This is a genomic window from Streptomyces sp. NPDC046349, from assembly GCF_055587885.1.
Genome location: NZ_JBVJFK010000011.1, coordinates 279,005 through 380,393, shown reverse-complemented (window position 1 = coordinate 380,393; position 101,389 = coordinate 279,005). Strand labels below are relative to the sequence as shown.

Here is a 101,389-nt window from a genome sequence, read left to right as displayed (position 1 = left end):
ACCGGGTACAGCCGAGACATACCCGCACGCGCCGAGCCGAGGAGACACCCCGGCGGCGGCCCCCCGCCACCGACCGGCCCCGCCCCACCGCGCCCCCGCGGGGGACACCACCGAGCCGCCCCCGTCCCGCCGCGCCGTGCCGAGGACACTCCCGAGCCGGCCGCAGGACACCCCGCACCGGAGGGCCGTCCACCGCCGAGCCGCCCGCAGGGCCCCGGCCCCGCCGCACCGAGCCGAGGACACTCCCGGGCCGGCCGCAGGACATCCCCCCGCCGGAGCGGGCCCGCACACTGCCGAGCACCCCGCAGGGCCCCGGTCCCGCCGGGCCGGCCGCAGGGCACCCCCGCCGGAGCGAGCCGTACACCGCCGGGCCGTCCGCAGGAGGAGAGCCCGCGGTACGGGACGGCCGAAGCCGGCGCTAGGCGTCCAGGCCGATGGCGAACGCCGCCTCCAGGTCGTGCTGCGAATACGTGCGGAACGCCACGTGCGTGTCCGTCGCCTCGACGCCCGGGATCTTGCTGATGCGGCCGGGGATGATGTCGGCCAGGTTCTCGTGGCGGTTCACACGGACCAGCGCGATCAGGTCGTACGTCCCCGTGACGGAGTAGACCTCGCTGACGTTTTCGAGGGCGGCGATGGACTCGGCGATCTCGGGGATGCGGTCCACGCTGGTCTTGATGAGCACGATCGCGGTGATCACGGCTGGCTGTCTCCCTCGGTGGCCGTCGCTGGTCGACTCACTCTAGTCGTACCCCGATAGCGGGCCCACGCGTAGAGGAAGCCGAGCGAGAACCCCACGAGATGGGCCAGATAGGCGACTCCGGGCCCGCTCTCCGCGCGGTGCGCGGCCACCCACTGGAGGGCGAACCAGAACAGCAGCACCAGCCATGCGGGGAACCGCAGCGGCAGGAAGAACAAGAAGGGGAACAGGCTCGTCACCCGCGCCCGCGGCAGCAGGTACAAGAACGCCCCCAGGACGGCCGAGATCGCTCCCGACGCGCCCACCAGTGTCTGCGCGGACTCCGCGTTGGCCGCCGCGTACGCCGCCAGGGCCAGGTAGCCCGTACAGAGGTAGAAGACGAGGAACGCCGGGCGGCCCATGCGCTCCTCGGCCATCGCGCCGAAGACGAAGAGGAAGAGCATGTTGCCGAGCAGGTGCAGCCAGCTGCCGTGGACGAACAGCGCGGTGAGCGGTGTCAGCCAGGCGCGCGGCGTGTCCGTGAAGAGTTCGTCCGGGACCACGCCCCAGCGCCGGAAGTACGCGGTGCCCGCCGCCAGCAGTTCGTCCCCCGTCCCGTAGCCCGGGTTGAGCCCTGAGGCAGGGCTCAGGACGAACACCACTCCGCAGCCCGCGATCAGCGCGTGGGTGACCACCGGTCCCCGGGCAGCCTCGCGCAGGGCCCGCCACCTTACGATCATGTGACAGAGCATGACGCAACGCGACCCACCTGAAGCGGTGGCAGGCCGTAGGGTTACGAGCTGCGGTGCGCAGGCCGGCGCGGACGGCCGAACGGACCGCTTTAATTGAATCAGCTACGAAGGAGTGAGCAGCCCGATGACGGTTCCCCTGCCGACCGACACCACGCGGTGGCGCTGCACCCTGTGCGGCAACCTCACGCGCTTCGACGTCACCCGTTCGTCGAAGGTCGTCGAGTACGTCCACCTGGACCTCGCCGGGGAGCCCAAGGTCGAGGAGCGCGAGGTGGTCAATGAGACCATCGAGTCGGTCCGCTGCCGCTGGTGCAACGCGGTGGACCAGATCGAACTCGTGGACAGGCCGGGCGCGGACTCCTGACGGAGCCCCGTCCGCAGGTAGACCATCACGGTAGGGGTGACGGATTGTGGAGCCAGCAAGCGGCGCCGGGCCGGCCGAGGCGGCCGGCGACGCCGCGGAGGCGCTCGACCGCCCGCTGCCGGAAGGCGTGCGGCGCCGGGTCGTCGCGCTCGTCTCGGACGCCTTCGGCGCGCTGACGGTCGCGGACCTGCCGGCGCAGCTGCGCCAGTACGCCCGCTTCACCCCGACCCGGCGCGCCAAGTTCGCGGGCAACGCCATGGCCGCGGCGGTCGAGACCGACCCGGTGTTCCGCGGCCGGGTCGCCGAGAAGTTGCGCGAGGCCCAGGCCGACCTGGCCGGCGCGCTGGAGTCCGGCGCGCCGCCGGCCGCCGCGGACCCGCTGGACGTGGCGGCCGCCGCGTTCGTCCTGCGGCCCGCCGGATGGGTCAAGCTCGTGGCCGCCGCGGGCGAGGAGGCGCAGCGCGCCGACGCCGAGCGGGTCGGCGAGGAGACCCGGCGCGAGCTGCAGCGCCTGCGCGAGGAGCTGGAGCACGTACGGGAACTGCAGCGCACGGGCGGTGAGCAGGTACGGGTCGAGCTGGAGGCGGCGCGGAAGGAAGCGGAATCGCTTCAGCGCCGGCTGCGCAGCGCCCTCAGCGACGTCAAGCGCGGCGAGGCGGCCCTGCGGAAGGTGACCGCCGAGATCGACGGGATCCGCAGCGAGGCGGCGACCCGTGTGGCGGCCGCCGAGAGCGAGAGCCGGCGGCTCAAGTCCCGTCTCGCGGAGGTGGAGACGGCGCTGGAGACCTCGCGCCGGGCCACCCGCGAGGGGCGCAGCATCGAGGACATGCGGCTGCGGCTGCTGCTGGACACCGTGCTGGACGCCGCGCAGGGGCTGCGTCGCGAGCTGGCGCTGCCTCCGGTCAACACCCGCCCGGCCGACACGGTGGACGCCGTGGAGCCGGGCCGGATGACGCCGAAGGACATCGCGGCGCGTGCCCTGTCGGAGACCGATCCGGCTCTGCTGGACCAGTTGTTGGCGCTGCCGCAGGCCCATCTGGTCGTCGACGGCTACAACGTGACCAAGACCGGCTATCCGACGATGCCGCTGGAGAAGCAGCGGCTGCGGCTGCTGGGCGGGCTGTCGATGCTGGCCGCCCAGACCGGCGCGGAGATGACCTGTGTCTTCGACGGCGCGGAGCTGGCGGCCCCCGTGCTGCTGGCGCCGCCGCGCGGTGTGCGGGTGCTGTTCTCCAAGGCCGGGGTGACGGCGGACGAACTGATCCGACAGCTGGTGCGGGCGGAGCCGCCCGGGCGGCCGGTGGTCGTGGTGTCCACGGACCGCGAGGTCGCCGACGGAGTGGCCAAGGCCGGGGCGCGGCCCGTAACGTCCGCTTTGTTGCTGAAGCGGCTTTCGCGCGTTTCCTAACTCCCGCCCCGAATGCCGGAATTGGTGGGTCATGTGGAGGACACACCGTCAAGTGCCCGGCACGGAGCGTGCGGTGAAGGTAAAGAACCTGGTCGGGGGCTGAGTTTTTTCCCGACAGGATTTGAACTGATCACAGCTGGGTCACTAGGGTCTGCTCAAACCTTCGTGCGGTAGATCACTCATTCGGGGTGGCAGCGAAGGGTGCTGCCGAGTTGCGTTCTTCGGCGGCTCTAGGAAGAAGGAGCTCGCCTTCGTGGCGTCCCACCGTCGACCCAAGCAGCCGACCCGCGCTCGTGTGACCGTGCTCACCTCGGTCGCGGCCGCGGCCGTCGCCCTCACCGCGCAGAGCGCCTCCGCCGCTCCGGCCAAGCCGAGCAAGGACGAGGTCAAGAGCCAGGTCGACGCCCTCTACGAAGAGGCGGAGCAGGCCACCGAGAAGTTCAACGGGGCCAAGGAGCGCCAGGCGACGCTCGAGAAGGAGATCGGGCAGATCCAGGACCAGGTCGCGCGCGGCCAGAGCGAGCTCAACGACCTGCGCAGCGCGCTCGGTTCGATGGCGAGCGCCCAGTACCGCAGCGGCGGCATCGACCCCTCTCTCGCCCTCCTCCTCTCCGAGGACCCCGACGGCTACCTCGACAAGGCCTCCACCCTGGAGCACCTGAGCGGCAAGCAGGTCGAAGCGGTCCAGAAGATCCAGGCGAAGCAGCGCACCCTCGCGCAGCAGCGCCAGGAGGCTTCCGGCAAGCTCGCCGACCTCGACGCCACCCGCAAGGAACTCGCCGAGAAGAAGAAGGTCTCGTCCGAGAAGCTCGCCGCGGCCCAGGCCATCCTCAACACCCTTACGGCACAGGAGCGCGCCGCCCTCAAGGACGAGGAGACGCGCGCCAGCCGCGCCGACGGCCAGCGCGTCGAACTCGGCGACGTCAAGGCTTCCGGCCGGGCCGGTGCCGCCCTCGCGGCCGCCAAGACCAAGGTGGGCAGCGCGTACATCTCGGGCCACGAGGGACCCAACTCCTTCGACTGCTCCGGGCTGACCCAGTGGGCGTACAAGCAGGCCAACGTCAGCATCAGCCGCGTGACCTACACGCAGGCGAACGACGGCACGCGTATCAGCCGCAGCCAGCTCCAGCCCGGTGACCTGGTCTTCTTCTACGGCGACCTGCACCACGTCGGCCTGTACGCCGGCAACAACATGACGCTGCACGCCTCGAACCCGCGCGGCGGCGTCAAGTACGAGTCGATGGACAACATGCCGTTCCAGTTCGGCGTCCGCATCGGCTGACGCCCCGCGCACCGCCCATCCGGGCGAATTCCACGGCCCCGCTCTGACCACACGCCCCGCCGGTGACCTGCGTCTCCGGCGGGGCGTCGGTGCGTGTGCCCTCCGGCGGTCGTTGGCCGGTGCGTGGCCGCACGGCTACTGTCTGCCAGCGCGGAACCGGGCACACGGCCGTCCACGGGGGCGGACCCGGGCCGCGCTCAGCGGAAGGGAGCGGGTTCACGTGGCGTCCCATCGCCGGCCCGGGCTCGGCGGCCTCGACCGGAACACGAAGGTCACCGTCCTCACCGCCGCCGCGGCCACCGCCGCGGTCGCCATGGCGGGCGCACCCGCGAGCGCGGCCCCCGGCCACCCGCACGAGCCCGGCGGCGGCGCGAGATCCGGTGTCAGCGCCCAGGTCGACCGGCTCTTCGAGGAGGCCGAGCAGGCCACCGAGCACTTCAACGAGGCGGGCGAGAAGGCCGACAGGCTGCGCGTCGAGGTCAACCGGGCCCAGGACGCCGTCGCCCGCGGCCAGGAGCGCATCAACACCATGCGCGGCGTCCTCGGCACCTTCGCCGGGGCCCAGTACCGCAGCGGCGGCATCGACCCCGCCGTCGGGCTGATGCTGGCCGAGGACCCCGACGCCTACCTGGAGCAGGCCGCCGCCCTGGACCGGCTGACCGAGCGCCAGGCCCGGCAGCTCCACGAGCTGCGCCAGGAGCAGCGCCGACTCGGCCAGGTGCGCTCGGAGGCCTCCCGCAAGCTCGCCGAACTCGACGCCCTGCGCTCCGACGTCGCCCGCCACAAGCGCTCCGTCACCGCGAAGCTCGCCGCGGCCCAGCGGCTCCTCAACTCCATGCCGTCCGAGGAGCGGGCCGACTTCGAGCGCTCCTCACGCTCCGGCGGGCGCCACGAGGCACTGCCCGACCTCGGCCCCATGGGCGCCGGAGGCCCCTCCTCCGGCCGCGCCGCGGCCGCCGTGACGGCCGCCCGGGCCGCCGTCGGACGCCCGTACGTGTGGGGCTCCACCGGCCCCTCCGGCTTCGACTGCTCCGGGCTGATGGTCTGGTCCTACCGGCAGGCGGGCGTCTCCCTGCCGCGCACCTCGCAGGCCCAGCGGCACGCCGGGCGGCAGGTGCCGCTGTCGCAGGCCCGCCCGGGCGACCTGGTGACGTACCGCTCCGACGCCAGCCACGTCGGCATGTACGTCGGCAACGGCCAGGTGGTCCACGCTCCCTACCCCGGCGCCCGGGTGCGCTACGACCCGGTCGGGATGATGCCGGTGTCGGCGGTGACCCGCCCCTGACCCCGCAGGCGGCGGACCGCCCCCCGCCGCCCCCGCCGCCTGCGGCGCCCTGCGTACGATCGGCGGATGCTCCCCGTCCGCCGTCCGTCGCGCATCCTGCCGCTCGTGGCGCTCCTCCTGGGCGTGCTGCTCGCCGGCTGCGGCCCGCGGCCGGCCGGTCCCGCCGGCACCGCCGAGCAGGAGGTCCGCCGGGCCGTCGCCGACTGGTCGCGGACCGTGCCCGAGGCGCTCGCGGGGATCCCGCTGACGGACTGGGCCTACGAGGTCTCCTCGGTACGGCGCGACGGCGCGCGGGCCCTCGCGGCCTCCAGGCTGCGCTACCGGCTGGCCGGCTACGACACCGCCCCCGAGGAGGCGGCGCGCGAGGTGGAGCTGGTCCGCGATGGCGGGGCCTGGCGGGTGGGCGCCGACCGGCCCGCGCCGGGCGCCCTGCCGCAGCTGTGGGACCAGGGCCCGGTCTTGGTGGCCGCCGGTGCGCACTCCCTGGTCCTCGGCGGGGCCGGGCAGAGCGCCGACACGCTGCGGGGGATCGCCGCCGAGGCCGACCGCGCCGTGCCCGCCGCGAGCGCGGCCTGGCCCGGGCCCTGGGCGGGCCGGGTGGTCGTACTGGTCCCCGGCTCGCTCGACGCGATGGCCCGGCTGCTGGGCCGCCCCGCCGACACCTACCGGGGGCTCGGCGCCGTCACCGCCGGCCGCGTGGGGGCCGGACCGGCCCCCGCGGACCGGGTCGTGGTCAATCCGGAGGGGTACGCAGGGCTGGGAGCGGAGGGCCGGCGGATCATCCTGACCCACGAGGTCACCCACGTGGCCACCCGCGCGGCGACCTCCGCGGCCACTCCGCTGTGGCTCTCCGAGGGCTTCGCGGACTGGGCCGCGTACCGGGGTGCCGCCACGGCCCCCGCGCAGGCCGCCCCGGCGCTCGCCCGGGCGGTGCGGCGCGGCGAGCTGCCGGGTGAGCTGCCGCGGACGGAGGACTTCGCCTTCGGCGGGGACGCGGACGCCGCGGCACGGGCGTACGAGGGGGCGTGGCTGGCCTGCCGGCTGATCGCGGCGCAGTGGGGCGGGAAGGCCCTGGCGGAGCTGTACGGACGGGCCGGGCGGGAGCCGCTGGAGACCGCCCTGCGGTCGGTCCTCGGGGTGGACCGGGCCGGGCTGACGAAGGCATGGCAGGAGTCCCTTCGCGAGGAACTGCGCTGAACGGGTACTGTCGGCAGGCGATGCACAAGACCCTGATCGTGACCAACGACTTCCCGCCGCGACCGGGCGGCATCCAGGCCTTCCTCCACAACATGGCGCTACGGCTGGATCCCGACCGGGTCGTCGTCTACGCCTCCACCTGGAAGCACAGCGCGGAGGGCCGCGCGGCCACCGCCGCCTTCGACGCGGAGCAGCCGTTCCAGGTGGTGCGCGACCGTACGACGATGCTGCTGCCGACCCCGCACGTGACGCGGCGGGCCGTCGGCCTGCTGCGCGAACACGGCTGCGAGTCGGTGTGGTTCGGGGCCGCCGCCCCGCTCGGCCTGATGGGCCCGGCGCTGCGGCGGGCCGGCGCCCGGCGGATCGTGGCGACCACCCACGGCCACGAGGCGGGCTGGGCCCAGCTGCCGGCCGCGCGTCAGCTGCTGCGCCGGATCGGCGAGGGCACGGACACCCTCACGTACCTGGGGGAGTACACGCGCTCCCGGATCGCTTCGGCCGTCACCGACCGGGCGGCGGCGCGGATGGTCCAACTCCCGCCGGGGGTCGACGAGAAGACCTTCCACCCGGCGTCGGGCGGCGACGAGGTCCGGGCCCGCCTCGGCCTCTCGGACCGGCCCGTGGTGGTGTGCGTGTCCCGGCTGGTCCCGCGCAAGGGCCAGGACACGCTGATCGAGTCCATGCCGCGGATCCTCGCCGCGGTCCCCGACGCGGTGCTGCTGATCGTCGGCGGCGGACCGTACGAGGCGGACCTGCGGGCGCTGGCCGAGGCCACGGGCGTGACCCGCTCGGTGGTCTTCACGGGAGCCGTTCCGTGGTCCGAACTCCCCGCGCACTACGGCGCGGGCGACGTCTTCGCCATGCCCTGCCGGACCCGGCGGGGCGGCCTCGACGTGGAGGGGCTCGGCATCGTCTACCTGGAGGCATCGGCGACGGGCCTGCCGGTGGTCGCGGGCGACTCGGGCGGTGCGCCGGATGCGGTGCTGGAAGGCGAGACGGGCTGGGTCGTGCGCGGCGGTGCCCCCGAGGAGGCCGCGGACCGGATCGTGGCACTGCTCCAGGACCCGGACCTGCGCGCCCGCATGGGCGAACGCGGTCGCGCCTGGGTCGAGGAGAAGTGGCGCTGGGACCTCCTGGCGGAGCGCCTGCGCGAGCTGCTGTAGCGGGCTCCGCCCCGGGTGGGCGGCCGCCCAGCCACGTCTGACTGTTCCTCGGATGTCTGTCAACACCGCGTCTGGGCGGACGGCCGGAATCCGCTCATGATGCGGCCATGACACCCAATCTGACGCGCCGTCAAATGCTGGGACTCGGCGCACTCTCGACCGCCGCCGCACTCGGCTTCACACGGATCGGGGCGGCCTCCGCCGCCGCCGTCGAGCCCGCTGCCGCCCACTACGCCCCGGCCATCGTCGTCGGCTCCGGCTACGGCTCGGCCGTCGCCGCCCTGCGGCTCGGGCAGGCGGGCGTGCGGACCGTCGTCCTGGAGATGGGCCGGCTGTGGGACACCCCCGGGCCCGACGGCAAGGTCTTCCCCTCCACCTCCGCCCCCGACCACCGCTCCATGTGGTACCGCACCCGCACCGAGGCCCCGCTCGCGCAGTTCCTCTGGCTCGACGTGGTCAACCGCGACATCAGCCCGTACCCCGGCGTCCTGGACCGCGTGAACTACGGCGGCATGTCCGTCTACGTGGGGCGCGGCGTCGGCGGCGGGTCCCTCGTCAACGGCGGCATGGCGCCCGCACCGAGGCGCTCGTACTTCACCGAGGTCTTCCCCGGGGTCGACGCCGACGAGATGTACGGCACCTACTACCCGCGCGCCCGCTCCATGCTCGGCGTGAACGACATCGACCCGGCCTGGTTCGAATCCACCGCGTGGTACCGCTTCGCCCGGATCTCCCGCAAGCACGCCCACAACACCGGCCTGAAGACCGTGTTCGTGCCCAACGTCTACGACTTCGACCACATGAAGCGCGAGGCCGCCGGCACCGCACCCCGCTCGGCGCTGGCCGGAGAGGTCATCTACGGCAACAACCACGGGAAGAAGAGCGTCGACAAGACCTACCTCGCCGCCGCCATCGGCACCGGCAACGTCACCATCGAGACCATGCAGCGCGTGGTCGGCGTGCGGCCCGACCCGGCCGGCGGATACGTCCTGACGGTGCGGACCGGCGACCACACCGGGAAGGTCACCCAGGTCCGCGAACTCGGCTGCCGGCAGCTCTTCCTCGGCGCCGGAAGCCTGGGCACCACCGAGATCCTGCTGCGGGCCCGCGAGACCGGCACGCTGCCCGCGCTCAGCGACAGGGTCGGGCTCGGCTGGGGCCCCAACGGCAACGTCATGACCGCGCGCGCCAACCACCTCTGGGACACGGTCGGCGCCGACCAGGCCACCATGCCGGCGCTGGGCATCGACGACTGGGACAACGCCGCGAACCCGGTCTTCGCCGAGATCGCCCCGCTCCCCATGGGCCTCGAACACTGGATCTCGATGTACCTGGCCATCACCAGGAACCCCGAGCGCGGGCACTTCACCTACGACGCGGCCACCGACTCCGCCCGCCTGAACTGGCGGCGCGAGCAGAACACCCCCGCGGTCGGCGCGGCGAAGAACCTCTTCGACCGCATCAACCGGCGCAACTTCACGATCTACCGCTACGACCTCTTCGGGGGGAACCGGGCCTTCGCCGACGACTTCACCTACCACCCGCTCGGCGGCTGCGTCCTCGGGGACGCGACCGACGCCTACGGGCGGGCCAAGGGCCACCAGGGGCTCTACGTCGTGGACGGCTCCCTGGTCCCGGGGTCCTCGGCGTGAACCCGTTCCTCACCATCACCGCCCTCGCCGAGCGGAACATGGCACGGATCCTCGCCGAGGACACCCGCTGACGGCGGCCCGCGGCCACGGGCCCCGCCGACGCGGGATCAGCCGCGGTAGAGCGCCTCGATCTCGTCCGCGTAGTCCTTCGCCACCACGTTGCGCTTGAGCTTCAGCGACGGCGTGATGTGACCCGACTCCTCCGTGAACTGGGAGGGCAGAATGCGGAATTTCCGCACCGATTCCGCCTTGGAAACCGCCGCATTGCCGTCGTCGATCGCCTTCTGGACGGCGGCGATGAGGTCCTCGTCCTCGCGCAGCTCCGCCGCCGTGACACCGGCCGGCTTGCCGTTCTCCGCCGCCCAGCGGCCGAGGAACTCCTCGTCGATCGTGACCAGCGCGGCCACGAACGGCCTCGCGTCGCCGACCACCATGCACTCCGCGACCAGCGCGTGCGCCCGGATCCGGTCCTCGATCACGGCCGGCGCGACGTTCTTGCCGCCCGCCGTGACGATGAGCTCCTTCTTGCGACCGGTGATCGTGAGGTAGCCGTCCTCGTCGAGGGTGCCCACGTCGCCGGTGTGGAACCAGCCGTCGGTCAGCGCCTCGGCGGTCGCCGCCTCGTTGTTCCAGTACCCCGTGAAGATCTGCTCGCCGTGCAGCAGCACCTCGCCGTCGTCCGCGATGCGCACCACCGAGCCCGGCATCGGCTGGCCGACCGTACCGATCTTCTGCTTGTCCCACGGGTTGAAGGTGGTCGCGGCACAGGACTCGGTCAGGCCGTAGCCCTCCAGGACCGTGAAGCCGATGCCGCGGAAGAAGTGGCCGAGCCGCTCGCCCAGCGGCGCGCCGCCGGAGATCGCGTACTCGCCGCGCCCGCCCAGGACCGCGTGCAGCTTGCTGTAGACCAGCTTCGAGAAGATCTTGTGCTTGAGCTTCAGTCCGAACGACGGGCCGCGCGGGGAGTCCAGCGCACGGCTGTAGGCGATGGCCGTGTCGGCCGCCGCGTCGAAGATCTTCCCCTTGCCCTCGGCCTGCGCCTTGGCACGCGCCGAGTTGTAGACCTTCTCGAAGACCCGGGGGACGCCGAGGATCAGCGTGGGGCGGAAGGACTGCAACTCGTCGGTCAGGTTCTTGATGTCCGGTACGCAGCCCAGGCGGATCGGCGCCAGTACGGCCGCCACCTCCACCAGGCGGCCGAAGACGTGCGCGGCCGGCAGGAACAGCAGCACCGAGCACTCGCCGGTCCTGAACAGCGGGCTCAGGCGCTCCACCGCGTTGCCGCACTCCGCGAAGAAGTTGCGGTGGGTCAGCACACAGCCCTTGGGGCGGCCGGTGGTGCCCGAGGTGTAGACGATGGTGGCCGGGTCGTCGGCGTTGGCGAGGCTGCTGCGCTCCTCGACCTCGGCGTCGGTGACGGCCGCGCCCGCCGCCTTCAGCGCCTCCACCGCCCCCTGCTCGATCTCCCAGACCTCGCGCAGCTCCGGCAGCCGGTCGCGCAGCGAGGCCACGGCCTTGCCGTGCCCGGCGCTCTCCACGACGACCGCGACGGCGCCGGAGTCGCCGAGGATCCATTGGATCTGCTCGGGGGAGCTGGTCTCGTACACGGGCACGGTGACGCCGCCCGCGCTCCAGATCGCGAAGTCGATCAGCACCCACTCGTAACGGGTGCGGGAGATCAGGGCGACGCGGTCGCCCGGGCGGACGCCGGCCGCGATCAGGCCCTTGGCCGTGGCACGGACCTCGGCCAGGAACTCGGTCGCCGTCACGTCCTGCCACCGGCCGTCGGCCTTGCGGCTCATCACGGCGGTGTCTGGGTGCTGAGCGGCGTTGCGGCGGATGAGATCCGTCAGGTTCCCGTCCGACGGGACCTCGTACAGGGCCGGAAGGCTGAACTCGCGCAAGACTGCTGCTCCTCTGGGCGCCATCGCCACCATGTGGACCGACCGGACGTTACCCACCGGTAGTGGGTTCCCGATAGAGGGAACCGGCCAGATGTTCCGTGCGTCACATTCTGCACTCACACGGCCGCGCCCCAACGTGCCGACAGTAGTCGACCCCTCTGGCGACTCGGAAGTAACCGCAGGTAGGCCGACCTTTCACAGCGCCACTACCCCGCCCCCACGAGTCCCCCTAGGGTTGTCCGCATGGCTGGCACCAAGCGGGGCGAGAACGGCGGCGGCACGAGCGGATCGAGCCGCACGCGGGTCCACGTCGTGAGCGACGTCCACGGCAACACCGAAGCCCTCGCCCGCGCCGGCGAGGGCGCCGACGCCCTCATCTGCCTCGGCGACCTCGTCCTCTTCCTCGACTACGCCGACCACTCGCGCGGCATCTTCCCCGACCTGTTCGGCGTCGAGAACGCCGACCTCATCGTCGAGCTGCGCACCCAGCGCCGCTTCGACGAGGCCCACGCCCTCGGCCGGCGGCTGTGGGCGGGCCTCGACCGCGAACAGGTGATCGAGGACGCCGTGCGCCGCCAGTACGCCGAGATGTTCGCCGCCTTCCCCCGCCCCACCTACGCCACCTACGGCAACGTCGACATCCCGACCCTGTGGCCCGAGTACGCGGACCGCCACGGCCTCACCGTGCTCGACGGACAGCGCGTCGAGATCGCCGGCCGCGTCTTCGGTTTCGTCGGCGGCGGACTGCCCTCGCCCATGCGCACCCCCTACGAAGTGGACGTGGAGGAGTACGCCGCCAAGGTCGAGGCCCTCGGCGAGGTCGACGTCCTGTGCTCGCACATCCCACCGGAAGTACCCGAGCTCTGCTACGACACCGTCGCACGCCGCTTCGAACGCGGCAGCGAGGCCCTGCTGGCCGCCATCCGCCGCACCCGGCCCCGCTACGCCCTCTTCGGCCACGTCCACCAGCCGCTGGTCCGACGGATGCGGATCGGCGCCACCGAGTGCGTGAACGTCGGACACTTCGCGTCGACCGGCCGCCCATGGGCCATGGAGTGGTGAGAACCGGCCTGTTCCACACCGCCGGCACCGGGCCCGGGGAGCCACTGGAGTGGCGGCGTCCGCACGCGCGGTAGCCTTCACGCGGCGGCCGGAGGCCGTACACATCCTCGAACACACTCCGGAGGAGCGACCGCGATGGCGGAACACACCAGCTCAAGCATCACGATCGACGCCGCGCCCGGCGACGTGATGGCCGTGATCGCCGACTTCGCCCGCTACCCCGAGTGGACCGGCGAGGTGAAGGAGGCCGAAGTCCTCGCCACCGACGCCGCGGGCCGGGCCGAGAAGGTCCGGCTGCTGCTCGACGCGGGCGCGATCAAGGACGACCACACCCTCGCCTACACCTGGAAGGGCACGGACGAGGTCAGCTGGACCCTGGACAAGTCCCAGATGCTGCGCCAGCTCGACGGCTCCTACCGGCTGGCACCGGTGGACGGCGGCAAGCGCACCGAGGTCACCTACCAGCTGACCGTCGACGTCAAGATCCCCATGCTCGGCATGATCAAGCGCAAGGCCGAGAAGGTCATCATCGACCGCGCCCTGGCGGGCCTGAAGAAGCGCGTCGAGTCCGTCTGAGCCCACCCGGCACCCGGGGCGGTGCCGCGCCCACCTCGGCGCGGCACCGCCCCGCGGCGTCCCGCCGCACACCCCGCACGGCGACGCCCCCCACCGATCCGGAGCACCCGCACATGCACACCCTGCTCATCACCGGCCCCGGCGGATCCGGGCGGACCACCGTGGCGGCGGCCACCGCCCTCGCAGCGGCCCGCGGGGGGCGACGGGTGCTGCTGCTCTCCGGCGACCCGGGCGACCCGCTCACCGAACTGCTCGGCGACCCGCTCCCGCCCGGCCTGAGCGTCGCCCAAGTGGACTGCGGCCAGGAGTTCCGCGACGAACTCGTCGCCCTCCAGGAACGCGGATCCGCACTGCTCTCCATGGTCGGCGCCCGGCCCCTGGCCGCCGAGGAACTCACCGAACTGCCCGGCTCCGAACAGTTCGCCCTGCTCCGCGCCCTGCGACGGGCCGCCGCCGCACCCGACACCGACCTCGTCGTCGTCGACCTGCCCCCGCTCCAACAAGCCGTCGCCACCCTCGCCCTCCCCGCCCAGCTGCGCCGCTACCTCGCCCGCCTGCTCCCCACCGAGAAGCAGGCCGCCCGCGCCCTGCGGCCCGTGCTGGCCCAGCTGGCCGGCGTGCCCATGCCCGCCCAGTGGCTCTACGAGGCCGCCGCGCGCTGGGACGAGGAGCTGGCCGCCGTGCAGGCCGTCATCGAGGCCGACACCACCGAGGTACGCCTGGTCGCCGAGCCCGGCCCGGCCGCCGCCGACGCGCTCCGGCTGGGCCGCCTCGGCCTCGCCCTCCAGCAGCTGCCCGTCCGCGCCGTGGTCGCCAACCGGATGGTCCCGCACGCCTCCGCCGGCCCCTGGCTCGCCGGGCTCGCCGCCCAGCAGGAGAAGTACGCCGCCGAGTGGGCCGGCGACGGCCCCGTCGTCGCCGTCGCCCACCTCGGCCCCGACCCCCGGGGACAGGACGACCTCGACCGGCTCGCCGCACCGGGCGGACTCGTCCCGGACGCGCCCGCACCCCGCCGCGCCTGGACCGTCGAGGACCGGCTCGCCGAGGACGGCGTCCTCGTCTGGGTGGTTCCGCTGCCCGGCGCGCGCAAACGCGACCTCGACCTCGTCCGCCGCGGCGACGAGCTGCTGCTGACCGCGGGCCCCCACCGCAGGATCGTTCTCCTCCCCTCGGCGCTGCGCCGGTGCACCGTCTCCGGCGCCGCCCTCACCGAAGGCGAGCTCCGTATCCGCTTCACCCCGGACCCCGGCCTGTGGCCCCGTACGCGCTGAACCGGATACCCCCGTTCGGGTACCGTCGAAGGTAGACAGCACGCACGCCCAGCCGCCGCAGGAGAGTCCGCCATGAGCGAGGCCACCGACCGCCCCACCGACGACGACGCCTGGGCCAAGGCCTGCGCCGAGGACCTCGCCGCCGAGAAGGAGCGCCTGCGCGGGCAGGACCGGTCCGGATCCGGGGCCACCGGCACCGCCGCCGAGGAGCTGTTCAAACTCTTCGAGGCCGTCGCCGACAAGGTCTCCGGCCTGAACAACCCGCTGTTCGGCGCCGCCGCACAGGGCGCGGTCCGCCAGATCGTCGACCAGGCGAAAACCGCCGCGAAGCCCGTCGTCGAACGCAACCCCGAGGTCTTCGACCACCTCGCGGCCGCCGGGTCCGAGCTGCTCGCCGCCTACCGCTCCGCCGTCGAGGGCCACGAGGGCCGCTGGACCCGGGGAGAGACCAGGGCACCCCGAAAGGCCTCCGAAGACCGCGACCCCCGCGGGGACGGCCCCGACGACGGTCCCGCCGAGCGGATCGATCTCGACTGAACCCCCGACGCCCTCGGGTACCGTTGGCCGTGGCGGGGTTTGACCGGAAACCGAGGGACTAATGGGACTCACCATCGGCGTCGACATCGGCGGCACGAAAATCGCGGCCGGCGTGGTCGACGAAGAGGGCACGATCCTTGAGACGTACAAGGTGCCCACCCCGCCGACCGCGGACGGAGTGACGGAGGCCATCTGCGCCGCCGTGTCCGAGGTCAGCAGCAACCACACCATCGAGGCCGTAGGCATCGGCGCCGCCGGATACGTGGACGACAAGCGCGCGACCGTGCTCTTCGCGCCGAACATCAACTGGCGCCACGAGCCGCTCAAGGACAAGGTCGAGCAGCGCATCGGCCTGCCCGTCGTCGTCGAGAACGACGCGAACTGCGCGGCCTGGGGCGAATACCGCTTCGGCGCCGGCCAGGGCCACGACGACGTCATCTGCATCACGCTCGGCACCGGCCTGGGCGGCGGCATCATCATCGGCAACAAGCTGCGGCGCGGACGCTTCGGCGTCGCCGCCGAGTTCGGCCACATCCGGGTCGTCCCGGACGGCCTGCTGTGCGGCTGCGGCAGCCAGGGATGCTGGGAGCAGTACGCCTCCGGGCGCGCCCTCGTCCGCTACGCCAAGCAGCGCGCCAACGCCACCCCCGAGAACGCGACGATCCTGCTCGCGCTCGGCGACGGCACCCCCGACGGCATCGAGGGCAAGCACATCAGCGAGGCCGCCCGGCAGGGCGACCTCGTGGCTGTCGACGCCTTCCGCGAGCTGGCCCGCTGGGCCGGCGCGGGACTGGCCGACCTGGCCTCCCTCTTCGACCCGTCCGCCTTCATCGTCGGCGGCGGCGTCTCCGACGAGGGCGACCTCGTCCTCGACCCGATCCGCAAGTCCTTCAAGCGCTGGCTGGTCGGCGGTGCCTGGCGCCCGCACGCCCAGGTGCTCGCCGCGCAGCTCGGCGGCAAGGCCGGACTCGTCGGCGCGGCCGACCTGGCCCGCCAGGGCTGAGCCCTTCCACCCGGACCGCCCGCCGCGCCCCCTGGGGGAGCGGCGGGCGGCTGCGTATCTTGCGGTACATGGACCAGTTGCCGCCCTCGCTGCCGAAGTCCCGTACGGAGCCCGACGGTTCCGCCGTGATCCGGGTGCTCAGCTACAACATCCGCTCCCTGCGCGACGACGAGGAGGCGCTCGTCCGGGTCATCCGGGCCTGTGAGCCGGACCTGGTCCTCGTGCAGGAGGCGCCGCGGTTCTTCCGATGGCGCAAACACGCGGCACGGCTCGCCGCCAAATGCGACCTGGTGGTACTGGGCGGAGGCGCGACCGCGACCGGCCCGCTGCTGCTGTGCTCGCTGCGGGTCTTCGTGGAGCGGACGCAGGACGTACTGCTGCCGCACACGCCCGGCCTGCACCGCCGGGGCCTGGCCACCGCGGTCGTCCGCATCGGCGGCGTGCGCCTGGGCGTGGTCTCGGCCCACCTTTCCCTGGACCGGGTTCAGCGGCGCGAGCAGGCGGACCTCCTCCTCGACCGGGTCGACGCGCTGGACACCCCGTACGGGATCGCCGCGGGCGACGTCAACGAGGGTCCGGACGGCCCCGCCTTCCGCCGGCTCGCCGGCGCGCTGCAGGACTGCTGGTCGGTGGCGCCCTGGGGCGGGGAGCGGACCTTCCCGGCGGCGGCGCCGGACCAGCGGATCGACGCGGTCTTCGCCACGGCCGGAGTGGAGGTGCTGGCCTGCGGGGTCCCGGCGGGGCTGGCGGGGGTCTCGGCCACGGACCTGCGGTCGGCGACGGACCACCTGCCGGTGCTGGCCGCGCTCCGCCTCCCGGCCGCGCCGTAGCCGGCCGCCCGGTGCCGCGCCGCTGAGCGGGGGGTGCCGCCGAGCCCGGGGCTTCGCCCCGATGCCCCGCGCTCGTGCGCCGGCGGGGCCGGAGCGTGCGGCGATGCCTCCGGCGGGAGCCGGGGCGCGGCGGGGCCTCGGCCCCGCCTGCCCGTCCGGTCAGACGACGGCGCCGCGGCCCGGGTCGTCGTCCTCGTCGTCGCCGTGCTGCATGCGGGCGACCAGCGTCGCGAAGCCTCCCAGGAAGCCCCCGATGCCCAGGGTCGTCAGCCACCAGGTCATGTCCCACTGCAGCAGCACCGCCAACAGCAGGAGCACCGGACCGCCGACCACCGCGAGCCACGCGAACTTCGCCGTCGTGTCCGCGGGCGGGAGCTCCGGCTCCGGCTGGACGAAATGGCCCTCGTCCGCCGGAGTCAGGTCGTCGTCCTCCGGCTCCGCCAGCGAATGGTCACGGGGACCCGTCATGCCCACGCCCGGGGCGAAGACCACCGAGCTGCCCAGCGCGGGTGCCGCCGCCGGCGGCTCGGGCTTCGACTCCGGCTCGGGCTTCGGCTTGCCGTCCGAGCCCGGCTCCGGGGGCAGCGGCTTGACGTCCTCCTCGGGAAGCAGGAGGTTCTCGATCGGCCGGAACGGCCGGGACCCCGGCGGGTCCGGCGGCTCCTGCCCGTACCCGGCCACGATCGCGGCCCACGCCGCTTCCTCGTCCAGCGGCGGGATACCGCCCGACTGCTCCTCGTGCTCAGCCACCGGCCTCCGCCCCCTCCCTCTCCCTGCCCACGCTCTCCGCCAGTCGGCCGACGAACGCAAAACTGTCCGCGAAGATCCGCTCCGCGTCATGGTCCAACGTCGCGACGTGGTAGCTCTGTTCCAGCAGGGTCTCGGTGACGTCCGTCGAGGAGACCCGGGCCAGCACCCGCGCCGAGTCGACGGGCGGCACGACGTGGTCCTGCGGGCTGTGCAGGAGCAGCAGCGGCTGGGTCACCTGCGGCAGCTCGGCGTCCACCAGCTGCAGGAACTTCCGCAGCGAGTGCGCGGCCCGCGTCGGGACCCGGTCGTAGCCGACCTCCACCGAGCCCGGCTTCGCGATGTCACTGGCGATGCCCGGCGTCGACCGGATGAAGTGCCGGGCCACGGGAAGGGCGAAGGCCAGCGGGTCATGCACCTTGTTGGCCGGGTTGACGAGCACGATGCCGCTGATGGCGTCCCCGTGCTTGGCCGCCAGCCGCAGGGTCAGCGCGCCACCCATCGACAGTCCGAAGACGAACACCTGCGTGCACCGCTCCGACAACTCGCGCAGGGCGCGGTCCACCTCGGCGTACCAGTCCTGCCAGCCCGTGAGCTGCATGTCCTGCCAGCGCGTCCCGTGCCCGGGCAGCAGCGGAAGCGACACCGTCAGGCCCCGCCCGGCGAGGTACTCGGCCCAGGGACGGAGGGACTGCGGGGAACCGGTGAAGCCGTGGCAGAGGAGGACGCCGACCTCTCCGCCCTCGTGGCGGAACGGCTCGGCTCCAGGGAGGACGGGCACCAGGGTCTCCTTGATCATGACGTACGTCGGGCGGGTGCGTTGCTCTGTGTGACTTCAAGGTACGCGACCGGGGTGGCACCGGCCAGGGTCGTCGGGCTCCTGCCGGCGGGGGCACGGGATAAGGTCTGTTCGACAGACACAGGAAGGCTTTCGAGTTGATCTACGGCGCAATGAAGTTCTCCATCGGCGGTTCGCTGAAACTCGCGTTCAGGCCGTGGGTGGAGGGCCTCGAGAACATTCCCGCGGAGGGGCCGGCGATCCTCGCGAGCAACCACCTGTCCTTCTCCGACTCCTTCTTCCTGCCGGCCGTGCTGGACCGGAAGGTGACCTTCATCGCGAAGGCGGAGTACTTCACCTCCCCCGGAGTCAAGGGCAGGCTGACCGCCGCGTTCTTCAAGGGCGTCGGCCAGCTCCCGGTGGACCGCTCCGGCGCCCGGGGCGCCGGCGAGGCGGCCATCAAGAGCGGCATCGACGTCATCGAGCGCGGTGAGCTGTTCGGTATCTACCCGGAGGGCACGCGTTCACCCGACGGACGCCTCTACCGCGGCAAGCCCGGCGGCCTGGCCCGCGTGGCACTGGCCACCGGAGCGCCCGTGATCCCCGTCGCGATGATCAACACGGAGAAGATCCAGCCGCCCGGCAAGGTCATCCCCAAGCTCATGCGCCCCGGCATCCGGATCGGCAAGCCCCTGGACTTCAGCCGCTACCACGGCATGGAGGGCGACCGCTTCATCCTGCGCTCGGTGACCGATGAGGTCATGTACGAGATCATGAAGCTCTCCGGCCAGGAATACGTCGACATCTACGCGACGGCGGCCAAACGCCAGATCGCCGACGCCGAGAAAGCGGCCAAGGACGCCGAGAAGGCGGCCAAGGCGGAGAAGGCCGACAAGGGCGAGTAGCGGCGGGCGGTACCGCCCGTCAGGGGGTGGGGGAGATGGCGAAACGCGAACGCGTCGTACGCATGTCGGTCGAGCAGCCGCTCTGGCGTGCCCTGACCGCGTACCGGCTGCTGACCATGGTCTACGCGGTGCTGCTGTTCGCTGCGGCGTACGAGCAGTTCCCGCACCCCTGGCCCGCGGCCGGCTACCTCGCGGTCCTCGCCGGGTGGACGATCGCGACCTTCCGCAAGGTGTCGAACGCCGCGAGCTGCACCAAGGGGTTCCTCGTCGCCGACCTCACCGTCGCGATCGTCGGGATCCTGCTGACGCCGATCGTCGACACCCACGAGCGGATCATCGGCGGCGGCCCCACCCTCCCCACCATCTGGACCGCGGGCGCGGTCCTCGGCTTCGCGATCAAGGGCGGCTGGCGCTGGGCCTGCTTCGCCTCCACCTTCGTGGCCATGGCCAACATCCTCGTCCACAGCGGCCAGCCCACCCGGGACACCCTGCACAACGTCCTGCTGGTCTGGGTCGCCTCCGTGGCCATCGGCTACGTCGTCGAGGTCGCCCGGGCCAGCGAGAACACCCTCGCCCGCGCCCTGGAGATCGAGGCCGCCACCCGCGAGCGCGAGCGCCTCGCCCGCGACATCCACGACGGCGTCCTGCAGGTCCTGGCCATGGTCCAGCGCCGCGGCTCCGAACTGGGCGGCGAGGCCGAGGAACTCGGCAGGATGGCGGGGGAGCAGGAGGTGGCGCTGCGCACGCTCGTCTCCAGCGGCCTGGTGCAGCCCTCCCGGGTCTCCAGCGACGAGTCGCGCGGCGCACTGGTGGACACGTACGACGACGACGAGCCCGGCGCGGACGACGGCGAGCTGGACCTGCGCACGCTCCTCGCCCCGCACGCCGGGTCCCGGGTGAGCTTCGCCGAGCCGGGCACCCCCGTACCGCTGCCCGTGCCCGCCGCGAAGGAGCTGGCGGCAGCCGTCGGCGCGGCCCTCGACAACGTACGCAAGCACGCCGGGGAAGGGGCCAGGGCCTGGATCCTGGTCGAGGACTGGGGCGACGAAGTGATAGTCACCGTCCGCGACGACGGCCCAGGCATCCCGGCGGGCCGCCTCGACCAGGCCGCTGGCGAGGGCCGGATGGGAGTGGCCCTGTCCATCCGCGGCCGGCTGCGCGACCTCGGCGGCAGCGCCGACCTGGTGTCCGTCCCCGGGCAGGGCACCGAAGTGGAACTGAAGGTACCCAGGGGCAGGACGGACAAGAAGTGAGCGAGCGAACCGACGTGAACAACCCGCAGCAGCCGCAGGAGCAGCGCGAGATCCGGGTGATGGTCGTCGACGACCACCCGATGTGGCGCGATGCGGTGGCCCGCGACCTGGCCGCCGCCGGCCTCGACGTGGTGGCCACCGCCGGCGACGGCCCCGAGGCGGTACGCCGGGCCCGCGCGGTCACCCCCGACGTCCTGGTCCTCGACCTCAACCTGCCCGGCATGCCGGGGGTGCAGGTCTGCAAGGAGCTGGTCGGCGCCAACCCGGCGCTGCGGGTCCTGGTCCTGTCGGCCAGCGGCGAGCACGCGGACGTGCTGGAGGCGGTGAAGTCCGGTGCGACCGGCTACCTGTTGAAGTCCGCGGGCGCCCAGGAGCTGATCGACGCCGTCCGCCGCACCGCGGCCGGGGACCCGGTCTTCACGCCGGGCCTGGCCGGCCTGGTGCTCGGCGAGTACCGGCGCCTGGCCACCGACCCCGTGCCGACCGCCTCGGACGAGCCGAAGGCGCCGCAGCTGACCGACCGCGAGACCGAGGTGCTGCGGCTGGTGGCCAAGGGGCTCTCGTACAAGCAGATCGCCGAGCGGCTGGTCATCTCCCACCGCACCGTGCAGAACCACGTCCAGAACACCCTGGGCAAGCTGCAGTTGCACAACCGTGTGGAGCTCGTCCGGTACGCGATAGAGGCCGGTCTCGACGACGCGTAAGCCCCGCTCGCACGGCCGTCGATCGTACTTACGTCCTCGTACGAGTGAACGGGCGTACGCAACGCCCCGCGATTCCACCGGAATTGCCCTTGCAGATCCCAAGTTGTGACCTGCGTCACCACTAGCGTGACCGTCATGGCGAAGGGAGATGCAATGAAGGTCGGAGTGCTGACGGGCGGCGGCGACTGCCCCGGGCTCAACGCGGTGATCAGGGCCGTCGTCCGCAAGGGCGAGCAGGAGTACGGCTGCGGGTTCGTCGGGTTCAAGGACGGCTGGCGGGGCGCGGTCGAGGGGCGGACCGTCCCCCTCGACATCCCCGCCGTCCGCGGCATCCTGCCCCGCGGCGGCACCATCCTCGGCTCCTCGCGCACCAACCCGTTCAAGACGGAGAACGGGGTGCGCGACATCAAGGAGAACCTGGCCAAGTACGAGGTGGATGCGCTCATCGCGATCGGCGGCGAGGACACCCTCGGGGTCGCCGCCCGCCTCCACGACGAGTACGGCATCCCCTGCGTCGGCGTGCCGAAGACCATCGACAACGACCTGTCGGCCACCGACTACACCTTCGGCTTCGACACCGCCGTCGGCATCGCGACCGAGGCCATCGACCGCCTGCACACCACGGCCGAATCGCACATGCGGGTCCTCGTCGTCGAGGTCATGGGCCGACACGCCGGCTGGATCGCCCTGCACTCGGGGCTCGCCGGCGGGGCCAACGTCATCCTCATCCCGGAACAGCGCTTCGACGTCGACCAGGTGTGCGCCTGGGTGACCTCCCGGTTCAAGGCGAGCTACGCGCCGATCGTCGTGGTCGCGGAAGGCGCGATGCCCAAGGACGGCGACATGGTGCTCAAGGACGCCACCAAGGACTCCTTCGGGCACGTCCGGCTGTCGGGCGTGGGCGAGTGGCTGGCCAAGGAGATCGAGGCGCGCACCGGCAAGGAGGCCCGCACGACGGTGCTCGGGCACATCCAGCGCGGCGGCACCCCCAGCGCCTTCGACCGCTGGCTGGCGACCCGGTTCGGGCTGCACGCGATCGACGCCGTGCACGACCGGGACTTCGGGAAGATGGTCGCGCTGAAGGGGACCGACATCGTCCGCGTGCCGATCGCGGACGCGACGGCGAAGCTGAAGACGGTCGACCCCGCCCTCTACGAGGAGGTCGGCGTCTTCTTCGGCTGAGCCGCCGGGCGTCGGCACGCCATGGGCCGTATCGTGACGAACGGCCCATGGTCCTACGTACGGGAGTGAACGTGGAAATCCTGGCGTTCGGCGTGCAGGCGGACGAGAAGCCGATGCTCGAAGCCGCGTTCGCAGGCGTGCACGAGGTGCGCTGCCTGGACGTCTTCCTCACCGAGGACACCGCCCCCATCGCCGCCGGGTACGAGGTCGTCTCCTCCAACGTCAACGCCGACCTGAAGGGGCGTGTGCTGCGGATCCTGGCCGCCGGCGGAACCCGGATGATCGCCCAGCGCTCCACCGGCTTCAACAACATCGACCTGGACGCCGCGCGGCAGCTCGGCCTGACGGTGAGCCGCGTCTCGTACTACTCGCCCTACTCCGTCGCCGAGTTCGCCTGGACCCTCGGGATGGCCGTGAACCGGAGCATCGTCAGGGCCGCGACACGGACCAGGGACTTCGACTTCCGCCTGAACGGGCTGATGGGCCGCGACATGCACGGCCGCACGGTCGGGGTGCTCGGCACCGGCAAGATCGGCGAGGCGTTCACCCGCATCGCACACGGCCACGGGATGCACCTGCTGGGCTGGGACGTGGCGCGCAACCCGGCCTGTGCGGAGCTCGGCATGAAGTACGTGGACAAGGAGGAGCTGTTCGCCTCCGCGGACCTGATCAGCCTGCACGTGCCGCTGCTGGAGTCCACGCGCCACCTCGTCGACGCGGCGGCACTGCGGCTGATGAAGGACGACGCGATCCTGGTGAACTCCAGCCGCGGGGGCCTCGTCGACACCGAAGCCCTGGTCGCGGAGCTCCGCGCCGGACGCTTCAGGGGGGTCGGCCTGGACGTGTACGAGGCGGAGGCCGGGGTCTTCTTCATGGACCGCTCCCTGGAGACCGTCGAGGACGACACCCTGGCCCGGCTGGTCACCTTCCCCCACGTCGTGGTCACCTCCCACCAGGCCTACTACACCACCGACGCGGTGAGCCAGATCGTCGGCACCACAGCCGCCAACGTGGCCGACTACCTCGCGGGCCGCCGCTCCGAGAACACCCTCGTCCCGGACCCGCCGCAGGCCCCCTAGCCCCCGGATTTCGGATCCCGTTCACCTGGCGGACGCCTGGCGCGGACGGGTCGGGCCTACATTCCTCGCGTGGACTTCCCCGAGATCATCCGCTGGATCTTCGCCGGCCTGATTCCGCTGGCCGTGGCCGGCCTGGTACGGGAGTTCCGGCGACTGCGCCGGACGGAGCCCACCGGCCGGCCCGCCCGCCGGTGGGACATCGCGGACCAGTGCGCCGGGCTGGTGACCGTCGTCGGCGGCGCACTCGGCAGCATCCACCTCTTCGAGGCCGGCCTGGCCCTGACCGGCGTGGTGCTCGGCGCCAAGGCCGCCCGCCGGGCCCCGGCCCTTCGCCGCCGCAGTACGGCGGAGCGGGCGGACGCGTGACCGGCGGCCCCGGCCCGCCCGTCCGCTGGGAGCCGGGGCCGGCCGCGACCGGCAGGGCGGGCCGCCGTAGCGCGGCTACACCGCTGCTGCCCGCACCCCCGTCACCAGCCCCCGCAGCAGGTCCGCGCCGCGCAGGGTGAGGACCGACTCCGGATGGAACTGGACCCCCGCGAAACCCCCGGCCGGGGAGCGCAGGGCGTGGACCTCCCCCGTGGACCGGTCCCGGGCCACCTCCACCCCACGGGCGGTCAGCCCGGCGGCCAACGGGTCGTCGCAGTACGCGGTGTACGTGTTGTAGAAGCCGACCACCTCCTCGGCGCCGAACAGCTCGATCCGGGTCTGCGCGCCCTGCGCCGGCTCCGCCTTGCGGACCAGCGGCAGGCCCAGCTCGGCGGCGAGCAGCTCGTGACCGAGGCACACCCCCAGCAGGCCGTGGCGGTGCCCGGCCAACAGCTCGGCGGTCAGCCCGCGCAGCAGCCGCATCTTCGGGTCGGCCGGGTCCGCCGGATCGCCCGGGCCGGGCCCCAGCACGATCGGCCCCTCCCAGCCCAGGGCCGCCTCCCGCAGCCCCGGCTCGTCGAAGCGCCGTACGGTCACCTCCAGTCCGGCCACCCGCAGCACGTGCGCCAGCATCGCCGTGAAGGTGTCCTCACCGTCCACCACCAGCGCGTGGCCCGCCGGAGAGGCCGGCCGCTCCTGCATCCGCAACCAGAAGGGGGCCAGGTCGGCCCGCCGGGCGGCGAGGGCCGCCTGCACCCGCGGGTCGTCCGCCAGCCGCGCCCCGACCGAGGCCGGCGGGGGTGCGGCCGGCCGCACCCCGAGCGCCGCCAGCACACCCGCCGCCTTCGCGTGCGTCTCCGCGACCTCGCCCGCCGGATCGGAGTGCCGGACCAGCGTGGCGCCCACCGGCACCCGCAGCCGCCCGTCCCGGGCGATGTCGGCCGTGCGGATCAGGATGGGCGAGTCGAGCGTCTGCGACCCCGCGGCGTCCAGGCCCAGCAGGGCCAGTGCGCCCGCGTAATAGCCGCGACCACCGCTTTCGTACCGCTCGATCACCCGGCAGGCGTTCTCCACCGGCGAGCCCGTGACCGTCGCCGCGAACATCGTCTCCCGCAGCACTTCCCGCACATCGAGCGAGGAGCGTCCGCGCAGTTCGTACTCGGTGTGCGTGAGGTGGGACATCTCCTTGAGCCGCGGTCCGACGACCACCCCGCCCCGGTCCCCGACCGTGCACATCATCTTCAGTTCCTCGTCGACCACCATCGACAGCTCCTCGGTCTCCTTGCGGTCGCCGAGGAAGGCGAGGAGCGACTCGACGGTCGGTCCCGCGGCAGGGTGGCGGTACGTCCCGCTGATCGGGTTCATCACGACCGTGCCCCCGGCCATCCGGACGTGGACCTCGGGGCTCGCCCCGACCAGCGTGCGCCCGCCCGTGTGGACGACGTACGTCCAGTACGCGCCCCGCTCGCCCTCCAGCAGCCGGCGGAACAGCGCGAGCGCGTCCGCCGGGCCGAAGCCGTCGATCCGGCCCTCGAAGGTGCGCCGGATGACGAAGTTCGCGCCCTCGCCCCGTCCGATCTCGTCCCGGATCACCCGCTCCACCGTGTGCGCGTAAGCCTCGTCGGAGACGTCGAAGCCGCCGCCCTCGACCCGCACCGCGTGCGCCGGCAGCGCGGCCAGCGCCTCGGCGAGCGGGATCTCGTGCACCTCCTCGGCGACCAGCGCACTCAGCGGCGTGCCGTCGTCGCGCACGTCGAAGCCGCGCTCCCGGATCTGCCGGAAGGGCACGAGCGCGAGGGTGGGCAGCGGGCCGACGGGCAGGTCGGCGAGGCGCTCGGCCTCGTGGACCGCGCCGAGGAGGACCTCGACGGTGTCGTGGTCGCGGCCGGGGGTCCGCCGGCGCAGCAGGGCGAACGGCGGGCAGGAGTCGTCGAGCAGCCGGCCCAGCGGGCCGGGTACGTCAGGGCGGTGCGGTCGGCTGGTGTCCATGGGCGGAGCGTCCTTCCGTCGGGGGAGGAGCGGCTCTCGCTGCCGGCGCCGAGGCCGGGTACGGGAGAAGGCCGCCCCTCGGGGCGGCCTTCGCGTCGTGCGTGTCTTCAGGTACGCGCAGGAAGTGGGCCGCCGGGAGCGGGCCACCACCAGTTCTGGTTCGTGTGCGCGTACATGCGGTCCACCATAGCCCAGAGCGCCGCCGCGGCCCCGGATGCGTCCCGACCCCCGTGCTGAACCATGGATTCCGTTCCTCTGGGGGTCCACGGCCTTCGAGAAAACCGTCTCACGTTGTGGGCGCGGGGCCGGATGCCACCCGTAACGCCGTAATGTGTACGAGGTGACCGTGAACGCTGAAAACCAAGCCCCCGCCGCCAAGGCGACCTGGCGAGACCTTCCCGCGGCGCAGCAGCCTTCGTACCCCGATGCCGAGGCTCTGCGCGCTGTCGTCGCGGACCTCGAGTCGTATCCTCCGCTCGTTTTCGCGGGCGAGTGCGACCAGCTGCGTGCCCGTCTGGGAGCCGTCGCCAAGGGCGAGGCGTTCCTGCTCCAGGGTGGCGACTGCGCCGAGGCCTTTGACGGTGTCTCCGCCGACCACATCCGAGCCAAGCTCAAGACCCTGCTCCAGATGAGCGCCGTCCTGACGTACGCGGCCTCCGTGCCGGTCGTCAAGGTCGGCCGCATCGCCGGCCAGTACTCCAAGCCGCGTTCCAAGGACACCGAGACCCGCGACGGCGTCACCCTGCCGACCTACCGCGGCGACTCCGTCAACGGCTTCGCCTTCACCGAAGAGGCCCGCGTCCCGGACCCCGAGCGGCTGAAGCGCATGTACAACGCCTCCGCCTCCACGCTCAACCTGGTGCGCGCCTTCACCACCGGCGGTTACGCCGACCTGCGCCAGGTGCACGCCTGGAACCAGGACTTCGTGAAGTCCTCCCCGTCCGGTCAGCGGTACGAGCAGCTGGCCCGGGAGATCGACAACGCGCTGAACTTCATGAAGGCCTGCGGCACCGACCCGGCCGAATTCAAGGCGGTCGAGTTCTACGCCTCCCACGAGGCGCTGCTGCTCGACTACGAGGGCGCGCTGACCCGCACCGACTCGCGCACCGGCAAGCTGTACGACACCTCCGGCCACATGGTCTGGATCGGTGAGCGCACCCGCCAGCTGGACCACGCGCACATCGAGTTCTGCTCGCAGATCGCCAACCCGATCGGCATCAAGCTCGGCCCCACCACCACGGTGGACGAGGCGCTGACGTACATCGACCGCCTGGACCCCGAGCGCGAGCCGGGCCGACTGACGTTCGTCGTCCGCATGGGCGCCGACAAGGTCCGCGACAAGCTCCCCGAGCTGGTCGAGAAGGTCACCGCCTCCGGCGCGATCGTCGGCTGGGTCACCGACCCGATGCACGGCAACACCTTCGAGGCGGCCTCGGGCCACAAGACGCGCCGCTTCGACGACGTCCTCGACGAGGTCAAGGGCTTCTTCGAGGTCCACAAGGGCCTCGGCACCCACCCGGGTGGCATCCACGTCGAGCTCACCGGTGACGACGTCACCGAGTGCGTGGGCGGCGGCGACGAGATCTTCGTCGACGACCTGCACCAGCGCTACGAGACGGCCTGTGACCCGCGGCTCAACCGCAGCCAGTCGCTGGACCTGGCGTTCCTGGTCGCGGAGCTCTACCGCGACTAGTCGTCGCGATCAGTAGGTGTGTTCCTACGACAGTGGGGCGCGGATCGATGTGATCCGCGCCCCACTGTCGTACCCAGGGCTTTTAGGTCACCCTAACTTTGGGTACGGTTAGGTAAGCCTCACCGAATAGGGGATGGCTCTCCGTACCACTCAGCGCCTGGAGGTGAACCGCGTGTACGTCTGCTCTTGCTTCGGGATCACCGACAAGCAGGTCAAGGAACACGCGGCTGCCGGGGCCTGCACGCCCCGCCAGATCGCCTCGGCCACCAAGGCCGGCACCGACTGCGGCTCCTGCGTCCGCACCATCCAGGGCATCCTCGGCCGCGGGGCGTGCCCGCGCAGGGAGCTGCTGGAGAAGGGCGACGCGGTGTCCGTGCTCGCCGCCGACACGGTTCCGGCGCGCTCGCCCGAGCTGGCGGAAGTGGCCTGAAAAGCGGGGCTGCCGGCCCCGAACCGGCACGGAACCTGCCCGGAGCAGGTCCGCCGCAGGGTCAGCTCGGCTGCTCGATGAGCTGCGCGATGTAGAGCGCCTCGCCCAGGGACTCGATGAGTTCCAGCTGGGTGTCGAGGTAGTCGATGTGGTGCTCCTCGTCCTCCAGGATCTCCTCGAAGAGACGGGCCGACGTGATGTCGCCCTTCCCGCGCATGACCTCGATACCCCGCTTCAGCCGGTCGATGGCCTCGACCTCGACCTGGCGGTCCGCCTGGAACATCTCGGTGATCGTCTGCCCGACGCGCACGTGGAAGAGACGCTGGTAGTTCGGCAGACCGTCGAGCATCAGGATGCGCTCGGTGATCTTGTCCGCGTGCTTCATCTCGTCGATGGACTCTTCACGCGTGTACTTGGCGAGCTTGGTCCAGCCCTTGTTGTCCTGGATGCGGTAGTGCAGCCAGTACTGGTTGATGGCCGTCAGCTCGCCGGTCAGCTGCTCGTTCAGAAACTCAAGGACCTCGGGGTCGCCCTGCATCGCAGAGGCTCCTTCCAGGCAATGTCAGCTATGTGACGGGGCAGTTGCGCGCATCCTTGCACCGCCGCTGAGGGCCGTCCAGTAAGTGCCTCCTTAGTGGGAGTTACCGCGACTTGCCCGAATCGGCCCAGAGCTGGTCATGACCACCCTGCCCAGTCTGTCACCATGGAGTCATGGGTCAGCCGGAAAGCCGGGAATCTCCGGGAGCAGAGCAGCTGGAGCTTCCGCCGGGGCAGCGGCTGCAGAAGGGCTGGCCCGTCACCCACTACGGTCCCGTGCCCAAGTTCAAGCCGGACCGCTGGGAGTTCCGCGTCTTCGGCGCGACCGCCGACGGCGACAAGCACTGCTGGAACCACGAGGAGTTCACGGCCCTGCCGTTCGCCTCCGTCGTGGCCGACCTGCACTGCGTCACGAAGTTCAGCATGCAGGGCGCCGAATGGGGCGGTGTGCTCGCCCGCGACGTGCTTGCCCTGGCGCCGCCCGCACCGCAGGTCACGCACGTGATGGTGTGGGCGGAGTACGGCTTCAGCTCCAACCTGCGGCTGGCCGACTTCGCCTCCGACCGGACCGTCTTCGCCACCCACGAGGGCGGCGAACTGCTCACCGCCGAGCACGGTTTCCCGGTCCGGCTCGTGGTCCCGCACCTGTACGCCTGGAAGGGCCCCAAGTGGGTCCGCGGCATCGAGTACATGACCGCCGACCGCCGCGGCTTCTGGGAGGAGCGCGGCTACCACAACATCGGCGACCCCTGGCGCGAGCAGCGCTACTCGTATCAGGAGGAGCCGGGGGAGGGCCCCGAACTCTAGAGGGCGAGAGTCACCCGGACGGCCGTACGCGGACCGGCCCCCGCGGCGAGGGGCACCCCTCGGGGACAGCCGATCACTGCAAGCCTCGCAGCTCCTTCAGCAGCGCCACGTCCGCGGCATGCCCTTCCTTGCCGCCCGGCGTCTCGATGATCAGCGGTACGCCGTCCATCGCCGGGTGCGTGCACAGCTCGGCGAAGGCGTCCCGGCCGATGTGGCCCTGGCCGATGTTCGCGTGTCGGTCCTTGTGCGCGCCCACACCCTCCTTGGAGTCGTTGGCGTGGACCAGCTTCAGCCGGCCCTCGCCCACGGTGTCCACCAACAGGTCCAGCGTCACCTTCGTCCCGCCCGGCTCCGCCAGATCGTGACCGGCCGCGAAGATGTGGCAGGTGTCCAGGCAGATCCCCAGCTTCGGATGGTGGTCCAGCGCATCGAAGTACGGTCCGAAGTCCTCGGCGAGCGAGCACAGCGAGGAACCCTGCCCCGCAGTCGACTCCAGCAGCAGGAACGGATCGTCGTCGTGCGCCAGCTCGTCCAGCAGCGGCAGCATGTGCTCCCTGACCTGCGCGTACGCCACCTCCCGCGGGCGGCCGCCGGTCGCCGAGCCGGTATGGACGACCACCCCGAGCGCCCCGATCCGCCGGGCTCGGCGCAGCGAGTGGCGCAGTGACTCCACCGACCTCTCCACGGTGGCCGCGGTGTGCGAGCCGAAGTTGATCAGATACGGCGCGTGCACGTATGCCGGGATGCCCTCCCGCGCACACTCCTCGCGGAACCGCTCGTCCTGCGCCGGATTGCCGACCGGCGTGGCCCAGCCGCGCGGGTTGGCGACGAAGACCTGGACGGCCTCGGCGCCGATCTCCCGGGCGTACGTCAGCCCGACGGAGGCGAGACCGCCCGCGACGGGGACGTGCCCGCCCACTGGATTGCGTACCACGTGCGCTTACAGTCCCTTGGTCCGGATGGTGATCGTGAGGCCCTCGGCGGCGGTCTGCCCCGGCAGCACCGACTGCGCGTCCACGGTCCTGCTGAAGGAGATCAACGGTCGGTCCACCTTCACCTTGAAGCCGGCGGCCTCCAGGGTCCGGCGGGCCGAGTCCACGTCCTGGCCGATCACGTTCGGGACCGGCAGTTGGCGCGGGCCCTTGGACACCGTCAGCGTGACCGTGTCCCCGGCCGCCGCCTGGGTGCCGGCACCGATCGACTGGTTGGCGACCGTACCCGGATCCGACGGCGCGTTGACCTGCTCGGGAGCCGTCGCGACCTTGAGCCCCAGACCCTCCAGGGTGGCCTTCGCCTGCTCGAAGGGCAGACCCGTCACACCCGGTACCGGCACCGGCCGGCCCTTGCTGACGACGAACGAGACCGCCGTGTCGGGCGCCCGCTTCTCGCCGCCCGCCGGGTTGGTGCTGATCACCGAGCCCTGGGCGACGTCCTGGCTGAAGGCCTGCGTGACGACGCCGGGGGCCAGCCCGGTCCTGGCCAGCTCCTCCTTGGCCTCCTCCAGGGGCCTGCCCTTCAGGTTGGGCACGGACACGACCTCGGGGCCGCGGGAGATCGTGATGGTCACCGCGCCGTTGCCGCGGATCCGCCGGCCGCCGGCAGGGTCGGTGTCCATCACCGTCCCGCGCTCGAAGGCGTCGCTGAACTTCCGCTCGACCCCCTTCACGCCGAGACCGGCTTCGGACAGCTGGGAACGGGCCTGCGCCTCGGTCTTGCCGAGCAGGTTGGGGACCTTGGTGAACTGGCCGGAATTGATGTACCAGACGCCCGTACCGATGCCCAGCGCCAACAGGACGCCGACGACCACCAGCAGCACGCCGCGGCGCGGCCGCGCGGCGGGCGCCGACCGCCGCCCGGGCGGAGCCGGCTCGTCCAACGGGGGCGTCTCGAACCGGGAGGTGAGGTTCACGGGCTGCGCGGCCACCGGGCGCGGGATCACGCCGGTGCGGTCCTCGGCGGACGACCGCTCGACGGCATGCGCCTGCGGCGGTACGGCGTCCAGCTCGGCGTCGGTGAGCTCGGCGCGGGCCTCGCGGGTGAGGCCGAACAGGGCGGCGGCGTCGTAGGGGCGCAGGTCCGGGTTGCGGGCGGTGGCGGACGCCACGAGCCCGTCGAGACCGACGGACAGCCCGGGTACCACGGCCGACGGCGGCGGGACGTCCTCGTGCAGGTGCTGGTAGAGCACCTGGGCGGGGGAGTCGCCGAGGTGGGGCTTGGAACCGGTGAGCATTTCGTAGAGGACGACACCGCAGGCGTAGACGTCCGCGCGGGTGTCGGCGATGCCGTTCTCGATCTGCTCGGGAGCCAGGTAGGAGACGGTGCCGAGGACCGAGCCGGTGGTGTTGGTCACGGAGTCCACGGACCGCACCAGCCCGAAGTCGGCCACCTTGACCCTGCCGTCGTCACCGATCAGGACGTTCTCGGGCTTCATGTCACGGTGCACGAAGCCGGCCCGGTGGGCGGCGCCGAGGGCGGCGAGGACCGGTTCGAGGATGTCGAGGGCCGCCCGCGGCTGGAGCGCGCCGCGCTCGCGCAGCACGTCGCGCAGGGTGCAGCCGGAGACGTACTCCATCGCCAGGTACACGTACGGCCCGTCCGTGCCCTGGTCGAACACGGCGACCACGTTGGGGTGCGCGAGCCGCGCCACGGACTTCGCCTCGCGGATGAACCGGTCGACGAATGCGGCGTCGGAGGCGAGCGCCGGATGCATGACCTTCAGGGCGAGGATCCGGTCCAGGCGGGTGTCGACGGCCCGGTAGACCGTGGCCATGCCGCCGGCCGCGATGCGGGCATCGATGCGGTAGCGGCCGTCGAGCACGCGCCCGACGAGGGGGTCTTCCAGGGTCGTATCCACCCGCCGATTCTACGAGCCGACGCCGGTACCCCGGCGGGGGCGGGTCTCCTTGCAGCGCAGCTGTGACGTGGAGAGGGGGCGGGGCGGGGCCTCCAACCCCTCGGCACCCCCGCACCGACCCGGTGGCTGCCCACCCGCCCGAACCGCCAGTGACCAGCGCGTTCGGGCCACAAGATGCTGTGGTGGGGTGGGTTGAGCCCCCGGCCCGCGCCCGTCAGAAGGCCGGGCGCTCCGGGTCGAGGGTCGCGCGGCCTTCCGTGGGGGAGGAGGCCTCGGCGAAGCGGCGCTGGGGGATGCGGCCCGCCCGGAAGGCGAGGCGGCCCGCCGAGACGGCGTCCCGCATGGCGGACGCCATCAGGACCGGCTCCTGGGCCCGGGTCACGGCCGAGGCCAACATCACCGCGGCGCAGCCCAGTTCCATCGCCAGGGCGGCGTCGGAGGCGGTGCCCGCGCCCGCGTCGAGGATGACCGGGACCGAGGCCCGTTCCGTGATGAGCTCGAAGTTGTGCGGGTTGCGGATGCCCATGCCGGATCCGATGGGGGAGCCGAGCGGCATGATCGCCGCGCAGCCCACGTCCTCCAGCTTGCGGGCGAGCACCGGGTCGTCGTTGGTGTACGGGAGGACGGTGAAGCCCTCGTCCACCAGGACCTCGGCGGCGTCCAGCAGCTCGATGCCGTCGGGCAGGAGCGTCCGCTCGTCCGCGACCACCTCCAGCTTGATCCAGTCGGTGCCGAGGGCCTCCCGCGCGAGCCGGGCCGTGAGCACGGCCTCGCCGGCGGTGAAGCAGCCGGCCGTGTTCGGCAGGACCGAGATGCCGAGCTTGGTGAGGACGGAGAGGACCGAGCCCTGCACCGTCGGGTCGAGGCGGCGCATGGCCACGGTGGTCAGTTCGGTGCCGGACGCGACCAGGGCGCGTTCGAGCACGTCCAGGCTCGGGGCGCCACCCGTGCCCATGATCAGGCGGGAGGAGAAGGTCCGGTCGCCCAGTGTGAAGAGGTCGTCGGCCATGCCGGTCAGCCTCCCTGGACCGCGGTGAGGATCTCCACGCGGTCGCCGTCGCCCACGCGGGTGTCCGGCCACTGCCCGCGGGGGACGACGGTCTCGTTGAGTGCGGCGGCAACACCGGAGGGGGCCGCGGTCAGGGTGGCGACGACGGCGTCGAGCGTGGTGCCGGCCGCGACCTCGCGCGGCTCGCCGTTGACGGAGATGGTCATGCGTACGACTCCTGACGTGCGGCGGAGAAGCGGCGGGGGGTGAAGGGCCGCGCGATCTCGGGCAGTTCGCCGGTGACCAGCAGCTCGGCCAGCACCTCGCCGGTGAGCGGGGTCAGCAGCACCCCGTTGCGGTAGTGCCCGGTGGCCAGGTGCAGGCTGGGCAGGTCGGTGGGGCCCAGCAGCGGGGCGTTGTCGGGCGAACCGGGGCGCAGTCCCGCCCGGGTCTCGGTCAGCGGGAGCTCGGTGATGCCGGGGACCAGTTCGTGGGCGTCGCGCAGGAGTTCGTAGACCCCGCCCGCGGTGACGGTGGTGTCCCAGCCGAGTTCCTCGCTGGTGGCGCCGATGACGAGCTCGCCGTTCTCGCGGGGCACGAGGTAGACGTGGCTGCCGCGCACGACCGCCCGTACGGTGCGGGAGAGGAACGGCGCGTACGCGGGGGGTACGGCGAGGCGCAGCACCTGCCCCTTGACGGGCCGTACAGGGGGCAGTACCTCGGCGGGTACGCCCGACAGCCTGCCGCTGAGCGAGCCCGCGGCCAGGACCACCTGGTCGGCGTGCAGCTCCGTGCCGTCGTCGAGGGCGGCGCCGGTCGCCCGGTCCGCGGTGGTGAGGAGCCGCTCTGCGGCAGCCCGGCGGATCGTCACTCCGGCGCCTTCGCAGGCGGCCAGCAGGGCGGCGGCGAGCCGGCGCGGGTCGACCTGGTGGTCGCCGTCGACACGCAGGCCGCCGCGTACGCCGGGGGCGAGCATGGGCTCCAGGCGGCGGCACTCGCGGCCGGTGAGCCATTCGGACTTCAGGCCGCAGCGGCGTTGGAGGGCGTGGAGTTCGCGCAGGTGGAGGCGGTCGTCGGCGTCGAGGGCGACGGCGAGGGTGCCGCAGGCGCGGTAGCCGATGTCCATGCCGCCGCTGGCGGCGGCGAGCTCGGCGGCGAACCGCGGATAGCGTTCGGAGGAGGCGAGGCCGAGGCCGAGGAGGGCTTCCTCGCCGTAGTGGAGTTCGGTGACGGGGGCGAGCATGCCGGCCGCGACCTGGGCGGCGCCGCCGCCGGGTGCCGGGTCGGCGAGTACGGTGACCAGTCCGCGCTCCGCGGCCCGCCAGGCGGTGACGAGGCCGATGATCCCGCCTCCGATGACGAGGACGTCGGATCCCCGGCCGGTTCCCTTTCGAGATGAGTGCATGGGCGTCCAGCCCCTCCCTTCGCCGGCATGACCCGGATCAGGTTCGTACGGTCGGAGGCCGGCCAGCCTCCCTCTCAGCCCGGTGCGCCGGACTCCCGCGATAGGTACGGTGGCCAGACTATCCCGGCGGTGGACGGCGGGTAAGGCGGCACCTATTCCTGACGGGACGTCAGGTGATTAGGGTGGCCGCGTGAGCGAGCAGACGGAACAGAATCAGCGCGGCGTCGTGATCGCCGGCGCCGGAATGGCCGGGGTGCAGACCGCGGTCGCCCTGCGCGAACAGGGCTTCACGGGCCCCGTGACCCTGCTGGGAGCCGAACCCCACCAGCCCTACGACCGGCCCCCGCTGTCCAAGGCGGTGCTGCTCGGCAAGGCCGAGGACTCCGCCTTCGACGTGGACTTCGAAGGCCTGGGCATCAAGCTCCGCCTCGGGACGGAGGTCACCGGGCTGCGGGCCGCCGACCGCGAACTGGACACCGAGGCGGGGCCGGTCCCGTACGAGGTCCTCGTCCTGGCGACCGGCGCGCAGCCGCTGACCCTGCCCGGCGCCGAGGGCGTCCCGGGCGTCCACCTGCTGCGCACGCTGGACGACGCGGCGCGGCTGCGCCCGGTCCTGGCGGCCGCGTCCCGCGTCGTGGTCGTCGGCGCGGGCTGGATCGGCGCCGAGTTCGCCACCGCCGCCCGGGAGGCCGGCTGCGCGGTGACCGTCGTCGAGGCCGCGGACCGGGTCCTGGCGGGCGCCCTGCCCGCCGAGGTCGCCGAGCCGATGGCGCGCTGGTACGGGCAGGCCGGCGCCGAGCTGATCACCGGCGCGAAGGTGGCCGGGGTCGCGGAGGGGCGGGTCCTCCTGGCGGACGGGCGCGCCCTGCCCGCCGACGCGGTGGTCGTGGGGATCGGTGCCCGGCCCGCCACCGGGTGGCTGGCCGGGTCCGGCGTGGAACGCGGCGCCGACGGCTCGGTCACCGCCGATGCGCACCTGCTGACCTCCCTGCCTGGGGTGTACGCCGTCGGCGACTGCGCCTCCTTCCCGTCCGGGCGGTTCGGGGCGCGGCTGCTCGTGCACCACTGGGACAACGCGCTCCAGGGGCCGAGGACGGTCGCGGCGAACATCCTGGCCGGGGAGCCCACAGCGGTCTACGACCCGGTGCCGTACTTCTGGTCCGAGCAGTTCGGGCGCTTCGTGCAGTACGCCGGCCACCACGGCGGGGCCGGCACCCCGGTGTGGCGCGGCGACCCGGCCGAGGAGACCTGGTCGGTGTGCTGGCTGCGCGACGGCGCCCTGGCCGCGGTCCTCGCGGTCGGCCGCCCCCGCGACCTGGCGCAGGGCCGCAAGCTGATCGAGACGGGCGCCCCGATGGACCCGGCCAAGGTCGCCGACCCGGGCACGCCGCTGAAATCGGCCACCGCGTAGTCGGCGGAGCGGGAGGTCACGGCGGGGGCGCGCCACGGACGGGCCGCCCGGGTACCGGCTGTCGGTGGGAGGTGGCAGGCTTGGCCTGTGACCGAGATTGACGCAAAGATCGATTCCCTCGTCCCCGACTGGCTGTACCTCCCCGACATCGCGGAGATGCTCGACGTCGAGGTGACGCGGGTCCGCCAGATGGTCAAGGAAGGGCAGCTCATCGCCGTGCGCCGGGGCGAGAACCGGGCCCTGCAGGTTCCGGCCCCCTTCATCGACGGCGACAAGGTGGTCAAGGGCCTCGTCGGCCTGCTGACCGTCCTGCGCGACGACGGCTTCTCCGACGAGGAGATCCTGGAGTGGCTCTTCACCGCAGACCCGACCCTGCCCGGCACCCCCGCCCAGGCGCTGAGCGAGAATCGCGGCACGGAGGTGAAGCGCCGCGCTCAGGCGCTCGCCCTCTGACCTGATCCGCAGTAGCTCCACCGCGGTGTACGGGCCCGCGCCCGTACACCGCCTCCATCACGGGGGGTACACCCATGCAGCTGTCCGATGCCCGGCTCTACCTGTGCACGGACGCCCGCAAGCGCCAGGGTGACCTTCCCGAGTTCCTCGAGGCGGTCCTGGCCGGGGGTGTGGACATCGTCCAGCTCCGCGACAAGGGCATGGAGGCGGGCGAGGAGCTCGAACACCTCCAGGTGTTCGCCGAGGCCGCGCGCCGCCACGGCAAGCTCCTCGCCGTGAACGACCGCGCCGACGTCGCCCACGCCATCGGCTCCGACGTCCTGCACCTGGGGCAGGGCGACATCCCGGTGCCCGCGGCCCGCGCCATCCTCGGCGGGCAGGTGCTGATCGGCCGCTCCTGCCACGCGGAGGACGAGGTCGCCGCGGCCGCCGCCGAACCTGGCGTGGACTACTTCTGCACCGGGCCCTGCTGGCCCACACCCACCAAGCCGGGCCGCCACGCCCCCGGCCTGGACCTGGTCCGCTACGCGGCCTCCCTGCGGCAGGACCGGCCCTGGTTCGCCATCGGCGGCATCGACGCCGCGAACCTGGACGAGGTGCTGGACGCCGGCGCCACCCGCGTCGTGGTCGTCCGCGCGCTCACCGAGGCCTCCGACCCCGGGGCCGCCGCCGCGGACCTCGCCAAGCGGGTCCGGGCCCGCCAAGGCTGAGCCCCGGCCCACGGCCGGGCCGCTCGACCGGCGCTCCTGTCCCGCCCGGGTCCCGTCCGCCCGGACAGCCGGTGGCATTCCGCGCCGCCATAGCCCGTATGAGCCCCTTCCGGCCAGAGGCGCGGCCGCAGGTGTCCAAAAACGTGTCCAAAAGGCGGACGCCGCTTCGGGGAGCGCCGGGGCGCGTCTAACCTGCCCACATGGCCTCTGGTACCGCTTCCACCTGGTCGGACCGCGCACACACGGTCCGCGACCTCCTCGCGTCCGGGCGCTCGTACTCCTTCGAGTTCTGGGCCCCGAAGACCGAGAAGGGCGAACGCAACCTCTGGAACGCCCTGCGCAGGGTCGAGGCGGTATCCCCGAGCTTCGTCTCCGTGACCTACGGAGCCGGCGGCTCCACCCGCGGCGGTACCGTCAAGGCCACCCAGGAGATCGCGGCGGACACCACGCTGACCCCGGTCGCGCACCTGACCGCCGTGGACCACTCCATCGCCGAGCTGCGCCACGTCATCGGCCAGTTCGCCGACGCCGGGATCCGCAACATGCTGGCCCTGCGCGGCGACCCGCCGGGCGACCCGATGGCCGAGTGGGTGGCCCACCCCGACGGCGTGCACTATGCGGCCGACCTGGTGCGGCTGCTCAAGGAGTCGGGGGACTTCTGCGTCGGTGTCGCGGCCTTCCCCGAGATGCACCCCCGCTCGACGGACTGGGATACGGACATCCGGCACTTCGTGGACAAGTGCCGCGCCGGAGCCGACTATGCGATCACCCAGATGTTCTTCGATCCGGAGAATTATCTGCGGCTCCGCGACAGCGTCGAAAAAGCCGACTGTGACACCCCGATCATCCCAGAGGTCATGCCTGTTGTGGGTATCAAGCAGCTCGACCGACTGCCCCAGCTGAGCACCGCGGTCTTCCCCGCGGACGTGAAAGAGCGCATGCTCGCCGTCAAGGACGACCCGGCCGCTGTACGCTCCATTGGCATCGAGTTCGCCACGGAGTTCTGCGCGCGGCTGCTGTCCGAGGGTGTACCGGGACTGCACTTCATCACGCTGAACAACTCCACGGCGACTCTCGAGATCTACGAGAACCTGGGCCTGCATCAGCGGGCTTGACCGGCCGCACCCGTGTGGCGGCCGTACCGAGAGGGGCCTTGCATGGGTATGACGGTCCTCTACATCGCGTTCGGAATCGTCGCGTTGTGGCTGCTTGCCGAGGTACTGATGCAGTACAAGGCCCGGCTCCGCTGGCGCCTGCTCGCCTTCGCCGGCTTCCTCGGCGTGGTCGCCGGCGTGATACTGCCCTCGGTGCCGGTCATCGGCGCCGGCGCGGCCGCGTTCGCCGTGGGCCAGACCCTGGTGACGCTCTCCTTCCGCAAGGGCTTCGTCGCCGGCTGGGCGCTGCGCCGCGGCGGGGAGCCCGTACGGCAGGCCAGACGCCGCAAGACAGGGACCGCCACGCCGGAACCGGCGCTCCAGGTCACCGCCCTCGAGTACGGCGACGCGGACGGGGCCCCGGCCGAGCGGCAGTTCCAGGCCGCGGCCGAAGAGGTCTACAGCCCGCAGCCGGTGCCCGAGGACACCGGGTCCTACGGCATACAGAGTTTCGCGACGCCGGCCCCCGAGGTCGACCAGACGGCGGCCTTCGCCTCGCCGTTCACCACCGCCGAGCAGGACGCCCACCAGTACGCGGCGTACTACGACCAGCACAACCAGGGCGGTTACGACTACTCCGGCGGCTACCCGGCGGGCGACCAGCAGCAGGTCTACGCCGCCTACTCGGACCCCTACATCGGCACCGGCGGCGCCGTCGTCCCGCCCCAGCCGTACGACTACACGCCGTACGCCGACTACGGCCAGCAGCAGTACTCCACGGACACCCCGCCCGGCGGCGTCTGGGTCCCGCAGCAGCGGTCCACCGACGGAGCCGGCCAGCCCTACCCCGCGGACGGGCAGGGCGAGCCGCCGCAGCAGTACCCGTACCCGCAGCAGGGCGAGTACGAGCAGTACCGCTACTGAGCCGGCCGGGGCCGCGGACGGTTCACCGGGAGCCGCGGAAGCCCGCGCCCTCCACGATGAGCCCGGCCACGAGGGCCCCGGTCATCCCGGCGTGCGCCAGCCCGCCGCCGGGATGCGCCCAGCCGCCCGCCAGGTACAAGCCGGGCACGGCCGTCGTGTTGGCCGGATACAGCAGCCCGCCCCCCGCACCCGCGAGAGCGGGCGGGGGCACCGCGCCGCCCAGCGCGCCGGTCGCCGCCTCGACGTCGGCCGGGGTGCGCACCTCCTGCCACAACAGCCTCTCCCGCAGGCCCTGTACGGCCTCCTCCGCGAGGTTCAGCAGTTCCCCGGGCTCCGAGGTCCCCGGGCCGTGCACGGCGCTCACGGTGACCGCCTCGTGCTCCGCGTCGGGCCGTGTGGCGGGATCGTCCGGCCGCATGACGGTGACCTGAGCGCCGGCGGCGTGCACGAGCGTGCGGTGGACGGTTCCCGCGGGGCGGGCGCCGCGCAGCGCGAGCAGCAGTGTGATCCGGCCGGGCACGTCGTCGCCACGGGCGGGCACGGCCCCCGCGGGCCACGGCAGCGAGCCGGCCGGCAGCCTCCGCGGGTCGATCCCGCAGACGACGGAGTCGGCCTCCACCTCGGTGCCGTCGGCCAGCAGCAGGCCCGCCGCCCGGCCGCCCCGGACCAGCACCTCCCGCACGTCCGCCCCGAACACGAACGAGACCTTCCGCTCCAGGCAGCGCTCGTACACGGCGGTGGCCAGCGCCCGCATTCCGCCGCGCACGTACCAACTGCCGAAGGTCTGCTCCATGTACGCCAGCACGGCCGCCGAGCCGGGAGCGGTGGCCGGGTCGAGGCCGTATCCGCGGACCACGCCGGTCAGGACCTCCGCGAGCGGACCGCCCAGCTCCCGGCCGGCCACCTCGGCGAGGGTCGGGCTGCGGCGGCGCAACAGGCCGCTGCGCCGCAGCGCCGGGTAGGGGTCGCCGCCCAGCGTCTGCCGGGCGTCGCCGCGCAGTGGTTCCTCCAGCAGCGGGCGGCGGGTGGCGTCCCAGGCGTCCCGGGCCCGGCCCAGCACCGCGTTCCAGCGCTCGCCGGCGCCCTGGCCGAAGGCGCCCTCGAGGGCCGCGGCGACACCGCCGTGCGAGGCGCCGGGGAGGGTGACGTCGATGCCGTGGCCGGGCAGGACATGCCGGACGGCCGGGTCCACCTGCGCCATGTCGACGCAGTCCTCCAGCGACCGCTTGCCGGTCTTGACGAAGAGGTCGCGGTACACGGCGGGCAGGTGCAGCAGCCCGGGACCGGTGTCGAAGGCGAAGCCCTCCCGCTCGTACCGGCCCACGGCCCCGCCGTAGGTCCCGCCACGCTCGTACACCGTCACCCGGTGCCCCGCCACGGCCAGCCGGGCCGCCGTCGCCATCGCGCCCATCCCGGCGCCGATCACCGCAATTCGTGCCATGCGGCCGAGCCTATGACCCCGTACGGGCGCTCGCGCTCAGCGGGGTGGCGCCCCGGTGGCCTCGCGCGCCTCGGCGGCCAGCCGCTTCTCCTCGCGGCGCTGGGCGCGACGGCGCAGAAAGCGGCGGATCCTGCTCCAGAGGAACACCACGATGGCCAGTCCGACGACCAGCAGGGAGCCGGCGATGATCGCGGCGGGCACGGGGTAGAAGATCGCGAGCGTGACGAGGCCCGCCACGCCGAGGTCCTCGGCGATGCTCATCGCCACGTTGGTGAACGGCTCGGGCGAGGTGTTGATCGCCATCCGGGTGCCGGCCTTCACGAAGTGGCTGGCCAGCGCCGTGGTGCCGCCGACCGCCCCGGCGGTGAGGTCGGAGAGCGAGCCGCTCTGCCCGGCCAGCAGGGCGCCGATCACCGCCCCCGCCACCGGGCGGACGACGGTGTGGACGCCGTCCCATATCGAGTCGACGTACGGGATCTTGTCGGCGACGGCCTCGCAGAGGAAGAGCACGGCGGCGGCGATCAGCACGTCCGTGCGCTGAAGCGCCGCGGGGACCTCGTCGGACAGGCCGGTACGGCCGAAGACGCCGAGCAGGAGGACCACGGCGTAGGCGTTGATCCCGCTGGCCCAGCCGCTGGTGAAGACCAGGGGGAGCACACTCATCGGATCATCATGCCGTACGGCGGCATCCGCGGGCCGGAGGTCCGCACAGAACAGTGAGGGGACGGTCGCACGGCGGCGGCCATCCCCTCACTCACGTGTTCCGCGGGCTACTGCCCCTGCTCGTCACGGCGGCGCTGCCACCGGTCCTCGATGCGGTTCATCATCGACCGACGCTGCCGGTTGTGGCCGCGGGCCGAACCACCGGTATTTCCGGAGACGGGCTGCTCGCCGGGCTTGGGTGCCTTGCGCCAACCGGTGACCACGAGGACCGTACATCCCAGCATGACGAGGAAGCCCACCACGCTGATCCACAGCACGTTCGGAATGATCACACCGGTCATGAGGAGCGCGATACCCACCACAATGCCTGCGACTGCCTGGTAGACCCGTCGCCGGGTGTACGTACGCAGACCGCTTCCCTCAAGCGCTGTCGCGAACTTGGGGTCTTCGGCGTACAGCGCTCGCTCCATCTGCTCGAGCATTCGCTGCTCGTGCTCCGAGAGCGGCACGGGAGTCCTCCTCATCCGTCGGTCGCGGGGGTAGCGACCAGGGGTCCCCTTCAGGATAGGCGGGGAATCGCCCCCGTGACACCCGCCCTCAACGCACGTTCCAAAATGACAAAGCACACAAAGACAGAGCCGGTAAAGCCACTGCGTGAAAACCGTACCGCCGCGGGAGCGGTCACTGAGGCCGTTATTCCCCAATGGCCCGTTCGCCATGCCGGTCACTGCTCCCGATCATACGGGGCCGACCGGCCGAACGGAGGGTGGGCAGCAGACTCGGTGCGGGCCGGAGCAGCAGTTCAGGCCTGCTTCTCGCCCAGGACGTGCAGCTGCGTGGCCACCGCGTGGAAGGCGGGCAGCTCCGCCGCGGCCTCCTCCAGACGCAGCAGCGCCTCCACCGCGCCCGGCTCGGTGTCCACCAGGACGCCCGGAACGAGGTCGGCGAAGATCCGCACGCCGTGCACCGCGCCGACCGCCAGGCCGGCGTCGCCGACCAGCCCGGAGAGCTGTTCGCCGGTGAAGCGGCGCGGTACCGGGTCGCCGGAGCCCCACCGGCCGGCGGGGTCGGTGAGCGCGGTACGGGCCTCCGTGAAGTGCCCGGCCAGCGCACGGGCGAGCACGGCCCCGCCGAGGCCGGCGGCCAGCAGGCTGAGCGTGCCGCCGGGACGCAGGGCCGCCGCCACGTTGGCCACGCCCTCGGCCGGGTCGTCCACGTACTCCAGCACGCCGTGGCAGAGCACGACGTCGTACGCGCCCTGCTCGACCACGTCCAACAGGCCCTGGGCGTCGCCCTGGACGCCGCGGACGAGGTCGGCGACGCCGGCCTCCGACACCCGGCGCTCCAGCCCGAACAGTGCGTTCGGGCTGGGGTCGACCACGGTGACCCGGTGGCCCAGGTGAGCCACCGGCACGGCGAACTTGCCGGTGCCGCCGCCGGTGTCGAGCACGTCCAGCACATCCCGTCCGGTCGCCTTCACCCGGCGGTCGAGCGCCTCCTTGAGGACCTCCCACACCACAGCGGTGCGGAGGGAGGCACGGGGGCGGGAAGTGTCCGACACGGCTGATGTCTCCTCGGCGAGGGAAGGGTGAGCGGTCCGTGCCCCACCCTATTGCCTTCGGCAGCCGGGCAGGTCATCCCGCGTCCGGACGCTCCGGCCGCGGCTGCGGCGAGGTCTGCGCCGGGCTCTGGGGCAGGGTTTGGGCGGGCACCCGGAGGGCGAGCATCCGCTCCACCAGGCGCAGGAACATCGAAGCGGCGCGCAGCAGGTCGTCCGCGTCCCGGGCGCTGGCGGCGTCCGGTATCCCCGCCTCGGCCCGGGCCCGGCGGGCGGCGCCGGAGGCGAAGAGCGCGCTCCACTCGGCCAGCTCCGGCGCCAGCTCCGGCAGCACCTCCCACGCGCTGCGGATCCGGGGCCGCCGCCGCGGGTTCGCCGGCTCGGGGCGTGCACGCGCCGCGAGCACGGCCGCGGCGGTGCGCAGCGCGGAGAGGTGGGCCGTGGCGTAGCGCTCGTTGGGCCGGGTCAGCCGGGCGGCTTCGACGAGGCCGCTGCGGGCCTTGGCGAGGAGCTCGAGGGCGGCTGGAGGAGCCGCCGACTTGCGCAGGACGGGGTGGACAGGGGACGGGGACGGTGTGGCCATGACGAACCTCCTGTCGATGCGTTGACCCCATCGTGACGGGCTCCACTGACAATCGCCCTGACCTGCATGTTTTCCGTCATATGCACTGCAACTGCCCCCTCCTGCGCACCTGGTGCGGAATGAGGTGGTAGTTTTTGAACTGACCGGTCAGTTCAAAAAGAAGGGGGATGGCGTGGACAGCCCGCACGGCGCGGCCGTCAAGGCCGAGGACTTCGGACTCAGGGGACCGCGCGGCTGGGCCTTCCGGGGGATCGGCCTCGACGCGGCGCCCGGCTCGCTCATCGCGCTCGAAGGCCCCTCCGGCACCGGCCGGACCTGCCTGCTCCTGGCCCTCACCGGGCGGATGAAGCCCACCGAGGGCCACGCCGAGATCGGACGCCACCGGCTGCCGAAGAAGATGGCCGCGGTCCGCCGGATCGCCGCCCTCGGCCCGGTCCCCGGGGTCAACGACCTCGACCAGTCCCTCACCGTCGCCGAACAGCTGCGCGAGGGCGCCCTGCTCCAGCGCCACTACGGCGCCCCGATCCGCTCCCTGCTGCGGCCCCGGGCCGAGCGCCGCGCCACCGCCGCCGCCCGGATCGAGGCCGCCCTGGACGCCGCCGGGCTGGACCTCGCCACGCTGCCCAAGGGCGAGCGCACCACCGTCCGGGACCTGGAACGCCTGGAGTCCGTACGGCTGTCCGTCGCGATCGCCCTGCTCGGCTCCCCGAGGCTGCTGGCCCTCGACGACCTCGACATCAAGCTCGCGGACACCGAACGCACCGAGGTCTGGGCCCTGCTCCGCTCGATCGCCGCCCGGGGGATCACCGTCCTCGCGGTGTGCAGCGAAGCCCCCGCCGACGCCGTGGTCCTGCGGACCGTCCCGAAGGAGGAGGGCGGCGCTCCCGGAGCGGCGCAGTCGAACGGTGCCACCGGCACTCCGACGGTCACGTGGGGGACCCGGGCGAAGGGCGGCGCCGAGGCCGGCCGGGACGCGGACGCGGACCCGGACACCGACACGGCCGTCAAGGCGGAACCGGCGGTGAAGGCGGAAGCGGAACCGGCCGTGGAGAAGGACTCCGGCGGGCGCGGGGACGCCGCGTCCGACGTCGAGAGGGCGTCGAAGGCCGAGAAGGCCGAGAAGGCCGCGAAGGAAGAGAAGGCCGAAAAGGCCGAAAAGGCCGAGAAGGCCGAGAAGGCCGACGGCGACACCGGCGACAACGACGACGACAACGACGACACGAAGGGGGCGGACGATGCGCTCGCCGAAGCTGGCCGCGCTTGAGCTGAAGCGGTTCGGGCGGGGGAAGCTGCCCCGGGCCGCGCTCGTCGCGCTGCTCCTGCTGCCGCTGCTCTACGGAGCCCTGTACCTCTGGTCCTTCTGGGACCCGTACAGCCGCCTCGACAGGGTGCCCGTGGCACTCGTCAACTCCGACCGGGGCGCCACCGTCGACGGCAAGCACCTGGACGCGGGCGGTGAGATCACCAAGAAGCTCCGCGACAGCAAGACCTTCGACTGGCGGGAGGTGAGCGCCGAGAAGGCGGCCAAGGGCCTGGAGGACGGTACGTACTACCTGACCCTGACCATGCCGGCCGACTTCAGCGAGAAGATCGCCTCCAGCTCGGGCGACGACCCCGCCACGGGAGCCCTCCAGGTCCGCACCAACGACGCCAACAACTACGTCGTCGGCTCGATCTCCCGCTCCGTCTTCTCCGAGGTCCGCTCGGCGGCGTCCGCCAACGCCTCCCGCGGTTTCCTCGACAAGATCTTCGTCAGCTTCTCCGACCTGCACGACAAGACCGCCGAGGCCGCCGACGGTGCCGACAAGCTCAAGGACGGGGCGGGCAAGGCCCAGGAGGGCGCCAAGGAGCTCGCCGACGGCCTCGACACCGCCGGGGAGAAGAGCGGCGAGCTCAACAGCGGCCTGAAGAAGCTCAACGCGGCCGCCGCCAAGCTGGAGACCGGCACGCGGGACGTCGCGAACGGCACCCAGGCCGTCGCCGACAAGGTCAACGGCGCCGCCGACAAGGCCCGCCCGTTCGTCAAGGACCCCAAGAGCCTCGCGGCCACCGCCGAGCTGGTCGCCGACAGCGCGAAGGTGGTCAACAACCACCTCGACAAGTTCGTGGAGAAGGCCCCGGCCGCCGCGGCCGCCGCCAAGCGGGCCTCGACCGGCGCCGACGCCTACTACACCAAGCACTGCGTCACCCCCGGCGCCGAACCGCACCTCGCCTCCTGCCCCGACCTGAAGAAGGTCCGGGACGACACGGCCGAGGCCGCCGAACTCAGCGGCGACGTCAGCACCCTGGCCAAGAACGCGGGCGGGGACGTGGCCAGGCTCCGCACCCAGCTGACCGACCTGGAGAACAAGGCCCGCGAGCTCGCCGACAAGGCCCCCCACCTCGCGAGCGACCTCGACGCGGCCGTCGCCAAGATCAACGCCCTCAACACCGGCGCCCACAAGGTCGCCACCGGCATGTCCCAGCTGCACACCGGCCTCGGCACCGCCACCACCGGCTCCGGCGCCCTCACCGACGGCGTCGGCAAGCTCGGCGACGGCGCCCACCGCCTCGACGGCGGCATGTACAAGCTCGTCGACGGCACCGGCGAGCTCGCCGGCGGCCTGCACGAGGGCGTGGGCAAGATCCCCGACTACGACCAGCAGCAGCGGGACGCCCGCACCGAGGTCATGGCCGACCCGATCAAGCTCGCCAACCAGTCCCTGCACAAGGCGCCCAACTACGGCACCGGCTTCGCGCCCTACTTCATCCCGCTGTCCCTCTGGGTCGGTGCGATGGTCGCGTACATGCTGATCGCCCCGATGAACAAGCGGGCCCTGTCCGCGGGCGCCTCGCCCTGGCGGATCGCCCTCGCCGGCTGGCTGCCCGTCATGGGTATCGGCGCCGCCCAGGTCACCCTGCTGATGTCCGTGCTCCACTGGGCCCCGGACCTCGGCCTCAAGATGGCCAACCCGGTCCTCACCATCGCCTTCCTGCTGCTGGTCACCGGCTGCTTCGCGGCTATCATCCAGTGGCTCAACGCCAAGTTCGGCGCGGCCGGGCGGATCCTCGTCCTCGCCGTCCTCATGCTCCAGCTGACCTCGGCCGGCGGCACCTACCCCGTCCAGACCAGCCCGGACTTCTTCAACGCCGTCCACCCGTACCTGCCGATGTCGTACGTGGTGGAGAGCCTGCGCCGCCTCATCACCGGCGGCGACCTCACCCCGGTCTGGCAGGGCAGCCTGGTCCTGGTGGCCTTCACGGTCGGAGCCCTCGCCCTGACCGCGCTCGCCGCCCGGGGCAAGCAGGTGTGGACCATGGACCGGCTGCACCCCGAACTGAGCCTGTAGGGATGTTTTGACCTGTGACAATCAGCGCCATGGACAGCAGCAGCACCGGTACGGGTACCGGCGGGGGCCGTCGTGCGGCCACCCGGCAGAAGCTCTACGAAGCGGCCGTCACGCTGATCGCCGAGAAGGGCTTCTCCGCGACCACGGTCGATGAGATCGCCGAGCGGGCGGGCGTGGCGAAAGGCACGGTCTACTACAACTTCGCGAGCAAGAACGAGCTGTTCGAAGAGCTGCTGCGGCACGGCGTCGGCCTGCTGACGGCGTCGCTGCGGACGGCCGCGGAGGAGACCGAGGCGCGCGGCGGCAGCCGGGTCGAGGCGCTCGACGCGATGATCCGGGCGGGCCTGGTCTTCATCGACCGCTACCCGGCCTTCACCCAGCTGTACGTCGCCGAGCTGTGGCGGACCAACCGCACCTGGCAGTCCACCCTGATGGTGGTCCGCCAGGAGGCGGTGGCCGTCGTGGAGAAGGTGCTGCGCGAGGGCGTGGAACGCGGGGAGCTCAGCTCCGAGATCGACGTCCAGCTCACCGCGGCCGCGCTGGTGGGCATGGTGCTCGTGGCCGCCCTGGACTGGCAGTCCTTCCAGCGGGAGCGTTCCCTCGACGACGTGCACTCGGCGCTGTCGCTGCTGCTGCGCGGCCGGGTCAGCGGAAACCGCTGACCCGCGCGGTGCCCCCCGGTCGGCGGTGCCGCGCGGGCGCGGCAGCCCGTACAACTGGTGGGGCCCGCCGCGGCCCCTGAGTATCCGTACCTAGGCGCGGAAATGAGTAGGCACGCGGATGGGCTCCCACCTGCGCGGACGCCAGACTGGGAGCCACGGACAGGAGACCCGGTCCGCACCGCCGACACGGGGCTGCGGAGCGGACCGGTCACCTCCGCCGGAACCGGGAGGAGCTACGGGGGACCCGGTGGGTGAAGCGCGGACGCGGCGGGGCCCGGGGGGATCGGGCCTCGCCGCGTTCTCGCGTCCGCGGGTTCGGCGGTTGTCACGGCGGCGCGCCGCCACAGCCTGTACTCCGCCCCGGTTCCGCGCCTCGAACGCCGGCCTGGCCGGATGAGCCCCTCGGCCGGGGCCCGGTGCCTGCTGTCAGCCGCGGCCCCGGAGCGGGAGGCGGAGGCGGAGGGCCGTCAGGCGGGCCGAGGCCGCCGACGCCAGGACCGACCAGCGGGCCGAGACCGCCCAGGAGAGCCGGGCCGCCGAGCGCGGCAGCAGCAGAGCGCGCAGCCGGGCCGGGCGGCCCGCCGCGGCCAGCAGGCCCGCCCGGGCCGCCAACACGTCGTCCGTCAGGCCCGCGTACGGGACCTCCGCGCCCGGCGGCGCGTACAGGGCCCGCTCCACCGCACCCGCCACCCGGTGCACCGCCGCGGCGGCGTCCGGCTCCAGGCCGCCCGCGTCCACGACCCGGCTCGCCGCCCGGCGCGGCGACAGCGCCTCGTCCGGGGCCACGCCCACATCCCATGCGGCGTCGCCCAGTTCACGCCACGCTGCCAGGACCTCCCCGGTCCCCAGACGGCGCGCCCGCAGCCGGCTGCGCCACAGCAGCGGGAGCAGGGGCAGGCCCAGCACCGCGACCACGACCGCCGCCCAGCCGAGGACGGCCGCCGGCGACGGCCCCTCGTCGTGGGCCGCGCTCTGCTGCGGGGCGGTCGGCCCGCACTCGCCGAGCTTCTTCATCTCCGGCGGGCACTCGGCTGACGCCGAGGGCGCCGGCGCCGGCTGCACCGCGCCCTGCGAGGGCAGCGGCGCGGGCGCGGACGGCTGGGCCGCCGGGGCCTGCGGCCGGGAGTAGTCCGGCACGTTGAGGCCCGACCGGGGCGTCGGCTCGAAGCGGGTCCAGCCCACGCCCTGGAAGTACAGCTCGGGCCAGGCGTGCGCGTCCCGCATCGACACGTTCACGATCCCGTCCGACTGCTTCTCCCCGGGGGTGAAACCGACCGCGACCCGGGCCGGGATACCCAGCGTGCGGGACATCGCCGCCATCGAGAACGCAAAGTGTATGCAGAAGCCCTCCTTGTCGGCGAGGAACCGGGCCACGGCCTGCGGCCCCGTGCCCGAGGCGGTCTGCGTGTCGTAGCGGAACCCACCGCTCACGGCGAAGAAGTCCTGGAGCTTCACCGCGCGCGAGTAGTCGTCCTTCGCCCCCTGCGTCACCTGGCGGGCCGTGTCGGCGACCACCGGCGGCAGGTTGTCCGGGACCTTCGTGTACTCCTCCCGGATCGCAGGGTCCGGCGCCGAGGCCTTCTGGAGCTGCTGCGCGGTCGGTTTCAGCAGCAGGCTGCGCACCTTGTAGTCGGCGCCCTGGACGGTCTGGTATTTGTCCCGGGCCAACTGGTCGCCGACCAGGGTCCGGCCGACCGGCTCGAACCGCCACTTCCCTCCGATCTCCACCGCGGTGGCCGGGTAGGGCATGGGGAGGTAGCGCTGGGTGTAGCCGTCCGACGCCGTGATGTTCGTGGTCACCTCGGTCGAGCCCTGGCGTACCTGGTCACCGAGACCGGGCGGGACCGGCATCTGCTGGGGCACGTCGGTCAGGGCCCGGCCGGACGCCTCCCACCTGACGCCGTTGAACTCGTCGAGGGCCAGGATGCGCAGGTACTGCTCGCTCTGCTCAGGGCTGTCCGTCCGGTACCGCAGGACCACACGGTTGTCCTGCGCGTTCAGATTGCTCTGCAGGGAGACCAGCGGGTTGACCGCCGAGATCGTACCGCCGGAGCCGCCGGCACCCTCGCCGTCCTTCGGAGTGCCCAGCAGGCCGTCGTCGAGGGCGGGCAGCGCCGTCGGCACCACCAGCGCAAGGCCCAGGGCCATGGCGCCGATCCGCCGGCCGAACCGCACCGGGGCCGTCGCCTGGACGCTGCCGCTGATGCCGGAGTCGGCCGCTCCGCGCCCGCGCGGCGCCGAGCCGAAGACCCGCCCCCACTGGGCGAGCCGGTCGCGGCCCTCGGAGAGCAGCAGCATCAGGTATCCGCAGCCCGCCAGCAGGAAGGAGAACCAGGAGGCCTCCCCGCCGCCCGACAGGCCCGCGGCGACCGAGTACAGCGCGAGCAGCGGCAGTCCGGCCGCGGCCGCCGTGCGCGCGGTCACCGCCAGCAGGTCCACCAGCAGGCCGATCAGGAGGACCCCGGACACCAGCAGCAGCTGGATGCCGTCCGTCAGCGGGGCCGGTATCGCGTACTCGCCGACGTCGTGGACGCCCTGTGCGAACAGCGAGCCGAAGTCCGTCACGAAGTAGGCCAGCGGGCCGCTGCCGGTGGACTCGACCTTGCCTGCGAAGAGCAGCGCGAGCAGCAGCAACGACACCAGCAGCTGCGCGGCCACGGTCAGCGACCGCGCCAGCGGCACCCGCCGGGCCCCCGCCCCCACCGCGCTCTGCACGGTGAGCAGCAGCGCGGCCTGGAGCAGCCAGGCCTGCGATTCCACCAGCGGGCTCAGCGACCACGAGGTGAGCAGCGTCGCGAGTGCCGCGAACACCGTCAGTTTCGCCCGTCCGCTCATTCCCGGCCTCCGCTCGTTCCCGTACCGACGCGCGCGGTTCCGGCCTGCCGCCACAGCTCGCCGAAGGCGACCCCCGGGGTGGCGGCCAGCGCCGTCCAGCCCGCGTCACGCAGCCGGCGCAGCCGCTCCTGGAGGGGGACCACGTCGTGTCCGGGCTCGGGCCGTCCGCCCCAGGCCCCGGTGTCCAGTACGAAGGCCACCGCGCCCGAGGTGCGCTGGCGCATCCTGGCCGCCAGTTCGGTCTGTACGTCGTCCAGGTCGCCGAAGAAGGCGATGAGGAGCCCGTCGCCGCCGCCTTCGCCGTAGCCGCCGCCGCGCACCGCGTCGTAGGCCCGGGAGAGCCCGGCGCCGTCGGAGTGCCCGACCACGGCGAGGGTGTCCATCATCAGGCCGGCGGCCTCCGCGGAGTCCTGCCCGCCGGCGGCGAACCCGCCGCCGCCCTCGCCGGGCACCGCGTTTCCGGTGTCGGTGAGCAGCCGTGCGGAGAAGCCCTGCTCCAGGACGTGCACGAGGCTGGAGGCGGCCGCGGAGACGGCCCATTCGAACGCGGAGTCGGGGCCCGCGCCGTCGAAGGCGAGGCGGCGGGTGTCGAGCAGGACGGTGGCCCGGCTGCGCTGGGGCTGTTCCTCACGGCGGACCATCAGCTCGCCGTAGCGGGCGGTGGAGCGCCAGTGCACGCGGCGCAGGTCGTCGCCGCGCCGGTAGCTGCGGGGGATCACGTCGTCGTCGCCGGCCAGTGCCAGGGAGCGGCGGCTGCCGTCGCCGTAGCCGTTGGACTCGCCGGTCAGCCGGACCGGGGGCAGCGGTTCGGTGCGCGGTATGACGGTGAGGGTGTCGTAGGCGCTGAAGGAGCGGGTCAGCTCGACCAGCCCGAAGGGGTCGGTCAGCCGCATCTGCAGCGGGCCCAGCGGGTAGCGGCCGCGCAGGTCGGAGCGGACCCGGTAGGACACCTCGCGGCGGCCGCCGGGCTCGACCCGGTCCAGGACGAACCGCGGTCGCGGGCCCAGGACGTAGGGCACCCGGTCCTGGAGCATCAGCAGGCCGGTGGGCAGCCGGGAGACGTTGTCCATGCGCAGCTGTACCCGGGCCTCGGCTCCCGCGGGCACCCGCCCGGGGGTCAGCCGGCGGCTGCCGGAGACCCGGTAGCGGGTGCGGTGCAGGGCGTAGACGCAGATCAGCGGCAGGAGGGCGAGGAGCAGGCCGACGCGCAGCAGCGCGCCCTGGCCGAGGACGTAGGCGCAGGCGGACGCGGCGATCCCGGCGGCGACGAACGAGCGGCCGCGGGTGGTAAGCCCGGACAGCGAGGCGCGCAGTCCGCCGCCGTCTCCCGGGCCGCCGGCGCCGCGTGGGGCACCGGCGCCCATCAGAAGCTCCGGGCGCCGGCGCCGGGCGGCATCTCGCCGCGGGCGTGCGCGGCCGGGACGGGGGTGCGCTGGAGGATCTCGCCGACGACCTGCTCGGAGGTGCGCCGGTTCAGCTGGGCCTGTGCGGTGGGCAGCAGACGGTGCGCGAGGACCGGTGCGGCCAGCGACTGGACGTCGTCGGGCAGGACGTAGTCCCGGCCGGCGAGCGCGGCGGAGGCCTTCACGGCGCGCAGGAGGTGCAGGGTGGCCCGGGGTGAGGCGCCGAGCCGCAGGTCGGGGTGGCTGCGGGTGGCGGAGACCAGGTCGACGACGTAGCGCCGGACGGGCTCGGCGACGTAGACCTCGCGCACGGCCTCTATCAGCTTGACGATGTCGTGGGCGTGCGCGACGGACTGGAGGTCGTCGAGCGGGTTGATCGCGCCGTGCACGTCGAGCATCTGGAGCTCGGCCTCGGGGCTGGGGTAGCCGACGGAGACGCGGGCCATGAACCGGTCGCGCTGGGCTTCGGGCAGCGGGTAGGTGCCCTCCATCTCCACCGGGTTCTGGGTGGCGACGACCATGAAGGGGCTCGGCAGCGTGTAGGTGGTGCCGTCGATGGTGACCTGGCGCTCCTCCATCGACTCCAGCAGCGCCGACTGGGTCTTCGGCGAGGCGCGGTTGATCTCGTCGCCGATGACGATCTGCGCGAAGATCGCGCCCGGCTTGAACTCGAACTCGCGGCGCTGCTGGTCGTAGATGCTGACGCCCGTGATGTCGGAGGGCAGCAGGTCCGGCGTGAACTGGATGCGCTGCACCGAGCAGTCGATGGACTTGGCCAGCGTCTTCGCGAGCATCGTCTTGCCCACGCCGGGAACGTCCTCGATCAACAGGTGTCCCTCGGCGAGGAGCACGGTCAGCGCGAGGCGGACGACCTCGGGCTTGCCCTCGATCACGCTCTCGACCGACAGGCGGACCCGCTCCGCCGTGCTGGTCAGATCCGCGAGGCTCGCTCTGTCGTCATACGTCGTCACCTGGTTCTCCTCGGCCCATTTCTCAGGGCCGACGCCCTTGGCGCATGACCGGCCCACCCCGAAACACGGACACCGGACCCGGGGTTTCCCGGGGGGTGTCTTCCCGCATTCTTGACGGCGGCACGGCCTTGTGTCACTCAGGAGCTGGGATCGATCTCCCGGAGGAGCCCGGTGTGCACGTCGAAGACGAAGCCTCGCACATCGTCCTTGTGGGGCAGGAACGGGTTGGTGCGCACGCGCTGCATGGACTGTCGGACGTCCTGGTCGACGTCGCGGAAGGCCTCGACGGCCCAGGCGGGGCGCTGGCCGACCTCGTCCTCCAGCTCGTGGCGGAAGTCCTCGGTCAGACGTTCCAGACCGCAGCCGGTGTGGTGGATGAGTATCACCGTGCGGGTGCCGAGGGCCCGCTGGCTGATGGTGAGGGAGCGGATGGTGTCGTCGGTGACCACGCCGCCCGCGTTGCGGATGGTGTGGCAGTCGCCGAGCTCCAGGCCGAGTGCGGCGTGCAGGTCGAGGCGGGCGTCCATGCAGGCCACGATGGCCACGTGGAGGACCGGGCGGGCGTCCATGCCGGGGTCGGTGAACTTGGCGGCGTAGCGCTGGTTCGCCTCGACCAGCCGGTCGGTGACTGATCCGCCGACGGATGCCTCGGGTGCGGAGTCTGCAGGCAGGGATGCGGAAGTCGTCATGGGTACGACGTTAGTGGTCACGGGCGGCGCCGTCCGGGCGTGAGGTTGGACAAAGAACGTCAACGGGGCTTGTTGTGAGCTAACCCACAGGGGTGGGCGGGGGGCGGCCGTCCGGGTGGTTCCGCAGCATTCGCGGCTTCGGTCCGAGAGCCGCGTACGGCGCGCGGGCCGGTTCGTTGACCGCGGCGACCGTTGCACTAAAGTGACGCGAACCGGCCGGAGCCCGGCCCTGACCGGCCGCCCGGCCACCAGTGAAGACTCCGCGTGCGCGGCGCGTACGTACGGCCCGGCCCTCTTCCGCTCACCGGCCGGGGGAGCGGGCGGTGCGTACGCCTGCCGCGCCGTTATCTGAGAGGGCGCTTTGACTAGCGAGTCCCGACATGTCCCGGTGATGCTCCAGCGGTGCCTGGACCTGTTGGCCCCGGCGCTGGAGAGGCCCGGGGCCGTCGTCGTCGACTGCACCCTCGGCCTCGGCGGCCACAGCGAGGCCCTGCTGACCCGTTTCCCCGAGGCGCGCCTGATCGGCCTCGACCGCGACAAGGAGGCCCTGCGGCTCTCCGGCGAACGGCTCGCCCCCTTCGGCGACCGGGCCACCCTCGTCCACGCGATCTACGCGGACCTCGCCGAGGTGCTCGACGGGCTGGGCCTTGCGACGGTCCAGGGCATCCTCTTCGACCTGGGCGTCTCCTCCATGCAGCTGGACGAGGCCGACCGCGGGTTCGCGTACGCGCAGGACGCGCCGCTGGACATGCGCATGGACCAGACGACGGGCATCAGCGCCGCCGAGGTCCTCAACACCTACGCCCCGGGCGAGCTCGTGCGGATCCTGCGCCAGTACGGCGAGGAGAAGCAGGCCAAGCGGATCGTGTCCGCGATCGTCCGCGAGCGCGAGAAGGCCCCCTTCAGCAACAGCGCCCGACTGGTGGAGCTCATCCGCGACGCCCTGCCCCAGGCCGCCAAGCGCACCGGCGGCAACCCGGCGAAGCGCACCTTCCAGGCGCTGCGGATCGAGGTCAACGGCGAGCTCTCCGGCCTGGAACGGGCCATCCCGGCGGCGGTGGACCGCATCGCGGTCGGCGGCCGGATCGCGGTGCTCTCGTACCACTCGCTGGAGGACCGCCTGGTCAAGCAGGTCTTCTCGGCCGGAGCGGCCTCCACCGCCCCGCCCGGGCTGCCGGTGGTGCCCGAGAAGTACCAGCCGAAGCTCAAACTGCTCACGCGCGGCGCGGAGCTGCCGACCGAGGAGGAGATCGCCGAGAACCGGCGGGCCGCCCCGGCGAGGTTGCGGGGGGTCGAACGCATCCGGGAGGCGCAACTGTGACCAAGGCCGGGAAGGTCGCCACGCTGACCCGCGGGCAGGCGGCCCGCATCGGGCGGGCCCTCGGGTCCGGCCCGGCCCGGCCGCGGCCCGGCGGGCAGGCGGCGCGGATGCCGTTCGTCCTGCTGGTCGTGGCCCTGCTCGCAGGCGGCCTGATCAGCCTGCTGCTGCTGAACTCGGCCCTCAACGAGGGCTCCTTCCAGCTGACCCGGCTGAAGAAGGAGACCACCGCCCTCACCGACGAGGAGCAGGCCCTCCAGCGCGACGTGGACGCCTATTCGGCCCCCGACGCCCTCCAGCGCCGCGCTCGGGAACTGGGCCTGGTCCCGGGCGGCAGCCCCGTCTTCATCGGCCCGGACGGCAAGGTCTCCGGCAGCGTCTCGGTGGCCGAGGCACCGCCGTCGCCGACCCCGACCGTCCCGGCCCCGCCGCCGGCCGGACCGGGACAGTCCCCGGCCCCTGCCGCGCCGAACCAGTCCGTCCCCCCGGGTGCCCCGGTGGCGCCCGGCCCGACACCGCAGCCCAACCAGCCTGCTGGAAGGTGACGTCGTGACGCGGATTCCCGCGGGGGGCCACCCCACCCCGCCCCTGCCCCGGCCACCGCTGGGAGGTGCCCCCGCCGCCCGGGGCCCTGCCCGGGCCCGCGCCACCCGCGCGTGCCCCGTGTCCGGCACCCCGGGCCCGTACGCCGGGCTCCACCAAGCACCGGCCCGCCCAGCGCCGCGGCCCGGCCGGGCCGCGGCCCCGGCCGGCGGCCACCGCGCCGACGGGGGAACCCGTCCCGCCGCGCCGCGGACGGTGGCCGCGTGAGCCCGCCGGAGCCGCCGCGGCGGCGGGTGCCCGGGCCGGCCAGGTCGTCCCGGCCCGGCGACCGGGCCCGGGCCACCGCCCGCCCGGCCTCCCGCCCGGCGACCCGCCGCCCCGCCGGCCCCCGCAAGCCGCACACCATCCGGCTCGGCAGCCCCCGGCCCCGCCTGCGCCTGGTCGGCGTCGGCCTCACCCTGGTCATGCTCGCCTTCGTCGTCCGGCTGCTCCAGGTGCAGGCCGTCGACGCCTCGTCCTTCTCCGCCGCGGCGTCCAAGAACCGCTACACCAACGTCAAACTGGCCGCCGAACGGGGCGAGATCACCGACCGCAAGGGCGTGGCCCTCGCGACCAGCGTCGACGCGTACGACATCACCGCAGACCCGAAGATGTTCACCCCGCAGGACAGCAAGGCCCCGGACGCCCCCGAGCAGGCCGCGGCTCTCCTCGCACCCATCCTCGGCAAGGACGCCAAGGAGCTCACGGAGAAGCTCAAGACGAGGAACAGCCGGTACGTGGTCCTCGCCCAGCGCCAGACCCCGCAGGTCTGGAACCAGATCAAGGACCTCAAGCGGGTCTTCTCCGAGAAGGCGAGCGCCGACAAGAAGAACAACGCTCCCGGCGCCAACGTCCTGGCCGGCGTGTTCAAGGAGGACAGCAGCAAGCGCGTGTATCCCGGCGGGGACCTCGCCGCCGGGATACTGGGCTACGTCAACGCCGAGGGCAAGGGCGCCGGCGGGCTGGAGTCCGCCCTCGACAAGAAGCTGGCCGGCAAGGACGGCGAGATCACCTACGCCCAGTCCGGCGGCCGCAAGGTCCCCACCGCCGGCTCCAGCGAGAAGCCCGCCGTCCCCGGTGACGACATCGAGCTGACCATCGACCGGGACATCCAGTGGGCGGCGGAGAGCGCCATCGCCGAGCAGGTGCAGAAGTCCGAGGCCGACCGCGGCTACGTCATCGTCCAGGACACCCGCACCGGCGAGGTGCTGGCCATGGCCAACGCACCCGGCTTCGACCCCAACGACCTGACCCGGGCCAGCTCCGCCGCCATGGGCAACGCCGCCCTCCAGGACGTGTACGAGCCCGGCTCCACCGCCAAGGTGATGTCGATGGCGGCCGTCCTGGAGGAGAAGAAGGCGACCCCGGACACCCGCGTCGAGGTGCCCAACCGCCTCCACCGCGGCGACCGGCTGTTCAAGGACGACATCGACCACCCGACCTGGTACCTGACCCTCAACGGCGTCCTCGCCAAGTCCTCCAACATCGGCACCATCCTGGCCACCGGCCAGCTCGGTCCGACCCAGCCCGAGGCCAACAGGGTCCTGCACTCCTACCTGACCAAGTTCGGCATCGGCCGGCCCACCGGCCTGAACTACCCGGGCGAGTCCCGCGGCATCCTCGCCGAGCCGCAGGCCTGGTCCACCTCCCAGCAGTACACGATCCCTTTCGGCCAGGGACTCTCCGTCAACGCCATGCAGGCGGCGTCCGTGTACTCGACGATCGCCAACGGCGGGGTCCGTATCGAGCCGACGCTGGTCCGCGGCACCAAGGGCCCCGACGGCCGTTTCACCCCGGCCCCGGCGCCCGCGCAGAACCGCGTGATCAGCCAGGAGACCGCCAAGACCCTCGCCGAGATGCTCGAATCCGTCGTCGACGACCAGGAGGGCACCGGAACCAAGGCGAAGATCCCCGGTTACCGGGTCGGCGGCAAGACCGGTACCTCCAACCGGGTGGATCCGGCCACCGGCCGCTACAAGGGCTACACCGCCTCCTTCGCCGGTTTCGCCCCGGCGGACAACCCGCGCATCACCGTCTACTGCGCCATCCAGAACCCCACGAAGGGCAGTTACTTCGGCGGACAGATCTGCGGCCCCATCTACAAGAAGGTGATGGAGTTCGCCCTCAAGACCCTCCAGGTCGCCCCCACCGGCACCGCCCCCGCCGGGCTCCCGGTCACCTACGAGCCCGGCCCGCAGCCCGCCCAGCAGCCCGCCCCGCAGCCCACTCCGCAGCCCGGCCAGTGACCCACGGCCGCGGCCTGCCCGCCAGAAAAGCGTGAGGCACCACCAGTGACAACGATCACCCCGAAATCCGGGAACCGACCGGCCGCCGGAGCCGAGCCCGGCCCCTCACTTAGCGGCCCGGCCGCCGCGCCCGGTACGCTCACCGCCGTGCCCCACGCTGATCAGCCCAGAACCACCCAGCAAGACGCCCCGGCAGCGCCGCCGGGACCGCCCAGGCCCGCGTCCGCCGCTCCGAGCCCGCTGGGCGAGCTGGCCGCGCTGCTGGGCGTCCCGTCGCCAGGCGCTGCGCAGATCACCGGGATCACGCACGACTCCCGTGCGGTCCGCCCCGGCGACCTGTACGCGGCCCTGCAGGGAGCCAGGACCCACGGCGCCGACTTCGCCGCCCAGGCCGCCGGCCTCGGTGCCGCCGCCGTGCTGACCGACCCCGCCGGCGCCGAGCGCGCCGCGGCGACCGGCCTGCCGGTCCTGGTCGTCGGCGACCCGCGCGGCCGGATGGGCGAGCTCGCCGCCGCGATCTACGGCCACCCCGGCGAGGACCTGCTCCAGATCGGCATCACCGGAACCTCCGGCAAGACCACCACGGCGTACCTCGTCGAAGGCGGCCTGCGCGCGGCGGACCGCAGCACCGGACTGGTCGGCACCGTCGAGATGCGGATCGGCGACGAGCGCATCAAGTCCGAGCGCACCACCCCCGAGGCAACCGACCTCCAGGCACTCTTCGCCGTCATGCGCGAACGCGGCGTCGAGGCGGTGGCCATGGAGGTCTCCAGCCACGCCCTGGTGCTCGGCCGCGTCGACGGCTGCGTCTTCGACGTCGCCGTCTTCAACAACCTGAGCCCCGAGCACATGGAGTTCCACACCGACATGGAGGACTACTTCCAGGCGAAGGCGGGGCTCTTCACCCCCCGCCGCTCCCGCCTGGGCGTGGTCAACCTCGACGACGAGTACGGCCGCCGCCTGGCCAAGGAGGCGACCGTCCCGGTCGTCACCTTCTCGGTCGCGGGCGATCCGTCCGCCGACTGGCGCGCCGAGGACGTCGTCACCGGCCACATGGACTCCACGCTCACGCTGGTCGGCCCCGAGGGACAGCGCGTGCGCGCCAAGGCCCCGCTGCCCGGCCCGTTCAACGTCGCCAACACCGTCGCCGCGATCGTCACGCTCGCCGCGGCCGGCCTCGACCCGCAGACCGCCGCCGACGGCGTCGCCGCGGTCCCCGGAGTCCCCGGCCGGCTGGAGCGGGTGGACGCGGGCCAGCCTTACCTCGCCGTCGTCGACTACGCGCACAAGACGGACGCCGTGGAGTCGGTGCTGCGCGCCCTGCGCGAAGTCACCGCCGGCAAGCTGCACATCGTCCTCGGCTGCGGCGGCGACCGGGACACCACCAAGCGCGCCCCGATGGGCGCCGCGGCCGCCCGGTTCGCCGACGTGGCCGTCCTGACCTCCGACAACCCGCGCTCCGAGGACCCGCTCGCGATCCTCGCCGCGATGTTCGGGGGCGCCGTGTCCGTACCGCCCGCCGAGCGCGGCGCCGTCCTCGTCGACGCCGACCGGGCGGCGGCCATCGCCGCCGCCGTCGCACGCGCCGAGCCCGGCGACACCGTGCTCGTGGCCGGCAAGGGCCACGAACAGGGCCAGGACACCGCAGGGGTCGTCCGGCCCTTCGACGACCGCACGGTGCTCCGCGCCGCGATCGAACGCCAACTCGTGCTCGATCGAACGACCCAGGTCCGACAGGCCGAGGTGAACCAGTGATCGCCCTTTCCCTCGCCGAGATCGCCGACATCACCGGCGGGCGGCCCCACGACATACCGGATCCGTCCGTACAGGTCACCGGCCCCGTGGTCTACGACTCCCGCGAGGTCCGGCCGGGCAGCCTGTTCGCCGCCTTCGTCGGCGAGCGGGTCGACGGCCACGACTACGCCGAACGCGCACTCGACTCCGGCGCCGTGGCCGTCCTCGCCACCCGGCCCGTCGGCGTCCCGGCGATCGTCGTCCCCGACGTCGTGGCCGCCCTCGGGGCGCTGGCCCGAGCCGTCGTCGCCCGCCTCGGCACCGACGTCGTGGCCCTCACCGGGTCCGCCGGCAAGACCTCCACCAAGGACCTCATCGCGCAGGTGCTCCAGCACCACGCGCCCACGGTGTGGACCCCCGGGAACCTCAACAACGAGATCGGCCTGCCGATCACGACGCTGCGCGTCACGGAGGACACCCAGCACCTCGTCCTGGAGATGGGCGCCCGCGGCATCGGCCACATCCGCTATCTCACCGGACTGACGCCCCCTCGGATCGGTCTGGTGCTCAACGTCGGCACCGCCCACATCGGCGAGTTCGGCGGCCGCGAGCAGATCGCACAGGCCAAGGGCGAGCTCGTCGAGGCGCTGCCGGCCGAGGCGGAGGGCGGCGTCGCCGTCCTCAACGCCGATGACCTGCTCGTTCGTGCCATGGCCGCGCGCACGAAGGCGCGTACGGTGCTGTTCGGTGAGGCCGACGACGCCGAAATCCGGGCCACGGAAGTCCGCATGACGGACAAGGGACAGCCTTCCTTCACACTGCACACACCGACCGGGTGCAGCGACGTGACCTTGCGGCTGTACGGTGAGCACCACGTGTCGAACGCGCTCGCCGCGGCCGCCGTCGCCCACGTCCTGGGCATGTCCGCCCCGGAGATCGCCACCGCGCTCTCCGGAGCGGGCACGCTGTCGCGGTGGCGGATGGAGGTCACCGAGCGGGCGGACGGTGTGACGATCGTCAACGACGCCTACAACGCGAACCCGGAGTCCATGCGGGCCGCACTGCGCGCGCTCGCCGCGATGGGCGGTGGCGGCAGGGCGAACGGGGGGCGCACGTGGGCGGTGCTCGGCCCGATGGCCGAGCTCGGAGACGACGCTCTCGCCGAGCACGACGCGGTCGGACGACTTGTCGTCCGGCTCAACGTGAGCAAGCTCGTCGCGGTCGGGGGCAGGGAAGCCTCCTGGCTGCAACTGGGCGCATATAACGAGGGTTCGTGGGGTGAGGAGTCGGTGCTCGTGTCCGACGCGCAGGCGGCGGTCGACCTGTTGCGCAGTGAACTGCGCCCGGGTGACGTCGTGCTGGTGAAGGCTTCCAGGTCGGCCGGTCTGGAGCGGGTGGCGCAGGCCCTGCTCGAGGGCACTGTCGAGGGCGAGGTCGCCGGCCGATGAGGCAGATCCTGTTCGCCGGTGTCATCGGCATGTTCCTGACCGTCGTCGGCACGCCGCTGCTGATCAAGCTGCTGGCCCGCAAGGGCTACGGCCAGTTCATCCGCGACGACGGTCCGCGCGGCCACGCCGGGAAGAAGGGCACGCCCACCATGGGCGGCATCTCCTTCATCCTGGCCACGCTCGTCGCGTACGCGCTGACGAAGGTCATCACGGGTGAGGAGCCGAGCTTCTCCGGTCTGCTCGTGCTCTTCCTGATGGCCGGCATGGGCCTGGTCGGGTACCTCGACGACTACATCAAGATCGTCAAGCGGCGTTCGCTGGGCCTGCGGGCCAAGGCCAAGATGGCCGGCCAGCTGATCGTCGGCATCGCCTTCGCGGTGCTCGCACTCCAGTTCAAGGACTCGCGCGACCTCACCCCGGCCTCCACCAAGCTGTCGTTCGTCACGGACTTCGGCTGGTCGATCGGCCCGGTGCTGTTCGTGGTCTGGGCACTGTTCATGATCCTGGCCCTGTCCAACGGCGTGAACCTCACCGACGGTCTGGACGGTCTGGCCACCGGCGCCGCCGTGATGGTCTTCGGCGCCTACACCTTCATCGGCGTCTGGCAGTTCCAGGAGTCGTGCGCGATGGCGGCCGACCTCACGAACCCGAACGCCTGTTTCGAGGTGCGAGACCCCCTCGACCTCGCGGTCGTCGCCTCCGCCCTCATGGGTGCCTGCTTCGGCTTCCTGTGGTGGAACACCTCGCCCGCCAAGATCTTCATGGGCGACACCGGCTCGCTGGCCCTCGGCGGCGCCCTCGCCGGCCTCGCCATCTGCTCCCGCACGGAGCTCCTGGTGGCGCTCCTCGGCGGCCTCTTCGTGCTCATCACGATGTCGGTCGTCATCCAGGTCGGCTCCTTCAAGCTGACCGGCAAGCGCGTCTTCCGGATGGCGCCGCTCCAGCACCACTTCGAACTCAAGGGCTGGTCCGAGGTCCTCGTCGTGGTCCGCTTCTGGATCATCCAGGGCATGTGCGTGATCGTGGGTCTCGGTCTCTTCTACGCGGGATGGGCAGCCGACAAGTGAGCGCCTCCGACCTGGCCGGCCTGCTCGGCCCCGACGCCCTGGGCCGGTTCGGCCTGCCGGGCCGGATCACCGTGGCCGGCCTCGGCGTCAGCGGCATCAGCGCCGCCCGTGCCCTGGCCGGGCTGGGAGCCCGCGTGACCGTCGTCGACAACGGCGACGGGGACGCCCACCGGGCCAGGGCGGCCGAGCTCGCGGAACTCGGCATCGAGGTGCGCCTCGGCCACCTCCCCGACGGCACCCGGGCGGGCGAGACCCTGCCCGAGGGCACCGAACTGGTCGTCACCTCGCCCGGCTGGCAGCCGCAGAGCCCGCTCTTCCTGGCCGCCGCCGAGGCGGGCGTCGACGTCGTCGGCGACGTCGAGGTCGCCTGGCGGCTGCGCGGGGCCGGCGCGGAACTCCGCGCCGCTCGCAGGGCCGCGGCCGAGGGCAGCGGCGAAGGGGCCGACGCGGCCCCGGCCGGGCCCGCCGAATGGCTGGCGATCACCGGGACCAACGGCAAGACCACCACCACGCAGATGCTCGCGTCGATCCTTAAGGCCGCCGGGCTGCGCACCGCCGCCGTCGGCAACATCGGGACCCCGATCATCGACGTGGTCCTCGGCGAGCAGCAGTACGACGTCCTCGCCGTCGAACTGTCCAGCTACCAGCTGCACTGGGCGCCCTCGCTGCGCGTCCACTCGGGAGCCGTCCTCAACCTGGCCCCCGACCACCTCGACTGGCACGGCTCGATGCAGGCGTACGCCGCCGACAAGGGCCGGATCTACGAGGGCAACAGGGTGGCCTGCGTCTACAACGTGGCCGACAAGGCCACCGAGGACCTGGTCGTCGAGGCCGACGTCGAAGAGGGCTGCCGCGCGATCGGCTTCACCCTCGGAGCCCCCGGCCCCTCCATGCTCGGTGTCGTCGACGGCATCCTCGTCGACCGGGCCTTCGTGGAGAACCGTCAGAAGAACGCCCAGGAGCTCGCCGAGGTCAAGGACGTCAACCCGCCGGCCCCGCACAACATCGCCAACGCGCTCGCCGCCGCGGCCCTGGCCCGCGCCTTCGGCGTGGAGCCCCGCGCGGTCCGCGACGGGCTCCGCGACTTCCGGCCCGACGCCCACCGGGTCGCCCGGGTGGACGAGGTCGCCTCGGTCGTCTACGTCGACGACTCCAAGGCCACGAACACCCACGCGGCGGAGGCCTCCCTCGCCTCCTTCGACAAGGTCGTCTGGATCGCCGGAGGTCTCGCCAAGGGAGCGACCTTCGACGAGCTCGTGCAGAAGTCGGCCGAGCGGATGCGCGGCGTCGTCCTGATCGGCGCCGACCGGGCGTTGATCGCCGAGGCGCTGGCGCGACACGCCCCCGAGGTCCCGGTCGTCGACCTCGACCGGACCGACACTGGGGCGATGCTCGCAGCGGTCCGGGAGGCGGCCGCGCTCGCCGAGCCCGGCGACACGGTCCTGCTGGCACCGGCCTGTGCCTCGATGGACATGTTCGCGAACTACAACAAGCGCGGGGACGCGTTCGCCGACGCGGTGCGCGAACTGGCCGCCGAGAACGCCGCGGACACGGCCTAGGCCGGGGGCGCCGGGACTGGTTCCCTCCGGCCGGATGCTCGCCTCGCACGAGTGGAGGGGAAGATCACAGATGCCGGCCAAGCAGATGCTGCCGGGGCGGCGGCCGTCCGCCGTGAAGGCGCAGGGCCGCAAGCGCCCCGGGGTGAGTGTGAAGCGCCCGGGGCGGCCCCCCGGGCGCGGGCTGCTGGCCGGTCTCCGGCGTACGCAGCAGCAGTTGCGCAGGGCATGGGACCGCCCCCTCACGGCCTATTACCTGATTTTCGGCAGTTCCCTGCTCATCACCGTGCTCGGTCTGGTGATGGTGTACTCCGCTTCCATGATCAAGGCGCTCCAGCTGGGCCTGGGCGACGCGTACTTCTTCAAGAAGCAGTTCCTGGCCGCCCTCATCGGCGCGGTGCTGCTGCTGGTGGCCTCCCGGATGCCGGTGAAGCTGCACCGGGCGCTGTCCTATCCGGTGCTCGCCGGAACGCTCTTCCTGATGGTCCTGGTCCAGGTCCCCGGGATAGGGGTCTCGATCAACGGCAACCAGAACTGGATCTCCCTCGGCGGCCCGTTCATGCTGCAGCCCAGTGAGTTCGGCAAGCTCGCGCTGATCCTGTGGGGTGCCGACCTGCTGGCCCGCAAGGGCGACAAGGGGCTGCTGAGCCAGTGGAAGCACCTGCTCGTGCCGCTGGTCCCCGTGGCCTTCCTGCTGCTCGGGCTCATCATGCTGGGCGGGGACATGGGCACCGCGATGATCCTCGGCGCCATCCTGTTCGGCCTGCTCTGGCTCGCGGGCGCCCCGACGCGGATGTTCGTCGGAGTACTCGCCTTCGCGGGTGCGATCGTCGCCCTGCTCATCAAGACCAGCCCGCACAGGATGGACCGGCTGGAGTGCATCGGCGCGACAGAACCGGGCAAGAACGACCTTTGCTGGCAGGCCGTACACGGGATCTACGCCCTCGCATCAGGCGGCTGGTTCGGTTCCGGACTGGGCGCAAGTGTGGAAAAATGGGGTCAACTACCCGAAGCCCACACCGACTTCATCTTCGCCATCACGGGGGAGGAACTGGGTCTGGCGGGGACGCTGTCGGTGCTCGCCCTGTTCGCGGCTCTAGGCTATGCGGGTATCCGCGTGGCCGGACGCACGGAGGACTCCTTCGTACGGTTTGCCGCGGGAGGCGTGACCACCTGGATCACGGCCCAGGCCGTGATCAACATCGGTGCGGTGCTCGGCCTGCTGCCGATCGCCGGTGTTCCGCTCCCGCTGTTCTCCTACGGAGGGTCCGCCCTGCTGCCGACCATGTTCGCGGTCGGACTGCTCATCGCCTTCGCGCGTGAGGAGCCCGCCGCGCGCGCGGCCCTCGCGATGCGGCAGCCGAAGACCGGCTGGAGGCGGACCGGGGAGAGATGGAAGTCGATGAGACGGCGCGTCAAGAAGCGTCCGTCCGGAGAGCGGTGAATTTCGGTGCATGTCGTACTCGCCGGTGGGGGGACCGCCGGCCACATCGAGCCGGCGCTCGCCCTCGCGGACGCCCTGCGCAGGCAGGACCCTTCAGTGGGCATCACCGCCCTGGGCACCGAGCGCGGGCTCGAAACCCGCCTGGTGCCGGAGCGCGGCTACGAACTGGGGCTGATCCCCGCAGTACCGCTGCCCCGCAAGCCCACGCCGGAGCTGATCACCGTCCCCGGGCGGCTGCGCGGCACCATCAAGGCCGCGGAGGAGATCCTCCTGCGCACCAAGGCCGACTGCGTCGTCGGGTTCGGCGGCTACGTGGCCCTGCCCGGCTACCTCGCGGCCAAGCGGCTCGGGGTGCCGATCATCGTCCACGAGGCCAACGCCCGGCCCGGACTGGCCAACAAGATCGGCTCCCGGTACGCGCACGCCGTCGCGGTCTCCACCCCCGACAGCAAGCTGCGGGGCGCCCGCTACGTGGGCATCCCGCTGCGCCGCTCCATCTCCACCCTCGACCGGGCCGCCGTACGCCCCGAGGCACGCGCCGCCTTCGGCCTGGACCCCAACCTGCCCACGCTGCTGGTCTCCGGCGGCTCGCAGGGTGCCCGACGCCTCAACGAGACGATCCAGCAGGTCGCTCCGACCCTCCAGCGTTCCGGCGTTCAGATCCTGCACGCCGTCGGGCCGAAGAACGAACTGCCGCGTGTCGACAACATGCCCGGGATGCCGCCCTATGTGCCGGTACCGTACGTGGACCGGATGGATCTCGCGTACGCCGCCGCCGACATGATGCTGTGCCGCGCGGGAGCGATGACCGTCGCCGAACTGTCCGCCGTCGGGCTGCCCGCCGCCTACGTCCCGCTGCCGATCGGCAACGGCGAACAGCGGCTCAACGCCCAGCCGGTGGTCAAGGCCGGCGGCGGCCTGCTCGTGGACGACGCGGAACTGACGCCCGAGTGGGTGCTCGGACAGGTCCTCCCGGTGCTGTCCGACCCGCACCGCCTGTACGAGATGTCCCGCGCCGCCGGTGAGTTCGGCCGCCGGGACGCCGACGAGCTGCTGGTCGGCATGGTGTACGAGGCGATCGCAGCCCACCGAGCCCGCTGACGCGGGAGCACGGACGCAGGAGGCACAGGAGTGGCCGGAGCGACGACCGCACAGCGCGGAACACCGTCTTCTGATCGGCCCGGCCGGTCGCCCCGCAAGGGCGCCGGCTCTCCCAAGCCGCCCAAGAGCCCGGCGTCCGCGAAAGCCGCGAAGAGGACCGCCCCACGGGGCCCCGGCAACCACCCGCGCCGGGGCCCTGTGCTGGCGTCCCTGGCCGCCGCGGTGCTCCTCGCCTCCGGCGGCACCTGGGTCCTCTACGGGTCCTCCTGGCTCCGCGTCGAGAAGGTCACCGCCACCGGTACGCAGGTGCTCACCCCCGAGCAGGTGCTCGCCGCGGCGGCCGTGCCGGTCGGCTCACCCCTCGTGAGCGTCGACACGGACGAGATCGAGCGCCGCGTCCGCGGCCGTCTGCCCCGCATCGATTCGGTCGATGCGGTGCGGGCCTGGCCGCACGGAATCGGACTGAAGGTGACAGAACGCAAACCCGTCCTGCTCATCAAAAAGGACGCCAACTTCGTGGAAGTGGACGCATCGGGTGTGCGATTCGACACGGTTCCGAAAGCACCCGCCGGGGTCCCGGTCCTCGAATTGAACGCGGGAGGCTCCCCGAGCGCCCGCCGCTTCGACGAAGAGCGGCTGCTGCACGAGGCCGTGCTCGTCGCCGGATCCCTCCCGGCGCCGATCGCCACGGAAACCGTGCAGGTCAAGGTGGGTTCCTACGATTCGATCGTGCTGGAGCTGACCGGAGGCCGGTCCGTGCGGTGGGGCAGCGGCGAACAGAGCGACGCGAAGGGGCGTGCGCTGACCGCTCTGCTGAAAGCCGCGCCGAAGGCCGGCCACTTCGACGTGAGCGTTCCCACCGCCCCTGCGGCGGCCGGGAGTTGACGTCAGGTCGAACAGCGGCGCACCCTGGTTGGCCAGCGATACGGGTGATCACATAGGGTGAAAAGAAAAACGGGAGGTTCGGCGTGTTCGTTGAACACGCGCTACTTGTCGACTTAGTGTCCTGTTCGGAAGAGTCCAAGGAACAGACACACCCCTAACCCTAAACTTCAGGGTGAGGGTTCGGGTCGGCGCGTTCGGACCGTCCCTATTTCGGCATCAGTCGTCGCAACGCAGGCCCGCGAGGCGGCGACACGTAACTCGAGGCGAGAGGCCTTCGACGTGGCAGCACCGCAGAACTACCTCGCAGTCATCAAGGTCATCGGTGTCGGCGGCGGTGGTGTCAATGCCATCAACCGAATGATCGAGGTCGGTCTCAAGGGCGTCGAGTTCATCGCCATCAACACCGACGCCCAGGCGCTGTTGATGAGCGACGCCGACGTCAAGCTCGACGTCGGCCGTGAACTCACCCGGGGCCTCGGCGCCGGAGCCAACCCGGCCGTCGGTCGCAAGGCGGCAGAGGACCACCGCGAGGAGATCGAGGAGGTCCTCAAGGGGGCCGACATGGTCTTCGTCACCGCCGGTGAGGGCGGCGGCACCGGCACCGGCGGCGCACCCGTCGTCGCCAACATCGCACGCTCGCTGGGCGCCCTGACGATCGGCGTGGTCACCCGGCCGTTCACCTTCGAGGGCCGGCGCCGCGCGAACCAGGCGGAGGACGGCATCGCCGAGCTCCGCGAAGAGGTCGACACCCTCATCGTCATCCCCAACGACCGCCTGCTGTCCATCTCGGACCGCCAGGTCAGCGTCCTGGACGCCTTCAAGTCCGCGGACCAGGTCCTGCTCTCGGGCGTTCAGGGCATCACCGACCTCATCACCACCCCGGGTCTGATCAACCTCGACTTCGCCGACGTCAAGTCCGTGATGTCCGAGGCCGGCTCGGCCCTGATGGGCATCGGCTCCGCCCGCGGCGACGACCGCGCGGTGGCCGCCGCCGAGATGGCGATCTCCTCGCCGCTCCTCGAGGCGTCCATCGACGGCGCCCGCGGCGTCCTGCTCTCCATCTCCGGCGGCTCCGACCTCGGTCTCTTCGAGATCAACGAGGCCGCGCAGCTGGTGAGCGAGGCGGCGCACCCCGAGGCGAACATCATCTTCGGCGCCGTCATCGACGACGCGCTCGGCGACGAGGTACGGGTCACCGTCATCGCGGCCGGGTTCGACGGCGGACAGCCCCCGGCCCGCCGGGACAACGTCATCGGCGCCGCGTCCACGAAGCGCGAGGAGCCCGCCCCGGCTCCGGTCCGCGCCGCCGAGCCGGTCCGCCCGGCCTTCGGCGGACTCGGCACGGTTCCCCCGCGCGAGGAGCCCCCGGCCCCCGTCGAGCCGGCCCCGGTCGAAGTCCAGGCCCCCGCGCCGCAGGTCCCCACGGCCCGGCCGTACCAGGACAGCCCGGCCGAGGAACTGGATGTCCCGGACTTCTTGAAGTGACACCGGAGCAGCACCACGTGGGCGGCGCCCACTTCGCCTTCACCGACCGGTGGGGCGGAGTGAGCGCCGTTCCGTACGAAGAGCTCAACCTCGGCGGCGCGGTCGGAGACGACCCGGCCGCCGTTCTCGCGAACCGGGCCCTGGCCGCACGGTCCCTCGGACTCGACCCGGACCTGGTGGTCTGGATGAACCAGGTGCACGGCCGGGACGTGGCGGTGGTCGACGGTCCCTGGGGGGACGCGGAGATCCCGGCGGTGGACGCGGTGGTGACCGCCCGCCGGGGGCTCGCCCTCGCCGTGCTCACCGCCGACTGCACACCCGTCCTGCTGGCGGACCCCGTCGCCGGAGTCGTCGGCGCCGCCCACGCCGGACGGCCCGGCCTGGTCGCCGGGGTGGTGCCGGCGGCGGTGGAGGCGATGGTCTCCCTCGGCGCCGAACCGGGGCGGATCGTCGCCCGCACCGGGCCCGCGGTCTGCGGGAGCTGCTACGAGGTGCCGGCGCAGATGCGGGAGGCGGTCGCCGAAGCGGTGCCCGCCGCCCGGGCCGAGACCAGCTGGGGCACACCGGCGGTCGACGTGGTCGCGGGGGTGCACGCCCAGCTCGCGGAGGCGGGGGTGGTGAACGGCCGCCGATCCCCGGTCTGCACACTGGAGTCGCGGGACCACTTCTCGTACCGCCGCGACCGGGTGACCGGACGGCTTGCCGGATATGTCTGGTTGACGGAGCTTTCCCGGGGGGAGACCCCCGGACCCCCGGGGGAAAAGAAGAATGACGGATCGTAAGTCGGAGCTCGCCGAGAACCTGGCGCGGGTGGAGGAACGCATCTCGTCCGCGTGTGCGGCGGCGGGCCGCGAGCGGAACGAGGTGACCCTCATCGTGGTCACCAAGACCTACCCCGCGAGCGACGTACGACTGCTGGCGGAGCTGGGCGTCCGTCATGTTGCCGAAAACCGCGACCAGGACGCCGCCCCCAAGGCCGCGGCCTGCGCGGATCTGCCGCTCACCTGGCACTTCGTCGGCCAGTTGCAGACCAACAAAGTCCGTTCCGTGGCGGGATACGCGCACGTGGTGCAGTCGATCGACCGGCCGCGGCTCGTGACCGCCCTCTCGGCGGCCGCGGCGGGCGCCGGCCGCGAGATCGGCTGCCTCGTCCAGATCGCCCTCGACGCCGAGTCGGGCGAGCGGGGGACCCGGGGCGGTGCCGCGCCGGAGCAGCTCGGGGAGTTGGCGGACCTCGTCGCCGGGGCGCCCGGACTGCGCATCGACGGACTGATGACCGTCGCGCCGCTGTCCGGCCACTACGCGGGACGCGAACAGGCCGCCTTCGAGCGGTTGGTGGAATTGTCATCCCGCCTGCGCGCAGACCATCCGACTGCCACGATGGTGTCGGCCGGGATGAGCGCAGACCTGGAACAGGCCGTTGCGGCCGGTGCGACACATGTACGCGTCGGCACTGCGGTACTCGGCGCGAGACCCCGGCTCGGGTAACGTCGCGAAGAAAGTCGGACCACAGCAGAAAATATGGTCATTCCCGCCGATGAGCGGGCAGACCACGTGGATCGCGGGCAGTTGGTGACATTCGTGACACGGCGGCACCTGCGACAGGGCGATCCACCACAGAGCGGAGGACTCGGAGAATGGCCGGCGCGATGCGCAAGATGGCGGTCTACCTCGGCCTCGTGGAGGACGACCGGTACGACAACCCGGGGTACGACCCCGACGACGAGTTCGAGCCCGAGCCGGAGATGGAGCGGGCTCGGGAGCGGGATCGCCGACAGCAGCCCGTGCACCAGTCGCCCGTATCGGACGAACCGGTACGAGCCGTACAGCCTCCGGCGCAGCGGGAACCCATCCCAATTCCGGTGGAAAACGGACGTCCTGCGCGAATTGCCCCCGTGGCATCCATCACACCTGATCGCACGAACCTGGAGAAGAACGCCCCCGTGATCATGCCCAAGGTCGTCTCCGAGCGGGAGCCGTACCGCATCACGACACTGCACCCCCGGACCTACAACGAGGCCCGTACCATCGGGGAACACTTCCGTGAGGGCACTCCGGTGATCATGAATCTCACGGAGATGGACGACACGGACGCGAAGCGTCTCGTGGACTTCGCCGCCGGACTCGTGTTCGGTCTGCACGGCAGCATTGAACGCGTGACACAGAAGGTGTTCCTGCTGTCGCCTGCTAACGTCGATGTCACGGCGGAGGACAAGGCCCGCATCGCGGAGGGCGGGTTCTTCAACCAAAGCTAGACCGATCCGTCAGATACGGGACCGGGAACAGATCGGAAAACGGGGAGAGGGAAGCACGGGATGGGCATCGCGCTGCAGGTGGTCTACGTCGTGCTGATGTGCTTCCTGATCGTGCTGATCTTCCGACTGGTCATGGACTATGTGTTCCAGTTCGCACGTTCATGGACACCCGGCAAGGCGATGGTGGTCGTTCTGGAGGCCACCTACACTGTCACCGATCCACCGCTCAAGCTCCTTCGGCGGTTCATCCCGCCGTTGCGTCTCGGCGGCGTGGCACTCGACCTGTCCTTCTTCGTTCTGATGATCATCGTTTACATCCTCATCAGCTTCGTGAGCACCGCTGCGAGAAGCGTGTGAACGATGAGCTTCCCCGTACGCGCGGGGACGGTCCCGATACGGTCTTGCCGACTGCCGACGACTACGTAGAGGTGAAGAAGACATGCCGCTGACTCCCGAGGACGTGCGGAACAAGCAGTTCACGACCGTCCGCCTCCGAGAAGGCTATGACGAGGACGAGGTCGATGCCTTCCTCGACGAGGTCGAGTCCGAACTGACGCGCCTGCTGCGCGAGAACGAGGACCTGCGCGCCAAGCTGGCCGCCGCCACGCGCGCCGCCGCGCAGAACCAGCAGCAGCAGGGCATGCGCAAGCCCGAGCCCCAGGACCAGCGCGGCCCCGGCGCCCCCGTGCCCGCGGCCATATCCGGCCCGCCGCAGCAGCAGAACCCGCAGATGGGCCCGCCCCAGCTGCCGGGCGGCGCGCCGCAGCTCCCGCCGGGCCCCGGCGGCCAGGGCCAGCAGGGTCCCGGCCCGATGGGCGGCCCCATGGGCGGACCCATGCAGCAGCACCCCATGGGCGGACCGCAGGGCATGGGCCAGCAGCCCATGGGCCAGCAGCAGTCGATGGGCGGCCAGAACCCGCTCGGCCAGCAGATGCAGCCCATGGGCCAGCAGATGCAGCCGATGGGCCAGCAGATGCAGCCCATGCAGCAGATGCAGCAGATGCAGCAGCCGCAGCTCCCGCAGCAGGGCCCCGGCGGCGACAGTGCCGCCCGCGTCCTCTCGCTCGCGCAGCAGACCGCCGACCAGGCGATCGCGGAGGCCCGCTCCGAGGCCAACAAGATCGTCGGCGAGGCCCGGTCGCGCGCCGAGGGCCTGGAGCGGGACGCCCGCGCCAAGGCCGACGCGCTGGAGCGGGACGCCCAGGAGAAGCACCGCGTCGCCATGGGCTCCCTGGAGTCCGCCCGCGCCACGCTGGAGCGCAAGGTCGAGGACCTGCGGGGCTTCGAGCGTGAGTACCGTACGCGTCTGAAGTCCTACCTGGAGTCGCAGCTGCGCCAGCTGGAGACCCAGGCGGACGACTCCCTGGCTCCGCCGCGCAACCCGGCCGGTCCCGCGCTGCCCCCGTCGCCGTCGCCCTCGATGGCTCCGGCCGGTGCGATGGGCCACTCCATGGGCGGTCCGTCCATGGGCGGTCCCTCCCCGATGGGCGGCGGTCCGTCCTACGGCGGCCAGCAGCAGATGTCTCCGGCGATGACCCAGCCGATGGCTCCGGTCCGGCCGGCTGCGCCGCAGCCGATGCAGGCGCCGTCGCCGATGCGGGGCTTCCTGATCGACGAGGACGACAACTAGGCGCCGCCGCGCAGTCGGCAGTCACGGGCCGGGCCCGGTTCCCCCACGGGGGCACCGGGCCCGGCCCGTTTCCGTACCCGCGTGCGGGCGGGTGGCCGGCCGTTGCCCTGGCCGGGCGGTGCCGTTTTTCCGGGTGCGGGCCGGTAGCCGCGCCTCAAGCGCCGGCGGGGCCGGGTTTGTCCGCTCGGGGCGGGGGTGTGGGTTTCGGGTCGCAAAGGGGGGGGTGGCTTCGGGTGGGGCGGTGCCCCTCCGGGGGGCTCTCCTCGGCTCGGCGCGTGCGGGCGTGTCGCGGCCGTACGCGGTGGTCGCGCGCTCGTCCTGCGGGGAGCCCCCGGAGTGTCCCCACCCCAGGGCTGCCGGGCACGAGACGGGCGTGCACGGCCGGGTGCGGCCGGGACCTCCGACGCCGCGCCGAGGGCGAGCCCGGCCCCGCCGGGGCTTGGGCGCGGCCAACGGGCCGCACCCGGGAACGACAGCGGCCCGCCCCCCGGGACGGGAGGGGGCGGGCCGCTGCGGAACGGGCTACGCCTTGCGGAGGCGGAACGTCAGGGACAGCGGCTCGTCCGTGAACGGGTCGCCGTAGCCGGCGTCGGCGTCGCCGGACGCGAAGTCCGTGGCGAGCACCTCGTCCGCGATGAGGCCGGCGTGGTCCGTCAGGGCCGTTGCGACCTCCGGGTCCGAGGAGGACCACCGCAGTGCGATCCGGTCCGCCACGTCGAGGCCGGAGTTCTTCCGGGCCTCCTGGATCAGCCGGATCGCGTCACGGGCCAGGCCCGCCAGCTTCAGCTCGGGGGTGATCTCCAGGTCGAGGGCGACCGTCGCGCCCGAGTCTGACGCCACCGACCAGCCCTCGCGCGGAGTCTCCGTGATGATGACCTCCTCCGGGGTCAGGGAGACCTCCTCGCCGTTCACCGTCACGGCCGCGGAGCCGGACCGCAGCGCCAGCGACAGCGCCGCGGCGTCGGCCGCGGCCACCGCCTTCGCCACGTCCTGGACGCCCTTGCCGAAGCGCTTGCCCAGCGCGCGGAAGTTCGCCTTCGCCGTGGTGTCCACCAGGGACCCGCCGACCTCCGAGAGGGAGGCCAGGGAGGAGACGTTCAGCTCCTCCGTGATCTGGGCCTGCAGCTCCGCCGACAGGGCGTCGAAGCCCGCCGCACCGACCAGCGCCCGGGAGAGCGGCTGGCGGGTCTTCACGCCCGACTCCGCGCGGGTGGCGCGCCCGAGCTCCACGAGGCGGCGTACGAGCTGCATCTGCTGCGACAGGACGGGGTCGATCGCCGCGGTGTCCGCGACCGGCCACGTCGAGAGGTGGACCGACTCGGGGGCCTCGGGCGTGACCGGGACCACCATGTCCTGCCAGACCCGCTCCGTGATGAACGGGGTCAGCGGGGCCATCAGCCGGGTGACCGTCTCGACCACGTCGTGCAGGGTGCGCAGCGCGGCCGCGTCGCCCTGCCAGAAGCGGCGGCGCGAGCGCCGCACGTACCAGTTCGACAGGTCGTCCACGAAGGCGGAGAGGAGCTTGCCCGCCCGCTGGGTGTCGTAGGACTCCATCGCCTCCGTGACCTCGCGGACGAGGGCGTGGAGCTCCGAGAGCAGCCAGCGGTCGAGGACCGTGCGGTCCGCCGGGGCCGGGTCGGCCGCCGAGGGCGCCCAGTTCGACGTACGGGCGTACAGGGCCTGGAAGGCGACCGTGTTCCAGTACGTGAGGAGCGTCTTGCGGACGACCTCCTGGATCGTTCCGTGGCCCACGCGGCGGGCAGCCCACGGCGAGCCGCCGGCCGCCATGAACCAGCGGACCGCGTCCGCGCCGTGCTGGTCCATGAGCGGGATCGGCTGGAGGATGTTGCCCAGGTGCTTGGACATCTTGCGGCCGTCCTCGGCGAGGATGTGGCCGAGGCAGACCACGTTCTCGTAGGACGACTTGTCGAAGACGAGGGTGCCGACCGCCATCAGCGTGTAGAACCAGCCGCGCGTCTGGTCGATGGCCTCCGAGATGAACTGCGCAGGATAGCGCTTCTCGAAGATCTCCTTGTTCTTGTACGGGTAGCCCCACTGCGCGAACGGCATCGAGCCGGAGTCGTACCAGGCGTCGATGACCTCCGGCACGCGGACCGCTTCGAGGGAGCAGCCCTCGTGCGTGCAGGTGAAGGTGACGTCGTCGATGTACGGGCGGTGCGGGTCCAGGTTCGAGTGGTCCTGGCCGGACAGCTCGGAGAGCTCGGCACGCGAGCCGACGCAGGTGAGGTGGTTCTCCTCACAGCGCCAGATCGGCAGCGGGGTGCCCCAGTAGCGGTTGCGGGAGAGCGCCCAGTCGATGTTGTTGTTCAGCCAGTCGCCGAAGCGGCCCTGCTTGACGGAGTCCGGGAACCAGTTGGTCTTCTCGTTCTCCCGCAGCATCGCGTCCTTGACCGCGGTGGTGCGGATGTACCACGACGGCTGCGCGTAGTAGAGCAGGGCCGTGTGGCAGCGCCAGCAGTGCGGGTAGCTGTGCTCGTAGGCGATGTGCTTGAAGAGCCGGCCGCGCGCGTCGAGGTCGGCGGTCAGCTTCTCGTCGGCCTTCTTGAAGAAGACGCCGCCCACCAGGGGGACCTCCTCCTCGAAGGTGCCGTCGGGGCGGACCGGGTTCACGACCGGCAGGCCGTACGAGCGGCAGACCGCGAGGTCGTCGGCGCCGAAGGCGGGGGACTGGTGGACCAGACCGGTGCCGTCCTCGGTCGTGACGTACTCGGCGTTCACGACGTAGTGGGCCGGAGCCGGGAACTCGATCAGCTCGAAGGGACGCTCATAGCTCCAGCGCTCCATCTCCTTGCCGGTGAAGGACTCGCCGGTGGCCTCCCAGCCCTCGCCGAGGGCCTTCTCCAGCAGCGGCTGGGCGACGACCAGCTTCTCCTCGCCATCGGTGGCGACGACGTAGGTGACCTCGGGGTGCGCGGCCACCGCGGTGTTCGACACCAGCGTCCACGGAGTGGTCGTCCAGACCAGCAGCGCCGCCTCGCCCGCGAGCGGGCCGGAGGTCAGCGGGAAGCGGACGTAGACGGAGGGGTCGACGACGGTCTCGTAGCCCTGGGCCAGCTCGTGGTCGGACAGGCCGGTGCCGCAGCGGGGGCACCAGGGGGCGACGCGGTGGTCCTGGGTCAGCAGGCCCTTGTTGAAGATCTCCTTCAGCGACCACCACACGGACTCGACGTACTCGGGGTCCATGGTCCGGTAGGCGTCGTCCAGGTCGACCCAGTAGCCCATGCGGGTCGTGAGCTCGGTGAACGCGTCGGTGTGACGGGTCACGGACTCGCGGCACTTGGCGTTGAACTCGGCGATGCCGTAGGCCTCGATGTCCTGCTTGCCGTTGAAGCCGAGCTCCTTCTCGACGGCGAGCTCGACGGGCAGGCCGTGGCAGTCCCAGCCGGCCTTGCGGGCCACGTGGTAGCCGCGCATCGTGCGGAAGCGGGGGAAGACGTCCTTGAAGACGCGGGCCTCGATGTGGTGCGCGCCGGGCATGCCGTTCGCGGTGGGCGGGCCCTCGTAGAAGACCCACTCGGGGCGGCCCTCGGACTGTTCCAGGGTCTTGGCGAAGGTCTTGCTCTCGCGCCAGAAGTCGAGGACCGCGTGCTCGAGGGCAGGCAGGTCGACCTGGGCGGGTACCGGGCGGTACTGCGGCGGTGTGGTCATGAGGCTGAACTCTTCCTCCGGCGGGGTGTCACTTCCGTCCGGAGGGACGAGAGCCGACTGCTGCTCCCGCGGTACCACCCTCCTTGGCCGCCGGACGGATCCGGTGGCCCCCTCATTGGGGTGCGAAGCCGGTTCTACTCGCCCTGCGGGGGACCCGCGGCTTTCTTCCGGCGGCTCAGGGGTGATCCTTCACGTCGCGCTCGCCCCCGGGCTCTCACCGTCCCCGGGTCGCTCCTGGCTGCGTCCGACGCTACTCGTCCCCGTCCATGCCTTTCGCTGGGCCCAGTGTACGGGTGCGGGGGATGCTCGGCAGACCGGTTGGCCGGGGCGCCAGCGGGGCGCGCGGAGAGGGCGCGGCGGGGCCCCTGCCGGGGGGACCGGGGCGGGGACGGGAGTGCCTCGAACGGGCCATCGGGGCCGCCACGGCATCGGGTGGGGCGGGAGTGGCGGATTACCGGGCCTCCGGATGGGCACAACGGATGCAGGTTGACCTCGACGGATGCGTGCCCCGTTGCCGCGGGGGCGGAGCCGATTTATCGTTCCGGCACGATTCGCGAGCAATATCACAGTATGTGAAGGGGCCGCGGCCATGGTGGCGAAGAAGACAGCGGTCTCCGGGGACCCGGCTCCCGCCGACAAGGCGACGGCGGCCCGTAAGACGGCCGCCGCGAAGGCTCCGGCGAAGAGGGCATCGGCCAAGAAGACATCGGCGAAGAAGACGTCGGTGAGCAGGGCGGCCGCGACCGGGAAGGCCCCGGCCGAGAAGACGGCCGCGGCCGGGAAGAAGACGGCCGCGGTCAAGAGGACGACCGCCGTCGAGAAGCGGACGGCCACGGCCAAGAAGGCCGCGGCCGAGGGGGCGGCGCACGCCGCGAAGAAGACTGGAGTCCGGAACGTGGTTGCCAAGAAGAGCACCGGCGCGGCGCGGAAGACGGCTGCGGCCGCCACGAGCGGGCTCCCCAAGACACGGGTCACGGCAGCGGCCGCCGCCCCCGGTGAGCTCGCGGTACGGCCCGGGGAGGACCCCTGGACACCCGAGGAGGTCGAGGAGGCTCGCGCGGAGCTGGCGTCGGAGGTGCTGCGGCTGCGCGCCGAGCTCGACGCCTCCGAGGTGGCCATCTCCGGCCTCATGCGGGACTCGGGGGACGGCGCCGGCGACGACCAGGCCGACACGGGCACCAAGAACATCACGCGGGAGTCGGAGCTCGCGCTCGCGGCCAACGCCAGCTCGATGCTGGAGCAGACCGAGCGGGCCCTGGAACGGCTGGAGGCGGGCACGTACGGGCTCTGCGAGAACTGCGGGCAGCCCATCGGGAAGGCCAGGATGCAGGCCTTCCCCCGGGCCACGCTGTGCGTGGACTGCAAGCAGAAGCAGGAGCGGCGGCACTGAAGGGCTGTCCGGCCGTCACCGGCAGGCGCGCGACGGCAGCAACGGCGCCTCGCTGCGTCGGCGGATACGCCCGGATGCGCCCGGTACGAGGACGCTCCTCCGCCCTGCGGTGCACCGCATCCGCCGCCGCGCGCCGATCCACCGGGGATTACGGGACGGCCCTCGAGGCGCCCGCCGGTGCGCCGCGGCGGGCGGTGCGCCGGCGGGTGGCGCCGGAAGACGGGAGCGGGGCGGGCGGTGTGCGGGGGCCCTGACGTACCCTCGTCTGGTCAGGGTCCAGGAGAAGCCTGGGTCGGCTAGTTCGAGGGACTCACGTGGCAGAGGCGGAGCGCATCATCGGTACGCCGGAGGTCGGGGACGACGCCCAGCCGGAGTCGGCCGCCCCCAAGGGGCGTCGCCGGATCGCGGCCTTGCTCGTCGTGGCGGTGCTCGCCTACCTGCTGGACCTCGGCACCAAGATGCTGGTCGTGGCGAAGCTGGAGCACCAGCGGCCGATCGAGATCATCGGCGACCTGCTGAAGTTCGAGGCGGTCCGCAACCCGGGCGCCGCCTTCGGGTTCGGCGAGGCCTTCACCATCATCTTCACCGGCATCGCCGCAGCCGTGATCGTGGTGATCGTGCGGCTGGCCCGCAAGCTCTACAGCCTGCCGTGGGCGATCGCCCTGGGTCTGCTGCTGGGGGGTGCCCTGGGCAACCTGACCGACCGCATCTTCCGTTCGCCGGGCGTGTTCCGCGGCGCGGTCGTCGACTTCATCGCGCCGGCCCACTTCGCCGTCTTCAACATCGCCGACTCGGCGATCGTGTGCGGCGGCATCCTCATCGTGCTGCTGTCGTTCAAGGGCCTGGACCCGGACGGCACCGTCCACAAGGACTGATCGAAGCGCTGATCGCGGGACGGCCCGTCCGTCGGGTCCTGCATACTCGACGGGTGAGTACGATTCCCGAGATCCGCACCCTGCCCGTTCCCGATGGCCTCGAAGGCGAGCGCGTCGACGCCGCCATCGCCCGTATGTTCGGTTTCTCCCGGACCAAGGCGGCCGAGCTCGCGGCCGAAGGGAAGGTGTCGGTCGACGGCAGCGTCGTCGGGAAGTCCGAGCGCGTGCACGGTGGCGCCTGGCTCGAGGTCGAGATGCCCGCGCCTCCGCGGCCGGTCGAGGTCGTGGCCGAGCCGGTCCCGGGCATGGAGATCGTCCATGACGACGACGACATCGTCGTCATCATGAAGCCGGTGGGCGTCGCCGCCCACCCGAGCCCCGGCTGGACCGGCACCACCGTCATCGGCGGCCTCGCCGCCGCCGGCTACCGCATCTCCACATCCGGCGCGTCCGAGCGCCAGGGCGTCGTGCACCGGCTCGACGTCGGCACGTCCGGCCTGATGGCCGTCGCCAAGTCGGAGCGCGCGTACACCTCGCTGAAGAACCAGTTCCGCGAGCGGGTCGTGGACAAGCGCTACCACGCGCTGGTGCAGGGCCACCCGGACCCGATGAGCGGCACGATCGACGCGCCGATCGGCCGCCACCCGAGCGCGGACTACAAGTGGGCGGTGACCCAGGACGGCAAGGCCTCCGTCACGCACTACGACCTGATCGAGGCCTTCCGCGCCGCCTCGCTGCTGGACATCAAGCTGGAGACGGGGCGTACGCACCAGATCCGCGTGCACATGTCCGCGCACCGCCACCCCTGCGTCGGCGACCTGACCTACGGCGCCGACCCGACCGTCGCGAAGCGGCTCGGGCTCACCCGCCAGTGGCTGCACGCGGTCCGGCTGGGCTTCGAGCACCCGGCGGACGGGCAGTGGGTGGAGTTCGAGAGCAACTACCCGGCGGACCTCCAGCACGCGCTGGACGTGATTCGCGCCGAGAGCGAGTGACCTCGCCGATCGAGGTCCGGGTCGCCGCCTCGGAGGAGGACCTGAGGGCCTGCTTCGCGGTGCGGTGCGAGGTCTTCGTGGTCGAGCAGTCGGTGCCGGAGTCCATCGAGTACGACACCTACGACGCGGACGCGGTGCACGTCCTGGCCGTGGACGCCGACGGGACGCCGCTGGGCACGGGCCGCCTGCTGCACGGGCCGTCGGCGCTCGGCAAGACGGGCGCCCCGGAGGTCGGATCGCTGGGCCGGCTGGCCGTCACCCGGTCCGCGCGCGGACGGGGCGTGGGCAGGCTGCTGGTCCGCGCGATCGAGGCGGAGGCCGCCCGGCTGGGGCTGACCGCGGTCGACCTCGGCGCGCAGACGCACGCGCTGGGCTTCTACGAGCGGCTCGGGTATGTGGCCCACGGCCCGGAGTTCCAGGACGCGGGCATCCCCCACCGCGCGATGCGCCGACCCCTGCCGTAGCCGGGAGGCGCGCGTAGCGCCGTAGGGGGTGCGGGCGCAGCCCGACACGGAACCGCAGACCCGTCACCGCGCCGCCGGGGGCGGCGGCCTGGCAGGGTGGGGGAGTGGATCAGCTTGCTCTGCTGTTCGTGCTGCTGCTCGGGGCCGTGGTCATGGTGCCGCTCGGGGACCGGCTGGGACTGCCCGCGCCCGTCCTGATGACCCTCGGCGGGGTGGTCCTCGCGCTGGTGCCGGCCGTGCCGGAGGTCGAGGTGCCGCCCGAGTTCATCCTGCCGCTGGTGCTGCCCCCGCTGCTGTACGCCTCCGTGCAGCGCACCTCGTGGCGGCAGTTCGCCGCCAACGTGCGGCCCATCCTGCTGCTGGCCGTGGCCCTGGTCTTCGTCACGACCGCCGCCGTGGCCGCCGTCGCTTACTCGGTGGTGCCCGCGCTGCCGATCGCCGCCGCCGTCGCGCTCGGCGCGCTCGTGGCGCCGCCCGACCCGGTCGCCGCCACGGCGGTCGCCGGATCGCTCGGGCTGCCCCGGCGCATGGTCTCGATCCTGGAGGGCGAGGGCCTCTTCAACGACGTGACCGCGATCGTCCTCTACCACGTGGCGATCGCCGCGGCCGTGAGCGGCAGCTTCTCCTGGCCCGACGCGCTCGGGGAGTTCGTGCTGTCCGCGGTCGTCGCCGTGGTCGTCGGCCTGGCCCTCGGCTGGGCCACCCACCGGCTGATGGGCCGGCTCGGCGACGCCACCCTCCAGATCGGGCTGACGCTGCTCGTGCCCTTCGTCTCCTACGTGGTCGCCGAGGAGCTCCACGGGTCCGGGGTGCTGGCCGTGCTGACGACGGCCCTGTTCCTCGCCGAGTACGCCTCCGACGCCGACGACGTACTGGGGCGGCTGGCCGGGCACACCTTCTGGGAGGTGGTGGACACGCTGGTCACCGGGGTGGCCTTCGGGCTGATCGGGCTGGAGCTGCACAACGTCTTCGGGACGGCCGAGGACCGGGCGTGGGAGATGGCCGGATGGGCGGCGGTCGTCGTCGCGGTGGTCGTCGGCGTACGGCTGGTCTGGCTGCTGCCCGCCGGCTGGCTCGCGAAGAAGCTGCACCAGCGGCGCGACTACGACGAGGAGATCCCGCTGAGCTGGCGGGAGAGCGTGGTGATGTGGTGGGCGGGGATGCGCGGGGTGGCATCGGTCGCCCTGGCGCTGGCCATTCCCCTGGAGACGGACTCCGGCGAGCCCTTCCCGGCGCGCGACGAGATCGTCTTCATCGCCTTCGCGGTGATCATGGTGACCCTGGTGTGCCAGGGGCTGACCCTGCCGTGGCTGGTACGGCGCCTCGGCGTGGAGGAGGACACCGACGCGCGGCGGGACGCCGAGCGGCAGCTGGCGATCCGCGCAGCCAAGGCCGCGAAGCGCCGGCTCAAGGAGATCGAGGAGGTCGAGGAGCTGCCGGAGGACCTGATCGAGCAGCTGACCCGGCGCGCGTACGACGTCGGAGCCAGGATCAGCCCGGACATGGTGGACGAGGAACGGCGTGAGGCGTACGCCCGAAGGGCGCAGCGGCTCCACGACATCCAGCGGATCCAGCGGGAGATGATGTCGGCCGCCCGCCACGAGGTGCTGGCCGCCCGCAGCGAACCCGGCTCCGACCCGGAGGTCGTCGACCGGGTGCTGCGCCACCTCGACGTACGCAGCCTGCGCGCGCCCTGAGGGCTGTCGGGTGATCCGCGGCGGACCGGCGCGCGGCGAGAGGAGGTCCTGGTGCTGTGACCCGGTGAGGCTGTCCGGTCACGGCGCTGATCTTAGGGATGGCCCGTCCGGCGGCTCCCGGTCGCCAGGCGCTCCAGGCCGCGGAGGAAGCGGATGTACGGGGACCAGCGGGCCGGGTGGGCGATCGTGCCCGTGCAGGCCAGTTCGGCGCGGTCCAGGCTGTCCTCCAGCACGGCGTCGTGCGCCTGGCGGTAGGCCAGGGGCCAGGTGACGCGGCTGATGCCGCTGAGGTTCATCGCGAGGGTGTGCCGCAGCACGGTCCGCTCCGCGTCCACCGGCAGGACCGTGTACTCGTGGAAGCCGTGGAACCCGCGGGGGCCGGTGAAGGCGAAGCGTACCCAGGTCCCCGGCACGTACGCGGCCACCGTGTAGCGCACGGGGCCGTGGCCGCCCGCCGCCCCGACGGCCAGCGGGCGGTCGAACTCCATCTCGTCCCACAGCCGGCCCGGCCACAGCCGGTCGTCCTCCCCGCCGGACAGCGTGTCGATGAGTGCCCCGACCTGCTGCGGCCCGGCCGTCAGCAGTCGTTCGTGCACGTTGAAGACGCCCATCGTCCTCCCCTTCGCATTATTGGAGATAGGTCTCTAATAATCTGGAGGGTACTCTCTGATTCATGGCGAGACCACCCCGCTTCGACACCGACCAGATCCTCGACGCCGCCGTACGGCTGGCCGCATCGTCCGGACCGGGCGGCGTGACCATGTCCGCCGTCGCCCAGGCGATCGGCGCCCCGAGCGGTTCCATGTACCACCGCTTCGCCGGACGCACCGCCCTGCTCGCCGAGGTGTGGCTGCGGACCGTGGAGCGGTTCCAGGAGGGCTACCTCGCCGGCCTCCACGGCGAGGCCGACCCGCACGCGGCCGCCCGTACGGCCGCCCGCCACGTCATCGCGTGGAGCCGGGCGCATCCCGAGGAGGCCGCCCTCCTCCTCTACGGCGCGGCGGAGTTCGGCCGTGCCGACTGGTCCGAGGAGCACATCCGGCGCGCCGACTCGGGCAACGAACGCGTGTACGCCGCCATCGGCGGCCTCGCCGCTGCCCTGGGGTTCGCGGACGCCCGGGGCCAGGACCGGATCACCCTGGCCCTGATCGACCTGCCGCTCTCGGTCGTCCGACGGCACCTGCGCGCCGGCGGGCCGCTGCCGCCGCACGCCGAGGACCTCGCCGAGGAGTGCGCCGCCGCGCTGCTCGCCGCCTCCTAGCCCTCCGGAGCGCCGGGGGGCGGGGGCGCCGGGGAGGTCGCGATGCGGGGGAGGGCGTAGGGGTGGTGGGCGGCGAGCCAGGTGATCAGCCGTTCACGGACCGCGCAGCGCAGCGTCCAGAGGTCGTCGGCGTCCTTGGCCGTGACCACGCCGCGGACCTGGATGGTGTGCGGTGTGGTGTCCGTCACGGCCAGCCCGCTGCCGCGACCGTCCCACTCGGGCAGCTCCGCGAGGATCTCCCCGAACCGCTCCCGCATCAGCTCCATGGGCGCGCTGTGGTCCAGGTGCCAGAAGACCGTGCCGGTCATCTGCGCCCCGCCGCGCGACCAGTTCTCGTACGGCTTGCTCGTGAAATACGACACAGGCATCGTGATGCGGCGCTCGTCCCAGGTGCGGACGGTCAGGAAGGTCAGGGTGATCTCCTCGACCCTGCCCCACTCCTTGTCGACGACCACCGTGTCGCCGATGCGGACGGTGTCGCCGAAGGCGATCTGGAGCCCGGCGAAGAGGTTGCTCAGCGAGGACTGGGCGGCGATGCCCGCCACGATGCCGAGGACGCCCGCGGAGGCCAGCACCGAGGCGCCGACCGCCCGCATCGGGGGGAAGGTCAGCAGCATCGCCGCCACGGCCACCACGACCACCACCGCCGTGACCACCCGCTGGATCAGCGTGACCTGGGTGCGCACCCGGCGGACCCGGGCCTCGTCCGCGGTCGCCGCGGCGTAGCGCGCGTACGTGGAGTCGACGGCGGCCGTCGCGATGCGCACCGCCAGCCAGGCGGCCGAGGCGATGAGCACCAGGGACAGGAAGCGGCCGACGCCCACGGGATGCTCGGGCAGGATTCCCGCCCGGAGGTAGGAGCCTCTGAGCAGGGAGGTGCACAGCACCACCTGGAAGGGGAGCCGGCAGCGGCGCAGCAGCTCCCACAGCGGGGTCTCGGGATGCCGGGCGTCGGCCCGGCGCAGCAGCAGGTCGAGCAGCCAGCCCGCGACCAGGGTGGCGACGAGCACGCCGCCGATGACCGTCACGGGGCGCAGGAAGTTCTCCGTCTCCATGGGGATGAACGTAGCGGGAAGCCGCGGCGCACCGGCGCCGGCGGCGGCTGGCACGATGGAGGCATGAACATCATGCTTTTCCACTCGACGTACGGGCTGCGGCCCGCGGTGCACGCGGCGGCCGACCGGCTGCGCACGGCCGGTCACCAGGTCCAGGTGCCGGACCTCTTCGAGGGGCGCACCTTCGAGACCGTCGAGGAGGGCATGGCCCACCAGGACGAGATCGGCCGTGACGAGCTGCTGAAGCGGGCGGTGCTGGCCTCCGCCCCCCACTCCGACCAGGGCCTGGTCTATGCGGGCTTCTCCTTCGGCGGTTCCCTCGCCCAGCACCTGGCTCTGGCCGACGAGAAGGCGCGCGGGCTGCTCCTCCTGCACGGGACGGCGGACCTGGAGGACAGCGCCTCGGTGGACGGGCTCCCGGTGCAGCTGCACATCGCGGACCCCGACCCCTTCGAGCCGCACGACTGGCTGACGGCCTGGTACCTGCGGATGCAGCGGGCCGGCGCGGACGTCGAGGTGCACAGCTACCCGGGCGCCGGGCACCTGTTCACCGACCCGGACCTCGACGACTACGACGCGGAGGCCGCTGGGCAGGCCTGGAAGGCCGCGCTCGGCTTCCTCGACAGCCTGTAGCCGCGCGGGACATGAGCACGGCGGAAGGGCCCGGCCCGGCGGATGCCGGGCCGGGCCCTCCTCGTCGCTGGGGTCAGCCCGCCCGGTAGGCGGTCCAGCTGCTGCTCATGCGGGCCACCTGGCCGGCGGTGAACTGGTACATGCAGGAGTCGTACGTGTAGTCCATGAAGTTGCGGATCGGGTCCGCGCCGGGCTTGCTGGCGCAGCTGTCGCGACCGGTCGGGCACTCGTACGCGGCGCTCTTCTCGGCCGGGGTGTCGGAGACGTAGTCGCCGTTGCCGTTGCAGCCGCCCTGGAAGGTGTGGTAGAGCCCCAGCCAGTGGCCGACCTCGTGGGTGGCGGTGTCACCCTCGTTGTAGTTGGCGGAGGAGCCGCCCGGCAGCGAGCTGTCGAGCACGACCACGCCGTCCATCTTGGGGTTGGAGGCGTAGGAGGTCGGGAAGGTCGCCCAGCCCAGCAGGCCGCCGGAGAGCTTGGCGGTGTAGAAGTTGAGCGCGCCCGGGCCTCCCTTGCGCAGGGTGTTCTTCATGTCCTTCTCGGCCTGGGAACCGGAGGCCAGGTTGTACCAGGAGGCGTTGTCCGTGTAGTCGGTCGACGCCAGGGTGAACTGGAAGTTCGTGTTGACGTTGCCGGTGCCCTGGCCGCCGTAGGCCGCGTTGAGGACCGCGAGCTGCTTGTCGACGTCCGTCGACGTGAGCTTGCCGGTGGTGCCGGAGTGGACGACGTGGAAGTACACCGGGATGTTCACGACGGCCTCGGCCGCGGCGAGGCTGCGCTGCGGCTGGTTCTTGAGGGCCTTGTCCAGCTTCGACTTGAGGTCGGCGTCCATGGCCTTCGCCTGCGCGTCGGTGACCTCGTTCGGCTCGTCCGCGTGCTCGTCGTGGGCGCGGCTCACGCGGGCGTTGGCGGGGGCGGCGGCCTCGTCGGCGCACACCTCGGCGGGGGTCTTGGCGGCCGCGAGCGTGGTGGGGGCGGCGAGCGGGGTGAAGGCCAGGGTTCCGGCCAGGACCGCCGTGCCCATCAGGCGGCGGCGGAGAAGGGGGGATATGCGGGCAGGCGCGCGCACGTGTGCTCCTCGCGGGTGGGGGGTGGTGGGGGGTGGTGGCCTGAAGGATCTTCTTCAGCTGGCGCGAAGCTTATGTGTGCATGACATATTCAGGTCAAGTGTCTTACGTAAAAGATTTGTTGCCGAGAACGCACAAGGGGCGCCTGGTATGGACCAGACGCCCCCCGGGGCAGAAGAATTGACGGTCAATCAGGCGTTCAGTGGACGGGCTGGTAGGACCGCTCCACCTTCTGGGTCCCGTTCGCAGTCCGGTAGGAGCGGGACCATTCGGACGTGGCACCCGGGCGGCGCTTGTCGGATATGACGTAGTAGTCCATCTGCGAGCGCTCCGGCGTCACATCCAGCACGCCGTATCCGTGCGCGTCCATGTCGAGCCACTTCACGTGCCAGTTGGCGGCCTTGATGGCGGATTCGGCGACCAGCGAGACCGTGTCCGGCAGCACGTGCAGGATGTCGTCGAGGTTGTCGGAGGTCACCGACGTGACGACGAACTCGGTCGCCGCCGTGCCCGATCCCGGGTAGGTGGCCATGTTCACCGGGACCTCGTTCGCCCAGGCCATGTGGATGTCACCGGTCAGGAACACCGTGTTCTTGACGTTCCGTTCCTTCAGGTGGCCCAGCAGCTCCTTGCGGTCGTCCGTGTACCCGTCCCACTGGTCCACGTTGATCGCGATGCCGCCCTCGGGCAGCCCGAGCAGCTTGGCGAGCGGCCCCAGCAGGTGCGCGGGCAGCGAGCCGAAGGCCACCGGCGAGATCATCACCGAGGTGCCGACCAGCTTCCAGGTCGCGTTCGAGCCCGCCAGGCCCGCCTTGAGCCAGTCCAACTGCGCCCGCCCGGTGAGGGTGCGCTCCGGGTCGTCCACCGAACCGCTGCCCACCTTGGTCTGCTGCGAGCGGAAGGAGCGCAGGTCCAGCAGGTGGAGGTCGGCGAGGGTGCCGAAGCGCAGCCTGCGGTAGACGGTGCCCGCGGTGGAGGTCCGTACCGGCATCCACTCGAAGTACGCCTGCTTGGCGGCCTCTGCGCGGGCGGTCCAGTCGCCCTCGGCGCCCGGGGTGTGGTTCTCGGCGCCGCCGGCCCACATGTCGTTCGCGAACTCGTGGTCGTCCCAGATGGCGATGACCGGGTGCGCGTGGTGCAGGGCCTGGAGGTCCGCGTCCGTCTTGTACTTGCCGTGCCGCGCGCGGTAATCGGCCAGCGAGACGATCTCGTGCTTCGGCTCGTGCTGGCGCACGGTGTACTTGGCCTCCGGGTACTGCCCGGTGGCGTACTCGTAGACGTAGTCGCCCAGGTGCAGGACCGCGTGCAGGTCCGTGCGGGCGGCGAGGTGGCGGTAGGCCGAGAAGTAGCCGGACTCCCAGTTGGCGCAGGAGACCACGCCGAAGCGGACTCCCGGGGTCGTCACGTCGTGGCCGGGGGTGGTCAGCGTGCGCCCCACGGGGGACACGGCCGGGCCCGCGGTGAACCGGTACCAGTACGGCGTCTGCGGCCGCAGCCCCCGCACGTCCACCTTGACCGTGTGATCGGTGGCGGCGCTCGCCGTGACGGTTCCCCCGGCGACGATGCGGGAGAAGGCCTGGTCGGAGGCCACCTCCCAGTCCACCTGGACGGCGGGGCCGAGCCCGGAGCCGGGGGCGGCCCCGGGGGCCGGGGTGACGCGCGTCCACAACAGGACGCCGTCGGGCAGCGGATCGCCGGAGGCGACGCCGTGCAGGAAGGCGGGCGCGGTGCCCGCGGCATGGGCGGTCCCTGCGCCCAGCGTGGCGAGGGGGGCCAGCGTGGCCGTGGCCGCCGCGGCGAGAACGACCGTACGGCGGCGGGGATTTGCCGCGGCCGGGTGAGGGGTGAGATGACTGGTCACGGATGATCATATTACCGACGGGTACACCCCTGGGACCAGATGTCGGAATGCAACGAGCGGGCGAACTCTGGGAGTTCGCCCGCTCGTCGGTGCGGCCGGTCCGGAAGGCTGTGTCCCGGAATGCCCGGGGATCAGCCCTGCAGGGCCTTGTCGATCGCCGCCGTGAACGCCTCCGCCGTCTGCGGAGTGTCGATCTTCTTGCCGTCCATCTTCAGGGTCGGCGTGCCCTTCACCCCGGACTTGTCGAAGACCTTCGACATCTCCAGCGCCCACCGGTCGTACGTGCCGTCCTCGACGGCCTTCTTGAACTCGGCGTTGCCCTTGAGCGCCGGAACGGTGTCCGCGACCTTCAGCAGGTAGTCGTCCTTGGCGAAGCTGTCGACGGTCTCCTCGGGGTGCTGCTCCTTGGAGTACAGCGCCCCCTTGTACTCCAGGAAGGCCTCCGGGCTGACGTTCAGCGCCGCACCCAGGGCGCTCAGCGCGTTCTTCGAGCCCTCGCCCTTGACGGCGTTGTCGATGAAGGTGGCGCCGAAGTACTGGAGCTTGTACTTGCCCGCCTCGACGTCCTTCTTGATCTGCTCGCCCGCCGCCTGCTCGAAGGAGGCGCACGCCGGGCAGCGCGAGTCCTCGTACAGCTCCAGGGTCTTCTTCGCGTCGGCCTTGCCGACGACGACCGTGGTGCCGTCCTCGCCCGTGGTGTTCTTCGGCTTGACCAGCTCGGCCTTGGCGGCCTTCTCCCAGTGGTCGGGCTCGTTGGCCTTCATGACGCCGTAGGCGATGCCGCCGGCCAGCCCCAGCGCGGCGACGACGCCGACGCCGACTATGACCTGCCGGCGGATCCGGTCCCTCTTGGCCTGCGCCTCGCGCTCGGCCCGCAGCCGCTCGCGGGCCGCCGCCTTGTTCGCCTGGCTGTTGCGTGAACTCATCATGGTCTCCGTGGTGTGACGTGGAAGGAACTGCCGTACGTGCGTCAGGCGCGCGCGAGCGCACCGAGCACGGGGGGTCCCCGCCGTCCCACGGAGTGTGCGGGGAAGCGCGTACGGGCCCCGGCCCCCGCCGCGACCGGGCGCAGCGCCCGCCGCGCCGGCCCGCGAGCCCCCGCCACCGCGGCCGCCGCCAGCCGCAGCGGCCGGAACGCGAAGGCGGCCACCGCCCGCAGCAGCCGGCCCAGCGCCCGCTCGCCGTGGCGCAGCCAAGCGGCGGCGAGCAGCCCCACCGCGACATGCGCGCCGAGCAGCAGCCACGGTGTGTACGGGCCGGGCGAGGCCAGCAGTGCGGCCGCGTCGGCGGCCGGCCCGCTCACCTCGGTCAGCGGCCCGCCCACCGGCGTGCCCCCGCACAGCTCCTCGAGGCCCATGGCGCGCAGCGGCCCCGAGACGGGGCCGCCGGCCGGGCCGTAGCAGAGGTGCTGGCCGGCGGTGAAGACGGTGTCGGCGGCCAGCTCCAGCGGTACGAGCAGCCCGGCGATGGGGCCGAAGCCGCGCTCGCGGCCCGCGAGTGCCCAGGCGATGGCGAACACGCCGGCGAAGGCCCCGCCCACCAGTGCGGGCGGCAGCGGGACCCGGGACATCAGGACGTGCGAACCGGACGAGAGCAGCACGACGACAGCGCTGAACAGCGCGGCCCGAAGCCCTCTGAGTCCCGTCCCGGAAAAGTCCATCCCGGCGAGTGTGCCACGTGTTCCTGTGGAGCCGTTTTCAGGGGGTGAGGCGCCCGTTGCGGAACAGGTCCACGAAGATCTGGTGGTCGGCGCGGGCCCGGGCGCCGTACGCGTGCGCGAAGTCCACCAGCAGCCCCGCGAAGCCGTCCTCGTCCGCCGCGATCGCCGCGTCGATGGCCCGCTCGGTGGAGAACGGCACCAGGGACTGCCCGCTCTCCGCCTCGTCGGCCGACGCGTGCATGGTCGCGGTGGCCCGCCCGAGGTCGGCGACCACGGCCGCGATCTCCTCCGGGTCGTCCAGGTCCGACCAGTCCAGGTCGACCGCGTACGGGGAGACCTCCGCCACCAGCTGGCCGGCGCCGTCCAGCTCGGTCCAGCCCAGCCACGGATCGGCATGCGCCTGCAGGGCCCGCTGCGAGATCACCGTGCGATGCCCCTCGTGCAGGAAGTACTCCCGCACCGCCCGGTCCGTGATGTGCCGGGAGACCGCCGGGGTCTGCGCCTGCTTGAGGTAGATCACGACGTCGTTCTCCAGGGCGTCGCTGTGCCCCTCCAGCAGGATGTTGTAGGAGGGCAGGCCCGCCGAGCCGATGCCGACGCCCCGGCGGCCGACCACGTCCTTGACCCGGTAGGAGTCCGGGCGCACGAGGGACTCGTCGGGGAGCGTCTCCAGGTACCCGTCGAAGGCGGCCAGCACCTTGTAGCGGGTCGCGGCGTCCAGCTCGATCGAGCCGCCGCCGGAGGTGAAGCGGCGCTCGTAGTCCCGTATCTGCGTCATCGAATCCAGCAGGGAGAAACGCGTGCGGGAGCGGGCCGAGCGCAGCGCGTCCAGCAGTGGGCCCTCGGCGGTGTCCAGGGTGAAGGAGGGGACCTCCTCGTTCTTGGCGCCCGTCGCCAGCCGGTGGATCCGCTCCCGGTAGGCGCCGGCGTAGATCCGCACCAGCTCGCTTATCTGGCCGTCGCTGAGGGCCTTGGTGTAGCCGATCAGCGCGACGGAGGCGGCGAAGCGCTTGAGGTCCCAGGTGAAGGGGCCGACGTAGGCCTCGTCGAAGTCGTTGACGTTGAAGATCAACCGGCCGTTGGAGTCCATGTACGTGCCGAAGTTCTCGGCGTGGAGATCGCCGTGGATCCACACCCGGCCCGTCCGCTCGTCCAGGTACGGGCCGCCGTGCCGGTCCCGCTCCAGGTCGGAGTAGAAGAGGCAGGCAGTGCCGCGGTAGAAGGCGAAGGCCGAGGCCGCCATCTTGCGGAACTTGACCTGGAAGGCAGCGGGGTCGGCGGCGAGCAGCTCACCGAACGCGGTGTCGAACACGTCGAGGATCTCCTCGGCGCGCTGCTCGTCGGTCGTCTCGGGGACCGCCATGGCGGGTTCCTCCTGGTGCACGGGGTGGTACGGGCTCTGCCGGACTGGACGCCGGACCGGTGCCCCTGGTTCTGCAACGCCCGACCGTACCGCTGCGTGCCCGTGATCTGTCACCCGTGGGACGTAGGATTCAAAGCTGCCCCCCTCCCCCCGCCGCCAGGAGACCAGCGCCGTGACCAAGACGCCGTTCACGCACCTGCACGTCCACACCCAGTACTCGCTGCTGGACGGTGCCGCACGGCTGAAGGACATGTTCAACGCGTGCAACGAGATGGGCATGACGCACATCGCCATGTCCGACCACGGCAACCTGCACGGGGCCTACGACTTCTTCCACTCCGCGCAGAAGGCCGGGATCACACCGATCATCGGCATCGAGGCGTACGTCGCACCCGAGTCCCGGCGCAACAAGCGCCGCATCCAGTGGGGCCAGCCCCACCAGAAGCGCGACGACGTCTCCGGCTCCGGCGGCTACACCCACAAGACGATCTGGGCGGCGAACGCCACCGGCCTGCACAACCTCTTCCGGCTGTCCTCCGACGCGTACGCCGAGGGCTGGCTCACGAAGTGGCCGCGCATGGACAAGGAGACCATCAGCAAGTGGTCCGAGGGGCTGATCGCCTCCACCGGCTGCCCCTCCGGCGAACTGCAGACCCGCCTGCGCCTCGGCCAGTTCGACGAGGCCCTGAAATCGGCCTCCGAATACCAGGACATCTTCGGCAAGGACCGCTACTTCCTCGAGCTGATGGACCACGGCATCGAGATCGAGCGCCGCGTCCGCGACGGACTGCTGGAGATCGGCAAGAAGCTCGGCATCCCGCCGCTGGTGACGAACGACTCGCACTACACCTACGCCAGCGAGGCCGCCGCCCACGACGCCCTGCTGTGCATCCAGACCGGCAAGAACCTCTCGGACCCCGACCGCTTCCGCTTCGACGGCTCCGGCTACTACCTGAAGTCGACCGACGAGATGTACGCCATCGACTCCTCGGACGCCTGGCAGGAGGGCTGCGCCAACACCAAGCTGGTCGCGGACCAGATCGACACCGAGGGCATGTTCAAGTTCCGGAACCTGATGCCGAAGTTCGACATCCCGGAGGGCTACACCGAGGTCACCTGGTTCCGCGAGGAGACCATGCGCGGCATGCACCGCCGCTTCCCCGGGGGCATCCCCGAGGACCGCATGAAGCAGGTCGAGTACGAGATGGACACGATCATCTCGATGGGCTTCCCCGGCTACTTCCTCGTGGTCGCCGACTTCATCATGTGGGCCAAGAATCAGGGCATCGCGGTCGGCCCCGGCCGAGGCTCCGCGGCCGGCTCGATCGTCGCCTACGCCATGGGCATCACCGACCTCGACCCGATCCCGCACGGCCTGATCTTCGAGCGCTTCCTCAACCCCGAGCGCGTCTCCATGCCCGATGTCGACATCGACTTCGACGAGCGTCGGCGCGTCGAGGTGATCAGGTACGTCACGGAGAAGTACGGCCAGGACAAGGTCGCCATGATCGGCACCTACGGCACGATCAAGGCCAAGAACGCGATCAAGGACTCGGCGCGCGTCCTGGGCTACCCGTACGCCATGGGCGACCGCCTCACCAAGGCCATGCCCGCCGACGTCCTCGGCAAGGGCATCCCGCTCTCCGGCATCCTCGACCCCTCGCACCCCCGCTACAGCGAGGCCGGCGAGATCCGCAGCATGTACGAGAACGAGCCCGACGTGAAGAAGGTCATCGACACCGCCCGCGGTGTGGAGGGCCTGGTCCGCCAGATGGGCGTGCACGCCGCCGGCGTGATCATGTCCAGCGAGACGATCACCGACCACGTACCCGTCTGGGTGCGGCACACCGACGGCGTCACGATCACCCAGTGGGACTACCCGAGCTGCGAGTCGCTCGGCCTGCTGAAGATGGACTTCCTCGGCCTGCGCAACCTCACGATCATGGACGACGCCGTCAAGATGGTGAAGGCCAACAAGGGGATCGACATCGACCTCCTGGCCCTCCCGCTCGACGACCCCAAGACCTTCGAGCTGCTCGGCCGTGGTGACACCCTCGGCGTCTTCCAGTTCGACGGCGGGCCCATGCGCTCCCTGCTGCGCCTGATGAAGCCCGACAACTTCGAAGACATCTCCGCCGTGTCGGCCCTGTACCGCCCGGGCCCGATGGGCATGAACTCGCACACGAACTACGCCCTGCGCAAGAACAAGCAGCAGGAGATCACCCCGATCCACCCCGAGCTGGAGAAGCCGCTCGAAGAGGTGCTCGCGGTCACCTACGGCCTCATCGTCTACCAGGAGCAGGTCCAGAAGGCCGCCCAGATCATCGCCGGCTACTCGCTCGGCGAGGCCGACATCCTGCGCCGCGTCATGGGCAAGAAGAAGCCCGAGGAACTGGCGAAGAACTTCACGATCTTCCAGGCCGGCGCCCGCAGGAACGGCTACTCCGACGAGGCCATCCAGAAGCTCTGGGACGTCCTGGTCCCCTTCGCCGGATACGCCTTCAACAAGGCCCACTCGGCCGCCTACGGCCTGGTCTCCTACTGGACCGCCTACCTCAAGGCGAACTACCCGGCCGAGTACATGGCCGGCCTGCTCACCTCGGTCAAGGACGACAAGGACAAGTCCGCGATCTACCTGAACGAGTGCCGCCGGATGGGCATCAAGGTGCTCCCGCCGAACGTCAACGAGTCCGAGTCGAACTTCGCGGCCCAGGGCGACGACGTGATCCTCTTCGGCCTCACCGCCGTCCGCAACGTCGGCCAGAACGTCGTCGACTCGATCATCAAGACCAGGAAGGCCAAGGGGAAGTACTCCTCCTTCCCCGACTTCCTGGACAAGGTCGAGGCCGTCGTGTGCAACAAGCGCACCATCGAGTCGCTGATCAAGGCCGGCGCCTACGACGAGATGGGCCACACCCGCAAGGGCCTGGTCGCCCACCACGAGTCCATGATCGACAACGTGGTCGCCGTCAAGCGCAAGGAGGCCGAGGGACAGTTCGACCTCTTCGGCGGGATGGGTGACGACGACGGCGGCGACGAGCCCGGTTTCGGCCTCGACGTGGAGTTCTCCGACGTCGAGTGGGAGAAGTCCTACCTGCTCGCCCAGGAGCGCGAGATGCTCGGCCTCTACGTCTCCGACCACCCGCTCTTCGGTCTGGAGCACGTGCTGTCCGACAAGACGGACGCCGGCATCTCCCAGCTGACCGGCGGCGAGCACTCCGACGGCGCCGTCGTCACCATCGGCGGCATCATCTCGGGCCTCCAGCGCAAGATGACCAAGCAGGGCAACGCCTGGGCCATCGCCACCGTGGAGGATCTGGCCGGCTCCATCGAGTGCATGTTCTTCCCCGCCACCTACCAGCTCGTCTCCACCCAGCTGGTCGAGGACACCGTCGTCTTCGTCAAGGGCCGCCTCGACAAGCGCGAGGACGTCCCCCGCCTGGTCGCCATGGAGATGATGGTCCCCGACCTCTCCTCGGCCGGCACCAACGCCCCCGTGGTCCTCACCATCCCCACGGTCAAGGTCACGCCTCCGATGGTGACCCGTCTGGGGGAGATCCTGCGCCACCACAAGGGCAACACCGAGGTCCGGATCAAGCTCCAGGGGCCGCGGACCACCACGGTGCTCCGCCTCGACCGGCACCGCGTCCAGCCTGACCCGGCCCTCTTCGGCGACCTCAAGGTGCTGCTCGGACCGTCCTGCCTGGCCGGATAACTGCGGCCGCCGCACGCGCGGAAGGGCCTGCCCGGCGATGCCGGGCAGGCCCTTTCGGTTCCGGTCGTCACAGACCGACGCGAAAGGACGTCAGTTGTGGCCGAACTTCTTCTGCTTGCTCTTGTGGGCCAGGTCCATCGGGCTCGGCGCCTGAGACGACTGCTCGGGGGAATCCGACGAGCGCGACGTGTCGGGCCCGGACGAGCGGACCTGCTGCTTCGCCGGCTGCTTCTGATTCTTGTTCTTGGCCATGGTGGAGCCTCCGTGAGGGTCTAGGGGCCAGGACCGCCTTCACACTCACACAGCGCCAGAAACCACGCATTTTGGATCATTACTGCGCGTAGCCGAGGGCGGTTCGCCGCCGCCGCGTGAGATCCGCCACGCCGATGATCGAGTTCCGGCCTTCAACGCCACTGAGGTCGGGCAGACTCGAGGAACCCGCGAAAACACATGGGGACCCCCAGGGAAGAGGGTGGAACGCGTGGACCGCTGCGTCGTCCTGGTGGACGCCGGCTACCTGCTGGGCGCCGCCGCCAGCCTTCTCGCCGGGGAGCCCTCCCGCTCCCGGATCACCGTCGACCATGCCGCCCTCATCCAGAACCTGCGCGAGCGGGCCGAGGCCGACACCGAGCAGCCCCTGCTGCGCATCTACTGGTTCGACGGCGCACCCGACCGGGTGCCGCAGCCCGAGCACCGCAGGCTGCGCGTCATGCCCCGCGTCACCGTCCGCCTCGGCGCCCTGACCCGCAGCGACGGCCGCTGGGCCCAGAAGGGCGTCGACGCCGCCATGCACGCCGAGCTCACGGAGCTCGCCCGCAACCGCGCCTGCTCCGACGTGGTCCTCGTGACCGGTGACGGCGACCTGCTGCCCGGCCTGATGTCCGCGAAGGAGCACGGCGTCGCCGTCCACCTGTGGGCCGTGCAGGCCGCCGACGGCGACTACAACCAGTCCGAGGACCTCGTCGCCGAGGCCGACGAACGCCGCGTCCTCGACCGGGCCTGGATCACCCGCGCCGTCCGCGCCAAGGACCTCACCGGACTGTGCTCCCCGCCGCCCGCGCCCCGCCCCGACATCGCCGCCATCCTCTCGGCCCCGCTGCCCGAGGCCGCGCTCGCCGAGGCCGCCCGCAACGGCGCCGCCGCTGCCGCGGACGACGACCGCGAGGGCGCCCCCGTACCGGCTCCCACCGCCCCCGGCGGCAAGAGCGTCCCCACGCCCAAGGACCTCGCCGGGGCCCTGCGCGCCCCCGGACCCCACGGCGGACAGCAGCCCGCGGCCGGCACCACGCCGTCCCCCGCCAGCGCCCTGCGCTGGTCCTCCGACAAGGGCTGGATCGACCGCCCCGGGCCCCTCGGCGAACCCGCCGAGACCGCCTCGCTGCCCACCCTCGCCCAGCTCACCAGCGCCGAACAGCGCTGGGCCGACCGGGAAGAGGACATCACCACCGTCGGCGGCGACCCGTTCGAGGTGGGACAGGTGTTCGCCCGGCGCTGGATGGAACGCCTCCCGGAGACGGTCCACCTCCAGAAGCTGGCCACCATGTACCCGCGCATCCCGCACCGGATCGACGGCGAGCTGCTGCGCTACGCCGCCCGGTTCGGCCTGCTCGCGCACAAGGACGACCAGATCGACGAGCACGACCGCTACGCCATCCGCGCCGGGTTCTGGAGGGAGATCGACGTCCGCGCCGCCGCCGAGCACGTCGCCGCGGTACCGGCCGCCGCGCCCGGAACCGGACCCGCCGACCTCGCCGCCCCGCTGACCCCGGCGGCCGAGTAGGGGCGGGAACCCCGTAGGCTGCTCCCTCGTGAGTACGGGCACAGCACAGGCGCAGAACGGCACGGCAGCGGCCGCGGGAGCGGCGCCGGACGTGGTCTGCGCGGTGCGTGACCTGGTCAAGACGTATCCCGCGGTACGCGGCCGGCGCGGAGCCCCCGCCCTGCCCGAGACCCGTGCCAACGACGGCGTCAGCCTCGACGTCCGGCGCGGCGAGATCTTCGGCCTGCTCGGCCCCAACGGCGCCGGCAAGTCCACCCTGGTCCGCCAGCTCACCGGCCTGATGCGGCCCGACTCGGGCACCGTGACCCTCCTCGGCCACGACCTCGTGCGCCACCCCGGACGGGCCTCCCGGCTGCTCGCCTACCTCGGGCAGGAGTCCACCGCCCTGGACGAGCTCACGGTGGCGCTCGCCGCCGAGACCACCGGACGGCTGCGCGGACTCGACGTACGCTCGGCACGCGCCGCGCGCGACACCGTCCTGGACGAACTCGGGCTGACCGCAATCGCCGGACGGCCCCTGAAGAAGCTCTCCGGCGGCCAGCGGCGCCTCGCCTGCTTCGCCACCGCGCTCGTCGGCGAGCGGCCCGTACTGGTCCTCGACGAGCCCACCACCGGCATGGACCCCGTGGCCCGGCGTGCCGTGTGGGCGGCTGTGGACCGGCGCCGCGCGCAGCACGGCGCGACCGTGGTGCTCGTCACCCACAACGTCCTCGAGGCCGAGACCGTCCTCGACCGGGTCGCCGTCATCGACCAGGGCAAGGTCATCGCCTGCGACACGCCCGCCGCGCTGAAGGCCTTCGTCTCGGGCGAGGTACGGCTGGAACTGGTGTGGCGCGAAGCCGCTCCGCTGGCGGTTCCGGAGGTCGCACGGCTGCGGGAGCGGGCCGTCGAGTCGGGGCGCCGCTGGGTGCTCCGGCTGGCGCCGGACGAGGCCAGGGCGGCGGTGGCCTCGGTCACCGGCGGCCCGGCCTTCGCCGCGCTCGACGACTTCACCCTGGCCACCCCCAGCCTGGAAGACGTGTACCTGGCCCTCGGCGGCAAGACGAAAGGGCTGGTGAAGTCGTGAGCGACCGCACGACGGGAGCCGCCCGGGCCGCGCTCGCGCCCGACGCCCCACCGACACCCGCGCCCCAGGCCGCGGTGCCCGGCGGGGCCCCCGAGCGCACGCCGGGCCCGCAGCCCGCTCCGCTGGCGCCCGGTGCGCGGTTCTTCCCCTCGCTTGCCGCCGTCTACCGGGCGCAGCTGTCCCGGGCACGGGTCGCGCGGATACCGCTGCTGTTCGTGGCCACCTTCCAGTCCGTCGGGATCATGATCCTGATGCGGGGTGTCGTCGACGGGGGCTCGGAGGCTCGGGCCGTCGTGGCCGGCTCCTCCGTGCTCGTCGTCGCCTTCGTCGCGCTGAACCTGCTCGCGCAGTACTTCGGGCAGCTGCGGGCCGGCGGCGGACTCGACCACTACGCCACCCTGCCGGTGCCGCCCGCCTCGGTGGTGCTGGGCGCGGCCGCCGCGTACGCCTCCTTCACGCTGCCGGGGACGCTGGTCACCGCCGTCTTCGGGTGCCTGCTCTTCGGCCTGCCCATGAGCGGACTGTGGATTTTGGCCGCCGTGGTGCCGCTTGCCGGGGCCGCGCTGGCCGGGCTCGGCGCGGCACTGGGGCTGCTGGCACCGCGCCAGGAGCTCGCCACTCTCGCGGGACAGCTCGGCATGTCGGCCGCGCTGCTGCTGGGGGTGCTGCCGCCCGAGCGGATGCCGGCCGTGATCGGGTGGGCGCGGGACCTGCTTCCGTCCACGTACGGGGTGGAGGCGTTCGCCCGCACCTTCGAGCCGTCGCCGGACTGGGCCGCCGTCGTCGTCGACCTGGGCGTGTGCGGGGCCGTCGGGGTCCTCTCGCTCACCGTCGCGACCTGGGCGTACCGCCGGGCGGCCGTCCGCTGACGCCGGCGCCGGACACACCTGGCACGATGTGGGGGTGACCGAAGCCGTGACCCCGCAGTCCCCGTTCGACCCGCCGCCGTCGCCGCCCGAGAAGCCGGGTGACACCGCCGCGGGCATCCGCCCGGAGGACGTCCGCGACGGAGCCGTCGTGGCCCTGGTGGTCGGGGTGGCCGGGCTGCTCCTGGGACTTCTGTGGTGGTGGCTGGCCCCCCGGGTGCAGTTCGTCTCCAACGGGGAAGCGGTGTTCCTGCGCAACAGCGAGAGCGAAGCGCGGATCGCCGCCGACGGGACCTTCTTCCTGCTGGCGCTGGGGCTGGGCGTGCTCAGCGCCGTCGGCACGTTCCTGTGGCGCCGGGCCGGCGGTGTGCCGCTGGTGATCGGGCTCGCCGTCGGGTCCTGCTTCGCCGCGCTGGCGGGGTGGCGGTTCGGGCTGTGGCTCGGCTCGTCGTCGACGGACCTGGCGGCGGCCGCGGCCGCCGCCGGCAAGGGGGTGCCGTTCGACGCGCCGCTGGAGCTGCTGGCGCACGGGGCGCTGCTGGCCTGGCCGATGACCGCCGTGCTGCTGCACCTGGGATTCACCGTGCTGTGGACGCCGCGGGATCCGGAGCCGGACCCGCTGTACGGGTGGAGCGGCTACTACCAGCCGGCCCCGCCGGCCGAGGCGCCGCTGCCGCCCGCGGATGCCGGCCCGACCGCGTCGGACGCCCCGCGCACCTGACCGGCCGGGGGCGGTGGGCAGGTGCCGCTGCGTGGAGCCGTCCCCGCCCCGCCCCTTCTCCGTTCCCGGGGGCCTGCGCCGGTTTCTGCCGGACGCTGCGTCGGCCTGCGCCGGGTCTCTGCCGAGCCCTGCCCGGACCGCGGCTCAATCGCCGGCGGGGGCCGACCGCCGGGCCTAGGCCCGGGCGATCGGGGCCAGGGCGGCTTCGGTGAGGGTGGCCAGGTCCGACGGGGACAGCTCGATCTCCAGGCCGCGGCGGCCCGCCGAGCAGCAGATCGTGGGGTGCTCCGTCGCGGACTCGTCGATCACCGTGCGCAGCCGCTTGCGCTGTCCCAGCGGGGAGATGCCGCCGCGGACATAGCCCGTGGTGCGTTCCGCCAGGGCCGGGTCCGCCATCGCCGCCCGCTTGCCGCCCACCGCCGTCGCCAGCGCCTTCAGGTCCAGCGACCCCGACACCGGGACCACCGCCACCGTCAGGACGCCGTCCACGTCCGCCACGAGGGTCTTGAACACCTGCGTCGGCGAGACGCCCATGGCCTCGGCCGCCTCCTCGCCGTACGAGGGATGCGCCGGGTCGTGCTCGTAGGCGTGCGTGGTGAAGGCGACCCCGGCCGCCGTCAGGGCCGCGATCGCCGGAGTACCGGCCGCCTGCTTCGTCTTCTTCGCCATCGGTCCCCCGTCGGGCAGCTCAGTTGGGGCTCGTCGGAGCCCGGGTCAGGTCCACCGCCGGCAGCGACGGCAGATGGCGGATCACCGCCGTCTCCGTGCGCAGCAGTTTCAGTTCCTCCGCCAGCCGCGTAGCCGTGTCCGGGGCCTGGAGCAGCCGCTGCTTCGCCGGGATGTCCAGCACCGCCGCCGCGGCCACCAGGTACGACACCACCGACGGCTCGTCGGGGAGTTCCGCGCCCGTCAGGGACCGCTCGCGGGCCCCGGCCAGCCGCTTCTGGTAGTTGCGGAAAGCCCGCAGCACGCCCTGCGCGAGGACCCCGGCGCCGTCGCCCGCGTCCTCCGGGAGTTCCTCCAGCTCCGCCGTCAGGAAGGGGCCCGAGGAGTCGACCGAGAGCAGGCGCACCCGCGTCGTACCGGTCGCCAGGACCTCGAAGCTGCCGTCCTCCCGCTCCCGGATCGTCGCCGCCTCGGCCACGCAGCCCACCCGGTGGAACGCCTGGATCGGGTCCGGGCCGAAGCCCGCGGCCGGCCCCCGCTCGGGCAGGGACGTCGGGTCCGGCAGGCCGGGCGCGGTCGGGGCCACCTCACGGCCGTCGCGGATCGCGACGACCGCGAAACGGCGAGGTTCGTCCTCGCCCGCCTTCAGCAGCTCGCGCATCATGGCGCGATAACGCTCCTCGAAGACGTTCAGCGGGAGGACGAGTCCCGGGAACAGCACCGAGTTCAGCGGGAAGAGGGGCAGGCGAACGGTGGTCACGACGCACAGCGTAATCGTCCGGAGACGAGCCCCGTCACCCCCGCCGCAGCAGCCGGGAGGCCCCCGCCGCCACCGTCGTGGCCAGGATCCAGCCCATGATGACGAGGCCGGCCGCCCCCCACTGCCAGCCGCCCGCCAGTTTCCAATGACCCTGCTGGCCCAGGTCGATCACCGGCAGGAGCAGGTCCAGCGCGTACAGGGGGGCGTTCCAGTGCGGATGCTCGCCCTGCTTGATCGCCGGGGGGTCGAGCCGGGAGAAGAACAGGGTCCCCGCCGCCCAGAGAACGGCCATCCACAGCGCGGCCCGGCCCGGCCGGTACCCGTAGACCACCGTCCAGTCCTGGAGGTACCCCCACGCCTTCGGGCCCGGCGGCAGCGTGGCCCTGCGCCGACGCTGTTTGGCCAGCAGCACCTCACGCGCGTCCGCGTCCTCGCCGCTGGCCCGCAGCACGGCCGCCAGCCGCTCGTACGGGCCCGGCGAGTACTCGGGGGTGGCCGCCTCCAGCCAGGCCAGCCGGCGGGAGAGGGGGAAGTGGCCGCGGGGCGCGAGATCGTCGTACTCGAACCCCTCGATGGACAGCCCGCCCGGGCCCGGCCAGCTCGTGGACGTGTCGACGAGCTTGACCACCTTGGCCCCCGACACCACCACCCGCCCGCGCTCCGGCCCTTCCCCGACGAAGCGGAACTCCGGGGTCTGGATCCGCCGCAGGGATATCTCCTGCTCGTCCGTGAGCAGGAACCGCGCCCCGTAGAAGTCGATGGCGTCCCCGAACCGGCCGTCGTCCAGCCGCAGCCCGCCCCGGCACTCGAACGGCTGCGCCCGCTGCCCCCGCGTAGGCGTCCGGCCCAGCCCGTACGGGGGAGTGGAGGAGCCCGAGCCGCCGCTGCCGTAGCCCATGGCGATCGAGGTCAGGTACAGGGTCCGCTCCACGGTCAGCTGCGGCGCGTTCAGCGCGTGCCGCCCGGACGGATTGCGCAGTCGGGCCCCGCGCAGGTTCATCGACACGCCGACCTTCGCGCCGCGCAGGCTCACCTCCCCGTACGTCTCCAGCAGCTCGCCCTGGAAGTCCTGCGCGACCGACATCCCGTCCGCGGCGATCGCCCGGCCCTTGTTGTCCCGCTGCACCACCGCCTGGCTCACCAGCAGGTCGGTCCCGATCTGCGCGTCGGTCAGCCGGATCCCGCGCGCCACCCGGCAGCGCGGCAGGTGCAGATCGCCCTCGGTGTGCAGCCGGGACGCCTCCAGCCGCGGGATCGCGCAGTTGACCAGGCGCAACGTGCCGAAGCGGGCCTCGGAGATCTGGATCTCGCTGTCGAAGCGGCACGACTGGAGCTCCACGTACGGAGCAACCGTCCCACCGGAAAGATCCAGCCGCCCGGTGATCCGTACGCCGCGCAGCTTCAGCGAGGCCACCCGGCCCGGCACCGGCGGCGGACCGTGCAGCAGCAGCAGCGCCACCACGCCCGCGCGGACACTGCGCCCGGGACCCCATACGTGGTCGGCGTGCGGATCGTCACGGTCCGCGGCGCGGGCACTGAGGTCACAGACGCTGCCCGTGCGGTAGGCGTCCCACATCCGGCGCTCGGAAGCGCTGAGATCCGCCGGTTCCCCGTCCGGGCTCGCCTCGGTCACCGCGGTCCCCCTCCGCCGTCGTGTACGTGTAGGTGA

At 72.3% G+C, this 101,389-nt stretch carries 90 protein-coding genes, 1 pseudogene and 1 riboswitch; of the genes and pseudogenes, 58 read left to right on the top strand and 33 right to left on the bottom strand.

Annotation, left to right across the window (positions count from 1 at the left end):
• Positions 1–418 precede the first annotated feature (418 nt).
• Positions 419–700 carry an Lrp/AsnC family transcriptional regulator gene (locus ACZ6JS_RS26710; RefSeq protein WP_031153079.1) on the bottom strand — a complete coding sequence of 94 codons (282 nt, stop codon included), beginning with the start codon at positions 698–700 and terminating at the stop codon, positions 419–421.
• The gene (locus tag ACZ6JS_RS26705; RefSeq protein WP_469301569.1) at positions 697–1,431 is read right to left on the bottom strand and encodes a rhomboid family intramembrane serine protease; all 735 of its coding nucleotides are present in this window, start codon (positions 1,429–1,431) and stop codon (positions 697–699) included. Before ACZ6JS_RS26705 ends, ACZ6JS_RS26710 begins: the two co-directional genes overlap by 4 nt.
• 124 nt (positions 1,432–1,555) lie before the next feature.
• Between ACZ6JS_RS26705 and ACZ6JS_RS26700 the strand changes: the two genes are divergently transcribed.
• From ACZ6JS_RS26700 to ACZ6JS_RS26670, 7 genes and pseudogenes are all read left to right on the top strand, one after another.
• Entirely contained in the window at positions 1,556–1,795 is a 240-nt protein-coding gene (locus ACZ6JS_RS26700; protein ID WP_008738811.1) for a hypothetical protein, read from the top strand.
• Positions 1,796–1,838: 43 nt separating this feature from the next.
• On the top strand, positions 1,839–3,203 hold the full coding sequence (locus tag ACZ6JS_RS26695; RefSeq protein ID WP_469301610.1) for an NYN domain-containing protein: 1,365 nt from the start codon (positions 1,839–1,841) through the stop codon (positions 3,201–3,203).
• 253 nt (positions 3,204–3,456) lie between these two features.
• The gene (locus tag ACZ6JS_RS26690) at positions 3,457–4,485 is read left to right on the top strand and encodes a C40 family peptidase (protein WP_469301567.1); all 1,029 of its coding nucleotides are present in this window, start codon (positions 3,457–3,459) and stop codon (positions 4,483–4,485) included.
• 220 nt (positions 4,486–4,705) lie between these two features.
• Positions 4,706–5,770, top strand: coding sequence for a C40 family peptidase (locus tag ACZ6JS_RS26685; RefSeq protein WP_469301565.1), 1,065 nt, complete (start codon positions 4,706–4,708; stop codon positions 5,768–5,770).
• Between the two features lie 66 nt (positions 5,771–5,836).
• Positions 5,837–6,967, top strand: coding sequence for a hypothetical protein (locus ACZ6JS_RS26680; RefSeq protein WP_469301564.1), 1,131 nt, complete (start codon positions 5,837–5,839; stop codon positions 6,965–6,967).
• 20 nt (positions 6,968–6,987) lie between these two features.
• A complete protein-coding gene (locus ACZ6JS_RS26675) occupies positions 6,988–8,130 on the top strand; it encodes a glycosyltransferase family 4 protein (RefSeq protein ID WP_469301562.1) in 1,143 nt (380 codons plus the stop codon).
• 107 nt (positions 8,131–8,237) lie between these two features.
• A pseudogene (locus tag ACZ6JS_RS26670) lies at positions 8,238–9,853 on the top strand (GMC oxidoreductase).
• 36 nt (positions 9,854–9,889) lie between these two features.
• On the opposite strand, the gene ACZ6JS_RS26665 reads toward ACZ6JS_RS26670, so the two are convergent.
• Complete coding sequence (locus ACZ6JS_RS26665; RefSeq protein WP_469301561.1) at positions 9,890–11,686, bottom strand: AMP-dependent synthetase/ligase; 1,797 nt, start codon at positions 11,684–11,686, stop codon at positions 9,890–9,892.
• Between the two features lie 243 nt (positions 11,687–11,929).
• Between ACZ6JS_RS26665 and ACZ6JS_RS26660 the strand changes: the two genes are divergently transcribed.
• The 6 genes from ACZ6JS_RS26660 (at position 11,930) to ACZ6JS_RS26635 (ending at position 16,965) form a co-directional block, all read left to right on the top strand.
• Positions 11,930–12,748 (top strand): metallophosphoesterase family protein, encoded by an 819-nt coding sequence (locus tag ACZ6JS_RS26660; protein ID WP_469301559.1) that lies wholly within the window; start codon positions 11,930–11,932, stop codon positions 12,746–12,748.
• Between the two features lie 135 nt (positions 12,749–12,883).
• Entirely contained in the window at positions 12,884–13,324 is a 441-nt protein-coding gene (locus ACZ6JS_RS26655; protein ID WP_030850114.1) for an SRPBCC family protein, read from the top strand.
• Between the two features lie 113 nt (positions 13,325–13,437).
• The gene (locus ACZ6JS_RS26650) at positions 13,438–14,595 is read left to right on the top strand and encodes an ArsA family ATPase (protein WP_469301557.1); all 1,158 of its coding nucleotides are present in this window, start codon (positions 13,438–13,440) and stop codon (positions 14,593–14,595) included.
• Positions 14,596–14,667: 72 nt separating this feature from the next.
• A complete protein-coding gene (locus tag ACZ6JS_RS26645; RefSeq protein ID WP_469301556.1) occupies positions 14,668–15,132 on the top strand; it encodes a DUF5304 domain-containing protein in 465 nt (154 codons plus the stop codon).
• A gap of 61 nt (positions 15,133–15,193) precedes the next feature.
• Positions 15,194–16,135: an ROK family glucokinase gene (locus tag ACZ6JS_RS26640; RefSeq protein ID WP_469301555.1), complete on the top strand. Its 942-nt coding sequence runs from the start codon at positions 15,194–15,196 to the stop codon at positions 16,133–16,135.
• 68 nt (positions 16,136–16,203) lie between these two features.
• On the top strand, positions 16,204–16,965 hold the full coding sequence (locus tag ACZ6JS_RS26635) for an endonuclease/exonuclease/phosphatase family protein (RefSeq protein WP_469301553.1): 762 nt from the start codon (positions 16,204–16,206) through the stop codon (positions 16,963–16,965).
• Positions 16,966–17,124: 159 nt separating this feature from the next.
• Here ACZ6JS_RS26635 and ACZ6JS_RS26630 read toward each other — a convergent pair whose 3' ends face one another.
• Together ACZ6JS_RS26630 and ACZ6JS_RS26625 are read right to left on the bottom strand one after the other, a co-directional pair.
• Positions 17,125–17,715, bottom strand: coding sequence for a hypothetical protein (locus tag ACZ6JS_RS26630; protein ID WP_469301552.1), 591 nt, complete (start codon positions 17,713–17,715; stop codon positions 17,125–17,127).
• The gene (locus ACZ6JS_RS26625; RefSeq protein ID WP_469301550.1) at positions 17,708–18,493 is read right to left on the bottom strand and encodes an alpha/beta hydrolase; all 786 of its coding nucleotides are present in this window, start codon (positions 18,491–18,493) and stop codon (positions 17,708–17,710) included. The genes ACZ6JS_RS26630 and ACZ6JS_RS26625 overlap by 8 nt, the downstream gene beginning before the upstream one ends.
• A gap of 170 nt (positions 18,494–18,663) precedes the next feature.
• Between ACZ6JS_RS26625 and ACZ6JS_RS26620 the strand changes: the two genes are divergently transcribed.
• The 6 genes from ACZ6JS_RS26620 (at position 18,664) to ACZ6JS_RS26595 (ending at position 23,979) form a co-directional block, all read left to right on the top strand.
• Positions 18,664–19,395 (top strand): lysophospholipid acyltransferase family protein, encoded by a 732-nt coding sequence (locus tag ACZ6JS_RS26620; protein ID WP_469301609.1) that lies wholly within the window; start codon positions 18,664–18,666, stop codon positions 19,393–19,395.
• 35 nt (positions 19,396–19,430) lie between these two features.
• Positions 19,431–20,648, top strand: coding sequence for a MacS family sensor histidine kinase (macS, locus tag ACZ6JS_RS26615; protein WP_469301549.1), 1,218 nt, complete (start codon positions 19,431–19,433; stop codon positions 20,646–20,648).
• 59 nt (positions 20,649–20,707) lie between these two features.
• The gene (locus tag ACZ6JS_RS26610; protein WP_359122858.1) at positions 20,708–21,352 is read left to right on the top strand and encodes a response regulator transcription factor; all 645 of its coding nucleotides are present in this window, start codon (positions 20,708–20,710) and stop codon (positions 21,350–21,352) included.
• 153 nt (positions 21,353–21,505) lie between these two features.
• Complete coding sequence (locus ACZ6JS_RS26605; RefSeq protein WP_469301607.1) at positions 21,506–22,534, top strand: 6-phosphofructokinase; 1,029 nt, start codon at positions 21,506–21,508, stop codon at positions 22,532–22,534.
• Positions 22,535–22,605: 71 nt separating this feature from the next.
• Positions 22,606–23,613, top strand: coding sequence for a 2-hydroxyacid dehydrogenase (locus ACZ6JS_RS26600; protein WP_469301548.1), 1,008 nt, complete (start codon positions 22,606–22,608; stop codon positions 23,611–23,613).
• A 69-nt stretch (positions 23,614–23,682) separates the two neighbouring features.
• Complete coding sequence (locus ACZ6JS_RS26595; protein WP_469301546.1) at positions 23,683–23,979, top strand: hypothetical protein; 297 nt, start codon at positions 23,683–23,685, stop codon at positions 23,977–23,979.
• 75 nt (positions 23,980–24,054) lie between these two features.
• Here the strand turns inward: ACZ6JS_RS26595 and ACZ6JS_RS26590 are convergent, their stop codons facing one another.
• On the bottom strand, positions 24,055–25,968 hold the full coding sequence (locus ACZ6JS_RS26590) for an anthranilate synthase family protein (RefSeq protein WP_469301545.1): 1,914 nt from the start codon (positions 25,966–25,968) through the stop codon (positions 24,055–24,057).
• 331 nt (positions 25,969–26,299) lie between these two features.
• Here ACZ6JS_RS26590 and ACZ6JS_RS26585 point away from each other — a divergent pair, with 331 nt between their 5' ends.
• Both ACZ6JS_RS26585 and ACZ6JS_RS26580 read left to right on the top strand, forming a co-directional pair.
• Positions 26,300–27,661, top strand: a complete 1,362-nt coding sequence (locus ACZ6JS_RS26585) for a class II 3-deoxy-7-phosphoheptulonate synthase (protein ID WP_386399177.1) — start codon at positions 26,300–26,302, stop codon at positions 27,659–27,661.
• A gap of 133 nt (positions 27,662–27,794) precedes the next feature.
• Positions 27,795–28,091 carry a (2Fe-2S)-binding protein gene (locus ACZ6JS_RS26580; RefSeq protein WP_469301542.1) on the top strand — a complete coding sequence of 99 codons (297 nt, stop codon included), beginning with the start codon at positions 27,795–27,797 and terminating at the stop codon, positions 28,089–28,091.
• A 61-nt stretch (positions 28,092–28,152) separates the two neighbouring features.
• On the opposite strand, the gene bfr is transcribed toward ACZ6JS_RS26580, so the two are convergent.
• Complete coding sequence (gene bfr / locus ACZ6JS_RS26575; RefSeq protein ID WP_030037303.1) at positions 28,153–28,629, bottom strand: bacterioferritin; 477 nt, start codon at positions 28,627–28,629, stop codon at positions 28,153–28,155.
• A 173-nt stretch (positions 28,630–28,802) separates the two neighbouring features.
• Between bfr and ACZ6JS_RS26570 the strand changes: the two genes are divergently transcribed.
• Complete coding sequence (locus ACZ6JS_RS26570; RefSeq protein WP_136230521.1) at positions 28,803–29,435, top strand: sulfite oxidase-like oxidoreductase; 633 nt, start codon at positions 28,803–28,805, stop codon at positions 29,433–29,435.
• Between the two features lie 73 nt (positions 29,436–29,508).
• Here the strand turns inward: ACZ6JS_RS26570 and ACZ6JS_RS26565 are convergent, their stop codons facing one another.
• The 5 genes from ACZ6JS_RS26565 to thiO all read right to left on the bottom strand — a co-directional run bounded on the left by ACZ6JS_RS26565 (position 29,509) and on the right by thiO (position 34,682).
• On the bottom strand, positions 29,509–30,369 hold the full coding sequence (locus tag ACZ6JS_RS26565) for a deoxyribonuclease IV (RefSeq protein ID WP_469301539.1): 861 nt from the start codon (positions 30,367–30,369) through the stop codon (positions 29,509–29,511).
• Between the two features lie 6 nt (positions 30,370–30,375).
• Complete coding sequence (gene pknB, locus ACZ6JS_RS26560) at positions 30,376–32,289, bottom strand: Stk1 family PASTA domain-containing Ser/Thr kinase (protein WP_469301537.1); 1,914 nt, start codon at positions 32,287–32,289, stop codon at positions 30,376–30,378.
• Between the two features lie 214 nt (positions 32,290–32,503).
• Positions 32,504–33,298 (bottom strand): thiazole synthase, encoded by a 795-nt coding sequence (locus tag ACZ6JS_RS26555; protein ID WP_469301536.1) that lies wholly within the window; start codon positions 33,296–33,298, stop codon positions 32,504–32,506.
• 5 nt (positions 33,299–33,303) lie between these two features.
• Complete coding sequence (gene thiS, locus ACZ6JS_RS26550) at positions 33,304–33,504, bottom strand: sulfur carrier protein ThiS (RefSeq protein ID WP_030850167.1); 201 nt, start codon at positions 33,502–33,504, stop codon at positions 33,304–33,306.
• Complete coding sequence (thiO, locus tag ACZ6JS_RS26545) at positions 33,501–34,682, bottom strand: glycine oxidase ThiO (RefSeq protein ID WP_469301535.1); 1,182 nt, start codon at positions 34,680–34,682, stop codon at positions 33,501–33,503. Before thiO ends, thiS begins: the two co-directional genes overlap by 4 nt.
• Positions 34,680–34,791, bottom strand: a riboswitch (TPP riboswitch). (Overlaps the previous gene by 3 nt.)
• A gap of 81 nt (positions 34,792–34,872) precedes the next feature.
• On the opposite strand from thiO, the gene ACZ6JS_RS26540 reads away from it, so the two are divergent.
• From ACZ6JS_RS26540 to ACZ6JS_RS26520, 5 genes are all read left to right on the top strand, one after another.
• Entirely contained in the window at positions 34,873–36,093 is a 1,221-nt protein-coding gene (locus ACZ6JS_RS26540; RefSeq protein ID WP_469301533.1) for an NAD(P)/FAD-dependent oxidoreductase, read from the top strand.
• Positions 36,094–36,180: 87 nt separating this feature from the next.
• On the top strand, positions 36,181–36,546 hold the full coding sequence (locus ACZ6JS_RS26535; protein ID WP_030663974.1) for an Rv2175c family DNA-binding protein: 366 nt from the start codon (positions 36,181–36,183) through the stop codon (positions 36,544–36,546).
• Positions 36,547–36,620: 74 nt separating this feature from the next.
• Positions 36,621–37,256, top strand: a complete 636-nt coding sequence (gene thiE, locus ACZ6JS_RS26530) for a thiamine phosphate synthase (RefSeq protein WP_469301531.1) — start codon at positions 36,621–36,623, stop codon at positions 37,254–37,256.
• A gap of 200 nt (positions 37,257–37,456) precedes the next feature.
• Positions 37,457–38,371 carry a methylenetetrahydrofolate reductase [NAD(P)H] gene (gene metF / locus ACZ6JS_RS26525; RefSeq protein ID WP_469301529.1) on the top strand — a complete coding sequence of 305 codons (915 nt, stop codon included), beginning with the start codon at positions 37,457–37,459 and terminating at the stop codon, positions 38,369–38,371.
• A 42-nt stretch (positions 38,372–38,413) separates the two neighbouring features.
• The gene (locus tag ACZ6JS_RS26520; RefSeq protein WP_469301527.1) at positions 38,414–39,274 is read left to right on the top strand and encodes a hypothetical protein; all 861 of its coding nucleotides are present in this window, start codon (positions 38,414–38,416) and stop codon (positions 39,272–39,274) included.
• Between the two features lie 22 nt (positions 39,275–39,296).
• Here the strand turns inward: ACZ6JS_RS26520 and ACZ6JS_RS26515 are convergent, their stop codons facing one another.
• The 5 genes from ACZ6JS_RS26515 to ACZ6JS_RS26495 form a co-directional block, all read right to left on the bottom strand.
• Positions 39,297–40,715: a phytoene desaturase family protein gene (locus ACZ6JS_RS26515; RefSeq protein ID WP_469301526.1), complete on the bottom strand. Its 1,419-nt coding sequence runs from the start codon at positions 40,713–40,715 to the stop codon at positions 39,297–39,299.
• 36 nt (positions 40,716–40,751) lie between these two features.
• Positions 40,752–41,378 carry a DUF4126 domain-containing protein gene (locus ACZ6JS_RS26510; RefSeq protein ID WP_469301525.1) on the bottom strand — a complete coding sequence of 209 codons (627 nt, stop codon included), beginning with the start codon at positions 41,376–41,378 and terminating at the stop codon, positions 40,752–40,754.
• Between the two features lie 107 nt (positions 41,379–41,485).
• The gene (locus ACZ6JS_RS26505) at positions 41,486–41,887 is read right to left on the bottom strand and encodes a DUF3040 domain-containing protein (protein ID WP_469301523.1); all 402 of its coding nucleotides are present in this window, start codon (positions 41,885–41,887) and stop codon (positions 41,486–41,488) included.
• A gap of 293 nt (positions 41,888–42,180) precedes the next feature.
• On the bottom strand, positions 42,181–42,939 hold the full coding sequence (locus ACZ6JS_RS26500) for a methyltransferase (RefSeq protein ID WP_469301521.1): 759 nt from the start codon (positions 42,937–42,939) through the stop codon (positions 42,181–42,183).
• Between the two features lie 73 nt (positions 42,940–43,012).
• Complete coding sequence (locus ACZ6JS_RS26495) at positions 43,013–43,519, bottom strand: SAV_6107 family HEPN domain-containing protein (protein WP_469301520.1); 507 nt, start codon at positions 43,517–43,519, stop codon at positions 43,013–43,015.
• Positions 43,520–43,691: 172 nt separating this feature from the next.
• Here ACZ6JS_RS26495 and ACZ6JS_RS26490 point away from each other — a divergent pair, with 172 nt between their 5' ends.
• The 3 genes from ACZ6JS_RS26490 to ACZ6JS_RS26480 are packed head-to-tail and all read left to right on the top strand — an operon-like array spanning position 43,692 to position 47,510.
• A complete protein-coding gene (locus tag ACZ6JS_RS26490) occupies positions 43,692–44,783 on the top strand; it encodes an ATP-binding cassette domain-containing protein (RefSeq protein WP_469301518.1) in 1,092 nt (363 codons plus the stop codon).
• Positions 44,755–46,848, top strand: a complete 2,094-nt coding sequence (locus tag ACZ6JS_RS26485) for a YhgE/Pip family protein (RefSeq protein ID WP_469301517.1) — start codon at positions 44,755–44,757, stop codon at positions 46,846–46,848. Before ACZ6JS_RS26490 ends, ACZ6JS_RS26485 begins: the two co-directional genes overlap by 29 nt.
• A 29-nt stretch (positions 46,849–46,877) precedes the next feature.
• On the top strand, positions 46,878–47,510 hold the full coding sequence (locus tag ACZ6JS_RS26480; protein WP_469301514.1) for a TetR/AcrR family transcriptional regulator: 633 nt from the start codon (positions 46,878–46,880) through the stop codon (positions 47,508–47,510).
• Positions 47,511–47,936: 426 nt separating this feature from the next.
• On the opposite strand, the gene ACZ6JS_RS26475 is transcribed toward ACZ6JS_RS26480, so the two are convergent.
• The 4 genes from ACZ6JS_RS26475 to ACZ6JS_RS26460 form a co-directional block, all read right to left on the bottom strand.
• Positions 47,937–50,345, bottom strand: coding sequence for a transglutaminase TgpA family protein (locus ACZ6JS_RS26475; RefSeq protein ID WP_469301513.1), 2,409 nt, complete (start codon positions 50,343–50,345; stop codon positions 47,937–47,939).
• Positions 50,342–51,709, bottom strand: coding sequence for a DUF58 domain-containing protein (locus ACZ6JS_RS26470; RefSeq protein ID WP_469301511.1), 1,368 nt, complete (start codon positions 51,707–51,709; stop codon positions 50,342–50,344). The genes ACZ6JS_RS26475 and ACZ6JS_RS26470 overlap by 4 nt, the downstream gene beginning before the upstream one ends.
• Positions 51,709–52,719 carry an AAA family ATPase gene (locus tag ACZ6JS_RS26465; RefSeq protein WP_469301510.1) on the bottom strand — a complete coding sequence of 337 codons (1,011 nt, stop codon included), beginning with the start codon at positions 52,717–52,719 and terminating at the stop codon, positions 51,709–51,711. Before ACZ6JS_RS26465 ends, ACZ6JS_RS26470 begins: the two co-directional genes overlap by 1 nt.
• Before the next feature lie 137 nt (positions 52,720–52,856).
• Positions 52,857–53,408: a beta-class carbonic anhydrase gene (locus ACZ6JS_RS26460; protein ID WP_469301509.1), complete on the bottom strand. Its 552-nt coding sequence runs from the start codon at positions 53,406–53,408 to the stop codon at positions 52,857–52,859.
• A gap of 361 nt (positions 53,409–53,769) precedes the next feature.
• Between ACZ6JS_RS26460 and rsmH the strand changes: the two genes are divergently transcribed.
• The 16 genes from rsmH (at position 53,770) to ACZ6JS_RS26380 (ending at position 72,159) form a co-directional block, all read left to right on the top strand.
• Entirely contained in the window at positions 53,770–54,729 is a 960-nt protein-coding gene (gene rsmH / locus ACZ6JS_RS26455; RefSeq protein WP_469301507.1) for a 16S rRNA (cytosine(1402)-N(4))-methyltransferase RsmH, read from the top strand.
• Positions 54,726–55,271, top strand: coding sequence for a cell division protein FtsL (gene ftsL, locus ACZ6JS_RS26450; protein WP_469301505.1), 546 nt, complete (start codon positions 54,726–54,728; stop codon positions 55,269–55,271). Before rsmH ends, ftsL begins: the two co-directional genes overlap by 4 nt.
• Positions 55,272–55,532: 261 nt before the next feature.
• Positions 55,533–57,554, top strand: coding sequence for a peptidoglycan D,D-transpeptidase FtsI family protein (locus ACZ6JS_RS26445; protein WP_469301502.1), 2,022 nt, complete (start codon positions 55,533–55,535; stop codon positions 57,552–57,554).
• Positions 57,555–57,599: 45 nt separating this feature from the next.
• Positions 57,600–59,309, top strand: a complete 1,710-nt coding sequence (locus tag ACZ6JS_RS26440) for a UDP-N-acetylmuramoyl-L-alanyl-D-glutamate--2,6-diaminopimelate ligase (protein ID WP_469301501.1) — start codon at positions 57,600–57,602, stop codon at positions 59,307–59,309.
• On the top strand, positions 59,306–60,736 hold the full coding sequence (locus tag ACZ6JS_RS26435) for a UDP-N-acetylmuramoyl-tripeptide--D-alanyl-D-alanine ligase (RefSeq protein WP_469301499.1): 1,431 nt from the start codon (positions 59,306–59,308) through the stop codon (positions 60,734–60,736). The genes ACZ6JS_RS26440 and ACZ6JS_RS26435 overlap by 4 nt, the downstream gene beginning before the upstream one ends.
• On the top strand, positions 60,733–61,803 hold the full coding sequence (gene mraY / locus ACZ6JS_RS26430; RefSeq protein WP_400922551.1) for a phospho-N-acetylmuramoyl-pentapeptide-transferase: 1,071 nt from the start codon (positions 60,733–60,735) through the stop codon (positions 61,801–61,803). Before ACZ6JS_RS26435 ends, mraY begins: the two co-directional genes overlap by 4 nt.
• Positions 61,785–63,362, top strand: coding sequence for a UDP-N-acetylmuramoyl-L-alanine--D-glutamate ligase (gene murD, locus ACZ6JS_RS26425; protein ID WP_469301497.1), 1,578 nt, complete (start codon positions 61,785–61,787; stop codon positions 63,360–63,362). Before mraY ends, murD begins: the two co-directional genes overlap by 19 nt.
• A 70-nt stretch (positions 63,363–63,432) precedes the next feature.
• Positions 63,433–64,803, top strand: a complete 1,371-nt coding sequence (ftsW, locus tag ACZ6JS_RS26420; RefSeq protein WP_469301495.1) for a putative lipid II flippase FtsW — start codon at positions 63,433–63,435, stop codon at positions 64,801–64,803.
• Positions 64,804–64,809: 6 nt separating this feature from the next.
• Positions 64,810–65,904: an undecaprenyldiphospho-muramoylpentapeptide beta-N-acetylglucosaminyltransferase gene (gene murG, locus ACZ6JS_RS26415; RefSeq protein ID WP_030850245.1), complete on the top strand. Its 1,095-nt coding sequence runs from the start codon at positions 64,810–64,812 to the stop codon at positions 65,902–65,904.
• 30 nt (positions 65,905–65,934) lie between these two features.
• Entirely contained in the window at positions 65,935–66,789 is an 855-nt protein-coding gene (locus ACZ6JS_RS26410; protein WP_469301493.1) for a cell division protein FtsQ/DivIB, read from the top strand.
• 279 nt (positions 66,790–67,068) lie between these two features.
• The gene (ftsZ, locus tag ACZ6JS_RS26405) at positions 67,069–68,274 is read left to right on the top strand and encodes a cell division protein FtsZ (RefSeq protein ID WP_030850251.1); all 1,206 of its coding nucleotides are present in this window, start codon (positions 67,069–67,071) and stop codon (positions 68,272–68,274) included.
• Positions 68,271–69,056 (top strand): peptidoglycan editing factor PgeF, encoded by a 786-nt coding sequence (pgeF, locus tag ACZ6JS_RS26400; protein ID WP_469301491.1) that lies wholly within the window; start codon positions 68,271–68,273, stop codon positions 69,054–69,056. Before ftsZ ends, pgeF begins: the two co-directional genes overlap by 4 nt.
• Positions 69,043–69,762, top strand: coding sequence for a YggS family pyridoxal phosphate-dependent enzyme (locus tag ACZ6JS_RS26395; RefSeq protein ID WP_469301490.1), 720 nt, complete (start codon positions 69,043–69,045; stop codon positions 69,760–69,762). Before pgeF ends, ACZ6JS_RS26395 begins: the two co-directional genes overlap by 14 nt.
• 149 nt (positions 69,763–69,911) lie before the next feature.
• Positions 69,912–70,529 carry a cell division protein SepF gene (locus tag ACZ6JS_RS26390; RefSeq protein ID WP_030031797.1) on the top strand — a complete coding sequence of 206 codons (618 nt, stop codon included), beginning with the start codon at positions 69,912–69,914 and terminating at the stop codon, positions 70,527–70,529.
• A gap of 60 nt (positions 70,530–70,589) precedes the next feature.
• Positions 70,590–70,886 (top strand): YggT family protein, encoded by a 297-nt coding sequence (locus ACZ6JS_RS26385; RefSeq protein WP_030664053.1) that lies wholly within the window; start codon positions 70,590–70,592, stop codon positions 70,884–70,886.
• Positions 70,887–70,968: 82 nt separating this feature from the next.
• Entirely contained in the window at positions 70,969–72,159 is a 1,191-nt protein-coding gene (locus ACZ6JS_RS26380) for a DivIVA domain-containing protein (protein WP_469301488.1), read from the top strand.
• 522 nt (positions 72,160–72,681) lie between these two features.
• On the opposite strand, the gene ileS is transcribed toward ACZ6JS_RS26380, so the two are convergent.
• Positions 72,682–75,828, bottom strand: coding sequence for an isoleucine--tRNA ligase (ileS, locus tag ACZ6JS_RS26375; protein WP_469301487.1), 3,147 nt, complete (start codon positions 75,826–75,828; stop codon positions 72,682–72,684).
• Positions 75,829–76,417: 589 nt separating this feature from the next.
• On the opposite strand from ileS, the gene ACZ6JS_RS26370 reads away from it, so the two are divergent.
• The 5 genes from ACZ6JS_RS26370 (at position 76,418) to ACZ6JS_RS26350 (ending at position 81,249) form a co-directional block, all read left to right on the top strand.
• Positions 76,418–77,218, top strand: a complete 801-nt coding sequence (locus ACZ6JS_RS26370) for a TraR/DksA family transcriptional regulator (protein ID WP_469301485.1) — start codon at positions 76,418–76,420, stop codon at positions 77,216–77,218.
• Positions 77,219–77,532: 314 nt separating this feature from the next.
• On the top strand, positions 77,533–78,093 hold the full coding sequence (gene lspA / locus ACZ6JS_RS26365) for a signal peptidase II (RefSeq protein WP_469301483.1): 561 nt from the start codon (positions 77,533–77,535) through the stop codon (positions 78,091–78,093).
• Between the two features lie 53 nt (positions 78,094–78,146).
• Complete coding sequence (locus ACZ6JS_RS26360; protein ID WP_469301481.1) at positions 78,147–79,088, top strand: RluA family pseudouridine synthase; 942 nt, start codon at positions 78,147–78,149, stop codon at positions 79,086–79,088.
• On the top strand, positions 79,085–79,552 hold the full coding sequence (locus tag ACZ6JS_RS26355; RefSeq protein WP_469301479.1) for a GNAT family N-acetyltransferase: 468 nt from the start codon (positions 79,085–79,087) through the stop codon (positions 79,550–79,552). The genes ACZ6JS_RS26360 and ACZ6JS_RS26355 overlap by 4 nt, the downstream gene beginning before the upstream one ends.
• Before the next feature lie 104 nt (positions 79,553–79,656).
• A complete protein-coding gene (locus tag ACZ6JS_RS26350; protein ID WP_469301477.1) occupies positions 79,657–81,249 on the top strand; it encodes a Na+/H+ antiporter in 1,593 nt (530 codons plus the stop codon).
• 92 nt (positions 81,250–81,341) lie between these two features.
• Here the strand turns inward: ACZ6JS_RS26350 and ACZ6JS_RS26345 are convergent, their stop codons facing one another.
• Entirely contained in the window at positions 81,342–81,860 is a 519-nt protein-coding gene (locus ACZ6JS_RS26345; protein WP_469301475.1) for an SRPBCC family protein, read from the bottom strand.
• Between the two features lie 62 nt (positions 81,861–81,922).
• Between ACZ6JS_RS26345 and ACZ6JS_RS26340 the strand changes: the two genes are divergently transcribed.
• Positions 81,923–82,510 carry a TetR/AcrR family transcriptional regulator gene (locus ACZ6JS_RS26340; RefSeq protein ID WP_469301474.1) on the top strand — a complete coding sequence of 196 codons (588 nt, stop codon included), beginning with the start codon at positions 81,923–81,925 and terminating at the stop codon, positions 82,508–82,510.
• On the opposite strand, the gene ACZ6JS_RS26335 is transcribed toward ACZ6JS_RS26340, so the two are convergent.
• Complete coding sequence (locus ACZ6JS_RS26335) at positions 82,507–83,565, bottom strand: mechanosensitive ion channel family protein (RefSeq protein ID WP_469301472.1); 1,059 nt, start codon at positions 83,563–83,565, stop codon at positions 82,507–82,509. The two genes, ACZ6JS_RS26340 and ACZ6JS_RS26335, sit on opposite strands and share 4 nt — an antisense overlap.
• 63 nt (positions 83,566–83,628) lie before the next feature.
• Here ACZ6JS_RS26335 and ACZ6JS_RS26330 point away from each other — a divergent pair, with 63 nt between their 5' ends.
• Positions 83,629–84,198: a dienelactone hydrolase family protein gene (locus ACZ6JS_RS26330; RefSeq protein WP_469301471.1), complete on the top strand. Its 570-nt coding sequence runs from the start codon at positions 83,629–83,631 to the stop codon at positions 84,196–84,198.
• A gap of 73 nt (positions 84,199–84,271) precedes the next feature.
• Here the strand turns inward: ACZ6JS_RS26330 and ACZ6JS_RS26325 are convergent, their stop codons facing one another.
• From ACZ6JS_RS26325 to ACZ6JS_RS26305, 5 genes are all read right to left on the bottom strand, one after another.
• The gene (locus ACZ6JS_RS26325; RefSeq protein WP_469301605.1) at positions 84,272–85,219 is read right to left on the bottom strand and encodes a zinc metalloprotease; all 948 of its coding nucleotides are present in this window, start codon (positions 85,217–85,219) and stop codon (positions 84,272–84,274) included.
• Between the two features lie 242 nt (positions 85,220–85,461).
• Entirely contained in the window at positions 85,462–87,123 is a 1,662-nt protein-coding gene (locus tag ACZ6JS_RS26320) for an alkaline phosphatase D family protein (protein WP_469301469.1), read from the bottom strand.
• A 131-nt stretch (positions 87,124–87,254) separates the two neighbouring features.
• Positions 87,255–88,049 carry a DsbA family protein gene (locus tag ACZ6JS_RS26315; protein WP_469301468.1) on the bottom strand — a complete coding sequence of 265 codons (795 nt, stop codon included), beginning with the start codon at positions 88,047–88,049 and terminating at the stop codon, positions 87,255–87,257.
• 44 nt (positions 88,050–88,093) lie between these two features.
• On the bottom strand, positions 88,094–88,783 hold the full coding sequence (locus ACZ6JS_RS26310; protein WP_469301466.1) for a hypothetical protein: 690 nt from the start codon (positions 88,781–88,783) through the stop codon (positions 88,094–88,096).
• A gap of 37 nt (positions 88,784–88,820) precedes the next feature.
• Positions 88,821–90,146, bottom strand: coding sequence for a DUF2252 domain-containing protein (locus ACZ6JS_RS26305; protein ID WP_469301464.1), 1,326 nt, complete (start codon positions 90,144–90,146; stop codon positions 88,821–88,823).
• Positions 90,147–90,318: 172 nt separating this feature from the next.
• Here ACZ6JS_RS26305 and dnaE point away from each other — a divergent pair, with 172 nt between their 5' ends.
• Positions 90,319–93,861 carry a DNA polymerase III subunit alpha gene (dnaE, locus tag ACZ6JS_RS26300; protein WP_469301462.1) on the top strand — a complete coding sequence of 1,181 codons (3,543 nt, stop codon included), beginning with the start codon at positions 90,319–90,321 and terminating at the stop codon, positions 93,859–93,861.
• A gap of 90 nt (positions 93,862–93,951) precedes the next feature.
• On the opposite strand, the gene ACZ6JS_RS26295 is transcribed toward dnaE, so the two are convergent.
• Positions 93,952–94,113, bottom strand: a complete 162-nt coding sequence (locus ACZ6JS_RS26295) for a hypothetical protein (protein ID WP_469301461.1) — start codon at positions 94,111–94,113, stop codon at positions 93,952–93,954.
• A gap of 220 nt (positions 94,114–94,333) precedes the next feature.
• Between ACZ6JS_RS26295 and ACZ6JS_RS26290 the strand changes: the two genes are divergently transcribed.
• The 4 genes from ACZ6JS_RS26290 to ACZ6JS_RS26275 all read left to right on the top strand — a co-directional run bounded on the left by ACZ6JS_RS26290 (position 94,334) and on the right by ACZ6JS_RS26275 (position 98,294).
• A complete protein-coding gene (locus ACZ6JS_RS26290) occupies positions 94,334–95,641 on the top strand; it encodes an NYN domain-containing protein (protein ID WP_469301459.1) in 1,308 nt (435 codons plus the stop codon).
• Between the two features lie 28 nt (positions 95,642–95,669).
• Positions 95,670–96,707 (top strand): ABC transporter ATP-binding protein, encoded by a 1,038-nt coding sequence (locus ACZ6JS_RS26285; RefSeq protein WP_469301458.1) that lies wholly within the window; start codon positions 95,670–95,672, stop codon positions 96,705–96,707.
• Positions 96,708–96,781: 74 nt separating this feature from the next.
• Complete coding sequence (locus tag ACZ6JS_RS26280; RefSeq protein WP_469301603.1) at positions 96,782–97,576, top strand: ABC transporter permease; 795 nt, start codon at positions 96,782–96,784, stop codon at positions 97,574–97,576.
• A gap of 34 nt (positions 97,577–97,610) precedes the next feature.
• A complete protein-coding gene (locus tag ACZ6JS_RS26275; RefSeq protein WP_469301457.1) occupies positions 97,611–98,294 on the top strand; it encodes a hypothetical protein in 684 nt (227 codons plus the stop codon).
• Positions 98,295–98,468: 174 nt separating this feature from the next.
• On the opposite strand, the gene ybaK is transcribed toward ACZ6JS_RS26275, so the two are convergent.
• The 3 genes from ybaK to ACZ6JS_RS26260 are packed head-to-tail and all read right to left on the bottom strand — an operon-like array spanning position 98,469 to position 101,353.
• On the bottom strand, positions 98,469–98,963 hold the full coding sequence (gene ybaK, locus ACZ6JS_RS26270) for a Cys-tRNA(Pro) deacylase (protein WP_469301455.1): 495 nt from the start codon (positions 98,961–98,963) through the stop codon (positions 98,469–98,471).
• 19 nt (positions 98,964–98,982) lie between these two features.
• Positions 98,983–99,720, bottom strand: coding sequence for an LON peptidase substrate-binding domain-containing protein (locus ACZ6JS_RS26265; RefSeq protein ID WP_469301454.1), 738 nt, complete (start codon positions 99,718–99,720; stop codon positions 98,983–98,985).
• A gap of 34 nt (positions 99,721–99,754) precedes the next feature.
• Positions 99,755–101,353, bottom strand: coding sequence for an oxidoreductase (locus tag ACZ6JS_RS26260; RefSeq protein WP_469301453.1), 1,599 nt, complete (start codon positions 101,351–101,353; stop codon positions 99,755–99,757).
• Between the last annotated feature and the right edge of the window lie 36 nt (positions 101,354–101,389).

Coding starts and splice junctions, on each gene's coding strand:
- ACZ6JS_RS26705 (WP_469301569.1), bottom strand. CDS start 1,431: ATGCTCTGTCACATGATCGTAAGGTGGCGGGCCCTGCGCGAGGCTGCC.
- ACZ6JS_RS26700 (WP_008738811.1), top strand. CDS start 1,556: ATGACGGTTCCCCTGCCGACCGACACCACGCGGTGGCGCTGCACCCTG.
- ACZ6JS_RS26680 (WP_469301564.1), top strand. CDS start 5,837: ATGCTCCCCGTCCGCCGTCCGTCGCGCATCCTGCCGCTCGTGGCGCTC.
- ACZ6JS_RS26675 (WP_469301562.1), top strand. CDS start 6,988: ATGCACAAGACCCTGATCGTGACCAACGACTTCCCGCCGCGACCGGGC.
- ACZ6JS_RS26660 (WP_469301559.1), top strand. CDS start 11,930: ATGGCTGGCACCAAGCGGGGCGAGAACGGCGGCGGCACGAGCGGATCG.
- ACZ6JS_RS26655 (WP_030850114.1), top strand. CDS start 12,884: ATGGCGGAACACACCAGCTCAAGCATCACGATCGACGCCGCGCCCGGC.
- ACZ6JS_RS26650 (WP_469301557.1), top strand. CDS start 13,438: ATGCACACCCTGCTCATCACCGGCCCCGGCGGATCCGGGCGGACCACC.
- ACZ6JS_RS26645 (WP_469301556.1), top strand. CDS start 14,668: ATGAGCGAGGCCACCGACCGCCCCACCGACGACGACGCCTGGGCCAAG.
- ACZ6JS_RS26640 (WP_469301555.1), top strand. CDS start 15,194: ATGGGACTCACCATCGGCGTCGACATCGGCGGCACGAAAATCGCGGCC.
- ACZ6JS_RS26635 (WP_469301553.1), top strand. CDS start 16,204: ATGGACCAGTTGCCGCCCTCGCTGCCGAAGTCCCGTACGGAGCCCGAC.
- ACZ6JS_RS26620 (WP_469301609.1), top strand. CDS start 18,664: ATGAAGTTCTCCATCGGCGGTTCGCTGAAACTCGCGTTCAGGCCGTGG.
- macS (WP_469301549.1), top strand. CDS start 19,431: ATGGCGAAACGCGAACGCGTCGTACGCATGTCGGTCGAGCAGCCGCTC.
- ACZ6JS_RS26610 (WP_359122858.1), top strand. CDS start 20,708: ATGGTCGTCGACGACCACCCGATGTGGCGCGATGCGGTGGCCCGCGAC.
- ACZ6JS_RS26605 (WP_469301607.1), top strand. CDS start 21,506: ATGAAGGTCGGAGTGCTGACGGGCGGCGGCGACTGCCCCGGGCTCAAC.
- ACZ6JS_RS26590 (WP_469301545.1), bottom strand. CDS start 25,968: ATGGACACCAGCCGACCGCACCGCCCTGACGTACCCGGCCCGCTGGGC.
- ACZ6JS_RS26580 (WP_469301542.1), top strand. CDS start 27,795: ATGGCTCTCCGTACCACTCAGCGCCTGGAGGTGAACCGCGTGTACGTC.
- bfr (WP_030037303.1), bottom strand. CDS start 28,629: ATGCAGGGCGACCCCGAGGTCCTTGAGTTTCTGAACGAGCAGCTGACC.
- ACZ6JS_RS26570 (WP_136230521.1), top strand. CDS start 28,803: ATGGGTCAGCCGGAAAGCCGGGAATCTCCGGGAGCAGAGCAGCTGGAG.
- ACZ6JS_RS26555 (WP_469301536.1), bottom strand. CDS start 33,298: ATGGCCGACGACCTCTTCACACTGGGCGACCGGACCTTCTCCTCCCGC.
- thiS (WP_030850167.1), bottom strand. CDS start 33,504: ATGACCATCTCCGTCAACGGCGAGCCGCGCGAGGTCGCGGCCGGCACC.
- thiO (WP_469301535.1), bottom strand. CDS start 34,682: ATGCACTCATCTCGAAAGGGAACCGGCCGGGGATCCGACGTCCTCGTC.
- thiE (WP_469301531.1), top strand. CDS start 36,621: ATGCAGCTGTCCGATGCCCGGCTCTACCTGTGCACGGACGCCCGCAAG.
- metF (WP_469301529.1), top strand. CDS start 37,457: ATGGCCTCTGGTACCGCTTCCACCTGGTCGGACCGCGCACACACGGTC.
- ACZ6JS_RS26520 (WP_469301527.1), top strand. CDS start 38,414: ATGGGTATGACGGTCCTCTACATCGCGTTCGGAATCGTCGCGTTGTGG.
- ACZ6JS_RS26515 (WP_469301526.1), bottom strand. CDS start 40,715: ATGGCACGAATTGCGGTGATCGGCGCCGGGATGGGCGCGATGGCGACG.
- ACZ6JS_RS26510 (WP_469301525.1), bottom strand. CDS start 41,378: ATGAGTGTGCTCCCCCTGGTCTTCACCAGCGGCTGGGCCAGCGGGATC.
- ACZ6JS_RS26495 (WP_469301520.1), bottom strand. CDS start 43,519: ATGGCCACACCGTCCCCGTCCCCTGTCCACCCCGTCCTGCGCAAGTCG.
- ACZ6JS_RS26485 (WP_469301517.1), top strand. CDS start 44,755: ATGCGCTCGCCGAAGCTGGCCGCGCTTGAGCTGAAGCGGTTCGGGCGG.
- ACZ6JS_RS26480 (WP_469301514.1), top strand. CDS start 46,878: ATGGACAGCAGCAGCACCGGTACGGGTACCGGCGGGGGCCGTCGTGCG.
- ACZ6JS_RS26475 (WP_469301513.1), bottom strand. CDS start 50,345: ATGAGCGGACGGGCGAAACTGACGGTGTTCGCGGCACTCGCGACGCTG.
- ACZ6JS_RS26470 (WP_469301511.1), bottom strand. CDS start 51,709: ATGGGCGCCGGTGCCCCACGCGGCGCCGGCGGCCCGGGAGACGGCGGC.
- ACZ6JS_RS26460 (WP_469301509.1), bottom strand. CDS start 53,408: ATGACGACTTCCGCATCCCTGCCTGCAGACTCCGCACCCGAGGCATCC.
- mraY (WP_400922551.1), top strand. CDS start 60,733: ATGAGGCAGATCCTGTTCGCCGGTGTCATCGGCATGTTCCTGACCGTC.
- murD (WP_469301497.1), top strand. CDS start 61,785: ATGGGCAGCCGACAAGTGAGCGCCTCCGACCTGGCCGGCCTGCTCGGC.
- ftsW (WP_469301495.1), top strand. CDS start 63,433: ATGCCGGCCAAGCAGATGCTGCCGGGGCGGCGGCCGTCCGCCGTGAAG.
- ACZ6JS_RS26395 (WP_469301490.1), top strand. CDS start 69,043: ATGACGGATCGTAAGTCGGAGCTCGCCGAGAACCTGGCGCGGGTGGAG.
- ACZ6JS_RS26390 (WP_030031797.1), top strand. CDS start 69,912: ATGGCCGGCGCGATGCGCAAGATGGCGGTCTACCTCGGCCTCGTGGAG.
- ACZ6JS_RS26385 (WP_030664053.1), top strand. CDS start 70,590: ATGGGCATCGCGCTGCAGGTGGTCTACGTCGTGCTGATGTGCTTCCTG.
- ACZ6JS_RS26380 (WP_469301488.1), top strand. CDS start 70,969: ATGCCGCTGACTCCCGAGGACGTGCGGAACAAGCAGTTCACGACCGTC.
- ileS (WP_469301487.1), bottom strand. CDS start 75,828: ATGACCACACCGCCGCAGTACCGCCCGGTACCCGCCCAGGTCGACCTG.
- ACZ6JS_RS26370 (WP_469301485.1), top strand. CDS start 76,418: ATGGTGGCGAAGAAGACAGCGGTCTCCGGGGACCCGGCTCCCGCCGAC.
- ACZ6JS_RS26345 (WP_469301475.1), bottom strand. CDS start 81,860: ATGGGCGTCTTCAACGTGCACGAACGACTGCTGACGGCCGGGCCGCAG.
- ACZ6JS_RS26340 (WP_469301474.1), top strand. CDS start 81,923: ATGGCGAGACCACCCCGCTTCGACACCGACCAGATCCTCGACGCCGCC.
- ACZ6JS_RS26335 (WP_469301472.1), bottom strand. CDS start 83,565: ATGGAGACGGAGAACTTCCTGCGCCCCGTGACGGTCATCGGCGGCGTG.
- ACZ6JS_RS26330 (WP_469301471.1), top strand. CDS start 83,629: ATGAACATCATGCTTTTCCACTCGACGTACGGGCTGCGGCCCGCGGTG.
- ACZ6JS_RS26325 (WP_469301605.1), bottom strand. CDS start 85,219: ATGGGCACGGCGGTCCTGGCCGGAACCCTGGCCTTCACCCCGCTCGCC.
- ACZ6JS_RS26315 (WP_469301468.1), bottom strand. CDS start 88,049: ATGAGTTCACGCAACAGCCAGGCGAACAAGGCGGCGGCCCGCGAGCGG.
- ACZ6JS_RS26310 (WP_469301466.1), bottom strand. CDS start 88,783: ATGGACTTTTCCGGGACGGGACTCAGAGGGCTTCGGGCCGCGCTGTTC.
- ACZ6JS_RS26305 (WP_469301464.1), bottom strand. CDS start 90,146: ATGGCGGTCCCCGAGACGACCGACGAGCAGCGCGCCGAGGAGATCCTC.
- ACZ6JS_RS26295 (WP_469301461.1), bottom strand. CDS start 94,113: ATGGCCAAGAACAAGAATCAGAAGCAGCCGGCGAAGCAGCAGGTCCGC.
- ybaK (WP_469301455.1), bottom strand. CDS start 98,963: ATGGCGAAGAAGACGAAGCAGGCGGCCGGTACTCCGGCGATCGCGGCC.